We start from the raw sequence: 115343 nt of genomic DNA, 5'->3' as shown, positions 1-115343 counted from the left end.
GTGACCGCGTTGCGGACGACCCACGGAGACAGCATAATCGCCAGGCCGCAGGCGCCGAGGGCAAGCTGCCGCGCCGTCGCGCGCCAATCGCGCGTCCATAGCCACTGCGCCGCATAGGCGAGCGCGATCAGCGGCAGGAACTCGGCCCGCGTCAGCACGGTCAGGCCGAGCACGGCTCCGGCCAGCAGATGCAGCCAGCGGCCGCCCCGGCGCAGCGCCAGCAGCTGCAGGCAGACGTAGGCCATCAGCAGAAAGGCGGCCAGCGTTTCCGTCAGCACGCCTCCGGACGCCCAGACGAACGGCGGATAAACCGCCGCCATGAGCGCCGCCGCGAGCGCGGTCCAGCGTCCGGCGACGAGCCGGCCAAGCGCATAGACGAGCCCCAGCATCGCCGTAGCGATGCCTGCCTGCACGAAGCGGATGAGCGGATACGGATCCCGCGTCTCGTAGCCGGCCAGCTCGTACATCGCCGCCATGAACAGCGGGTAGCCCGGCGTCACCTGCGCGTTCGGCTCGATGCTTTTATACCCGTAGACGCCCTGCTCCAGCAGCTGCCGGACCATGATGTCGTAGTTCTTCGTATCATGCGTGACGTGGTGGCTGACCGATACGAGAAAGTCCACCCGCAGCCATGCGCCAAGTCCGATCGCCAGCGCCAGCAGCAGCGCATGCAGCGCCTTCCTTGTCCCTGCTTCCCCCTGAATTCCGCTTGAAGACCTCTTCATTCGCCCTTGCGCTCCTTTCCGCTCTCCGCAGCGCTCCGGCGCTGCGGCTTTCCCTCATTGTCGCTCGAGCTGCTTAAGGAATCGGGTTGAAAGTTCTTATGTCTTTCTTAAAACCCGGAGGACAAAAGGCGGAACGCAAAAAGCCGTCCGGATCGGATAGGGGCTCCGGCAGGAGCCCTTCCACGATCGGACGGCGCTGGGCCTGGAAAGCGTCAGCCCTCCAGCTTGAAGCCTTGGCCGATGACCTCGGCCGTATGGCTGATGATGACGAAGGCGTTCGGATCGACCTGCTGCACGAGCCGCTTGAGCTCCGGCACCTCGTTCTGGCTGACGACGACCATCAGCACGGTGCGGGCGTCGCCGGTGAAGCCGCCATGGGCGTCAAGGCGCGTCAGCCCTCGGTCCAGGTCATGCAGCACCGCATCCGCCAGCTCCTCCGAGCGCGCGCTGATGATGAACGCCACCTTGGACAGGGCGAGGCCCGTCTGCACGATGTCGATCGTCTTGCTCGTCACGAACAGGCCGATGAGCGCGTAGAGCGCCTTTTCCGGCGAAAGGAAGACGCCGGCCGCCGCGATGACGAGGCCGTCCATGCAGGCGACGGACAGTCCGAGCGGCAAGCCCGTGTAGCGGTGCAGGATCTGCGCCGCCAGGTCGGTGCCGCCCGTCGAGCCGCGGCCGCGGAAGACGAGGCCAAGGCCAAGGCCGACGCCGATGCCGCCGTAGATCGAAGCGAGCAGCGGATTTTCTGTCGGCGCACCCCAATGGGCGGTCAGCAGGACGAACAGCGGCAGCACCGCGGAGCCGACGATCGTCTGCAGCGCGAACCGGCGTCCGAGCAGCGCCATGCCGGCCAGGAACAGCGGGATGTTGAGCGCCCATTGGACATACGCCGGCGTGAAGCCGTACAGATGCTGCAGCAGCACCGATATGCCGCTGATGCCGCCCGAAGCGATGCCGTTCGGCAGCAGGAAGCAGTTGAAGCTCGCCGCGATGACGAGCGCTCCCGCAAGCAGCGACAGCAGGTTCGATACCCTCTGGTCGAGCAGCGGCTTTTTCGCCTTGCGCGGCTTGCGCGTCCGCGGACGGATGGCAGCGGCTTCCGGACCGGTGCGGTTCGCGACGCCGTTTGCAGCCGCTCTCGCTCCGTATTTCGCGACGCCGCTTGCAGCCGTTCTTCCTCCGCCTTCCGCCACGCCGCTAGCGGCCGTTCTCCCTCCGCCTTCCGCCACGCCGCTAGCGGCCGTTCTCCCTCCGCCTTCCGCCACGCCGCTAGCAGCCGTTCTCCCTCCGCCTTCCGCCACGCCGCTAGCAGCCGTTCTCCCTTCCGCTTCCGCTTCCGCTCCGAACGGCGGAAGCCGCTCGTCCTCAATCGGCTCCGCCACGACCGACGTCGCCCCCGTACGGCTCTGCGGCCGGGATCCCTCTTGATGCTCCGGACGCTGATCGTCCGGATTGTTGCTGCCGCTGGCCGGTTCTCCGCCGCGTTTCTGCTCATCCACTGCTATGTTCCCCTTCCTTTGGTCCAGGCGCCCGCCGCTCTGCCGCGGTACCGCGCACCACCTTTTCCTTCCGCGCGAAAAAGAGTTCCCCACTTGAATCAAGTGTCGGAACTCTTTTCTTCTTTTATTCGAGCGTGCCGAACCGGGCTTACGCCTCTTCGGGCTTTTGCTTGATCTGATGGCGCAGGTAGCCGTTGATGAACGCGTCCAGGTCGCCGTCCATGACCGCGCCGACGTTGCCTGTCTCCACCGACGTGCGATGGTCCTTGACCATGCTGTACGGGTGGAACACGTAGGAGCGGATCTGGCTGCCCCAGGCGATGTCGGACTGCTCGCCGCGGATCTCGGCCAGATGCTTCTGCTGCTCCTCGATCTTGCGCTCGTACAGCTTGGAACGGAGCATCTTCATCGCGCGGTCGCGGTTCTGGATCTGCGAGCGCTCCGTCTGGCAAGCGACGACGATGCCGGTCGGCATATGCGTGATCCGGATCGCCGACTCCGTCTTGTTGACGTGCTGGCCGCCCGCGCCGCTGGAGCGGTACGTGTCGACCTTGAGGTCCTCCGGACGGATCTCGATCTCGATGTCGTCGTCGATCTCCGGCATGATGTCGCAGGAGACGAACGACGTGTGCCGGCGGCCGGAAGCGTCGAACGGCGAGATCCGCACGAGGCGATGCACGCCTTTCTCCGCCTTGAGGTAGCCGTAGGCGTTATGTCCCTTGATGCTGATCGTGACGCTCTTGATGCCGGCCTCGTCGCCCGGCAGATAGTCGAGCACCTCGACCTTGTAGCCGTGCTTCTCCGCCCAGCGCGTGTACATCCGGTACAGCATCTGGCCCCAGTCCTGCGACTCCGTGCCGCCGGCGCCCGGATGCAGCTCCAGGATCGCGTCCAGCTTGTCGTAGGGCTGGTTGAGCAGCAGCGTCAGCTCAAAATCGCCGATCTTGCCCATCAGGTCGGCGACCCCTTCCGTCAGCTCGCTGTCGAGGGAACCGTCGTCCTCCTCGGCGGCGAGCTCCAGCAAGGTGTCGAGATCCTCGCGCTGCGTGCTCAGCTTTTCATACTGCTCGACGACGGACTTCACGGCATTCAGCTCCGCGATGACCTTTTGGGCCTTCTCGTTGTCGTCCCAGAAATCCGGCGCCGTCATCTTCTCTTCGAAATTGGCTATGATCTCCTGCTTGAGATCTAAGTCAAAGAGACCCCCTGAGATCTTGGAGCCGCTTTGCCGCCTCGCGCAGGTCTTGCTTTACCGTTACGTCGATCATGACAATGCTTCACCTCAAATTTTCATGAATTCATGAAGCAAGCCGGTCAAGCAGGCGAGCGCCTCTCTCCCGGCCCTTCATGCTATGGAATGCTTATTTGCCGTGGCAAAGCTTGTACTTCTTGCCGCTGCCGCAAGGGCAAGGATCGTTGCGGCCGACGCGCTCCTCGCGCTTGGCCGGACGCGCCTCGCGCCCTTCGCTGCTGCCGCCGACTTCGACCTGGCCTTTGGCGACCTCTTGCCGCTCGAGGTTCTGCTCGACCTGAGCCTTCATGATGTAGCGCGAGACTTCCTCCTGGATCGTCTCGATCATCTCGCGGAACATCTCGAAGCCCTCGAACTGGTACTCGCGAAGCGGATCCGTGCCGCCGTAGGCGCGCAGGTGGATGCCTTGGCGAAGCTGGTCCATCGCGTCGATGTGGTCCATCCACTTGCTGTCGACGGCGCGCAGCACGACGACCTTCTCGAACTCGCGCATCGTCTCCTCGCCCATCGCCGCCTCGCGCTCGTCATACAGAGCCGTGACTTTGTCGAACAGGAACTCGGCCATCTCTTCCGGCTCCTTGCCCCACAGGTCTTCCTTGGAGACGGAGCCCTCGGGCAGCAGGTTGCCGTGCACGTAGTCGACGACCGCCTGCAGATCCCACTCCTCCGGCACCTGCTCCTTCGGGCAATGCGCGTCGACGATGCGCTGGATGACCGGCTGGATCATCTCCATGACGATAGAGCGGATGTTCTCGCTGAACAGCACCTCGCGGCGCTGCTTGTAGATGATTTCGCGCTGTTGGTTCATGACGTCGTCGTATTGCAGGACGACTTTGCGCGTGTCGAAGTTGTTGCCCTCGACGCGCTTCTGCGCGGACTCGATCGCCTTGGTGATGAGGCGGCTCTCGATCGGCTGGTCTTCCTCGAAGCCGAGCTTCTCCATCATGCCCATGATGTTCTCCGCGCCGAAGCGGCGCATCAGCTCGTCCTCGAGCGACAGGTAGAACTGGGACGAGCCCGGGTCGCCCTGACGGCCGGCACGGCCGCGCAGCTGGTTGTCGATGCGGCGGCTCTCGTGGCGCTCGGTGCCGATGATATGCAGTCCGCCGACATCATGCACGCCTTCGCCGAGCAGGATGTCGGTGCCGCGGCCCGCCATGTTGGTGGCGATCGTCACAGAGCCGGCCTGTCCGGCGCGCGAGATGATCTCGGCTTCCTCGGCATGGTACTTGGCGTTCAGCACCTTGTGCTGGATGCCGCGCTTCTTGAGCAGCTCGGAGAGCTTTTCGGAGTTCTCGATCGACACGGTGCCGACGAGCACCGGCTGGTTCTTCTTGTGGCGCTCGACGATCTCTTCGACGACGGCCTTGAACTTGCCGTTCTCGGTCTTGTAGACGACGTCCTGCGTATCCTGGCGGATCATCGTCCGGTTCGTCGGCACCTGCAGCACCTCGAGGCCGTAGATCTTCTTGAACTCTTCTTCCTCCGTCTTGGCCGTACCGGTCATGCCGGCGAGCTTGCGGTACATGCGGAAGTAGTTCTGGAAGGTGATCGTCGCGAGCGTCATGCTCTCGTTCTGCACCTTCAGGTTTTCCTTTGCCTCGATGGCCTGGTGCAGGCCGTCGCTATAGCGGCGTCCCGACATGATGCGGCCGGTGAACTCGTCGACGATCAGCACCTCGTCGTCCTGGACGACATAGTCGACGTCGCGCTTCATGATCGCGCGGGCCTTGAGCGCCTGCTGGATATGGTGGTTAAGCGTGACGTTGGCGTGATCGAACAGGTTCTCGATGCCGAATGCGCGCTCCGCCTTCTCCACGCCCGACTCGGTCATCGTCACGCTGCGCAGCTTGATGTCGACCGTGTAGTCCTCCTCGAGCTTGAGGCGGGAGACGAACTTGTCCGCCGCGTGGTACAGCTCGGTCGACTTGGCGGCCTGGCCGGAGATGATGAGCGGCGTACGGGCCTCGTCGATCAGGATGGAGTCCACTTCGTCGATGATGGCGAAATGGAGCGGCTTCTGCACCATCTGCTCTTTGTAGAGGACCATGTTGTCGCGCAGGTAGTCGAAGCCGAACTCGTTGTTGGTGCCGTACGTAATGTCGCAGGCGTAGGCTTCCTGCTTTTGCTCGTGGGAGAGCGAGTTCAGGTTGCAGCCGACCGTCATGCCGAGGAATTCATAAAGAGGACGCATGATGCTGCTGTCGCGCTGGGCCAGGTAGTCGTTGACCGTAACCACGTGCACGCCTTTGCCGAGCAGGGCGTTCAGATAGACCGGAAGCGTGCCGACAAGCGTCTTGCCCTCGCCCGTCTTCATCTCGGCGATCTTGCCCTCATGCAGCGCCATGCCTCCGATCAGCTGCACGTCGAAATGGCGCATGCCCAGCACGCGCTTGCCTGCCTCGCGCACCGTCGCGTACGCCTCCGGCAGCAGGTCGTCCAGCTCTTCGCCCTTCTCGAGACGGTCGCGGAACTCCTGCGTCTTGGCCGACAGCTGCTCATCCGTGAGAGCGACGAACTGCGGCTCCATTTCATTTATGACTTCGACGTTGCGCATGAGCCGCTTGACTTCCCGCTCATTCGCATCGCCGAATATCTTCTTCACCAGTCCGAGCATGGTTTTCCCCTTTCGTGAGACCACTTTGCCTTAATTTTAACAGTTGTCCGATGCTCCCGCAATCAGACCGGGGGCTTTTCCAGCATTATATACGTTGTCCGTCGGGAAAGTGTTGTCCCGACGAGCAGCGCCGGCGGCGGACGCCGCCTCAGCGCCTTTCCGCGGCTTTCCTTACCTATTAAAAAGCCCTCTCCCGGAAAGGGAGAGGGCGCTGCAGATCGCAAGCTGTCGGGCGTGCGGCGCACGGCCGCTACTCCTGCTCGATCAGGCCGTAGCGGCCGTCGTCGCGTCGGTAGACGACGTTGACTTCCTTGGTCTCGATATTATGGAAGACAAAGAAGCTGTGGCCGACCATGTCCATCTGGAGGATCGCTTCCTCCACATCCATCGGCTTGAGCTTGAAGCGCTTCATCCGTACCACTTCAAGGTCCTCTTCGGGATCCTGCACGGCGACAGAGGCGGTGTCGTCCTCGCGGAACAGCGTCTTGATGCTCTCGGCCTGGCGGAATTTCCGGTTGACTTTGGTCTTATGCTTCCGGATCTGACGTTCCAGCTTGTCGACGACGGCATCGACCGAAGCGTACATGTCGGGACTCTTCTCCTCGGCTCTCAGGAGCACGCCCGGGAGCGGGATCGTCACCTCGATGCCGTGGCGTCCTTTGTGGACGGTCATCGTCACGCTGGTATCAGCGGCAGGGGGGGCATCAAAATACTTATCCAGTCGGTTCAACTTCTTCTCGACGTAATCCCTCATGGCATCCGTCACAGGAATGTTCTGACCTCGAATGTTGTATTTCATGAAGCACTCCTCCTTTACATGGTCTTAGTATACCACGGAGAGCGTTTTCGAATCAAAAGACTAATTTGTGTATTTCGAATTTTCAGATTAATAGAGACAGCAAGCGGCTTCTTCTTGTCGCCTTGGCGCCGGATGTGCGCTTCGTCACGCCTCGTCGCCTGACATGCCGCTTCGAGGCGGCTCGGAGCAGTCTGTCGGCGAGCAGGCGAAGACGCAAAAAAAGAGGTCCTTCGCAGGACCCCGTAAGGGTTTGGTCAGTCGAATCATCTATGCGCGGCCGAGCGGCCGGATGATTACAGTTTGACGACGTTGGCTGCTTGTGGACCGCGAGCGCCTTCTACGATGTCGAACTCGACGGATTGGCCTTCTTCCAGGGTTTTGAAGCCCTCGGATTGAATAGCGGAGAAGTGTACGAATACGTCGCCGCCTTGCTCCGTCTCAATGAAGCCGTAGCCTTTTTCTGCGTTGAACCATTTCACTTTACCTTGCATTCAGAACATTCCCTTCATCTTCAAATGCTGTGAGACGCCGACAGGTGCATGGCCCACATTTTGACTATAGCACCGGGATCAAACAGTTGTCAACATGACATGGAAGCGGATTCATCCCCCTCCTGATTGATCATCGTTTCTTATGTCGCATTGAGTAAAATCCTGTCATGTTTTGATTGTTAGGGACATGCTGAACAAACCATAGAAGAACATTAATTATTAGCAGCGTTTTGTCGATAGCTAGTTGAAGATCCTTTACAATCGGAATGGCTTGACCAATACCGGTTTTAGAATTGGAGGGAAACGCCCCCGTGACTCTAGGCATCTATAATTTTTGCCCTCATGTCTCCTATACGAACGAGCATCTCATGAAGGACTGTTGTCTTATTCCCTACACTTTCCACACTGAGCTCGGCTGGGAAGCTGTCATCGTTACTGCGCCTGGAGAAGAATTAATCTACCATGAGCTGCTGCCTGGCCTGAAAATTGATTTTATTGGCCAATCAGGGGATTACAACAATTCATACGAGCTGGAAGAGTGGGTTGCCGCTTGCATCAACTACATCTCGGCCCATGCCCATAAAATCGACTTCTTTTTTTGCTTCGGCCCGTATACCTCTTACTTCAGCATGATCGAACAGTACAAGAAACTTCGTCCTGACGGCAAAGTTATTCTGAAACTGGATGCCAATTCCACTTGGATGGACCAGATTCCTTTCCACCAACCGGATCATCAGGCATTTTTCAACCGTTGTGACTTGATCACCGTAGAATCCATGAAATTAAAACGATACTTGTCAAAAAAATGGCCCTATATCATTGACTATGTTCCTAACGGCTCTTTTAAAGCCGATTCTTCCTCTTCTCGGAAAATCCGTTTTCAAGACAAGGAGAACGTCATTCTGACAGTTGGGCGGCTAGGAACCGCTCAGAAAGCGACTCCTCTCCTGTTGGAAGCCTTCGCTCAGACCGCCCATCTGCTGCCCGACTGGAATCTCCGGCTGGTCGGAAGCTGGGAGGCTTCTTTCGAACCTTATCGAGAGCGGTACTTTGAATTGCATCCCGAGCTCCGCGAGCGGGTCGTCTTTACAGGAAAGATTCTAGATAAAACCATTCTTGAGGCGGAATACACGCGAGCCAAAGTGTTCGTCATCTCCTCCGTGATGGAAGGCGGTACGCCGAATGTGTGGGCAGAGGCCGCCCGCAACGGGTGCTATGTGCTCTGCAGCGAAATTGATGCTGTCGACGAGGCTACGAATAAAGGAACTTGCGGAAGAAGCTTCGAGATCGGAAACGCTGCCGAACTCGCCCTCGCGATGCTGGATGTCTGTCGGGACGAGCAATGCCTTTCCGCAGGCTGCGCGGATATCCAGCGCTATCAGGAACGCTACTTTGATTATAAAAAAATCGTTCGTAAGATGAACCTTCTGCTGACGATCTCCAAAGGGGCCGTTTACCATCAAAGAGATTAAAAGACTCCGTTTTTATGGAGAGACATTCGAACTCAAGAACTGCGAGCTGTGGTTTGAGAATCGGCTGATCCATCGTTTCCTTGATCCTCTTCACAACTGGTGCGCCATTACCGTTCAGCGACAGGCAGAGAACTTTCTAGCGATCATCAACTCTATCTATGGTCTGAAAGTACCGGAAGCTTTCCAGGCTCAAATGGTACTCTTGATAGGCTGCATGTATCGACAGCTGTCTGCATCGCCAGACCCGATCGCCGTTCTAAATGTAGAATCCGGAACGAATCTGTCCTTCTTCTCCAGCATCCTTCATAGCTTTGATGCTCAGCATCGTTATGTCACTTTTTGTCTGCCGTCTTCTACCGCATCGGCGACAGCTGCTGGTGCCTTCATCCGGGGACAGGAATTGCATGATCTAGCCCTGTTGTCCGAACAAACTTTCTCGTTTATTCTCATCGATATGGAATTATCGCAGCTCAGCGGCGAAGGCAACCTGATTGCATCCTGCAAACGTCTGCTTCGTCCAGGCGGTCAGATGACAGCCTTCGGTTCGGGGCGCTGTTCCATTGATTTAGAGGAATTAGAACGCGATGGAACCTGCGAAGTCTTCCAGCTGGGAGACGAGAGATTTGTATGGTCGTACACGAAGCACCTTGCTTATCCTAATTTCTCTGCCCCTCCTCATATTCATGCATTAAACCTGTTGCAGAATGAATTGGAACAGCACATGCAGGCTCTCTTTGCCGCTCCATTCTGTTCCGAACGATCTAGTGACTATCAGCCCCTTCTCAGCGACGCTATCTATGCCGCGCGAGAAATGGAACGGCATCTATCGATGTCACGTTCCTTGTTTCACGATCTAGACTTGAAAAATCGAGCAAACGACCTCACCCATTCGCTGCTTGATCTGGCAGTAGCCATTGATATGGAGACCGATGAAGCTTTTTTCCTTGCTATGGTTTCGGAACAATTCTCCGCTTGGAAAGCATATCTCTCCAACTAAATGATAAGGGGCTTCGTCTTGAAGACGAAGCCCCTTTCTATATGAATTTTATGGTTTCGGATAAGTTCAGCCAACAATCAAACGTTGCTCCGCATCTTGAATAAGGGACTCTATCGCCTCATCTCGATGCTTAAGCTGGTTGAGATAGGTCAAAGCCAACCGATGCTCTCCGAGATGGTACAAAAAAGCGCCTAAATTAAATATAGTTAATTGATGCTCCGGATCCAGTAAAAGAGCTTGTTGAAGCAAGGGAATCACTTTCTCGAGCTCATTCCATTCTATGAACGTATCGCAAAGGGAATTCAAGATTGGAATTATAGCTTTGCCGTAATTGCTCAGCGAGGCTATGGCATATTGAAACAACTCGGAATCGTCTTTTACGAGAAAAGCCAGTTCCTGTACGGTAGCTTCCGAACTGCCTTGAACCGCAAGCAGCTGTGTGAGTAGGTCCACTTCTTGGACGGGATCCTGCTGACGCAGTCGAGCAATGTATTGATAAGTGGACGCTTGGTCGGAGAAATCCGATAGACGGGACAGCGTGCTCAAGCGATCCAGCAAGCCTTGCTGCTCTATGCTCAAAGGAATGCGGGAGGAGCCTAGGTCAACCTGGCTGAATCCAGCATCGTTGAACATCTCGACCAGCTGCTGCTTGGTGAAAAACCTCATGTGAGTGCGGTCCAGCAAGCCGGCATCTGCATACTCCCACTTGCCGTTTAACAAATCCTGCAGGATTGAAATGTGCATGACGTTCGGCAAGCTGACCAGCATCTGCCCTCTCGGCTTCAAATACCTCTTCATATTGCGTACGACCAGCCACGGATTAATTAAGTGTTCCAGAACATCAGCAAAGATGATGTAATCGAAATAGCCTTCGTCATAGCTCATCTGCTGTTCGATATTATCTGCCCTGACTTGTGCGAACGTAGCGGCAATTTTTGCGGAATGCTCGTTGAGCTCAATCCCATGAAGCTCGACGTTCTTGTATAGATGCTTGATATTCAGCAGCGTGCCTCCGCAAGCACAACCCACCTCTAACACTCGAATTCGGGCCTCAGGATGAGCTTGTATGGCCGAAATAATCTCGTGACGGATGTAGCAGGAATAAGCCGGATTAAATCCCCACTTTTCCTCAAACATCTTTTCGTTCCTTTTCATTAAATCGTAATAGGCTTGCGGCTTCTGCCCGAACGATGTCCCTCCGAAGTGGTGGATAAAGGTGTTTCGGCATAGCCAAAGCTGATACCCGCTCATCGTCAGCCTCATCGAGTAATCGTCATCCTCATAATTGCCAGGACTGAATTGCTCATCCAACAGTCCCGTTTCGAGCAGTGCCTTGCGCTTGATGAGCATACAGAAGCCAATCAGCTTGAGCCGCCGTTCTGCACGCTCGTTTTTCAGTGCGAGCTCTCCAGAAAAGGCCTGCATCTCATCAAGCGTTTGATACGGAACAGGAACCGTCTGATAATAGGCCGCATTGTTTGTAATCGGCCCTACGGCTCCGATCTCTGGAATGGAATGGAGCTGCTTCTGCAGCCGCTCAAGCCACCCTTCCGTCACGATGGTATCATTATTCAACAGAAGGATGTCCGTATCGGATTCCGACATTTCTATGCCTTGATTGCATCCTTTTGGAAACCCGACATTGTCATTATTCAGAAGCAGCTTGAGGTCCTGCTGCTGTTGGAGCCATTCCCGGGTCCCGTCCGTCGAAGCATTATCAACGACAATGAGTTCATAAGACTCCGATGGCGTATAGGCTCGTATGCTCTCCAAACAAAGCTTGGTGTAGTCCAGCTGGTTATATGTAAGGATGACTATGCTCGTTTTGCAGCTCATGAATTCCGTCCCCCAGACAGGCTGTTGTGATAAGTATATATCGGCATTATCTGGTGAAAAGATAATTCCAATTTTTATCGAGCTATCGAAAAGGCAATTGATATCCGATAAATAAATAAACCAACACGCCTTTAGGAGACTTGATATGCTCATATCCCTTTGCATGATTGTCAAAAATGAAGAGCTGGTCATCGAGCGTTGCCTCGACAGTTTGAAAGAGGTTGTCGATGAGATCATTGTCATTGATACAGGTTCAATCGACCGAACCAAGCAGTTGGCTCTTTCTTATACAGATCATGTGCACGACTTCGTCTGGGTCAATGATTTTTCTAGAGCCCGCAACGAAGCTATTCGCCGGGCGAATGGAAGATGGATTCTTTTTCTGGATGCGGATGAATATTTTGCGCCAGGCGATGCGGCAAAGCTTCGATCCTTTCTGGAACAAGCTGAGCCTTCTCCCACTGTTGTTTATGCCATCAACGTCATCAACTTTGTCGGAAAATCCAAAGAGAAATCTGTTTTGACAAGCGGTGAAATCCCGAGGCTTTTCCCGAACGGCTTCGGCATTCAGTATGAACGGCCCATTCATGAGCAGCTGTATTCCCCTCATGGCGAGCTGCTTTCCGCTTTGGCGCCCGTATCCATCTTCCATACCGGTTACTTGCAAGAAGTGGTAAAGGAAAAGGATAAGCTTCAACGCAACGCCGGACTGTTCAAGGAACTGAAGCAGCAGTCCGGATTTTCTGCGTATGACTACTACACGCTCGGAAATGAAGCCGCTGTCGCAAAGAATTTTGTGAAAGCTATCTATTATTACGAGCGCTCATTAAAAAAGCAAAAAAACGCTTTGAACTCATCCTGGTATCCGCATTGCGTCATCTCGCTCGTCCATGCTTATTTGCAGATGGAAAGGCTTACGGATGCTTGGGCGCTGCTTGAGGAGCGTCTCTCCCTCTGGAAAGAATATCCGGAGTATATGTTTTTCAAAGCAGCCATCTTCCATCATTTAGGGTTTATTGAAGATGCTGCCGACTCCTACAAAGAAGCGATTTCAACAGCATCAGCAAAATCTGAACAGTCCCATCGCTTTTATCTTGAAAGCGCGGAATACGCATCGACCATTCCGATGCGCAAACTATATTCCATCTATGAATGGAAAAAAAGCTGGCCTGATGCCATCTATTACTTGACGCAGCTGCTTGTTCAGGACATTCACGATTACAATGCGCTTCGTTCCTTGCTCATTATCCTCGCACGAGAGGAAAAACCCGTACAAATTGCGGCTTTCTTGGCTAAGCTATATGATCCGAACCATGCCAAGCATCAATATATTTTATTCCGAGCCTCTCTCTCGAACAAGCAGACCGAACTATGCCGCTATTTTTTTGAGCATCTCAGCGATCCGCTCATGCTCAGCTCAGAGGATCAGCTCGACTATTGCTTCCTAATTGAGGATGAGGAAGGTTATCGAAACGTAATTGACCGCTTGAACGGAGTGCTCCCGAATGAACGGACCGCCATGCTGCATTTACTGGCATCCATTAGCTGGGAGTTTGAAATTCCTTGGAAGCTGAATCAAGCCACAGATGAAGATTCGCTGGACAAGCTTTCCTTTCTCGAGTCGATGCTGAACGGCCGCCTCGCTCCCGAAGAACTGGCTCCGGAACATGGACATCTAGCCTTGGCTGTCCTGAGCCTTTGCTACGAGTACCATCGCTATGAGTGCTTCGACGCTCTCATTCAGCGTTACGCGCATGATTTTGTTTTAAGCGAGATTGCTGATTTCATGTTTGCGCAACATCAAACCGGCATCGCCTTGGATTATTATTCCTTGATGCTGGATCAAGGCGCAGCTCTATCCGCCAAAAACCTGGAGCATCTTGCGCTTTACCATCTTCAGAAAGGCTTCCTTGCAGAGGGTCTAGCTTTTCTGGAAGCTGCCATAGAAAAATCTCCCGACTCCATCTACCTGTACGTCCAATATTTGCAAGCTAGCGCCAAGGACGAAAAGTACCGCGAAATACAGCAGAAGCTGCTTCGGCAAATGCCGGCAGCCCGTAAAATGCCTCCGTTCCAAAAAATTCTGGCTTAATTAAGCCGAGCAAAGAATCTACCCCGTCTGAACCAAAAAAACGAGACGAATCCGAACTGTCCCCGGATCCGTCTCGTTTTTTTGGTTCTAGCTAATTCTTCTTGTCGATAAAGAAGCTCTGGGCCCCGTAACCTTCATAAGCATTCCGGCCTTGTCTGGATTGCTGTATGCGAAGCAGCGTTTCTGCGGCTTCTGTTTTGAGCCGGCTCATATGGTGAAGCAGGAGCTGATCATGAGCTTGCAATCCTCGTATGAGGGCACAATCTTCATCGCTCGCTTCACCCCCTTCTTGGAGGCGTCGCAGCGTCGCCTCGCGCAGATCGATTAAGTTGACAAATTCCTCATAATCCGCCACTGAAGCTCGTGAGAGAAGGGAATCCGTCGCCGTTGCGAGCCGCTTCAGCTCGAACGTCAAGGATACTGATTCGTTCATGCCTGCTTTTGAATGGAAGAGGGGGAAGCGATCTGCTTCCATGCATCCCTGAGCTCCATAAGGTGATGGAGTGCTTCTTCCGCAGGATCAGTCTTTTTATACACGTTGGCTTGTATGAGCTGATGAAGCACGTATTCATAAATCCGAACCAGGTCTTTGGAAATCGGATAAGAAAAATTAAGCGACGCCATCAGCTCGTTGACGATGGCCTCGGCCTTGCAGTAGCCGAGATTCGCTTGTTCGTAATTGTGGATGGCGGTAGCTTCCATGCCTTGTCTGGTAAAGCGAATGGCGCCATCATAAAGCATGAGTACCAGTTGGATCGGCGTGGCTGTCTCGGCGGATCGCTGCTGGTAGGTCTGGTAGGGAGAATAAAGCAAGCCAAATCACTCCTTATACAAAGCTGGAGAAGGACGAGGACTGGGAACTGTAGCGGTTCATCGCGGTTTCCATGGCCGTGAACTGCTTATAATACTGGTTTTCCTTGCGGACCAGATAACTGTTCATATCCGAAATTTTCGTATCCAGAGCTCGAAGCTGCTCGCCTAGAACGGAATTGCTTTTAAAGGTCGAGTTTTTATCGGAGCTGTAGGCGGATGTTCCTGCTTTGTCCGATAATGCCGTCAATGCATCCATCAGCGTCGTGCTCAGACGTTGAAATATGCCGTAGTCCTTATTGGTGGCGATTCCAGTACCAGGCGTAGATGGAGCCGTACTCGGCTTAGCCATGAACAGAGCGATGACTTCGTCGGGGTTGCTCTCGATCATGGAACGCAGCTTGTTCTCGTCCTCGATATAGAGCTTGCCGTGTTCGCTCCATTGGCCAGTCACGATGCCGATGGACTGCCCCGTCAAGATTGGAGAGCCGGATCCCGTATCGACCGTCGAGCTGAGTGAAGTCCTCATGCCCGAGACGAGCGAGCTCAAGGCGGAATCACCTTTAAGCAAGCCGCTTTTGGCCTTGGTCTCCCACAGCGTAATCTCGCTTTCCTTCATGTCCGCTTTTTGTTCCTCGGTAAGCGGAGAGAAGTTGCGGTATCGCTGCTCGTTCAGCTTGCCGTTTACCTTATCAAGGATGGCGTTGTAGTCGGCAATAAATGATTTAAGAGTCGAGACGATCGCATCCGTGTCGACTCGCGAGGAGATGGTGCTTTCTCCGTTCATTCCTGATTCGGCTTTCAAAAGCAGATTGTAGCCGTTGACGCTGATTGTATTTGTCTTAGATGTTTGTACGATTCCATTGACCGTGTAGGAAGCATCCTTGCCCGCAACTTTAACAGGCTTGACAGTCGCGTCGTCAACGATGATGGAATCGGCTTTGACCGTGATGGCTCCCGCTCCGGTTGAATTGCTGCGGAAGGATATCTGTCCGTTGGACCCCACCATGGCAGTAACGTTCAACTCTTTGTCGGCGTTAATTCTAGCCAGCACGTCGCTGACCAGATCCGATTCGGAGAATGCAAAAGATCGGTTGATTGCCCCATTGCCAATTTCAACGGCGGTGCTTTTGGGTGTCGCTCCCGTCTTGTGCAAGTCAGCCATGGTCGTGGCCGGCGTAACAGCCGATGCCCCTGTCTGTCCTAGATAGGTCGCCGATGTCGCAAGGTTGTTGACCGACACGCTTATGGACCCGGATGCGCCGCTGTTGGTTGAAGTAATGGATACGGCTGCCGCATTTCCGGATACCTGCGAAGTTTTGGCGCTCATGGAATTCAGCGTATTGTATTGAGATAGTTTGTTGTTACGGAAATCAACGAGCGATGTGCTGATTTCCCTGAACTGATCTTGCTGCCAGGTCAGGCTGGTCTGATTCTGCTTAAGCTTGTCCAGCTTGGTTCGTTCCGCCTTCATCAGCTGCTTGACGATGGCATCAATATCAAGACCTGAGCTGAAGCCCGAAATGCGTACCCCTGCCATGATTCTGCCCCTTTCTAAATCCGGGTATCGACGAGCAGACCCGCGATTTCCATTAATTTTGCCGCTACATCCAGCGTTTTTTCTGGGGGAACCTCGCGTATAAGTTCGTTTGTATCCTTGTTTAAGACTTTAATCATAATAGCATTTGTTTCTTTGTGGACAGAGAACTCTACTTTTGTATGAGGGCCTTCCATGGCTTTGATGGCTCGATCAACCGCTTTAATCTTCTGCTCGTCCGAGACGGTAGGCTTGATTCCCCGCAGTTCGGCAAGCCGAAGCGCATCAGTCGTATTGATGACCATCGACTTGTCAATTCCTTCTCTGGACGGCGCCGAAGCTGTCGTCACGGATGACTGCATCATGCTGTTGTTCATGGACGGATAGGCGGATACGTTCATGGACATGGCTTTTGCTCCTTTAAAGGACTCGTATAAGAATGTATCGGTTGTTCTTTTCGTCAACATAATAGCTGAAGCTAGCATTAACAACGCCTCGCTCATTTTATAGCCCCGTATTTCATTGTCAAAAGGCACTTCATATACAATTAAATCATCGGACTATTCGAATTGCATTTCATGGGACCTAGCGATTATCTTTGTCCACAGAAACAGGTTCTCTGACCTAGAATGGCGTTTCATGAACGACGACTTGCGGCGCATGAAGCGAGACGGCTTTTGAGACCTCAGGGATGTTCGTCGAGGCTAGCAGTCGGGCTATTTGCTATTTCTATTCCTCTTGCTCCTTGCCGAATTGATTTGCACTTCACGATGATTGCGTTTCATTCAACGCGGCAAGCAGAAGAGGAATGCGCAGTTTATTCTTTGCTTGGGCTATGCCCTTAATGGTAAGGAAAAGAGACCTTAGAGCGAGTCTAAGGTCTCTACAGACGGAGCTTCTACTCTTAGCGAAGCAGGGACAGAACGCCTTGCGGAGCGGAGTTCGCTTGCGCCAGCATCGATTGCGAAGCTTGCAGAAGGATATTGTTCTTCGTGAGTTGAACCATTTCCTTCGCCATGTCGGTGTCACGAATGCGCGACTCGGAAGCCGTAAGGTTTTCCGTGGTCGTGCCCAAGTTGTTGGAAGTGTACTCCAGACGGTTTTGAACTGCACCCAGCTTGCCGCGCTCGGTAGCAACAGCCGAGATGGCGTCGTTGATGCTGGTCAACGTAGCAGCCGAGGTCAAAGCCCCGAAAGAAGTCGTCGTAATAGAACCGATCGTAATCAGCGTGCCTTTGTCGTCCGTCACGATGCCCGCGCCGGTCGTGATGCTCTTGCCGTTGAACGTCGTATTCGTGAGGATGTTGCTGATTTGGGAGGAGAGAGCCGTCAGTTCCTCGCCGATGTTGCTCTTATCGGAGTCCTGGTAGGTTCCGTTGGACTTCTGGATGTTCAGCTCTTTCATGCGCGTCAGCATGGCGGAAACTTCGTTCAGAGCGCCCTCAGCCGTTTGGACGAAGGAGATGCCATCTTGCGTGTTGCGCTGAGCTTGCTCCAGGCCGCGGATCTGGCCGCGCATGTTCTCGGAGATGGACAGGCCGGCAGCGTCGTCAGCAGCGCGGTTGATGCGCAGGCCGGAGGACAGCTTTTCCATGTTCTTGCTGGAAGCCGTTTGGTTCAGGCCCATGTTACGGTGCGTATTTACGGCGGAAATGTTGTGGTTGATAATCATGATTGAGTTCCTCCCTGAATTTGAGTGTTAGCCCACTTCCTTGTGGTAAATCAGCTGCAGGTCGGCCGCCCTTAGCTGATCTAACCTATATATCGGGAGGATTTCGGCTTTTGTTTATAGCGATTTCGGTAAATTTAGCGATTGGAATTGATTTCTCAGGTCAGCGATGGAGACGGCCTGCTGGACCGCGCCGCGGTTCGTATCGGCGATCTCCTGGTACAGCTCCTTGCGCAGAATGGTGACATCCCGAGGAGCGGAGATGCCGAGCTTGATGCCGTCGCTGCCGACCTCCAGCACGGTCAGCTCGATATCCGGCCCGATAAGGATCGATTCGCCCTTGCGACGTCCGAGCACAAGCATCAGGATTCCTCCTTTCCGGCGGAAAGGGAAGGCTGCATCAAGCCATGGCGGGTCGCATAAGAGGTTCCTTCCAGAATGACTTGAGCCGCTTCCCCTGTGCGCACGTTGAAAACGATCGGAGCGATCAGGTTGAGCGTCGCGCCTGCAAGATCCCCTTGGATGCTGACGATGTTGAGCACCCGCACGTCCTCGATCTGCCGCAGGTCCAGCTCCTTTTCCGCCTGCTCGGGCAGCTTGAACTCATAGTCCGGATAAAAGGAGAACGGATCGGCCGCGACAAAAGCGAGTCCTCCCTCCTCCAGCGATTGAAGGTGGAACAGCGGGCTTTCCTCGACCGGAATGAGCGCGTACCGCTTGCATTCCGGAAAGCCGGGGATTCCCGACGGAAACGTGTAGATTTCCTTGTCGCGAACGTCAAGCGGACCGAAGCGGGCCGTTTCAATGATCATAAGATTCCACTCTCCTATTGAATTCATCAAGGGCGGGACAAAAAAGAAAGAGCAACAAAATCGTTGATCCGATTTTATCGCTCTTTTCCTAGAGGGTGCAACGTCGGCTTCACGCGGGCAGGCGATCATGCCTGCAATTCAACCAGCGGCGGAGGCGTGACGATGACCTTGGGGTACTGCGTGACGGTATACTGCACCGAGCCTCGCGCATAATCGACCTGCGGCCGATGCGTCTGCACCTGGATGTCGACATCGCCCGGAGTCAGGCTGATATCCGGCTTGCGGACCTCGACGCTGATCCGGGTGTTGAACAGCGACGCCGGTCCGAATACCTGCCGTGGAGCCCGCTCGCGGAACGCTTCGGAAAGCGCGACGTCGGGAAGCGGGTCGCTCTTGGCCTGCAGATCGGCGATCTGCCGCCACTTTTGAATCGTGCGGGCGGCATGCTGCTGCATGACGGCTGGCGTATCCGAATAGATCCGCTGCGTGAACGCCTCCGGCTTGCCGCCGTTGATGGCGTTCCATGTGGCCGTCTGGTCGATCTGCAGCACCGGCCGATGAGGCTGGACGTCGAGCGACGGGCGCGTCGTCTGCACGCTCACCTCCGCGCGCGGCTGCCGGATGTCGACCTGGGCTTTGCGGGACTGGATGTCCAGGCGGATCGGCTGCGACTCGATCTGGAGCTGCGGCAGCCTCATGCTAGTTCAGAAAATTGACGAGCGAAGGCTGGATGATCTTGGCGCCGACCGACAGCGAAGCCTGGTAGATGTTTTGGCTGACGGTGGAGTCCAGGAACAGCTTCTCGACATCGGCATCCTCCGTCTTGGACTGCAGCGCCGTCAGGCTCACGTTCAGGTCGGTCAGACGGTTGCCCATCAGCTCGGTGCGGTTCGTACGCGCTCCGTTCTCCGCGCGGGCGGAAATGACCTTGTTTAGCCGGCTCTTGATGCTCTCCAGCTCCGCTCCGACGCCGGAGTAGTTGGCCGTGGACAGCGCCGTGGACAGCCGATCGAAGATGGAGAAGACGTTGTCCGTCGTTCCTGCGGCATCCGCCTCGCCGAATATGGAGGATGCATGGAGATTGACGTTCATCGTAATCGATTCGCTGATGGCGTAAGTGACGTCGGAGGCATCCGCGGCGACCGCCTTGGCGTCGAAGCCGGCGGCTCCGGTGTCGAACGGCTTCCGGTCGAACATCTGCCCGGCAAAGACATACTTGCCGTTGAAGCTGCTGTTGGCGATGTCGAGCATCTGGTTTTTCAGCTCGCCGATCTCTTTGTTGATGGCATCAAGGGAGCTCTGGGTATTCGTGCCTGTCGAGCCCTGGGTGGCAAGCGTCGTGAGCCGCTGCAGGATCTCTCCCGCCTGATTCAGCTGGCTGTCGTTGAAATCAAGCCACGACTGCGCCGAGGCGACGTTGCTCTGGTACTGCGTATTGGCGGATAGATCCGAACGGTAGCGGAGGCCGTAGGTGATGCCGACCGGATCGTCGGACGCCTTGTTGATCTTGCGTCCGGTCGCGATCTGGTCCTGCTGGGTCGACATCCGGTTCAGGTTCGTATTGAGGTTGCTCATCAGCTGGGCGTGCATCATGCCCTGGGTGACGCGAAGAGCCATCTAGTTCATCTCCCTTGCGCGGTTAGCGGCCGACTTGGCCGGTTCCGTTGATCAGCTTCTCCAGCAGCTCGTCCATCGTCGTCATGAACCGGGCCGCGGCGTTGTAGGCATTTTGGAATTTGATCATGTCGGACATCTCCTCGTCCGTGGAGACGCCGCTGACGGACTGGCGGCTGCTGTTTGCCTGGTCCACCATCGCGGTGGCATTGGCGTACTGGCGCTTGGCCTCCTGGGACTGGACGCCGACCTGACCGACGATCGCGTTGTAATAGCTGCCGATCGTAGCCGAGGATACGGCCCCTCCGGTGGAGGTCAGATCCATCGTGAACGCTTTGTCCTTGGCTTCGCCCAGGAGCAGCGCGAGCGTATTGTTGCCCTTGACGACGGTCGAGACGCCGGCGGCGTCGGTCGTCGTGCGCATGGAGCTGGCGATCAGGTTGGAATCGGCGCTGATCGCCGGGTTGAGCCGGATGCTGCCGGCCGTAATGCCCGCAGCGCCGCCTGCGGCGTCGAAGGTGAAGAAGTCGAGACCGGCTGTCGCCGGCTGCTGCAGCGTATAGCCGAGCTTATGAAGGCCGTTGATGCCTTGCACGGTCATGACCGTATCCGCGGCCAGCGGCACCGTCGTGCCCGGCAGCACGGAGCCTTTCGGCACCGTCACCTGGAATTCGCCGTTCGCCAGCGTATTGGCCAGCTGATCGAGCTTGGAGAGCAGTCCGCGGACGTTCGTGTCGCGCGACTTGAAGGTGCCGTGGATCTCTCCCCCGCTCAGATCGCCTCCTTGATAGGCGGCCTCGAGCGCCGCCCCGGTCAGCGTCTCGGCAGCCGTCCCGTCGACGAGGCTCATGTTGCCCATGTTGATGACGTAGCCGTCGTCCGTCTCCGTCACGGTAACGTTGACGAGCTTGGACAGCTCGTCCGTCAGCAGGTCGCGACGGTCGCGCAAGTCGTTGGCGTTGTCGCCCAGCCCTTCCATGCGCTTGATCTGGCCGTTGAGATCGGCGATCGAGCTGAGCAGCGAGCTGGCCTGCGTCGCCTTGGTGTCGGCGCTGCCGGTCAGGTCGGCATCGAGATCGGTCAGCTGGCGGCTAAGCTGGTTGAAGGAGTCCGTCAGGGCGACCGCCGTCTGCCGGACGATCTGGCGATTGGTGATGTTCTCCGGATCCTTGCTCAGATCGGACCAGGACGACCAGAATTTCTCCATCAGGGTGCGGATGCCCGTATCGGAAGGCTCGTTGATGACCTTCTCGAGCTTGTCGAGCGTCTCGGCTTGGATCTGCCAGCTGCCCTGGTACTTGCTCTCGCTCCGGTACTGGTCGTCGAGGAACGCGGTACGGATGCGGTTGATGGAGGACGCCTCCACGCCTGAGCCGAGCTGGCCTGCTGCCGTCGAGTGGGAGAAGCCGTACGGCTCCATCGGCGTCGCGGCGCTCATGCTGACGCGCTGCCGGGTGTAGCCGGCGGTATTCGCGTTGGAAATATTATGGCCGACGGTGTTCAATGCCGTCTGCTGGGTAAACAGACTCCGCTTGGCGGTTTCGATGCCGTGAAACGTGGATGCCATGGGGGCGGTCCTCCTCTAGCCTTTTCTGTCGAACATGCCCGCCTTGACGGCTCCGGCCGGATGCAGCTGCGGGTGCACATAGGTGTAATCGTCATAGGGAGCATCCGCCGTTAGCTCCAGCGAGAAATCAATGAACTCCAGCGACTGCTTCGTGAGGGCAAGGTTGTGCTCGTTGCGCTGCCGGACGTCCTCGAGAAGCTGAGTCAGCTCCTGCTGAAGCTCGGACAGCCGCTGCTTCTCCTCCGGCGAGTTGACCGTGCGGATGAGGTCGCTGAGCTTGCCGCTGCGAAGGCGCAGCTGGAGCTTGGAGAAATGGATGTTGACCAGCATCTGCCGGCGCACTTCGAGCTCCTCGGCGCGTCTTGCCAGCTTGCGCTCCTTCATCAGGAGGGCGCTGAGGGCGTCGACGTCCCCTTTTACCAGCACCGGCGTCTTGGCGATGGCCAGCTCCAGCAGCTCGCGGTACAGGCCGCTCTGCTGCGCGAGCGTCTCGATCAGATCCTGTATGGTCATTCATCCCATCCGTTCTCCGTAGATTAGTTCAGGTAATCCCACAGCTTGTCGGCGATCTTGCCGGCATCGACACGGTACGTGCCCGCGGCCACTTCGTTCTTCAGCTCTTGGATGCGCTGCTTGCGCTCGGCGCTTTCGGGCTGGCGGCTGGCTAACATGGCTTTGGCCTCCTCGGAGATCTGCACCTGGTCGGTTTTTCGGGTACGGGCGCTCTCCGAAACCCGCGCTTCGCTCTGCTTCTGGTATGTGTGGACAGGCTGAACCCTGCCGGTATCGTTTATCTTCAAGTCGTTTCACCTCGATTGGGTTGGCCTGGCTGCGGCCTAAGCTGCTCTGACCCTATTATCGGCCCTTCGGAAACCTTTGTTTATAGAGCAGCCGGACTATTTGTCAAGTCCTATATTTATCGATTAAACAAGAATTTTGTCTCATACTCAAGTCTTATCTTTAATTCGATAGGCTTTTTGAACTGCCTGACGGCGCTCCTCTTCTTCCTCCGCATCCTTCAGCCGCTTCACTTCGCCCCGCAGCCGCTGGCGGCAGGAGTCGCACATATGGTCCTCCCGGATCAGGATGCCGCACACTTCGCAAGGATAGCTGAGGCTTGGCGCATCCATGAGGGAGATGCGTCCTTCCTTGATGAACTTCGTAATCTGACGGATCGCTACGCCCGTCTGCTCGGACAGCTCATGAATCGCGGCGCCGCGATTTTTGCGCAGGTAGTCGCAGCAAGCCTCGTATTCGCGGTCGATCTCCCGAATGCATGCCGGACATACCTCGCGGAAGTTTTTGGCGAACAGCTTGCCGCAGCGCGGACAATTGTCCAGGTTCATAGGACCAGTTCCTTTCCGTTTCCCGTTCTACTCCTTCTATTATCGGCGGAGATGCGGCGGTTTTGGAGATGAAAGGAGAGCGAATGTTCTTCCAGCGCAGGGAAGAGAAGGGAAAACAAAAAAAAAGGCGCCGCTCACGCGCGCGCCCAGGTCAGGCCGTACAGATCGATCGGCACGGGCGAGCAGCGCTGCAGCGCAAGCGCGCAATGGTCCATTGTGCCTCCCGTCGTATAGATGTCGTCCACGACCAGCAGCCGCAGCGGCCTCCGGCGTTCCGGGTCCCGCGCGGCGAGCAGCCGAAGGATCCCGGCCGCTTCCGGCGCCGCCTCGAACAGCCCCTCGGCCGCGATCAGCCGCTCCCTCCTCGTCTTGGCGCTCATCTTGCCGCGCTCCTCCTTGCGCTCGAGCAGCGGCCTCGCCGTCAGCCCGGCGCGGACGGCGAGCGAGGCGGCCAGACGCTCCGCCTGGTTGAAGCCCCGCTCGGCGAGCCGCTGCCGGCTGACCGGCACGGATGTGACGAGATCGAACGGCTCCTTTCCTTTTCGCGCGTCGGGGTCCAGCCGGTCCGACAGCCTGCCGGTCAGCCGGTCCGCGAGCCGCAGCTCCGCGGCCAGCGCGGCATAGGCCGGGAGCAGCATGTCGGCCAGCCAAGGCTGAAGCGCCTCCTCGCCCCGGTACTTGTAGCGGGCGAGCAGCTGGCGCATCTCCAGCGTATACCGGACGGCGCTGCGGCTGCGGATGAAGCCCGCCGAGGTTCGGCGGCAGCAGTCGCCGCAAGAATCCGGACGGCCGCATACCTGGCATTGGATGCGCAGGATCCAAGGAATCGAGCTGCGGCAGGAGCCGCAGACGCTGTCGCTCCAGGAGCGGGGCAGCTCCTCCGGCAGGCCGGCAAGAGACGTCCGGCTGGGAGCGAAGCCTCTCCCGCAAAGCCCGCAAGCGGAGCGGGCAGGTGCCAGCAGCCCCAGCAGCCCGCGAAGCGCCTTTGACGGCCATGTGGGGCTTGCCAGCGGATAGAGCCGCGCCGGGCCCTCTCCTTCTTCCCGCTCGGAAAGCCGCAGGAATCGATCATCGGCAGCGGGCTCTCCGGAACGCTTCGGAGGACGCGTCTCGGAAAGGAGCGCGCCGCCGGCAGGTTGCATCGTCATGTGGATCACTCCTTAAAAGGTAGAATGGAAGCGTCGGGATGAAGCCGATCCAGACAGGAGATAGCCCGCTTTGCGCGCCGCCCGGTTCATGAGCCGGATCTGGCGGATCGCCCTTTTTTGCGAGGCGCTGGGCGAGGCGGCCGCGAACCAGACGAAGCCCTGCGGATCGGCGGCGGATCTTCCCGCCCGGCCTGCCGACTGGACGAGCGAAGCTTCGTCGAAGATGCGGGAGTCGGCGTCGAGAATGAACACGTCGCTGACCGGGATCGTCACTCCCCGCTCCAGGATTGTCGTGGTGACGAGCACCCGAAGCTGCTTCTGCCGGAAGCGGACGACCTTGTCCGCTCGCTCGGGGTCCTGCGAATGCGTCGCCGCCACCTCGCCCCGATCGGAGAAGAGCTTGCGGATGAGCCGGGCGACCGGCTCCGCCGACCGGATGGCGGGGACAAAGACGAACAGCTGCGCGCCGCGATCGAGAGAACGGGCCATCGCCTGCCGCAGCGAGGACGGCATGCGGCCGGCAGCCGCCATGCCGAGAGCGGACGGCGTCCGCAGCAGGCGCGGCACGGGCAGCGGATGGCGGTGGTAGCGCACCGGCACCTTGGCATGCGGCAGCCGGCCGAGCCGCGCGAGCCGCTGCAGCGACGGAGGCGGCGTAGCCGTCAGCAGCACGGTGCGCGAGCCTGCGGCGCCGCTGCGCGCTGCCGCCTCGTGCAGCATCGCGTCGCCCGCGAACGGAAACGCGTCGAGCTCGTCGAGCACGATCAGGTCGAACGACTCGCGAAAGCGCAGCAGCTGATGCGTCGTGGCAAGCGTGAGCCGCCCGTCCTCCTCGCGCTGCGGACTGCCGCCGTACAGCGTGACGGGCGGCGTGTCGGGAAAGGCGCGGCGCAATCGCGGCTCGAGCTCGAGCACGACATCCCGGCGCGGCGTCGCGACGAGCGCTCGGCCGCCTCGGCTCAGCACGGATTCGAGCAGCGGAAAGATCATCTCGGTCTTGCCCGCGCCGGTAACCGCCCAGAGCAGGAAGGACGGATGCGGCTCTGCCGGCTTGTGACGGCGCGTCCGCCGGAATAAGCGGCCGGCAGCGGCTGCGGCGCCGCGATGAAGAGGCGGCAGGCGAAGCAAGCCGGCGGACGGCAAAGCCGCGCGCATGAGCGCGGCCAGCCGCGGCCGCAGGCCGAGAGCGGGAGGCGGCTGCAGCGGCCGCTCGAGAAAGGCGAGCGCCGAGGCTGCCGCGGCGCTCTGCGCGGGGCTGAGCCCCCAGCGGCGCAGCCGTTCTGCCGCGGGGGGCAGCTGCTCGGGCGGGGCAAGCCCTGCTCCGCCCCGCCCGGCCTGTGCCGGCATGCCGAGCACGAGCAGCCCGCATTCGCGGCTGCGGCCCAGCGCCAGGCAGGCCTGGCAGCTCGCGCAGCGGCTGCTCCCGCACGCGCCGCAGGCCGTGCGCAGCAGCTGCGCCTCGCCGCTGCCGCAGCCGCAGGCCGCGCTCGGGAGCCGCGAGGCGCGCGGCCGGCAGCGCCGCCTAGCGCTAGCCGCTGCGTCCGCGCGGCGCGCTAGCCCGCTGCGCCGCCGCGCAGCGGCAGCGGCGCGCGCGCGCGCGGCGTAGCGCGCGCACGCCGCCGCGCGCCGCGGCTGCCGCTCCGTGACGCCATCGCCGCCGTACGGGCGGTTCCCGGACCGTACGTACGTCGGGCACCCGCGCGCGCCAGGCGGCGCAGCGCCTCCGCCCTCCGGCAGGCGCAGCGGCGCCGCGCCTCCCGGCGCGGCAGGCCGGCTCGCGCGCAGGAGCTGCTCGCGACAAGCGGCTCCTGCCGGCACCGGCCCATGCCGGTTCCAGCTCGCCGCAGCCTCATAGGCCGCCCCCAGCGGCAAGGGCGCGCCGCATACGAGCATCGCCTCCGCCGGCCGAGGAGGCGATGCTCCCGCTTCCTTCGCGGCCTCCGCCGCCCATTCGGCGTCAAGCCGCCACAGCCGGTCGACTTCCGCGTCCAGCGTCGCGGAAGCCAGCCAGCCTTTGTCGGCATCCAAATATAGATACAGCGTCGCTTTCACTTAACGCCTCCTCCTGCCCGCCGCTGCGGGCAGCCCGGCCGGACAACGAAAAAAAAAGCACACCCTCAGACGGTTTCCCGCCGAGGGTGTGCTTCACCCGCGCCTTTCATATGACATCAGTATACCTGTCTCGGCGCACGGCTGCAAGCAAAGCTTCGTCGCTCCGCATCTGCGCCTTCTTCCCGTCGCGTCTGCACGCTCGAATTCCCGCCGTCCCTCCTGTCGCCGAGAAACGCGCTCCCGCAAGACCCGACGCTCTACGGTCCGCTGCCGCCGACTTCAAAAAGGAAGCTTGCTCCAGTCCTCGTCGCTTTTCATGTCGATGAGGATCGGCTGATCAAGTTCGCTGACGATGCCCGAGGCGCGCAGCGACCAAAGGATCTGCTCGCGGCCTTTGCGCGGCTCCGAATCGGCCTTTCGCCCTGCCGGCGGCGAGTCCATGCTTTCCGCGGCGGACAGCCCGGCTTCCCCCGGCCGCTCCGCATCCGGCGAGCCGGCCCGCCATGCTTCCGCTTCCCGGACCGCGCTCTCGCCGTCCGCCGCGCGCTCCAGCCCGACCCACTGGATCGAGCCGTTCCAGCGGCGCACGATCTCGGCCGTTCCGTCCTGCGAGCCCTGGTCCCAGACGGTGATCTTCACCGGAATGCCGGATTTCCGCGCATGCGACTGCAGCGAGCGCAGGCAGTGCTCGATGACCGTCTCGTCGTCCCGGGTCAACAAGATGAAATGGCTCTCCGACTGCGGCCGCCTGGATGCTCTTCTCCAGAAAAGGTGGACCGTTGCCACGGCCGCTCCGTAACAGGCGATGACGCCGATCAAGATTTCGTACATCCCGTCTCCTCCTCTGCCAGCCGAAGCGAGAGCGCCGGGCCGATCCGCCCTTTCGCGCCGGCGCTCCGGAGCCTGATACGGTACCGTATGCCGAAGGCAGCCTAGGCGTTACGGCGAGGAGGCTTCATGGCGTCATGAGCGCAGCTCCGTCCTTTCGTTCCCGAGCGCATGCCAAAAAAAACGAGCCTCCGGAATCGCTCCCGGGGCTCGTACGCGAAGGGCCGCAGCCCTTCTTCTTTTTTCACCGCTTGCGCTTCAGCTGCTTCGCGCCGAAGCGTCCTTGCTATGTAGCTTTCGCGCTTGCGCCCGAAGCCGCTTGGATCCGTCCGGGCCGGGCTCCGGCCTGCGCTCGCCCGCCTCGGACGAGCCGCCTCTCGCTCGTCTCGCGCTAGAGCGTGACCCAGCCGTACTTGATGGAGTTGATGACGGCTTGCGTGCGGTCGTCGACTTCCATCTTTTGCAGGATGCTGGAGACGTGGTTCTTGACGGTCTTCTCGCTGATGAACAGGAACTCCCCGATCATCTTGTTGCTCTTGCCCTCCGCCATCAGGCGAAGCACCTCGGCCTCGCGGCGGGTGAGCGGGTTGTTCTCGCCGGCGACGAACTTCACGCCGGTCTCGCGTCCGGCCGCCGCCCCGGTGCCGGCGCCCATCTCGTCGAGGTAGGTCATTCGGCGCAGCTGGTTGATCAGCTTGCCGGTCACCTTCGGATGGATATAGGCATGGCCCTGCACGACGGAGCGGATCGCGTTGATGAGCGACTCCGCCTCCATGTCCTTGAGCAGATAGCCGGTCGCTCCCTTGCGAAGCGTCTCGAAGACGTAGCTCTCGTCGTCATGGAGCGAGAGGATGATGACCTTGATGTGCGGGAACAGGTCCCGCAGCCGCTCGGTCGCGACGACGCCGTTCTCGATCGGCATATTGATGTCCATGAGCACGACTTCCGGCTGTTGCTGATTGCAGAACTCCAGAACCTGAATTCCGTCGCTGCATTCCCCGATCACTTCCAGGTCGTCTTCCATGTTGAGAATTCGCTTGAGGCCTTCCCGGAAAAGCTGATGATCGTCGGCAATCAGCAGCTTGATCTTGCGCTTGCCTCCTGCTGCGTTCAGGTCCATATGCATTGCTACTCCTTTCGCTGATCCACGCCTGTCGGGATATGGATCGTGATCTTGGTGCCCTGGCCGCTGGACGATTCGAGCTCCAGCCGGCCTTCCAGCAGCTCGACGCGCTCGCGCATCCCCATCAGGCCAAAATGAGAGTTGATCTTGGCTCTGGACTCGATGAGCTCGGCGTCGAAGCCGATCCCGTTATCCTGGACGGCGATCTTCACCATCTGCGACTGGTAGGTCAGCTCCAACGAAACGTAGCTGGCGCTGGCATGCTTCATCGCATTCGTGAACGCCTCTTGAACCAGACGGTAGATGCCCGCCTCCATGGCCGAAGGGAGGCGGATTTCCCGCCCGATCGTCTCGAACACCGTATGAATTCGTGTTTTTTCCTCAAAATCCTGCACATACTTACGCAAAGTGGGAACAAGTCCTAAATCATCTAGCGCCATCGGTCGCAAATTGAATATAATCTTGCGGATTTCTTCTAGTCCTGACCGGACCTGCGCCTTTAAGTCTACTAATTCGTGCTGCACCATCTGAAATTCCTGCTTTACCAGCATTCTTTCTGCAATTTCTGTCCGCAGCACGAGGTTGGCCAGCGACTGCGCCGGGCCGTCGTGAATCTCCCGGGCAATGCGCTTGCGCTCCTCCTCCTGCGCCAGAATGATCTTGAGGCCGATCAGCTGGCGGTTTTTGGCGGACTCCAAAATGCGGGTCACCTGCGTCAGATCGCCGGCCAAATACTCCAGCACGACGTTGATCTGAGAGTGGATCGTCTCGGCCCGCTCGACCGAGCTCTCGACGTTTTTCACCCGCTTCTGCAGGTCGTCGCGGCGCGCCTTGAGATAGGTCTCCTTCTCGCGGTACACCATCAGGTCGAGCTGCAGCTGGGTCGCCCTTTCATAGGCGTTCTTGATGTCTTCCTCTTTATAGCGCACGAAGTCGCGGCTCACCTCGGTCAGCCGGATGCGGGCAAGCCGATACTCCATCTCCAGCTTGTCGACCTTGTCGATCGTCTGGACGGTATCCTGGAGCACCTGGTTCAGCTCCTGCTCGAGCGTAAGCATCTCCTTGCGCGCGGATTCGCAGATTTCATAGATCTGGTATTTGCTGTCCTCCATGACCTGGATCGCGTTTTTGATGACCCGGTCGATATCCACAATGCGATTGTCCACCTGCATCACAGCTGCCTTTCTGTAGCTGGATAATCCTGCATAAGCGACGAAATGGCGCTGCTGTCCCTTAGGACGGCAGCGCCTCGCGTCAGCAGGTCACTCTCTATCATACCATAGGCTCCCTGCGAGGAAGTCTATCATTCGACGGTAATCCGCTTAGTCGCGCCGTCCCATTTTACGGATAGTCCCATCTGCTCAGAGACGACGCGGATCGGGACCAAAGTCCTTCCTCCGCGTTCGATCGGAGCGGCCGGAGCCGCCGCGCGGACGCCGTTTACGACCAGATCCTTGCTGCCGATGACGAGCTCCAGCAGCTTGACCCCTCTCAGCACGGAGACGCGCTTCGACGCCGCCTCGTAATCGACCGTGCTGCCGAGCGAGCTCGCGACAAAGCGCAGCGGCAAGTACGTCACGCCGTCCTTGATATAAGGAGCGGAATCGAGAGCGGTCGTCTTGCCGTCGATCATCGCGGTCTTGCTGCCGGCCCTCATCTCGATCTTCGCTTTGGCCGGCTCCGGCACCGACGTCGGAGCGTCGACGGAGACGTTGTCGAAAGCGATCGTGCCCGCCGCCGCGCGCTCGTCCGCGCCGTCCTTGAGGCTCGCGACGTAAAGGCGGGTCAGCTTGACCGGATATTTCACCGCCGTGCCCGACTCCGACAGCGGCACCTTGATCGTGCGCCAGCCGGTCCAGTCGACCGCCTTGGACAGCGTGAGCAGATGCTTCGCGCCGGCGGCGTCCGTCAGCTCGGCGCGCGCCCAGTTCAGGCTGGCGTCGCCGAACACATCGACGGAGAGCGAGGTCGGCTGCTCGTCGATCGGGACGCCGGCTCCGAACGAGGCATAAGCCGCGCGCGTATCGGTCGAGCCGCTCGTGAAATCGTAGCCGAGGCTCAGCGCGCCGGTGCCGTTTTCCGCGGCCAGTCCGCTCGTCAGCTGGGCGGAGCCTGTCACCCCGGCGGTCGAGGTGAAGGAGAAGGCCGGCTGGAGCTTGTCGAAGTCGGCCAGCTGCCGGCTGCCGCTTCCCTTGGCGAGCGTCAGGAGCGCGGAGAAGCCGTCATAGCGGGCGATGGCATATCCGACCTGCGCGCCCTCAGACACGCTCTGCACCGTCAGCTTGTCGCCGCTGCGGGCCGCCGTGAAGCCGCGGAACTCCCACTTGACCGCCTCGGAAGGCAAGGTGTAGGTTCCGCCGTCCTTGAGCGTCGCCGTCACCGGCACGTCCAGCTGCGTGCCCGCCTCGAGCGCGCCTTGGGCGGTGCCGATCTTCAGCGACTGAATCGCGTCCGAGCCCACGACGACGACCGGCAGCTTGTCCGTCGCCGAGCCGGATTTGACAGTGATCGAGCCGGTTCCCGTCTTGGACGCGGTGAACGTATTGCCGCTCCAGCTGCCCGCGATGCCTTGGGCGCTCCAGCTCGCGCCGAGGCCTGCCGGATCGAGCGGATTGTAGTATTGATCGTACGCCTTGAGCTCGTACGCGGCCGACTGCCCGAGGAACAGCACGCCCGAGCCGCTCGCCTTGATGCCCTTGATCGCGCCCTGCGGCGCGGACGTGAACACGCCGAGCCCGTTGGACACCTGGCGCATCGTCGTCCCGTATTCCGTCGGATGGCCGAGCTGCAGGCCGAATTCGCCGAGCGGACGAGCGACCATCGTCGTCGAGCCGCCGCCGTCGAAGTTGACCGCCTTGCTGACGCCGAGCTCGACGAGCACCGACTGCAGCTCCGCGAGCGTCAGTCCGGAGCTGCTGCCGTTGTCCTCGGCCGTGACGAGATACACGGTGCGTCCGTCCGCTGAATAGCCGCCTGCCGTACGCGAGCGCGCGGATGAGCCGCTGATCGAGGAGACGCTGCGGGAGAACGCCGCTGCCTTGCCGTTCTCGACGAGAATCGTATGGCCGCCGACCATCGTCTCGAAGCTGGCCGGATCGACCGTCTGCTGCGTCGTCAGCGACTGCAGCCGATAGTCGGCGCTGACCGGCTGGCCGATCTGCAGATGCTCCCGCACGTAAGCGGCCGCCGTACCGTGCGCGCGCAGGATGAAGCCGTCCGCCGGAGGCGTCGTCTGGAGCGCGGAGCCCTCCGAGATCTGCTGCACGACGCCGCCTTGCACGAGCACCTCCGTAGGGGTGGCGTAGCTCGCCCCCGCAGGACGGCTCGCCTCTGTCCAGGCGCTCGTGTACAGATAGAGGGCGTTCGCATGCGAGTAGCCTTTGGTCGGAAACTCCGTGGTGTAGGAGGACTGGTTCATGCCGCTGAGCGCGAACGTCGAGCCGTCCCCGGCCGTCACGCTGCCTTGGAAGGCGTAGCGGTCGATGACCGCCTTGCGGTCCTTGGTGACGCCGAACATGTACATGCCGGTCAGCTGCATCGGACTGACGAGCAGCGATCCGCCGCTGATCTGCGCGCCCATCGGCGCTCCGTCGGAGGAGGCCGTCTGGAAATAGTCGGCATTGATGCCGGCGACCGCGCCGGCGTTCTTGGCCATGTTCAGCACGCTGCTGCGGCCGGTGACGACGCCCTGCTTTCCGTTGATGGCGTTCAGGCTCACATGCGGATCGTTCAGGTCGATCTTGATGACATGGATATTGGACTGGACGGATGCGCCGCTGCGCGTTCCTTTCCAGAGGTAGTCGATGCGCTGGGCGCCGGAGGTGATCATTTCCTGGCTGACGACCGTCAGCTTGGAGCTGGCGGCTTCGGCCCGGCCGACGGGAGACAGGATGCTCATCGCTCCGGGCAGCTGCGGCGCGAGCGCGGCCAGAGGCTGGATGACGAGCGCGGCTCCAAGCGTGCTTACGAGCACGCGGCGGACGAAGACGCCTCGCGGCGACTTCCGCTCCGGAGACGGGGCGGCGGCTCGGACGTCGTTGCGGCGGTTGATGCGGCTTGCCTGTTTCATATGAAATGCAGCTCTCCTATCTGTTTGCCTTCATTCGATTGGTCTAGCACACGAATGAATAGACTTCCAGAATAGAGAAAAGTTACGAGGCGATAGAATAGTCTTTTCACCTTTGCGAGGTTGAATGTCTTTTTCTATGAAAATAGCAAAAGCCGGCCTGCTGCCAGGCCGGCGGAAAAACAAGTCACAGTAGAGATCGCCTAGACGTCGATCATGTTCAGGTACTGCAGCATGCGCTTGATCATGACGACAGCCTCCGCTCTCGTCGCCTTGCCGGCCGGAACGAATTGATCCGCCGTCTGGCCGTTCAGCACGCCGATGTAGACCGCCTTGGCCGCGTAGCTCTTGGCCCAGCTGCCGATCTTGCCGCGATCCTTGAACTTCTCGAGGTAGTTCTGCTCCTGCTGAGGCGGGATGATCTTCATCTCCGCCGCTTCGACGGCGCGGATGATCATCGCGGCCATCTCCTGGCGGGAAACCGGATCATTCGGCCGGAACTGGCCGCTTGCGCCCTCGACGATGCCGGCGGCGGAGGCGGCGCCGATATAGGCGGCAGCCGCGCCGAGCCCGCTCGTATCGCGGTAGGCCGAGGAGGCGGCGGCCGTATTGCCCTTCAGGCCGAGCGCGCGCGAGACGAATTCGGCGAACTCCGCGCGGGTGATCGTCTTTTTCGGCTCGAACGAGCTGTTCGTGCGCGGACGCACGATCGCCTTGGCGGCCAGCGTCGAGATGTCGTTCTTGGCCCAGTGGCCGGCAATGTCGCTCAGCACCGCGCTGCCCCTGGCGATTACGAAGACGCCGCCGTCCCGGTGCTTCAGCACGACAGCCGAGCCGCTGCCCGCGCTCTGCGTCTTGGTCGGGACATAGCTCATCAGGCTCGTCTCCGGATCGTAGAAGACGCCTGCGGCCTGCGCCGCCGGAATGACGGACGCGGAGCGGAGCGTCGTCGTCATCATCCGCTTGAGGCCGCTGTAGGCGACCTTGGTCGTGCTGCTGCCGCTGACGAGCGACAGGTCGATGCTGATCGGCCCGGCCAGCAGGCTGGCGCTGGCGCGGCTCATCGCGAACTGCAGCGTGCCGGCCAGCGAGCTTGCGCTCGTATCGAGCGAGAGCAGCAGATAGCCGGTCGTGCCGCCCGCATTGAGCAGCTTGGCGGTTTTTTCATAATCGATCGCCTGCAAAGGAAGCTCCACGGTCAGCGTATCGAATTGGATCTCGAAGGAAGCGTTGCTGGCGCTCATCATCTGCTGCAGAGTGGCCAGCGGGAGAGCGACCAGCCCTGCCTTGTTCGTATCCGGCACCTGGAAGCTCACCTTGGACTGGCCGGCGGCGCGCGCGGCCTGGTAAGCGGCCGCCAGCCGCTCGTTGAGCACCGTATAGCGGGTCGCGACGCGGCCGGCCGGGGAGACGTCCGGGCTGGTCGAAACGTCCAGCTCCGTCAGCTGGCCCAGAGCCTTGCTGCCCGTGCCGCCTCCGGCGCCGCTGCCGGAGCCGTCGCTTGCGCCGAGGTTGGCGATCGCGACGGAGGAGAGCGCCGCCGCCGCATCGCCGCCCGCCAGGCGCAGCGGATTGTAGGTCGGCGGGCTGTACGTCAGCGTCAGCGTCTGTCCCGGCGCGACCGAGCTGCCCAGCAGCAGCGTGACGACGGAGCCGGAGACGCTTACGCTGGACACCGGGATGAGCGTGCCGCCGGCGCGGAACGAAAACTGGGACGGCCCCGGCACGGCGGCCGGATCCAGCGGCATGCTGTACAGCAGCGTCACGGCCGCGCCGGAGGCGCTGCCCGACAGGAACACCGGATAAGTGCCGCTGACGCCCGCCTCGCGGTTGCTGAAGCTTTCGGCCGGATTGCCCGCCAGATCGGCGAGCGGAGGCACGCCCTGGACGTAGCTCACCTTGACCGACGTGCCGGCCGTCAGCGAGCTCGCCAGCGTCAGGATAAGCTTGTTGCCTTCCACGGAGACGCCGCTGATGCTCATCGAGCTCGTGCCGCTCAGGACGGCGAACTGGCTGCGCAGCGGCAGCAGCGATCCGTTCAGTCCTTCGTTGTACGTCAAGGTGACCTTGCTGCCTGCTGCGGCCACGCCGGTGAGCACCGGCCGGCTCGTATCGAGCAGGTTCTGGATATAGGCGCCGCTGAATGCCGCCAGCAGGTTGCCCGACTGGTCCATGACCGGATTCGTGCCAGGCGCATAGTTGATGTAGGCGCCGCCCTCGCCGCCTGCCGCCGAGGCCAGCTTGAACGTCAGCACGTTGCCGTTAACGGCCGGCTCGCTGAGCGAATGGTAGCGATCGTTGACATAAAGGGCGAACTGCGAAGCCCAGTCCGCCTTCGCGGCGCCGAGCGCGTCGCTGAACGTCAGCCGCAGCTGGCTCCCCGCCACGCTGCCTCCGGTCAGCTTGGGCTGAGCCGCCGAAGCATCGTAGGTCGCCTGGCGGCCGGAGAATCCGGCCGCTCGAGCTCCGCCAAGGCCGCGGATTGCCCGCATGCTGCCAGGATCGGTCGGAGCGGTATAAGCGACGGTCACCTTCTGCCCGTTCAGAATGCCGCTGCGCAGCTCGAGCACGACCGTATTGCCCGAAACGCTCGCCTGGCTGATCTCACGCGCCGCGGAAGCATCGTTGACCGTCACGTAGAAGCTCGCGGGATAAGGCACCGCTGACGAATCGAGCTCATTGTCGTAGGTAAGGCGAATCTTGGACGGGCTTAGCATCTCGACCTTGCTGAGCGCGGGCGCCGCTGTCGTGGCGCGCAGCGTCTTGAATCGCCATTGGTACTCGTTGAGGATGCCGCCGAAGCCGTTGCCGGCTGCATCGCGGATGCTGTTCACGCCGATCTCCATGTAGTATTCCCCGCCGCCGGGCAGCGGCGCGTCCGGACGGATGACGACCGTATCCGGCCGATCGGCCGTCACTTGAGCTTTGACCGTGTACGTATCGGACGAGCCGGCTTTATGGATCAGAATCTGGTAGCCGTCGCTCAACCGCACCGGTTCCGTGAACACCGCCTCGAACGCGGCAATCGTCGAGACCGAGTCGCTGCCGCTCGCCGGACGCAGCGTCAGGACGGACGGCGGCGTCCAGTCGCGGGTCGCCGTGAAGCTCCATGCCGAGCTCCCTGCCAGGCCGGCATAAGCCGTGCCCGCCGCGTCGCGGATCGCCTGCGTGCCGATCTCGACATAGTAGCGCGCTCCTTCCTGGAAGGAGATGCGCGGATCGATCGCGATGCGGCTGCTGCCGAAGCCCGCGACCTGCTCGGACGTGACCGGGATCGTCGCGACGATCGCCGAGTCCTGGGCGCTGCGGAGGACGAAGCTGCCCGTGCCCGGGTAGACCGCGCGGTCGAAGCTCATCGCCAGCTTGCTGTCCCCCGCGGCGATCGTCTCGCCGTTGCCGGGAGACAGGCCGGTCAGCGACGGCCCCTTGCTGTCGCTGACCGCGCGGGTCGTGAACGTCCACGCCGCCGCGTCGCGGATGCCGGCGAACAGCAGGTCGCCGCTGCGGAATGCGGCGGCATCGACCAGCACATAATAAGCGGTGCTGCCGGCGAGGCCGTTATGCGGGAGGATCGCGCTCCTCCCGTCATCGGCGTATCTCAGCTGATCCGCCGTCCAGCTTTGGACCGTGCTGTTGTCGGATACCTTCTTGAGCTCGATGCGCTTAGGCGCGGCGGAGCTGCTGTTCGGGCTGACCGGCTTGTCGAAGACGAGCTTCAGCTCCGTCCGGACGTCCACGCCTTGGGTGCCATTTGTCGGATTCATCCCCGTCACCCCGATCGGCGAAGCCGCCGTCCGGAAGCTCCAGCCGATCGATCCGGAGCGGTTGCCCGAGCCGTCCTGGAACAGGCCAGCCGGAGCGCTCACCGTATATGACTGGCTCGGCAGCAAGCCGTTTGGCGGCGCGATCGACAGAACGTTCGTCCCCCCGCCGCTGACCAGCGTCGAGGTGATGCCGATCGGCACGCTGTCTCCGGTCGAGGCGTTCGTCAGTTGCAGGAAGCCCGCAGCCGGGAACACCGCTTCGTTGAACGTAATGCGCAGCGCCGAAAAGACCGACGCGTCCCCTTGGCCGGAGCCCGGGCTATAGTCCGTCGCAACAGGCGCGGAGGTATCCGGCTCGGCTGCAGTGAAATTCCACTCCGTCGCGCTCGAGATGCCGGCGAAAGCGCCGCTGCCGGACTGGCTGACGAAGCTGCCGCTGTCGATCAGCACATAATAGGACTGCCTCGCCTCGAACGGACGCTCCGGCTGGATCGTCACGAGGGACGAGTTGGACGGATCGACCGTCACCCGGCTGTCCGAGACGGCGTAGCGCCCCCATTCGGAGTTGTCCGCAACCTTGCGGATCGAGATGACGGCCGCCCCGTTGCCTTTCAAGACCGGCTCGTCGAAATAGAGCGAAAGCCTGGCGTTCGCCGGCGCCGCCGCAGCGTCGTCGGCCGGATATTTGCCTGCTGCGACCGGCCCCCCTTGGGCCGCGTACGCGGTGCCTGCCGTCAATCCGGCTGCAGGCAAAGCCGTGTGCGCCAGTACAAGCAGAGCGACGATTCCTTTCAACCACAATCGTTTTCCCACGACCATTTTCCACTCCCCGATTGAACATTCGTAGTTACTTTGTCGGTCGCTGCGCAGGGAATGTTTAGGAAAAATGGAGAAAGCGATAGCATCTGAACGCAAAAAAGCCCCTGCTCCATGAAATGGAGACAGAGGCTCTGCTTGCAATCTTGCTTAGACCAGCGCTTCCTGCTTGAGCAGGGAAGCCTTGTCCACGCGCTCCCACGGAAGATCGATGTCCGTACGGCCGAAGTGGCCGTAGGCAGCGGTCTTGCCGTAGATCGGACGACGCAGGTCCAGCATCTTGATGATGCCGGCCGGGCGCAGGTCGAAGTTGGCGCGGATGAGCTCCACGAGCTTCTCCTCGGCCACTTTGCCCGTACCGTAGGTGTCGACGTTGATCGAAACCGGGTTGGCTACGCCGATCGCGTAAGCCAGCTGGATCTCGCACTTGTCGGCCAGGCCAGCGGCAACGATGTTCTTGGCCACATAGCGGGCTGCGTAAGCGGCGGAACGGTCGACCTTCGTCGGATCCTTGCCGGAGAATGCGCCGCCGCCATGACGAGCGTAGCCGCCGTAGGTGTCGACGATGATTTTGCGGCCGGTCAAGCCGGCATCGCCTTGAGGACCGCCGATGACGAAACGGCCCGTCGGATTGATGAAGTATTTCGTCTCTGCGTCAAGCCATTCAGCCGGCACGGCCGGAGCGATGACATGCTCGCGGATATCCTTTTGAATCTGCTCCAACGTCGCCTTCTCGTCATGCTGCGTGGAGACGACGATCGTATCGACGCGGACCGGCTTGCCGTTCTCGTCGTATTCGATCGTGACTTGCGTCTTGCCGTCCGGACGGAGGTAGTCGAGGGTGCCGTTCTTGCGCACTTCCGCCAGACGGCGGGCGATGCGGTGCGACAGCGCGATCGGCAGCGGCATCAGCTCCGGCGTCTCGTTCGTCGCGAAGCCGAACATGAGGCCTTGGTCGCCGGCGCCGATGTCTTCGTTTTCCTGATGGACGTCTTTGCCCTCACGCGTCTCGATCGCGGCGTTGACGCCTTGAGCGATGTCGGCCGACTGCTCGTTGAGCGAGGTCAGCACGGCGCAGGTCGTAGAGTCGAAGCCGTACTTGGCGCGGGTATAGCCGATTTCCTTGATCGTGCGGCGCGCGATCGCGGAGATGTCGACATAGTCCGCGCGGCTGCTGATCTCGCCGATGACGAGTACGAGACCGGTCGCTACGGATACCTCGCAAGCTACGCGGGCATGGGGATCCACTTCAAGGAAAGCGTCGAGAACTGCGTCAGAAATCTGGTCGCATATTTTATCGGGATGGCCTTCCGTTACGGATTCCGAAGTAAACAGGTGTCTTCCTTTAAGGGACAAGCTGATCGACCTCCTAGAACCATGGAATGAGAAAAGGATGATGTCTTAACAAAAAATCAACCTTTTCCCATTGGAAAAGGTCGGGTAGACAACTCTTCTAGGACACTATGATAGCCCAACTGTCGGATCGTGTCAATGGACGGAATCCCTTGCCGGATCCTGGTTCTAAGGACTCGAGCGGCAAGTGCGGCAAGGCGGGTTCAGCTGTGAACAGATCGTGAACTCGCCTTGCCTCTCACCGAAATTCCCGCTTACAGGCCAAGCATCGACTGCTCGGCTTTGGCGACCAGACGTTTCGTAATTTCGCCGCCGACCGAGCCGGCTTGGCGAGTCGCCAGCGACGACCAGTGGATCGAGCCAGGAGCGGATGCCGGTCCGGATGCGCCGAGCTCGCCAGCAAATTCCGTATCCGCAGAGCCAGGAGCCGGTGCGGAGTACAAGCCCAGCTCGCCGGCGATTTCATATTTCATCTGATTGAGCATTTCCTTGCATGCAGGGACGACGACGCGGTTTGTCTTTGCCATTGCACCAAGCACCTCCAAAGGATTGGGATAGATAAGGATGTGCTAGTAGCTTGCCGCCGCGCCGCGTCCGCTACGCGTATAACCTGTTGCCACTTCGGGAAAAATATCCCCGCTTACTTCTCGATCGTCTTGATCTCATAAGCCCCGCGCACCATGACGGTCAGGCCGACTTTCATGCCGTCCGCCGAGCCTACGCCCCTCCCGCCCCGAGGAAACAGGATCAGATGGTTTTGCGGCACGCTCGAGCCGGACTTGATGTCGATGCCCGCCGTGACGTCGGCGATGCCGTTGCTGTCCGGGCTATAGGCAACCGCCTTGCCGCCCCGCACGACGACCTCCGTACCGTCGGCAGCGATCAGCGTTTTGCCCAGCGGCACGTTGATGACCTTGACGCCGCCTTCGTCGGAGCTTCCTCCGCCTGCGCCCGGCGCCGCCGTCGGAGCCGAGGACGGCGCCTGCGACGGTGACGGCGACGGCGTGCTGGTCGGAGCTGTCGCTCCTCCCTTAAGCGCTTCGGCGATCTTTTGATCGACATAGCTCTTGGTGACGACCGGATCGTCCGCCGTGCCCGGCACAGTGCCGACCGAGGCGGAGGTGCTCGAAGAGGCGGCAAAGGCCTCTCCGTTCCACGTCTTGAGAATGGCTTGCCACTGGGTACCGACTCCAATCGCTGCGGCCAATGCGAGCGCTGCTGTTGCCTGTGTTCTTCTTTTCAATGTAATCTCCTCCTAAACCAGACTCCGCCAATATCCCGACTCTACTAAAAGGCTGTCGAATTGTCTATGAGCCCGATGGAATCAAGCAGAAAAGCCGCGCGCTCAGGCACGGCTTTTTCGGCTTCGCTCAAATCATTAATTGTTGATCAAGAACCAGTTCATTTCCTGGGAAGCAATCAGAATCGACGATCCCTGGAAAACATCATAAATATTAAGCTTGAATTTGCTATTGGTGCGGACTTTGTTTTGAATCTCCGGATCATTGAACAATATTTTGAGAGGAATGTCCGTACCCTCTTTCAGTACTTCGTCTTGGGACCCTTCCAAAGCCGCAGCAAGGTCAAACGTTTTGGAATAAGTGAGCTGATTGGTGTCCTGATTGACAAATTCGACTTTGATTTTATGCGTTCCGGCGATGGCCTCATAAGTTGCATCTCGTCCGAGCGAGTAGACGGTCTCCAGTTTAAGTCCGGCGACGTTGTACATATCTTTGACATCATAGAAAGCACTCGTCTTAGCCAGCGACAATCCGAAGCCGCCAACTTTCAGTTCTTTTACTTGATCCGCCACACTCTCGTTCGTCTGTCCGAGCTGGAACGAAACCGGCTTGACCAGAAGCGGAGAGGTGACCGAGCCTGCGTTCGTGCCCGTTCCCGAACCTCCATTCTCCCCTGCAGGTGGAGCGGCGGGCTCCGTACCGATCGCCTGTCCGATGACAAGCTTGTAATCGCTAGCGTCAAAGGCGCGCGGAAGGGCAGACCATGCGGAGACGAGTGCCTTGCCTCCCGAACTAATCCGCTCTTTGACTTCGGCGTACTGGACCGGTACGATCAAGCCGTTTTTATCGACCAGGTACCCGCCCAGCTTGGCGATCGCGGTTGCTCGCGGTTCCTGATTGATTCCCTCGAACTCCGCATAGAAGGTTTGAGTGCCTACGCCTTTATAAACGGCATTGCGTTTAAGCTTGATCGTCGCTTTTTGCCCGCTTCCAGAGATGACGTAGTCCGTGAGATTGCCGATAACCGGGATCTCCGACAGTTGCTGTCCCGTAAATTGATACAGCATCTTGCCTGGCTTGTCCGCGGCTGATTCCGTAGCGACAAAGGCGATTTGACTGATGGACGTACTGTACGGAATATCTGCGGCCACGACAGCCTCGTAGCTGGATCCGGGAGCGAGTACAAGCGTAGAATCCAGACCGATCGCTTTCTGCTCGGTTCCGATCTTGACGCCGTTGACCATAAAGTAGCCTCCGAGGGCTGGAATCTGCTTCGCAACCTTGCTGTTGTTCGTAATGGCGATGCCAGCGACCAGCTTGTCCTGCTCGACTCCGGAAGTTCGAGTCACGGTTTTCAATTGGATGCTGTAATCCTTATAGCTGAACGCAGTTCCCAGTCCGCCTTCCAAGGAGGCGGCTTCGACGGCATAGGAGGCAATGACATACGACTTTTCTTTATCCGTCGCCAACGATTTCATGACCAGCTCGGCGCCAGTCAGACTTGCTTCCGCAGGCAGCGTCCCCGTCAGCGCCAACGACTTGCCGATCCCTGGCAGCAGGCTCGCGTTTTCTTCTTTGGCATAAGTCAAAGCATAGCTCTTGCCGTTGCCAGTCACAAGATAGAAATCGAAGGCCCCCGCTGCGACTGCAGTCGATCCCGTGTTGGTGAGCGAAAACTCAAGCGACACGGACTGTCCCTCGGCATCTTGGCTGATGATGGCGTTTCCGGCTTTCGTCGTGACCGGCTGTCCCTCTAAATAGATGCTCCGAGGCTGACCCGCAGTCGAAGCGGACTGCACTTTCAACGCCGGCAATTGAAAGACGCCTGTCGGGAGCTTGAGCTTTGTCGCCTCGTCATTGAAGGAAGGAACGAGAGTCAGCGGCTTTGCGACGACAGCTAAAGGAAGCGTCGAACGAAGCGTAATGATTTTCCTCTCTCTCGGCTGGATCGTCATCGTTTCCAGGCTGGGAGATGAAACGTTATAGACCGAAAGGCTTTCCGTCTGAATGTTGAACGTCAGCTTGGATAAGTCAATCACTTGTTGTCCTACATTCTCAAGCAAGTAATTGACGGTGACATAGCCATTGTCCTTGTCTTTGGATATGTAGGCTTGCTTGACCGCTCCTTTGAGCTTGCCGCTGCCGTATAGCATGACGCCTGGCTGAAAGGCTGCGATCCTGTCGGTGCCTTGGGAAGGATATGAAATCGTGCCCAGTCTTTTTTCATAGTTGGAGGAAGAGAAATCCCACTTGATGATGTCAAAGGATAGATCCGTAAGCTTGGTCGCTGAATCGACGACCGCATAATAAGTCATATATTGCGTACTGTTGGCAGGAACGGATGTCTTCTCCTTGTCTCCTTCAACGACCGTAGCCTTGAAAGACTTGCCTGACTTGGATTTTACACGAATCCAGTAATCCAGCAGATCCATAGATTTCGAGCTTTTATTCGTGATCACGACCGTATAGGCTAACACTTTACCCTTGTCCTGCATGAGGAAATGGGCGTCCCTTATGCTCAGCGAGCCTCCCGTCAAGCCAACTGCTTGTCCCGACAGCGTAACGCTCTTCGCTGCATAGGCTACTTGCATTCCGCTTTCCGCTATCGTACCGCCCAGCAGCAAGCCTGCTGCAGTCAATGCGGTCAATCCGCTTTTCATCCAGTTATGCTTCACGTCGTCATACCCTCCTGAATCCATATAGCATTTAGACGCAGAGAGAGTCTCCTTTGTTTCTGTTATTTACCGCTTGCTCCAACTTTTGTGCAACAAAAAAAGAGCAAGCAGGGAATCCTGCTTGCTCTTTGGGGATGAGGCCTTAGATTAGCCGATTTCAACCGTGATCGTACCGGACACGTTGTTGCTCGTCGTGTACGTGATAACAGCCGTTCCTTTTTTACCAGCGACTGGGGACAGGTTGCCAGCTTGATCAACCGTTACCAGCGAAGGCGTCGAGGAGGAGAAGTATCCGATTGGGCTGATCGCGATGCCATATTGGTCTTTAACCGTAGCCGTGATTTTGTTGCCGTTTTGCTTCAGCGTTACTTCTTTAGCCACTGGAGCATCTTCGGAAACAGTCACTTCTTGCGTTGCTACAGCTGTGTTGCCCACATATGCAGTAACCGTCGATTTACCCGCTTTTTGACCTGTAAGTGCAAAGTCAGACTCAACTTTCAGCACAGTAGGCTCGGAGCTGGTTACGAAGTCAGCAGAAGCTTTAGCCAGTGCGACTGCTTCGCCGGAAGCCGTTTTACCCGACAGTTTGATCGTCTTGGAGTAAGCTCCAGCCGTCTTAGCTGCAAATGCTGCACCGATCGAATCGATCGAGAAGGATTTGACGTCAGCGGAATCAACAACCGTTACCGTGAAGGTGTATACTTCAGCGGATCCAGAAGAGATCGTCACTTTTGCCGAACCGGATTTGCCGTTAGCGGCTTTCAGTTCGCCTGTTGCTTTGTTGTAGCTCAGCAGGTTCGCTTCGGATTGTTCGGAGAGGACAACATCATAGGCTGCTTCTGCAGCTGTTGCCGTCTTCGTACGTCCATAGTTATCAACCAGTACGATGTTATCGCCTTTCAGCGTAACCGTAGCATTGTCTTCCAGCGTCGTTACGACATCTTTAATGCCGTTTACGCCTACGACATTAGAAGCTTTTTGAACCGTCACGCCAAGCGTAGAAGGTACGGAGGTAGCGACTTTGCCACGAGCAACCAGGTAGGAGTAGCCATCTTTCGTGAACTTCAGGACGAGCTCGCCCTTAGCGTTCACCTTAGGGTATCCTTCAGCAATGTTTGCACCGGAGATGTCGATTTGGTCCGTGCTCAGAGCCGTACCTTTAACTTCTTGACCGAAGATATCGGTAGCTACGAACGGGAAGACCACTTCTTCACCGGCTACGACCAGCGAGCTTGGTGCACCCAGTTGAATATCTTTCACAACCGAGTTGCCTGCAACGGTGATAACGATGGACTTAGCAAGACCGGCGCTCGGGTTGCTAACCGTCAGCGTCGTGGAGCCGGCAGCTTTAGCTGTGAATTTCAGAACGCCTTTGCTGTCCACGGTAATTTTCTCAACAACACGGTTGTCGCTGTTGTAGAAGATCAGACCGTCTTTTTCTTTCCAGCTCGTGTACGTATCAGCTGCAACGCCGGCTTTAAAGTCGATATCGCCAGCCGTGAGCGTCAGCGCTTGACCGCTTGCATCTTTCAGAGTCAGCGGAACGATAAGACCCGTTTCGCCAGCGGAGATACGAGCTTTGCCAGCCAGCGGCTGAACTTCGCCCAGTTCCAGGACAGTGGCCGTCGAGCCCGTTACGACCGGAATGGTTTTGTTCGTGCTAAGACCCGTAGCTGGGACAAATGCCGTCACGAGGACTTTATCGCCAGAAGCAGCTCCAGCCGTCTTAAGGTTGACCTTGCCGCCTGTAACCGTAAGAGCAGCATTCGTCTTCGTCGTGTTTACAGCCGTGATGTAAGTGCTAGTCGTAGCCGTTACATCCTCTTTGAACTGGTTGTAGACTTTAACGCCGAGATCGACATTGTCAGCCAGTTGAAGAGCAGGGGACGTTACTTCGATCGAGGAAGTTACGCTTGCAGCAACTTTAACCGCGAACGGAGCGTCCGTGCCTTTTACCGTCAGCGTGTAGTCGCCTACCGGCAGATATACAGCGGACAGAACAACGGATTTGTTGTCGTCAGCGTATTTAGCCGTCACAGGGAACGTGGACAGGTTGGATTTCAGCGTGTAGCCGCCATCCAGATACGTTTTTTCCGTAGCCGTCAGCGCGCGGTTGAATTTAACCGTGATTGCTTTGGCGCCGGATTGAGCCGCTTCCGTTGCTTTAACAGCTTGAAGCGTAACTTTAACATCGTAGGATTTGCCGTTGTAGGAAACGGAAACCGTCGTTTCTTTGCCAACTTCCAGTGGAGTCGTCAGCGCGTGCTTCACGACTTGGTTGTCGGAGAAAGTAACCTCGATGTTCGTAGCGTCGACAGCAACAGCGGACTTGACGGATACAGCTGCATCCGAAAGGTCGTAGATTGCTTCAACGACTTGACCGCGAGTAGCGGCTACTTTGTAAGAAGCGGCGGAATCGATCAGGCCGGCTTCGATAGCAGCTGCTACGTAGCCTTTTGCCCAAGCGCTTACCGCGCCGGAAACAGCTGCGTCCGCTTTAGGCGTCAGGCCTGCTGCGATAACGAGCGTTTTGGCTACTTGCTCAACCGTCAGGGACTGGGAAGGTCCGAACAGGTTGTTGCCAAGGCCGTTCAGGTAGCCAGCTTTCGTGCCAGCGCCGATGAAGCCTTTCGCCCAGTGAGTTGCTGCTACGTCCTTGTAATTGGCTGCAGCGGCGTCTTCCGTCAGGCCGTTGAGCAGAACGAGGACTTTGGAGAACTCAGCGCGCGTGATGTTCTTCGTCAGGCCGGCCGTTCCGTCCGGATAGCCCGTCAGGATGCCCGCTTGCTTCAGAGCGTCGAATTTCTGTTGTGGGGACAGTTCAGCCGCGAAAGCGGAGCTTGCGAATACGGAAGTTACGAGTGCGCCAGTAACGACCAGGGATAAACTTTTCTTCATAACCTTTTTGTCTCCTCCTCTAACTTGCTTAAGTATGTGAGAGTGTTTGGTAGAACTATGAGTGCTCTTTGTACTCATCTGTTGTGTCACCCCCTTCCCAGAGTGTGGGAGCAGTATAATATAGAAAAATGTCTGCTTCATGCTGTAGACACGTGTGAAAACATGTCGCAGAAACTCGTAAAATCAAGTAGAAAATAATGGAAGCCTGTCAAACCACTAAACCATTATACAATGGGCTAGTAGAGGCAGTAAAGAGGGAGATGAGAATATGTTCCATTTCCATCGGAGTTACCGGAGCAAAAGGAATTGATGTTCCGGACGGGCTTCCCTGCCATCTTTGGATTCCGTTCTGTGCGACTCCATGTACTTAAACGCAGGGCGTTTCGAAAAGTTGCGAGCCGTCGGAACTTTTTTTTCTTTTTCTTGCCTGTTGTTTTGCTATGTATTGCCTTGATGCGTACTTCTTGGCTGCATTCCTAGTATAACTTGGTTAACCTGGCTCCGTCGACTCGAAACTTTTTCCATCCCTCGGAATCTGTCGAAGATTGGCCTCATACTTCTTACCATCTAGTTTAGCCTGAAAATATCCTTTGACTTCTTTGAATTAGCCCCTTTTACATCTGTCGGTAACGAAATCATTTAAATTTAGATTCTTAAATAACGCCATGTGCGTTGAGCGCTTACATGAATTAAAGATTTCTAAACTCGACTACTCAACATGCCTCAAGTCAATCTAAACCCATTTGAGGAGTCGGTTGAATGCAGCCAAATCTCATCTTGAGAATCAAAAAAGGTTTGATAGAGTGAATTAACTAAAACTCACAATACCAAGCGAGAAGGTGGCCTCATTCTAAAAAAGTCGCCAACTGATCTGTTACTTTACGTCTATTCACAATTTAGGCTCCTCTGGGTTAGCTAAAGCTAACCCAGAGGAGCCTAAATTGATTTTTCATCTAATTAATAGATAACCATGTCAGATATTCCTGCGTACTCGAATAATCATTAGGCGAATGGCCTTTAACGTTCCAATAAATAGTGTATCCCGGCGGCAGTCCTGTAACACTCATTGTATCTATATTTCCAGCTCCATTATCTAGAGGAGAAACTGGAGTATTGTTTGGACTATAGATTCTAAAATCAAAATCAAAATTCTTACTTGGGGTACCGTCACCGTTTCCATTTGCTAGAAAGACAGTCAAATTAACTGGGCTACCGGTATAGTTAAACCATTGAAACCAGTCCTCGTCACCATAACTAGTAATTTTCCCAGAGAAAAATTGATTAGGAGGAAGGAAATGAGCACTGTAACCATCATCGGCGAAACCTGGAGTTGCAGAAGCACTTCCAGCAAAAGATAAAGTGGCCAACCCAACTGATAGTGCTAGCAGTTTTAGTTTTTTCACAATAACCTCCTGAATTGATTTAATATTAGCCCCCATCCTTTGGATGGAATAATGCGATCCTTCTTCCATTCAAAAGGATATGGTTTATACAAAATTACATTATTTATATTTATATGTGAATAAGCCCCATTTACCATTCTTGATCTCTGTTATGATTCAGAATTCCCAAGTATCGCAAAGGAACCAGCGGGAACTTTGTATTTTCATGAAGAAATATGAGATGTTACCATTTTCGCATTCATCAAAATTTTAACTTATCAATCCAATGACTTTCGACCATCCAAAAAACCTAGATAGTTTATCGATTAACCCAAAGGTTTACCTATGCCAACAAGGAGCTGAACTCGTACCTGAGAGCTTTCAACCGTTCTTTGAATTTCGTCATCACCTTGTCCGATGGCGTCGTTCGTTTTCCCGGTTCGGATTCATGTCCGAGAATGGTCCAGCGGGTGAAGATAGGTGTTCGCTAAAAGCGTTACGGTGTGCCTCGTTAGTTTATTGTGCTGCCAAGCACACAAAAAGCAAGAGAAACTACTATTCTCGCAGCTTCTCTTGCTTTTTGTATGCCATTAGAACAAAACTTGATTTCATTCACAATCTAGTAATTCCAATCCATTTAAGGTAACTCTGAGTACTCGAGAAACCATTTGTTGTATGCCCTCTTACCCTCCAATAAACAGTTTCACTTGGTGCGAGATTGCTCAAATACATAACATAATCATTTCCTGCACCATGATCGTCTGCCTGTATGAGAGTATTATTGGGATGAAATATTTTAGAATCAAAATCATAATTTTTATTTGACTTCCCATCTCCAGATTCAGGAACCAAATAGATTGCCACATTCACAAGATGTATAAAAAAAGCAAATGAGCTTGTCTTATTTACGACTCTCCGCTCATTTGCTTGTATTTAATCTAATTGATTTTCGGCAGTCGTTTCAGGCCGACCAGCACTTTTCCGAGAATGATGCCCGAGTCGGAGCGAAGCAGGTTCGATTTCGGTTCGAACACATACCCGTTCTTCGGATTGGTGCTGTCTACCGGAGAGCCTTGAATATAGCCCTTTTGGTAGATCGCAAGGACCGAGGCGCGGGCGTAATAGTCGATGCCGCTGTAGTCCTTGAACGCTTTCTGCAATGCCTTCTCGATCTTGGCCGGATCGGTCTCCAGCTTGAGCTTGAGGGCCCTGGCCAGGATGACGGCCGCATCCTCGCGGGTCAGGTTGCTCGTCGGCTCGAACGTCTTCGGCGCCTTGCCGCGGATATAGCCTTCGTTGAACGCCGTCTCAATGTAGCGGTAATCCCACAGCGCGGTGCTCTCGACGCCGACGTCGTTGAACAGCCGCTTGGAAGGATCGGTATTGTAATTGAGCTGTACGCCGAGCGCCTTGACCATCATCGTGGCGAATTCGCCGCGCGACGTATACAGGCTGGCGCCGAACTCATCGAGCCCCGCCGCATTCATGAAGCCTTTGGCATACATTGCCTCCAGGTAGTTGCGCGCATAAGGATGCGACGTGATGTCCAGGTAGGAATACTTCAGCTGTCCGACGACGTAATAGCCGAATTCCTTGAACGGTACGGTCACGGTGTTTTTCTTCGTGTCGACAACGCCGCCCAGGTTGACCCATTCCGGCTTTTTCGGATCGAAGTGGAACACGGTGATGAACGTGCCGTTGGCATCGACGATATTGGCGTCATACGACAACGTCAGGCTGCCTTCTTTGGACGTCACCAGCTCGCGGTTGATCGGACGATCCACATACGAAGGCAAGTCCGCCGTCGGATACTGGTACGGATCGATGCCGTAGGTGAGCGGGTCGTTGACGCTGTCCGTCTGCGGGTCATCCGCCATGCCGGCGTCGATCCAGAATACCTTGCCCGCCTTGTTAAAGTTGGTGGAGAACGTATTCTCGAACATATTGCCGAGGCTCTCGAGAATCAGGTCGAAGTTGGCCGGCGGCACTTCGAACTCATGCCGGTCGACGACGCCGTCGGTCGGGTTGGCGATGCCGAACAGCAGGCGATGGCCGGTGAACACCTGGTTCTTGAGCTTCTCCGGCACGTTGTAGTCGCGGCGGATAAGCGTCGTCGATTTCGGGAAGGTCAGCTGCAGCTCGCCTTCAAACATTTTGTGCGAGCTCTTCATTTCTTCCATGAAGCCAGCGCCAGGAATATTCGTCGGCGCGTAAGTGACGGTAACGGTGCCGTTGATCGAGTCGTTCTCGTTGGCGATCGTAAACTTCAGGTCGTTTTTGCCCGACTTAAGCCCGCTGATGACGACGCGGTAAGCGGTCGTGTAGTCGATCGTGCCGTCGTTGTCCGCGTCATAGGCGATCTTCTCCGCGTTCAGCTTGTTGACCGTGACCGTCTTGGCGCTAGGCGCGTCGATGATGACCTCGACGAAGTTCTGGTTGACGATGCGCTTGCTGTTCAGAGGGCGCAGAATTTTATACGGCAGCGCCGTCGGATCGACCTCGAGGCGGTAGCTGGCGCGCGCGCCGGCTTCGCCGTTGTTGTAGACGTAGAAGTTGTAGACGCTGGACGTGCCGTCCTTGCTCAGGTACTGGTTGGACAGCACCCAAGAGAATGTCTGCGTCTTGAGGTCGTACGTGACGACGAGCTTCGGCACGCGCTCGCCTTGTTTCGGAATCTCCGGGATGGTATTGCCGGTGTTGATCGTTCCAACCGTCTGCTGATCCTTAGGCAGACCTGTATCAATGACGCGAAGCTCCCTAGCCAGCGTCCAGACGATCGGGCTGCTCATGTTGCTGCCTTCGATCTTCAAGATGAATTTGCTCTTATCGATCGTGCTGCCTGTTCCATTAAGCGCATTTGTCGCATCGGACAAACTCGTTCCAAGATCGATGAAATCAAACGTGCCGTGAAGGTTCATATACGGTTCCTTCGTCGTGAACACGCTGCCCGATTTCGGGAAGTTCGGATCATTGGCCAGCGGAGCCGGCAGGTCGCTGCTGTACGGATAGATGCTGTCGGCCTCGACCGGAATGACCGGGAGGTTGACTTGGTTCAGGAAAATAGTAATCGAGTTCTCATAATTGTTCTTGCTTCCCTTGTAGACGAATTTCAGATTGAAGGCGCCGGCGGACTTCATGATCTCCTTGGCCGCCGCGATCCCGTTTGCTGTCGCCTGGAACGAGTTGACCGCCCCATTCTGCTGGATCTCGATCGGGGCATTGTTGATATAGAAAAACATCGTCTGCGGCTTGCCGCCAGCCGGAGCATAGCGAATGTCCGTCAGATCGTTCAGGTTGGTCAGCGTGGCAGCAAAGTTCTTGAGCGTCGTGGAAACGATCGTATCGAGCTGTGTTAATTTGGTCGAATCGTAGTCGATCTTCATCGTATCATAGATGCTGTCGTACTTGAGGAACGGTCCGAACAGCATGTTGAACGTGACCGAGCCGGTTGCGCTGGCGTCGTGCTTGAACGTGACCGTCTGCGTTCCTTCATAGGGAAGCTTCGTAAAGACAAGAATCTTGCGTACGAACGTTTTGTTAACGCCGTTGACGGTCTTGGTTACCGTCGTCGAATAGGTCTGTGTCGTATCGATCGGTTGAACTGCGCCTGTCAACTCATAGTCCGTCGTGTTGCCGTTGATATCTGTGATCTTGGATACCGTCAATGGAAGCGTCGTGTCTGACGTGTTGCCGATCAGCACCTCGACCGCCAGCGGCGTGTCGTAGATATTCACGCCCGAGAGCGGCTTGCTCTCATTGTTGCGGTCCTGTGTCGTTTTATAGTTCGGAATGTAGTTGATCTCGCTGATGAACGGAGCCAAGGAGTCGCGCAGCGTGAACTTGAGGTTGTACACGCCCTGAGACTCGCCTGCGACCGTATTCAGCGCTTCCAGCGAGAGGTAGTAGGCGCGGTCATAGCTGAAGCTGGATAGAAGCTGGCTGAGCTTGATGTCGACCTTATAAATAAAGAAGGCATCCTCTGGACTGAAGCCGCCCGCGCTGACAGTCGGAATCGCATTGACCGGCGCGGCCGCCGTCCCATCCAGACGAGGCGTAATTTGAATCGGCTGCGTCGGGTCCGGATTCGGCACCGTCACGCCGTTCACGACTTTTTTGTTGTTCGGCACAATGACCGTACCCGTCACGCTGAGGTCGGCTGGCGAATTTGCTTTGCTCGTCCCGAAATCAGGCGAGTATTCCAGCGCCGCGCTGTTCGTAATCGTCGTGCCGTTCAGCTCGTTGAGGTTCAGGTCATAGAACGTCACCTCGCCGTTGTAGAACGCGATCTCGCGCGTCGTTTCCACGGTCTGGTTGTTGTTCGTCACCTTGATCGTGACGAGGTTCTTGCCTTTTTTGACCGTCAAAGGCGAGAGCGTGAATTCGTAGTTGTTTGTCGCGGAGACATTGTAGCTGCGGCTCGAGCCGTTCACCTCGATCGTCACCTTTTGCGCATTGGGCGCGTTGCCGGTGATGGCGATGTCGGCCGAAGTCCGGCCGCGCGAAGCTCCGGAGGAGACGACCGTCGTCGCGTTCTCTTTCATCGGGAACGTGCTGCCGTCCAGGCGAGCGGCCAGGTTGTAGAACACCGGGCCGTCATGGTACATGATGTAGATGGAGGTCGACACCTCAGCGCCGCCCTGCAGGCCCTTGAACGTAATCCGGTTGAGGCCGGAGTATAGTTCAATGTTGTTCGCCGTCAGATTATAGCCGGTCAGGTAGATGCCGCCCTTGACGTTCTCCGTCTTGGAGCCGATCTGGTCGTCGGCGGGATCTTCTGTATTCTTGTTGTTCACAATTTGCAGGACGCTGTACGTGATGCTCGTCGGATCGATGTTGCTGACCGAGCCTTCCAGATTGACGCGGCCGTTCGTCGTCACCCGGGGATTGAGCGAACTGCTCGTCTCCTTCGGGAATGTGAAATAGCCGGTCGCGGCCGCATCAGCCGTCCGGGCAGGCAGTACCGGCAGCAGCTGGACCACGAGGGCCAGCATGAGGACCATGGCGCTGAATCGTTTGAACACGGGAAGCCTCCTCCATACTGTTGCATAGGAATTTGTGTACGTTATTTATCGGACCATGACTGGAAAATTGTTAGGAGCGCGCCGGATTTACGATAACTTCTATTATCATGAAGATAGTAAAAAGCCTGTCCCTCCGCGTGGAAGGACAGGCTTCGATTCTAATGAAGGCTATTTGCCGCGCTGCTGGTCGGGCTTGAGCCTCATGCGGGCCAGCAAGCTCAGCAGCGGCCGCTTGGACTTGTCGACGATGCCGATCAGCTCGGCGCCAATCTGCATGAAGAACACGAGCAGGCTGATGACGACGAACGTCACCCAGTTGGCTGCGTGAGATTGGACGAAAGTGGACTGCACGATCGCCGCGAAGCCAAAGAAGGCGGCCACCCCATAAATGATGAGGACGGTCTTGCGATGGCTGAAGCCGAGCTCGCGCAGACAGTGGTGCAGATGGCCCTTGTCGGGCGCGAAGATCGGCCGCTTGTTGACCCAGCGGCGGATGATGGCAAAGAACGTGTCTGCGATCGGCACGCCGATGATGAGCAGCGGCGTGATCAGGGAGACGACGGTGACCTGCTTGAAGCCGATCATCGACAGCGTCGCCAGCATGAAGCCGAGGAACAGCGAGCCGGAATCTCCCATGAAAATCTTGGCCGGATGGAAGTTGAATACCAGGAAGCCGAGGATGCCGCCGAGCAGCAGGCAGCTCATCAGGATGATCGGCTCGAAGCCGAGCACGAACGCCATGACGAGGATCGTCGTAATGGCGATGCCGGACACGCCTGCGGCGAGGCCGTCGAGGCCGTCGATCAGGTTGATCGCGTTGGTCACGCCGACGATCCAGAAGATCGTCAGCGGGATGCTGATCCAGCCCGAGATCTCCTGCATGCTTTGGCCGAACGGAATGTTGAGCAAGTCGATCTTGACGCCGAAGCCGAAGACGACGACGCTGGCGGCGACAAGCTGCAGCAGCAGCTTCACCTTGGCCGACAGCTCGAAGCGGTCGTCGAGCGCGCCGGTCAGCACGATGATCGTGCCGCCCGCCAGCATGGCTCGGATCAGGTTGCGGTCATACGCGCTCAGCAAGCCGTCCGGAATGAACGGCAGCACGATGAAGAACGAGCCGATAAACGCCAAGAAGATGGCGAGGCCGCCCAGACGCGGCATGATGCGAGTATGGACCTTGCGCGCATTCGGCTTGTCAATCGCGCCGACCTTGAAGGCGAAGCGCTTGACGAGCGGCGTCAGTCCTAGCGCCAGAACGAGCGCGACGGCAAATCCCGTTATATAAAGCATTGTGGCATTCACTCGAATTCAACTCCCCTTAAGTTCACCGGAATGAATTATAACTCGCATGAAAAAGAAACACCAACCCCAATATTCGGTCATTTCACAGCGAATATCGGTGAATTATCGAAGTTCGTAGGGTTTTGTCACCTTTTCCTTGTCCCGGATCACTTTTAAAGCGAATTGCGGCAAGACGAGCATTCTCCGGAACCGCGTCGGCTGCTGCAGCAGACGATAGAACCATTCGAGGCGCAGCTTTTGCATGAAGACGGGAGCCCGCTTGAGCCTCCCGGCGATGATGTCGAAGCTGCCGCCAACGCCCATGACGAGCGGAACGCCGAGCTCCTGCTTGTAGCGCGCGATCCACGGCTCCTGCGTCGTCGCCGAGCGGGCGACGAACAGCATGTCCGGACGGGCCGCCCGGATGCGTGCGATGACGTCGGGGTCTTCCTTTTCGCCGAAGAAGCCGTGATGGGTCCCGACGATGCGGGTGCCGGGGTACTTCTCCCCAAGCTTGGCCGCGGCCTCGTCGATGACCTCCTGCGTCGTGCCGAGCAGGTAGGCCGTCCAGCCCCGCTCTTCTCCCTCGAGGAAAAGACGGTGCATCAGATCGAAGCCCGGCACCCGCTCCCGCACGGGCTGGCCGACATGGCCGGCCGCCCAGACGACGCCCGCGCCGTCCGGCACGACGAGATCGGCCTCGCGGAGCATCCGGTGAAAGGCCGGATCCTCCAAGCCCATCATCACCATGATCGGATTGGCCGTCACGATCTGGGAAGGCCGCCCCGCCTCGATCCGGTTGGTCAGATACTCGACCGTCTCGTCCATCCCCATGCGGGAGAAAGGCACGCCGTAGATCGACACCTTCGGCACGAGCCGGCTCTCCAGCCACTCGGTCGCATCCGTAGCGTCCTCCATCGCTTCCGCGAGCCGGACCGCTTCCGGAGCGTCGGATTGAAGCGCCGCGCCGCTCGGCGGATCGGCATCCTCGGCCCCGGCAGCCGGGGACGCTGTTATTTTGTTGTTCGAGTCTATATTCGTCGACATGGGTCGAACCTTCACCTCTTCGCTTTTTGACGCAAATGGCGGACGATATGTTGCGCGGGCCAGGCCGCCTCGCGCTGCAGCCGGTCGATCAGCGGAGCCTTGTCGGCTCGCCAGGCGTCAGAGCCGTCCAGCAGCCGCTCGGCTGCATCCGCGAATGCAGAAGCGTCCATCGCCTCGGTCGTCGCAGCCGGGCGCTCCTGGAGCCTGGCGAGAAACTGGTCGATCTTCGGATCGTAGCTGATGCCGAGCATCGGCACCCGCTGGCCGGCGGCGTAGATGAGAGCATGCAGCCTCATGCCGACCAGCAGGTCGCAGCGGCTCACCTCGAGCAGCATCCGCTGCGGATCGTCGCCGGGCTCGGCAAGCTCGGCGCTGCTGCCCGGACCGAGCTCGCCGAGCCGCTCGATCGTCTCGAGCGAAGCCTCCGCATCCGCCGGCACATGGAAGGGCAGGAAGCGCAGACGAACCGGGCGGCGGCGCGCCAGCTCGCCAAGCGCCTCTGCGGCGCGGGCGAGGTCGGCGCCGTCCTTGCGCCAGCGGCGCAGGGAGATGCCGACCACAGGCGTGCGGTCGTCCGCCCCGCCGCTCGCCGCGTCCGCCGCGCCGGCTGGCAGCGGCAGCCCCATGACCGGATCCGGCACGATGCCGATCCGCTCGCGCGGGACGCCCATCCGGCCGAGCAGCTCGGCGGATTCGGCATCGCGCACGGATACATAGGCGCTGCGCGTCATGACATGGCGGATGAGGCCGTCCATGCGGCGGTTCAGCACGGGGCCGACGCCTTGGGCATAGATGAACGTCGGCTTGCCGAGCAGCTGCGCCAGCTTGAGGATGCCGGCATAATAAGGAATCGTCTTGCTGCCCGTTACGTCCTGCAGCAGGCTGCCCCCGCCGCTGATGAGCCCGTCGCATCCGGCGATCGTCCGCAGCAGCCCAGTCGGGCTCATGCGGCCGACGGCCTGCACGCCGTACATCGACTCGGTCGCGGCCGGGTCCCCCGACAGGACGACCGGCTCGATGCGGACGCCCTGCTCGCGTCCTTCTGCTTCAAGCGCGAGCAGAATCGACTTCAGCACCGCTTCGTCGCCGCTGTTGCGGAATCCGTAATAACCCGAAATGGCAATACGGAATGTCGGCGAGCCGCCTGCCTGCCGGATCTCAGCCATGAAGGGTGGCCTCCTTTCCGCGGCTGCGCAGCTTGCGGTACAGCGCTTCGCCGATCTGCCAGGCGGCGATCAGCGCCAGCCCGATGATCGCGCCGAGGCCGAGACCGAGCAGCACGCGGATGAGCGACATCGGCAGCGGCGTGTGGATGTGGGTGAACGTGCCGACCATCGACAGCTGGCCCATCGCTCCTACAACAAGCAATACCCAGGCCGCCCGATAGCGAAGCGCCAGGAACAGGCCGAGGAGCATGAGCGGGTGAGCGAGCAGGAATTCCTTGGTCCGCGGACGCACGCCGAACGTCGATTCCAGCAGATTGCGGAAGACGAGCTCGAAGCCCGGCGCCGTGCCGCCGTTGCCTGTCCGGGACAAGTAGTACAGGCCGACGATGCCGAGCACAGCCGCCGCCGCGATCCACAGAATGGTGATCTGCAGGCTGAGCAGGCGGCGCAGGCTCGTCCAGAAGCTGCCCCCGGTGAACAGGAACAGGTACGCCGCCGTCAGCGCCATCGGCGCCAGGGCCAGCAGGTTGACGCCCCGGAACTGCTGAAGGACAAGGCTGTACGTAATGTTGTTGAGCAGGCCGACGACGATCGGCACGGCAAGCAGCGAGATGAGCGTCGCCACGACGAACATGGCGAGCGCCATCGACAGCCTCCTGCCGGCGGAAAGGCCGTGGAACACCCAGCGGGTGCCCGGCTGGCTGAGGCCGCCGAGCATCGCGCTCCACGGCGACACTTGGAAGGTCGCCTCCGAGCCGGATGAGCTCCATTCGCCGCCTACCGGGCGACGAGGACCGTCCGTATGGGCGTAAATGCGATTGATGACCCACACCATCGCCAGCGTCGGAGCGGCGATCGCCGCTCCGAGCGCCAGGCCCTGTTCCATCAGCGAGCTGTTGAGCACGTACAGGCCGGCGCTTCCGACAAGGCCGAGCAGGAACACCGGAATGGTCAATCCGCCGAAGAACGCGCCTGCAAGCAGCGCGATCAAGCTGACGGCGCCAAGCGCCGACGCCCCTTTGAGCGCCTTGTGCCAGGACGGCTGGTCGCGCTCGAACGCCGTCGCCTGACCGGACGGGAAGCCGGAGCGGTCCAGCGTCTGCACCGCTCCGTCCTTGCCCCCGATCGAGGCATACAGATTGTCGAGCGGGTTGGTCACCATGCCCTTGTCCAGGTTGGCCGAGGGCGCGGCGTTCAGGTAGAACATCCGGATGTTGCGGTCCTTGGCCGCCAGCAGGAAGCGGTCCACGATGACATCGGGCTTGAGCGCAGCCGCATCCTTGTCGGACAACGAGTAGAGCCGCGCTACATTATAGTGCGTCTTATACGCAAGCGTATTCAGCCCTTCTTGGGGCTTTTTGAGATTTTCGATCGCGGACAGGCCGATGCCGTACTTGTTCAGCAGCTCGGCGAAGCCGTCGAGGCTGCGCAGGTTCGCCTGCTCCGCCGCGCCTTTGACGGCGTTGCCGTCGAACAGGATGCGCGTGACGCCGAGCTCCTTGAACCGGGCAAGCATGCCGTCGGCCTGCTGCTGGTCGTACGGAATCCGGTCGGACAGGCGCGGCAGCAGATGGAAGCCGGCCTGGGTGAGCCGATCCAGCGCCAGCGGATCGGGCTCCATCGTCTTGAGCACCGCGTCGGACAAAGGCGTCTCCAGCACGAGCCCCGCGAGGCCGTCGAACGACCAGGAGTCCACGCGGATGCCGGACGATTCGAAGCGGGCGCGGATGATCGGCTCGAGCGCCGCCTGCTCCGTTTCGCCTTCGAACAGCAGGTAGGTGAAGTTCCGATCGGCCGGAACCGGCTTGTTCTGCAGCAGCGCCGCTTCGGCCTCGCTGTACAAGCCGAGCCGTCCGGCCATCTCCAGCTCGTCGAGCCGGCTTTCGAATACGGACATCGTGCCGACGCCCGCGGCCTTGAGCTTTTCCAGCTCGGCGCTCATGAATTCCTCCGGCTTGGCCTGATAGGAGGCCACCAGCACCAGATCGGAATAATCGAATACGTACTCCACCGTATCGGCGGTCTTCTCCATCTGCCATCGGCTCGCTCCGATCGGCATCGACAGGGCGACGCATGCCAGCGCCAGCACCCACAGCACCTTGCGGGCTCCCCGATTCCATTGCTGCCATTTCAACACTTGTCCACTCGCTCCCTTGACTGCATGTTCCTCTATGGCGCGCAGGGCGGGGCGTCTCTCGCTCCCGCCCTGCGGCTGTTCGATCTATATCGGCTGCATCTGCCCGGCTCGCGAGCCAGCCGCCTCAAGCCATCGCGTCGACGCGCTCCATGACGGAGGAGCGGAGCGCGTCCAGCGCCTCGCCCGCCGCTTGCTGCGACTCGCCGCGCACCGCGAAGTATACCTTGATCTTCGGCTCGGTGCCCGAAGGGCGGAGCGTGAACCAGGAGCCGTCCTCGAGCAGGTACTTGAGCACGTTCTCCTTGGGCAGGCCGTCCAGGCCGATGCTGTAGTCCAGCACCTCGGCGATCTTGACGCCGCCCGCTTCTGCCGGAGGCGCCGAACGGAAGCTGTCCATGATGGCGCCGATCTTCTGCACGCCGTCCAGTCCCTTGAGCGTACGCGACTCCAGCCCCTCCAGATAGGTGCCGTACTCGTCGTACAGCTCCAGCAGCACATCATACAGCGTCTTGCCCTGATGCTTGTAATAAGCGGCCGCCTCGGCGATCAGCATGGCGGCGACGACGGCGTCCTTGTCGCGGGCGTACATGCCGGTCAGGTAGCCGTAGCTTTCCTCATAGCCGAACAGGAATGCATGCGATCCGGTCCGTTCGAACTCGGTCATCTTTTCGCCGATGTATTTGAAGCCGGTCAGCGTATCGATGACGTCCGCTCCATGCGCCTTGGCGATGTCCGCGCCCATCTCGCTCGTCACGATCGTCTTGACGACGACGCCGTTCGCCGGCAGCTGGCCCCGCTCCTTGAGCTGGCTGAGCACGTAGTTCACGAGCAGCGCGCCGGACTGGTTGCCGGTGAGCACGACGTACTCGCCGCGATTGTTCTTGACGACCGCGCCGACGCGGTCGGCGTCCGGATCGGTGCCGATGATCAGGTCGGCATCCTGCTCCTGCGCCTGCCGGATCGCGAGCGTGAACGCCTCGCGCTCCTCCGGATTGGGGCTTTTGACGGTGCTGAAGTAGCCGTCCGGCTGCTCCTGCTCCTGGACGACGGACACGTTCGAGAGGCCGATCTCGGCCAGCGCCTCCCGCACCGGATGGTTGCCCGTGCCGTGCAGCGGCGTGAAGACGACCTTGAGATCGGAGCCAGCGCCGCGCTTCAGCAGATCGCGGTTCAGGCTCTGCGCCGCCACCGCCTCGATGAAGCGGCGGTCGTCGGCGGCGCCGAGCCAGACGAGCAGGCCCTTGGCCTCGGCCTCCTCGCGGCCGATCCGCTTGATCTCGGCGAAGCTGCCGACCCGGCCGATCGCCGCGATCGCCTGCTCGGCCTCATGCGGGACGAGCTGGCAGCCCTCGGGACCGTACGCCTTGTAGCCGTTGTACTCCGGCGGGTTATGGCTGGCCGTGATGACGATGCCGCCGCTCGCGCCAAGATCCCGCACCGCGAAGCTCAGCTGCGGCGTCGGCCGCAGCGAGGGGAACAGATACGTCTTGATGCCGTTGCCGGCCAGCACGAGCGCCGCGTCCAGCGTGAACTCCGGCGAGTTGTTGCGCGAGTCGTGGGCGATGACGACCGACGGAGAATCCGTCTGGGCAAGCAGCCATTGGGCCAGTCCCTGGGTCGCCTTGCCGACGGTGTAGGCGTTCAGCCGGTTCGTGCCGGCGCCCATGACGCCGCGCAGGCCGCCCGTGCCGAACTCGAGATCGCGGTAGAAGCGGTCGGTGATCTCCTTCTCGTCGCCGGCGATGCCGCGCAGCTCTTCCTTCGTCGCCTCGTCGATGAGCGGATCGCTCAGCCAGGCATGATAGCGTTCGGTCGCGATTGCGGTTACGGACATCCGTTGATCTCTCCCTTGTCTATGTATGGCGTCCGCGGGCGGAGTGTCCACCCGCTAAGACGATTTTCCTATCCGAATGGTTTTGCCGTCCTCGCCGGGATCAGCTCGGGTCCGTCAGCGCGAACATGATGCCGCCTTCGGCCACGACCTTGCCATCGACGCTGGCGGTCGCCTTGCCCTTGCCGACGATGCCCTTGAGCCGCGTGATCTCCACCTCGAGCCGCAGCGTGTCGCCCGGCGTCACCTGCCCGCGGAAGCGGAATTCGTCGATGCCCGCGAACATCGCGAGCTTGCCGCGGTTGGCCTCCAGCTTGAGGATCGCGACCGCGCCCACCTGGGCGAGCGCTTCGACGATGAGCACGCCCGGCATGACGGGGAAGCCCGGGAAGTGTCCGGCGAAGAACGGCTCGTTCATCGTCACGTTCTTGAGGCCGACGGCGCGTCTGCCCTCTTCTACCTCCAGGATGCGGTCGATCAGCAGGAAGGGCTGGCGATGCGGAATGATGTCCATGATTTCGTTGATATTCAGCAAGTTGTGGGTCTCCTCCCGGAGGAAATAGTATCGCCGGCCCGGCGGCCGCATCCGCATGGAACGCTCCGCTTCGGGCCAGACTAGAACTGTCCCCCGCGAGCCTGCAGGTCGCAGGGGTTGAGATAAGGGCAGGCCCGCGCCGGACGAACATCCGCGAAGGGCTTGTCCTTTTTGTCGATTCCGGAGGCTGTTCGGTCACCCTCGGGACCTAGCCATGCCCCCGTTATTATACCTCCCGGCGAATGAAAAAAAAACCGCCGCCCTTCCTATTTTCCAGCCTTTGCCTACATTTTCCGCATCGATATGCCGTTAACTAGTATATTCCGACGAAAATCCCGACTCAAAAGGAGTGTCTACCGTTGACCCGACACGCTACACCGCGCGGCCGCACGCTGCTGTCGCTGCTGCTGGCGGCCGTCCTGGCCCTCTCCCTGCTGGCCCCTGCGGCCCATGCCGAGGATGCCGTCACCTCCGTCTCGCTCGACGCCGGCTCCAGCCTGTCCCTGACCTACGGCGAGGACCCGTTCGCGCTCGTGCTGTGGGCTTCCTACTCCGGCTCCTCCGCTAAAAAAGACGTCACGTCCTCGGCCGTATGGACGACCTCGCTCTCCTCGGTCGTCAAAGTGAGCGGAGGCGTGCTGACGCCGGTCGCCTCCGGCAAGGCGACGATTACCGGCAAGTTCGGCGGCTACTCCGCCAGCGTGGCCGTCACGGTCGAATATCCGTACAGCAAGCTGCAGCTGCAGCGCGGCGGCGAGAATGCCCCGTCCAAGCTCGAGGCGGCCGTCGGCGACAAGCTTCAGCTCGATGTCCTCGGCGTCAAGAACGGCCTGACGACCGAGCTGACCGAGGACGCCGACTGGACGAGCTCCAGCGCCGCCGTCGCCACGGTCAAGGACGGCGAAATCGAGATCCTGTCCGCGGGCACGACGACGATCAAGGCCTCCTACCGCGGCGTATCCGCCTCGCTGACGCTGACGGCCGAATCGCCTTACAAGGCGATCGAGCTCTCCGAAACGTCGCTCGTCGAGCTCGAGACGGGAGGCAGCCCGGCCCGGCTGAGCGCGACCGCCCAGCCGAAGGACGGCGGAGCCAGCCTCGACGTCACGTCCAAGGCCGTCTGGAGCAGCTCCGCTCCGACGGTCGTGAAGGCCGAGAAGGACGGCGTCCTGACGCCGGTCGGTCCCGGCACGGCGACGATCTCCGTCTCCTTGCACGGCGTAACCGCGACGGTGCAGGCCGTCGTGCGCCAGCCGTATGAAGTGCTCAAGCTGTCTCCGTCCGCCGAGCTGCACCTGCTGCTCTCCGACTCGCCCGTGCAGCTGTCCGCCTCCATCCCGAGCGCGTCCGGCAGCGCCGAGGACGTGACGGCGCTCGCGGCATGGACGTCCTCCGACCTGTACGCGGCGACCGCGGACGGCGGACTCGTCACGCCGAAGGCGGCCGGATCCTCGACGATCAAGGCCGAATACAAGGGCGTCAGCCGCTCGCTCAAGGTGACGGTCTATCCGACCGCCGTCCGCATCAAGGCAGCAGAAGAGAAGCTGTCCGCGATCGTCGAGGAGACGCGCGAGCTGCCGTCCATCACCGCCGCCGGCCTCGACGACGCGGAGTTCAGCGTCACGAAGCTCGTCAAATGGACGTCCAGCGATTCCGATATCGTGGAGATCAAGGACGGCAAGTGGATCGCGCGCAAGAGCGGCAGCGCCGTGCTCAAGGCCGAGCTCGGCGACATGTCGGTCGAGCTGCCGTTCGAGGTGAATGCCAAGCCGCTCGCCCTGCTGTCCGAGACGAAGAACCTGTCGCTAGTCATCGGCAAGACGGTCGGGCTGCCGAAGCTCACCATCACCTACACGACGGGCGAGGAAGAGGATGTCACTGCCAAAGCCGTCTGGAAAGCTTCCGGCAGCAGCCTGCTCGTGCTGGAGGACTCGATGCGCGGCCTCGCCAGCGCCAAGACGACGCTGACCGCCTCCTACCTCGGCAAGACCGTCTCGTTCCCGGTAACGATCGAGGAGGAGATCGTCAAGCTGACGGTCGATCCGTCCTCGCTCACGCTCAATCCGAACCGCAGCAAGACGGTCAAGGTGACCGGCACGTACAAGAGCGGCTCTACCGTCTCCCTGGCGGCCAAAATGGACTGGAGCACGGACGCTTCGGCTGTCGCGAGCGTGCAGCGCGGCACGATCAAGGCGCTCAAGCTCGGCAGCGCCAAGCTGACGGGCACGTACCAAGGCAAGAGCGTCACCGTATCGCTGTCCGTCAAGCCGAAGCTCAAGAGCCTCGTGCTCTCCGAAAAAAGCCTCAAGCTTGCTCCGGGAGCTTCGGCTCAGCTGAAGCTGAAAGCCTTTTATGACAACGGAACGTATGAGGAAGTAACTGCAGCCTCCCTCTGGTCCTCGAGCCGTGAAAGCTCCGCAGCGGTCACGCAGGGCGGCACGGTGAGCGCCGTCGCCAAAGGCACGGCGACGATCAAAGCCGTCTTCGACGGCAAGTCGGTCACCGCGCGCGTTACGGTCAAATAAATCGGACTCCGAGGCGGCACTGCCGCTTCGATCCCATCCGCCCTTCGGGCCGCTTCACTAAAAAAGGGACGAAGCCGAGATGATCTCGGCTTCGTCCCTTTTCTCATGCCCGGCTGCTGCCGCCAGCGCCCTCGCGCACGGCTCCCCGGTTCCCGACGGATGTGCAAAAAACCGGCTCCGCGAAGGAACCGGTCCGGCTAGGAATCCGAGAAGATCAGGTCGTAAATATGCTTGTAGGTCGCGATGTCGAACGCATCCGACATGCTGCCTCCGCCTACGGTGACAAAGCCGAGGTAAAGACCGCCTACGAGCGCGCCGGCGAACAGCGCGAGCACGATCAGCTTGCGCGCGAACCACCAGGCGGTAAAACGGCTTTTCTTGCGCGGCTTGCCCGAGGACGCCGCGGCTTGCTTTTCCTTGGGGCGCGCCGCGCCGCCTGCGGATGCAGACGAGCTCTTCTCGCCTTCCCGCGGGGACGGCGCTCCGCCCATCGACGAAGCCTGAGTATCGTTGGTCATGATCATCATCCTTGACGGCGCGGCAGAGCCCCTCTCCCGCCCGTCATGCTGCAGGAGGAAAGGCTCAAGCGCGCATATTGTTGGCCAGTCCGGCCATCGTGTCGGCAGAGGTCAGCGCACGCGCGCTGAGCTGATAGGCCCGCTGCACGCTCAGCAGCTCGGTCATCTCCTCCACGAGGTCTACGTTGGACTGCTCGATGAAGCCTTGGCGCACGGCGACGGCGCCGCCCTCTCCCGCCTGGACGGGCGTCAGCACGTCGGCGGCATCGGTGCCTGCGGCGACGGCGAACAGGTTGTCGGCTGCGGCGACGAGCGATTCGGGACGCGTCGGCTGCACCAGCGACAGCTGTCCGAGGCGAGTCCGGCTGCCGTCGGCGCGAACGCCGTCGACGACGCCCTCCGGGCTGATCTGCAGCGATACGCCCTCCGGCACGACAATCGGGCCCTCGCGCAATACGACGCCGTTCGCCGTCTGCACGGGCACCTGACCCAGGACCGGATACCCGGTCGCTGTCGCGAGTATCGTATCACCCTGGCCGGTCACCGTCAACTGAAACGCCCCGCTGCGGGTGTAGCCGCGGCCGCCGGCATCATCGGACGCGACGACAAAAAGCGCGTTCCCTTCGAGGGCCAGATCGGTCGAAGTCCCCGTCTCCTTGAGGCTGCCCTGGGTCATGTCCGGCCCCATCTGGATGAAGCGCGCGCCCCAGCCCTGATTGTAGCCGAGCGGACCGACGCGGCCCTCGCGGCGGAATGCCTCCGGCTGCTGCTTCGCGTTCGTGAGCAGGTCCTGAAAGGTCGCTTCCTTGCGCTTGTAGCCGGCCGTATTGACGTTGGCCATATTTTCGGCGAGCAGGTCAAGCCGCTGCTGCAGCGCGCTCATCGACACCGTCGCATTGATGATGGAATTGTTCACCGGTCATCCCTCCTTTACACTCGGCCGATCTCGTTGGCGGCCTTTTCCAGGCTCTTGTCGTAGAATTGGATCACCTTTTGGTTGGCTTCGTAGGCGCGCATCGCGCCCATCAGATCGAGCATCGTCTGCGTCGGATCGACGTTCGAGCGCTCCGCATAGCCCTGCCGCACCTCGATGCCCGCTCCCGGCTGCGCCGGCGCGGCGCCGCCCTCGCCGTCAAGCCGCAGCTTGCCGTCGCCCTCGCGGACAAGATCGGCGACCCGATCGACCTGCGTGATAAGCAGCGCTTGGCCCGTCGGCGCTCCCGTCGCGTCGACGAAGCGGAAGCTGCCGTCCAGCTTCAGCGAGTCCAGGCTCGTGCCGGGCTCGAAGGCGATCGGCTGCCCTCCGGCCCCCAGCACCGGCGAGCCGTCGGAGGTCACGAGCGCGCCTTCTCCGGTCAGGTGGAACTCTCCGCCGCGCGTGTAGCGCGTCTGTTCCTGCTCATTCAGCACCGTGAAGTAAGCCTGCGGCCGATACGTCACCGTGCCGTCCTCGGCGACGGACTTGCCGGAAGCGTCGAACGTGACGCCCGGCACCTGGATTTCCGAGAGGATCGCGAAGTCGGACGGCTTGTCCGTCTTGTTGAGGTCGCCCTGGACCTGCAGCGCGATGCTTTCCTCGGCGAGCACGCCGGTGCTGAGCCGTCCGATCCGGCGGACCGGCTCGTCGTTCTTGCCGCTCATCGACAGCAGCATTTCGGGAAACGAGCGGTTCAGCGCATGGGAGGCTTTGTAGCCGGTCGTATTGAGGTTCGCGATGTTGGTCGTCGCCGTGTCATGGACGCGCTGCTGGGCGATCATGCCCGCCGCGGCGGTATATAAGCCTCTGATCATGGAGGAGCCTCCTTGAGGGTGTTCTGCTGTCGTCTATATCGGCATGCCGCCAGGACTTGTGAATAGGGCTGGATGCCCACTTGCCGGCATTCCGCCTGCGATGAGTCCCGGCAAGCGCTGGCGGAATAGTTCGGCAGCCCCGATGCGGACGCGCCAAAAAAGCCGCTGCTTCCGGCAGCGGCCAAGCGAGCGCCGGCCCCCGCCTAGGACACGGCGGGGGGCTAGCGGGCTCCCGACTATCAACCCGCCAAAATCAGGCGGGTTGGCGGGCTCCCGACTATCAACCCGCCAAAATCAGGCGGGTTGATAGCGGGCTAGATACGCGCTTTCTTACGCGACATGCGGTCCAGGTGGTCGAGCATGTAGCCCGTCCCTTTGACGACGCAGTGCATCGGATCCTCGGCGACCAGCACCGGCACCTTGAGCTCGTCCGCCATGAGCAGGTCGAGTCCGTCAAGCAGCGCGCCTCCGCCCGTCAGGATGACGCCGCGGTCGATGATGTCCGCCGACAGCTCCGGCGGCGTCTGCTCCAGCACCGTCTTGGCCGCGGCCACGATAGCCGCCACGGAGTCCGACAGCGCCTCGCGCACTTCCTCGGAATGGATGCTGATCGTGCGCGGCAATCCGGTCACCATGTCGCGGCCCCGGATGTCGATCGCGTCGTTGCGCGCGCCGGAATGCACCGAGCCGATGCGAATCTTGATCTCCTCGCTTGTCCGCTCTCCGATCAGAAGCTTGTACTTCGCCTTGATGTAGCGGCTGATGTCCGAATCGAACGTGTCGCCTGCCACCTTGATGGATGCCGACGTGACGATGTCGCCCATCGACAGCACCGCGACGTCCGTCGTGCCGCCTCCGATATCGACGACCATGTTGCCGCTCGGCTGGTAGATGTCCATGCCCGCGCCGATCGCCGCCGCCTTCGGCTCCTCCTCCATATACACCTCGCGCGCGCCGCAGCGCTCGGCCGCCTCGCGGATCGCCTTTTGCTCGACGGAAGTGATATTGGTCGGAGCGCAGATGAGAATACGCGGGCGGCTGTACCAGCTCCGCCCGCCGATGCGGTCGATGAACGCCTTGAGCATCATTTCGGTAATCTCGAAGTCGGCGATGACGCCGTCGCGAAGCGGACGGATCGCCACGATGTTGCCCGGCGTCCGTCCGACCATCCGATAGGCTTCGTCGCCGACCGCCAGCACCCGGCGGGTGTCGGTCTCAACGGCGACGACAGAGGGCTCGTCAAGCACGACGCCCTTCCCTTTTACATGAATGGACACGTTGGCGGTGCCCAGATCGATTCCGATATCCTTGCTCAGCATAACGTCCGAAGTCCCCTAACGAATAGTGTGGAAGCCCATTACCCATTATTCGCTGAAAACCTCGTTTTTCCTCTGATTTTGTTGAAAAAAATTAGCGTTTCCCGGCCGCCAGCACCTCGCGCCGCTTGGTGCTTTTTTTATACTTGATCTTGGTGGCCTCCCCGCCCCGCAAGTGGCGGATGGACTTATGGTACTCGAGGATGTGCTTCACCTGATCGGCCAGGTCCGGGTTGATTTCCGGCAGCCGCTCGGTCAGATCCTTGTGCACCGTGCTCTTGGACACCCCGAACTCTTTGGCGATCGTACGCACCGTATGTTTGGTCTCCACGATGCACCGGCCGATCTTGATGGTCCGCTCTTTGATGTAATCGTGCACGTTCCCGCCTCCTTGACTGTTTGTAAGTTTGGTACATTATATGAGGGGGTCGGGCAGATATTCTTTATGGCCAAGTCCTAAGCCGGAATTCCGTCCCAATTGGCTGAAAATAGGACTCCCGATGCTTCTAGAACCGAAATTGGACCTTGCGCGGACATAAAAAAAACCGGCCCTCCCTAGGGGAAGGCCGGCGTATGGGACCGCCTGCGAAAAGCTTATTCGGCGTCGTCCGGCTGAGCGCCGTCCGCGGCGCCGGCGCTGTCCGCCGCTCCCGCGTCCGTCTGCTCGGCCGCGTCCGGTGCTGCGGAGCTGCCCGCCTCCGGCTGGGCTGCCGCCGTCTGCAGCTGGGGCGCTGCGGCCGGCAGCAGCGAGGACGGATCGACATGCTCGTCGTTTTTCAGCAGCGCGAAGTGCAGATGCACGCCGAGCTCCTTCTGCAGATCGTTGCGGCCCGCTTTGCCGATGACGGTCGCTTGCTTGACCTCGTCGCCCGGCTTGACGGTGACGCCGCTCAGGCTCTGGTAGACGGAGACGAGCCCGTTGCCGTGCGCGATCTCGACGACCGTGCCGTTGGTCGGCTGGTCTTGCACGAGCGTTACCTTGCCGCTCAGGACGGCCTGCACGTCGAACGGCTGGTCGTCGGCCCGGGCCAGGTCGATGCCCGTATTGCCCTTATACGTATTGCCCTGCTCCACGAGGGAGGCTTCCTGCTCGGCCGCGCTGGCATTGCGGTCAAAGTAGCCCCGCTTCACCAGCACGTCCTCGACGCTGGCGACCGGCCACAGCGCCGTCTCGCCCGGAACCGGCTTGACCGTCTCTTGGATCTGCTCCTGTCCGCCTTGCTCCGTCTGCGCGCTCTCGGGAGTCTCGGTAGTCGAAGTCTTCTGCTCGTCTCCTTGATAGAGCCACATGACGGTTACGATGATGGCTGCCGCTGCGACAAAGATGGCCGGAGAGATCCATTTGCGCGACAGGGTCTTCTTGTAGGTTGAAGCGGGCTTTCTTCCTCCCAGTTGATTTTTAGGAGGGTCTTGCTTGGCGTTCTTCTGATCTTGTTCATTCATCTTTCATCACCTCACTAGCCATTGTTGCCGGATTGGATGGCTTTATACGTGAGGCGATAGAGAATTTGCAAGAGCGCCTGAGAGGGACGCCGGGCCTCCCCTTTCGGGCCGTCCGGGGCTCAGGCGGGATTGCGGGGCAGCGAAGCCGTCCGCACGACCTCCGTGCCGGTGTAATAATGAGAGAGGATCTGGTAGGCCGAGCGGCCTGCCTTGGCCATGCCGTCCGCGCCCCACTGGCTCATGCCGACGCCGTGGCCGTAGCCGTACGTCGTGATCTCGATGTCGCCGCCCTCTACTTTCCAGGTGAACTGGGTGGAGGGCAGCCCGAGCTTTTCCCGGACCTCCCGTCCCGTAAGCACCTGCCCGCCTGCCGCCAGCTTCCGGATGCGGCGGCCGTCGGTCGTATCGAGCACGCGCAGGCTGCGGGCGCCTGCCTTCGAGCTGACGCCGAGCTTGCGCCAGAACGCCGCCAGGCTCATCGTCGTCGTCTCCTTGTATTCCGGGCTGATCGTCTTGTCCCACGGGCTGGCCACGCTCCGCAGATAAGGCAGGCTGGCGTCCCAGTAATCCTCCGAGTTCTCCGTGTAGCCGTTGCTCGTGCTGAAAAAGAGCGCTTCGATCGGCTTGCCTTCATAAGTCACGATCTGCCCTCTCGTCTGCTGCACCGCCGCGTTCAGCTTGGCGAGGTTGCGCTCGCGCTCCTCGCCGCTCCAGCGCTTCTGCAGCTCGGCGAGCGGCACGTACACCTGATGCGCCGTCGTATCCGTCACGTCGGCGGCTCCGCCCGGCACGCCGGAGCGGTCCTTCGCGGCAAGCCGCTTCACGATGTAGGTGCGCGCGGCGATCGCCTGCGCCTTGAGCGCCTCCGGCTCGAAGCCGATCGGCATCTCCCCGGCGAGCACGCCGCGGACGTACAGCTCCATCGGCACCTTCTCCACCCGCTTTTCTTCCGTCAAATAAACCCGTACGAGCATCCGGTCGAGCTCGCCGAGCGGCGGGAGCTCGGCGGGCGCTGCGTTCGCCGAGGCGGAGGAAGGAGAGGAGGGCTCCGCTTCCGGCTCGACATGGCCGGCTTCGGCCGGCTTTTGTTCGCGCCCGGACGGCGGGGAGCCGTCCGCGTCCGATGCCCCGGGGGCAGAGGCGGAGGCGGCTTGTCCGCCTGCGGCGGAGCTCGTCCCGCCGTCGCCTGGGGCCGGGACGTCCGGGGCGCCGCCCAGCAGCGGCACGACTTTGCCCGCGGAAGTCGTGAACGTCGGCTGGCGCTCCGTGAAGACAGCCGATGCCCCATAGCCGCCGGGCCCGTCCACGGCCGCCCGCTCCGGCTCGGCCTGCCGGTGCGCGATCAGGCCCGGCAGCAGGATCGCCGCCGCTGTCAGCGCGCCGAGCGCCGCCAGCGTCCATGGCGATGGCGTCGGCGGCGTTCGGCGGACAGCCGCATCGGGGGAGCCTTTGACGGGCACTCTTCCCCGCCGGCTTTCCTCTGCGCCGTTTCCGCTCCCGCCTCTTCCTTTCAGCGCTCCGGCAGAAGGGCCTTCTCGTCGCATCGCTTGCCTTTGCGGCGCGTGTTGCTGCTGCTTCACCTCCCGCGGAGCTTCTGGCTGAACCGTCCGTTCATTAAACCGTTTCTCTTGAAGCTTCTTCTCTGGCGGCTCGTCCCGGTGCGGCGATTGATGTAGCGATGTGTTTTCATGCGATGTGTTTTTTTGCGTGGTGTTCTCTTGCGACGTGCTGTCTTGCTGCGCATCTCGCTGCAACGTTCGTTGTTGCTTCGTTTCTTCAGCCAACGTTGCTTCTCGCGGCGAATCTCTCGTCTGCCGGACTTCCTCGCTCCTGCTTTCGCCGGCCGGCAAAGACCGATCTCTCGCCGTAATCATCGGGTCCGATTCCGGCTCGGTCCCCTCTGTCCTTCGGACAGCTTCGTCCCAAGTCCAGCGCGCCCGCTCCCTTTCCTGCCGCATCTCCACATGTCCCCTTTCCCGCCGTAGACGGAGTCTTCTTCTACTTCCATCTCATCGTTATAGAGTATGAGAGGGGAATTATAGAATAGAACAGGAAGGGTCAGGCGAAACGAGTCTGGAAAGAGGCTTGAAATGCCTCCCAGGGCGAAGGCGGGGGAACACTGCCTGTGAAAAAGCACAAAACCAACCGCCTCGCGCAGAGGGGGTTGGTTTTGTGCTTTTATCAGCTGTTTTTTATGATCTCTCGTGAGGAGAAGCGCTCGCCTAGTTTTTCAAGCTCCCAATAGGGAAAGATTCCCTCGCCTTTCCAAAGGCTACGGAAATAGGCTTCCAATTACGCTCCATGCCGGGGAGGGACACGGCGGAGCAGATGGCAGAGACGCGCGAATCGCGTTTCAATTCATGCTCCCAGCGGGGAGTGACCCAACACCGTCCTGACGCGATTGCTCACGCACCCGTTTCAATCCACGCTCCCCAGCGGGGAGCGACGCGCAAGCAGTTCGAGGCGACGAAAAACACTATGGTTTCAATCCACGCTCCCCAGCGGGGAGCGACCGGGGCAACTGTATGCGGCTTCCCCACTTATCGGTTTCAATCCACGCTCCCCAGCGGGGAGCGACGGGCATCGGGGCGATCATGGGCGGCATCAGCGGGGCGTTTCAATCCACGCTCCCCAGCGGGGAGCGACGCGGCTCCCGGCAGCCGGCCGGCCTACCAACCGCCGTTTCAATCCACGCTCCCCAGCGGGGAGCGACGTCAAGCAATGCGTCTGCTATTCGCTCATGTACGGTTTCAATCCACGCTCCCCAGCGGGGAGCGACAATCGAACACCTCGTCGAGAGGCTATATCGTGTGGTTTCAATCCACGCTCCCCAGCGGGGAGCGACCGTACGCCCCGACCACTACAAGCGCGGCGGCCTGGTTTCAATCCACGCTCCCCAGCGGGGAGCGACAGGACCTCGTCAACGACCTGGACGATCAGATCCGTTTCAATCCACGCTCCCCAGCGGGGAGCGACGTTATAACGCGGTACTTACGGTTGGGCGCTACGAGTTTCAATCCACGCTCCCCAGCGGGGAGCGACTAATCAAAATGGCGACGTCCGACCGGCTCCGCTTGTTTCAATCCACGTTCCCCAGCGGGGAGCGACTTTTTCACGACTCGAAGATATGAAATCGGAGTGGTTTCAATCCACGTTCCCCAGCGGGGAGCGACGCGGTACAATCACCAAAAGGTTGATTGAGCTAGGCGAGTTTCAATCCACGTTCCCCAGCGGGGAGCGACAGATCAAAAGGTAAAGAAATTCACAGAACCTTACAGTTTCAATCCACGTTCCCCAGCGGGGAGCGACCTCACCTGAACAACATCGCGAAGGAGCGCCAAACGGTTTCAATCCACGCTCCCCAGCGGGGAGCGACGAACGAAGAAGACGACGAAGCCGAGCGAGTTGGTGTTTCAATCCACGCTCCCCAGCGGGGAGCGACTTTGATTGCAGTCATCTGCTCTCACCTCCTCTCATGTTTCAATCCACGCTCCCCAGCGGGGAGCGACCGCGCTCCGCCGTAGCCGCTGAACCCCTGATACGAGTTTCAATCCACGCTCCCCAGCGGGGAGCGACCCACGCTGGTCGCCTCCGGGATCTCCTTCATCGAGTTTCAATCCACGCTCCCCAGCGGGGAGCGACTCATCGTGCCGCGGGCTCACCTCTCCTATCTGCGAGTTTCAATCCACGCTCCCCAGCGGGGAGCGACAAGCATCCCTCATGCCGAGCGCCCCGAGGATGATGGTTTCAATCCACGCTCCCCAGCGGGGAGCGACAGCGAATAACAGCGCTTCCAGCCTTGAAAGGGGGTGCCAGCTTCTACTGTTGCTCTGAATTTAGCATAAGTTTTGACTTGACAAAAATCAAGATAACATTTTTTCGATGGGATTCGACAACTTTCGAGGTGCGAATCTCCCGGAGATTTTATGGGAGCTTGGCATTCGCACTGCACCTGCTGCACCTGCCGCCTGGCTGGCTGCTGCCAGCCCGCGGCCGCCAACAATGCAAAAAAGCCGCGAGTCATCCCTATTTCTCGGATGACTCGCGGTATTGCTCGTCGGAACCGGCCAAGCCCGCCCGCACGAGGCAGAAGCGGAACTCGCTGCCCTGGCCGGGCTCGCTCCGCACCTCGATGCGCGAGCCGTGCGCGTCGAGGATATGCTTGACGATCGACAGCCCGATGCCGGTGCCGCCGCGGCCGCCGCGGGCTTCGTCGCTCTTGTAGAAGCGTTCCCAGATGCGGCGCGCCTGCTCCTCGCTCATGCCGATGCCTTCGTCCCGCACGGAGACGCAGGCGCGGTCCGGCCCGCATTCCAGCGTGACATGAACCGTCGAGCCATGCGGAGAGAACGCCATCGCATTTTGCAGCAGATTGACCATTACCTGCTCCAGCCGGTGCGGGTCGCCGACGACGAGCACCTCGCCCGGCTCCGCGGCTCGCGGCGCGCCAGCGGTCCCGGCCTTGCCCGCTTCGGCCCCTTCCGGCTCCGCCCGCTCGCGCCGCTCTCCTCCTGGCAGCCCGGCAATCTCGTACCGTACGCTGTGATGGCTGAACGTAGACTCCATGCGCGAGAGCAGCAGCCGGATCATATCCGCGAGATCGAATTCGGCCGGCACGACGTCGAACTGGCCGGCCTCGATCTTGGACATGTCGAGCAGGTCGCTGACGAGCTTCATGAGGCGCGCCGTCTGGTCCTGCGTGATGCGCAGATAGCGGTCCGCCTTGTCGCGCGGAACGGTGCCGTCGAGGATCGCCTCGAGATAGCCGTGGATCGACGTGAGCGGCGAGCGCAGGTCATGGGACACGTTGGCCAGGAAGTCCCGCCGCATCTGCTCCAGCGCGCCGAGATCGCCCGCCATCCGGTTGAGCGAGCCGGCCAGCTGTCCGAGCTCGTCGGTGGAGCGGTCGGCGATCTTCGTCTCGAAGCGGCCCTTGGCGAACTGCTCGGCGCCCAGGCTCATCCGCCGGATGCGGCGCGTCATGTACCGCGAGAACGCCCACGAGACGAGCACCGACACGGCGATCGCGATGCCGATGGCGAGCGCGTTCAGGTTCTGCACCCGCCGGAATTCCCGCTGGAAGCCCGTCGACAGCGAGACGACGTAGCGATCGAGCGACGGCACGTACTGGGAGCTGACGATGTACTTGCCCGAGTCGTTCTTGACCATCTCGGTGCGGGCCTCCGGACTCCGGCCGATGCCGGCCGAGGCGATCAGCTCGCGGATGTCGGACTCGGGCAGCGGCACCTGGCCGATCTGCATGTAGCGTCCGCCGCGGTCGATGATGAGGATGCTCTTCATCTGCGGCGGCACGACGAGCTGCAGCGCGGTCCGGATCGAGTCGTCGCTCCAGCCGTCCCGGGCCGCCGTCTCGAGCAGCGTGATCGTGCGCCGCAGCTCGGCTCCTTCGACCCCCTGCCTGCGGTCGAGCATGTCCCGGCCGACGAGCTGCGAGGAGAGCAGGTTGTAGACGAGGAACGTGACCGCCAGCGTCGAGAGCGAGATGAGCAGCAGCTTGGCGAAAATGCCGCCGACGCCGAGCCGCCTCGCGACAGCGGCGGCCCTTTCGCCCAGCCGCCGGGCAGCGTCCTTGAGGCCGCCGGCGCTCATGACGCCCCGGCCTCGAAGCGGTAGCCGACGCCGCGCACCGTGCCGATCCGCCAGGCGGGATGCTCGCCGATCCGGTCGCGGATCCGCTTGATATGCACGTCGACCGTATTGGAGTCGCCGAAATAGTCCATCCCCCACACCGCCTGCAGCAGCTCCTCGCGCGAGAACACCTTGCCCGGCCGGGAGGCGAGGCAGTACAGCAGCTCGACCTCCTTCGGCGCGCAGCCGGCGTCCTTGCCGCGGACGAGCACCCGGTATTCGGTCGCGTCGACGACCAGATCCGGGAACTCCGCGCTGTCCTTGTACAGCGTCGGATGCGTCCGCTTCAGCACCGCGCGGATGCGCGCGATCAGCTCCTTCGGATCGAACGGCTTGACGAGGTAGTCGTCGGCGCCGAGGGAGAAGCCCTTCAGCTTGTCGTAGCCTTCTCCTTTGCCGGTGAGAAAGATGATCGGGACCTTGCTGGCGCTCCGGATCTCCTCGCAGACGCTCCAGCCGTCCCGGCCCGGCATCATGACGTCGAGCACGACCAGATCGGGGATCTGGTCGTAGAACCGGGCGAGGCCCGCCGCGCCGTCATGCGCGACCGAGAAGCGGAAGCCATAGCGCTCGAGATAAAGCTCGAGCAGGTCGGTGATGAGCGGATCGTCCTCGATGAGCAGGATCGACGGGGATTTCATGCGGCATACCTCCAGATTAGAAGCGGTCAGTCATGGCGCAGCGCGTCGACCGGCTTGAGGGAAGCCGCCTTGTTGGCGGGGAACAAGCCGAACACGATGCCGACGAGCGCGGAAAAGACGAACGAATAAAGCACGATGTCGGACTCGATCTGCGTGGCGGTGCCGGTCCGCTCCATGATGGCGGCCGCGCCGAACGCCGCCGCGATGCCGAGCGCGCCGCCGAGGCTGCTGATCGAGGCCGCCTCGACGAGAAACTGGAGCAGCACGTCCCGCTTGCGCGCGCCGAGCGCTTTGCGGATGCCGATCTCGCGCGTGCGCTCGGTCACCGACACGAGCATGATGTTCATGATGCCGATGCCGCCGACGAGCAGCGAGATGGCGGCTACGCCGGCCATCATCGTGGACATCGTTTTCGACACGGACGTGGCGGTCTCCTTCAGCTCCTCCGAGTTGGTGATGCGGTAGCTGTTCGTATTGCCCCGGAAAATAGCCGACAGCTTCGCCTCCAGCGCTGCCGTCACCGCGTCCATCGTCTCCTCCGAGGCCGCCTTGACCGCGACGGTCCGCACGCCCTCCGACTGGAACAGCCGCTGCGCCGTCGTGATCGGCACGAGGATCTTCTCGTCGTTCGAAGCGCCGAGCGACGTGCCCTTCGGCTCCAGCAGGCCGACGACCTTGTACTTCACGCCGCTGAGCAGGATCGTCTCGCCGACCGGGCTGACGCCGGGGCCGAACAGCTCCTCCGACGTGTCGATGCCGAGCAGCGCCACCTTGCTGTAGGCTTCCAGATCGAGCGGCGCAATGAATCGTCCCTCCTGCGGGTGGAAATCCTGCACGTCCTCGTAATCGGGCGTCACGCCTTCGACGGTGACGGAAGACTCTGTCTGCACGCTGCCGTAGCGCGCGGCCGCGCTCCCGCTGACCGTCGGCGACAGGCCGTCGATGCCGTCGATCCCGTCGCCGAGCGTCTCCGCCTGCGGAAGAGTCAGCGTCGTGCTGCTGCCGCGGCCGGTGACGTTCACCGACAGCATGTTCGTGCCGAGGCCCTGCAGCTGCGCGCTCACCTCGTTGGCGGAGCCTTGGCCCATCGCCACGAGCGAGATGACGGTCGCGACGCCGATCAGGATGCCGAGCATCGACAGCGCCGTGCGAAGCTTGTTAGCGAGAATGCTGCTCCAGGCCATGCGGATGCCTTGCGAAAGCTTCACGCGCGTCCCCTCCTTCCTCCGTCAGCAGACCGTCCTTCATGAACGCGATGCGTCCGGCCTTAGCCGCGACGTCCAGATCATGCGTGATGAGCACGATCGTATGGCCCTGCCGGTTCAGCTCCTGCACGAGCCCGAGCACCTCCGCGCCGGTCTTCGTGTCGAGCGCGCCTGTCGGCTCGTCGGCGAGCAGGATCGGCGGATGCCCGGCCAGCGCCCGCGCGATCGCCACCCGCTGCATCTGGCCGCCGGACAGCTGGTTCGGCCGATGGTCCATCCGGTCGGCGAGGCCGACCTTGGCCAGCGCCGCTTCGGCCGCTTCCCGCCTCTCCTTGCCGGACAAGCCCCGGTAGATGAGCGGCAGCTCCACGTTTTCGCGGGCCGTCATCCGGGGGAGCAGGTGGAAGCTCTGAAAAATAAAGCCGATGCCCCGGTTGCGCACCTCCGCCAGCCGGTTCTCGCTCAGCCCGCCGACCTCCTGGCCGTCCAGCTTATAGCTGCCGGAGGTCGGCGTATCGAGGCAGCCGATGACGTTCATCAGCGTCGACTTGCCGGAGCCGGACGGGCCGATGATCGCGAGGAAATCGCCCGCCGTCACCTCCAGGTCGACTCCCTTCAAAATCGGCACCTCCTCGCCGGCCATCCGGTAGCTTTTGCGCACGTCGCGGATGGAGATGAGCGAAGCCCTCTCCGAGCTTGGCGGCAGCGTCGCCGTCTGCGATCCGTCGTCGCCATGCGCAGCGGCTGTTCTTGGCCCGCGCCCCATCAATTGCGGCCTCCGCCCATGCCGCCGCCCATGCCGCCCGGCATGCCGCCGCCGAAGCCGGCCGCTCCGCCGCCAAAGCCGCCTCCTGCGCCGAAGCCGCCCTGCTGCGTGGATTGCCCGGTCGAGCCGCCGACCGTGCCGGTCGGCAGCGGCACGAGCACCGAGTCGCCCGCGGACAGGCCGGAGACGATCTGCGCATAGTCCTCGCTGATGAGGCCGACCTCGACCTCCTGCAGCTGGCCGCCGAGCGCCATTCGATTGGCGCGATTGCTGCCGGACTGGCCGGCCGCCGCTCCAACCTCGCCTGCGGCTCCAGCTTGCCCTGCGGCTCCAGGCTGGCCTGCCGCCGCAGGCTGGCCTGCCGCTCCGGCTTGCCCTGCCGCTCCGGTCCCCGGCTGTCCTTGGCCGCTTCCGGCCGGACGCTCGCCGCGCTGCCCCTGCCACTGGCCTTGGCCTTGGCCTTGGCCGGAAGCGCCGTCGGCTGCAGCAGCTCCGGCGCCGCCCGCAGCCGCATCCGTTCCGCTTGCCGGCACGCGCACATACGATTTGCCGGCCATCGTCACGACGGCGTCCACCGGGACGAGCACGGCATTGTCCGCCGATTCCGTCACGATCTTGACCGAGCCGGACATGCCGGCCAGCACGCCGGCCAGACGGGTCATGCGGATCGTGACCGGGTAAGAGGCGACGCCGTTGCTGGACGTCCCTGCGCGGGCGATGTCCGTAATCTCGCCCTCGAACGTCTCGTCCGGCAGCGCGTTCAGCACGATTTCCGCCTGCTGGCCGGCCTTCAGCTTCGGCACGTCCAGCTCATCCGCGCTCATCGTGAACGTCAGCTCGCTGTAGTCGGTCAGCGTCACCGCCTCGACGCTGCCGTTCACCTCCTGGCCGGCTTCGACTGCGACCGCCGTCACCGTGCCAGCCGCAGGAGCGACGACCTTGCCGTCGGCATTTTGCTCTGCCTGCAAATCGGCGATGTCCGCTGCGAGCTGCTCGAGCGACAGCTTGGCGCTGTCGATCTGCAGCATCAGCTCGTCCTGCTTGTCCTCGTCGCCCTCCTGCCAATACTGGACTTTCAGCTGCTGCAGCGACAGCTCCTGCTTGGACTGCTCCAGCTGCTTCTGTCGAATGCCGAGCGCATTGTCCTTCTTTTCAAAGGTCAGCAGCGTCTGGCCGGCCTTCACCTCGTCGCCTTCCTGGACGAGTACCTTCTCGACGGTGCCTTGGCGGCCCGTGCGCACGACGGTCGGATCGGCTGCCGCCACCGTGCCGCTGCCCGATACGCTCGTCTCGATGCTGCCCTGCGTCGCCTGCACGGTGCGGGCTGTCGCCGCTGCCGCGGCGGGTGCCTGATCCTGAGAGCGATAGGCATAATAGGCGCAGCCTCCGCCCGCCAGAATGAGCACTCCAAGCACAACCATCCATTTTCTCACTTCGCCACTCCTCCCCTTCCTCACACGGGAAAGCGTAGCATAGGCAAATGAACCGAAAATGAACGTAAAAAAAGAGCCCCGGCAACCGGCGCTCCACTCCCTTTATCTCTGTCGGCCTTCACGCGCCGCGCCTGCGAGAGGCGCTGCCCGGCAGCCGCAAAACGAAACGATCAAGCCAGCGTCGCTTCGACGTCCTCGATCGCCACTTCCTGCTCGGCCTTGTAGCTGTCTTCCTCCGATGCGGCCGCCGCGGCGACCTGAACTTCTTCGGTCTCGGCCGGCTCGCGCAGCGACGGAAGAACGATCGGCTCGAGCAGCTCCTGAGCAGGCTCCATCGGCTCCGTGCGGCGGATGTCCGCGCCGAGCGCGGCCAGCTTGCCGGCGATGTCGACGTAGCCGCGGTCCACGTGATGCAAGCCGCCGACCTCCGTCTCGCCGTCGGCGACGAGTCCGGCGCAGATGAGCGCCGCTCCGGCGCGCAAGTCGGTCGCCGTCACCTTGGCGCCGTACAGCGGCACGCCGCCGGTGATGATGGCCGAGCGGCCTTCCACCTTGATGTTGGCGTTCATTTTGCGGAATTCGTCCACATGCATGAAGCGGTTCTCGAACACCGTCTCCGTGACGACCGACGTGCCCTCGGATACGAGCAGCAGCGCCATCATCTGCGACTGCATGTCGGTAGGGAAGCCCGGATGCGGGAGCGTCTTGACGTCGACGCCGCGCAGCGGCCGGCCGGCGGTGACGCGGATGCCCGTATCTTCTTCGGTCAGCTGGACGCCCATCTCCTGCAGCTTGGCGATGACCGGGCCCAGGTGGTCGCTGATCGCGCCTTCGACAAAGACGTCGCCGCCGGTGATCGCCGCGGCGATCAGGAACGTGCCGGCCTCCACGCGGTCCGGAATGACGTGATGGCGAGCGCCGACGAGCTTCTCGACGCCTTCGATGCGGATCATGCCTGTGCCGGCGCCGCGCACGCGCGCGCCCATCGCATTGAGGTAGTTCGCGAGATCGACGATCTCAGGTTCCTTGGCAGCATTTTCCAGCGTTGTCGTGCCCTCGGCGAGAGCCGCCGCCATCATGATGTTTTCCGTCGCGCCTACGCTGGCGACGTCCAGGTAGATCTTGGCGCCTTTCAGGCGGTCCGGCGCGGATGCTTCGACAAAGCCCTGACCGATCGTGATTTCCGCACCCATCGCTTCAAAACCCTTGAGATGCTGGTCGATCGGACGCGTGCCGATGGCGCAGCCGCCGGGCATCGAGATGCGGACCTTGCCGAGCCGGGCAAGCAGCGGACCCATGACGAGGAACGAAGCCCTCATCTTGCTGACCCATTCGTACGGAGCTTCGCAGGAGGTCAGCCGTTCGGCCGAGATCGTCATGCAGTCTTCTCCGATGACCGCTGTTGCGCCGAGCGTCTCCAGCACCTGGCGGATCGTCAGGACATCATCGAGGAGGGGAACGTCGCAAATGACGCTTTCTCCTTCCGTGGCGAGTAGGGAGGCGGCCAGAATCGGCAGCACCGCATTTTTAGCTCCGTGGACGCGCACCGTTCCTTCCAGCCTGCGGCCTCCTCTAACGACAATTTTGCTCATATACCGTTCCCTCCGGACGCTGCATTTTCTTCATGCGTTTCTTTCTTCTATTTGAATCAGGATTGAAGTTCGATTCGAGTGACGGGCGTTGCTGATTCCTCATTGGGATTCAGAGGGAATTCCGGTTAAAAGGACGAGTATAACCCAGAATACCACAGACCATATTAACACTCGTCTACAGAAATCGACAAGGTTTAATTTGCAGCGGGCCGTTCTTGGCTCCTTCCGGAGAAGAAGATCGAAATTTGTCTGCTGCAGCTTATAGCATTCGGGAGCCGCTTTTCTTTTCGGACCGTGTTTTGAGCTTAGTGTCTGCAATCGCTCCCCGGCTTATGCGAAGAGCGGAGCTGGCAAGCGCTCCGGCCTAGATCAGCTTGAGCATGTTCGTCCAGGACCAGTAATCGAGGATGAAGCGCGCGAACTGATGGCCGAGGATGACGGCGAGCACCGCGATCAGCACGCGCGCCCTTGGACCGCGCGGATGCTTGAACCAAGTGTCGAGCTTCAGCTCCTGCAGCAGATACCAGGCCAGCAGGATGCTGAGGATCGTGACGAGGATGGAGAACAGGCCGACGAGCCCGAGCGAGGTGAACGCCTCTCCGATTCCCTGATTGCTGTTCATTTAATAACCCCGATTCCATACCGATAAACGGTAAAATATGCATCTTGACAAATCGATCGACATTGCAATAACCCCTGCTGCCCTTCGCAGCAGGAATCTGTCGTTCCGCCAGGCGCTCCATCGGATCGGCTCCCTATAGTCATCGGCAGCAGGGCAGCCTTCCTGAAGCGCTTGGCCGGCTCCCCGCGCCTCCGCGCCCGGCGGGCTCAGCTCCGCTCGATCGACAGCGTGTAATAGCCTTCGGGCGGCGCATAGGGAAGCTCCGCGGCATCCCAGACGCGCACATAATAAGTGCCTGGAGAGACGCGGATCGAAGCGGAGGCCTCCGCGGCACCTTCCCCTGCCTCGTCGACCGCCGTCTCCGGCGATCCGGCGCGGCGGTAGGCGAAGGCCGGGTCCATCCGCATCGTGCCGGGCTCGAGCTGAAGGCGGAGCCTGCCCTCCTTTTGAACCTGGATCTTGTACCAGTCGGAGTCGCCCGTTTCGTGGAAGGTCGCCTTCACCGTCTGGCTGCGGTCCGGAAGCGCGGTCGCCTCCTCGGCGCTGCCGTTCGGCTCCCCGTCGTCCGGACGCATGGAAAATACGCTGCTCAGCAAATAAGGAGCCGCTTTTTCCATGCCGGCGCCTTGCAGCTGGATGCGCAGCCGGTTCGCTCCTTTCTTGACGCGCCAGACGAGCACGTTGTTGCTGGCGGCAAGTTTTTTTTCAACCGTGCCCCCGTCCTGCTCCAGCAGAACGTCGAGCGGCGCCGGAGCGGCGTCCGGAGAGAGAAGCTGCTGCAGCCGCAGCTTGACGCTGCCGTCATGCGGACAGTCGAGGACGTACCAGTCGCGATCCCCGCCCCCCGCCAGCTCCGCGGACAGCTGCTTGCCGAGCGGCAGCGCCGCCGCCAGCGCGCGGGTATCGTTCGGCTCATGCGGATCGGCCTTGTACTTGCCGCCAAGCGACTGGTCCATCCGCAGCAGTCCGTAGCCGGTCGCACGATCGAAGCCGGCCGGCAGCGTATCCTTCGTCGTCTGGCGCAGGAACGAGCGGATCTCGTAAGGCTTGAGCGCCGGGTATTTGCTCCACAGCAGGGCGGCCGCCGCGGCCGCCTGCGGAGCGGCCATGGACGTGCCTTCCTCGTAGCGGTACCCGCCGCCCAGCTGCGCCGTAAAGACGCGCCACGCCCCGGCGACGTCGATCTCGCTGCCGCGGCTCGAGCGCCTTTCCGGAGCTCCGTCCGCAGCGACGCCTCCGACAGCGAGCACGGTCGGGTAGGCGGCCGGATATTTGACCGTCGTCTTGCCGCCGAACCGCTGCATGTCGTTGCCGGCCGCCGCGACGAGCAGCACGCCCGTCCGCTCCGCGCGATTGACGATATCGGCCATATAGGGCGAAGAATGATACAGCCCGACGGACAGCACGACGATGCGAGCTCCTTTGTCCAGCGCCTTGCGGATGCCCTCGCCGAGCCCGCGCTCCTCCGCGTAGCCGTTCTCGTCGAGCGCCTTCACCGGCAGCAGCTTCGCTTGCGGCAGCAGCGCCGCTACGACGCCAGCCACGCTCGTGCCGTGGCCGTTGTCGTCTTGCGGCGGCTTGCCCGGCTGCAGCAGGTTGACGCCCGGCAGCAGGCGCCCTTTCAAGGCCGGATGCTGCAGATCGACGCCCGTATCGACGATCGCGACCGTCAGACCGCTCGACTGCTTCCTGGCGGACTGGACCTCAAGCGCTCCGATCTGACGAAGATAGGCCTGCTGCTTCTTTTGCGCGGCCGCTGCCGGACTTGCTCCCGCCGCTCCCGTCGCCGCCGCTTCCGCCGGGGATGCGCTCCGCGCGCTTAGCACCCGAACCGGTTCGTTCGGGTGCGCGGGCCCCGCGCCGAGCACGGACGTCAGGAAGACGGCGGACGCCACGGCGGCCAGCCGCTTGCGGCGAAGCCTCGCCGCGAGGATATGCCATCTATTCATGAGCCTCAAATCCTTTGCTCTGTATCTATCCTATGACGAAGCCGCGCTTCTATCCCTTCCGCCGGAAACCGGGAATTCCACTCTCTACTCATTCGCTTTCGCACAGCCGATTTCCTCTTCTCCGTTCGCTTTCCGTTCGCCCGCAGACAGCGGCAAGGCCCGGACGAAACGAAACAAGCCCCTGCGCGCGGGGGCGCAGGGGCTTCATCGTTCGGCTGCCGGGAAACGGATCAGCCGAGGAATTTCTCCAGCATCCAGCGATGCTTGTCGAGCTGCTCGACCATGCCCGTCAGAATGTCGGCCGTCGCGGCATCATCTTCTTTTTCCGCCGCTTCCGCCGCCTCCTTCATCTCCGAGGCGATCGTCGCGAAGTCGTCGATGACGGCGCGCACCATCGCGTCCGCATCTTCTTTTTCCGTCGCTTCCTTGATCGCGGACTGCGACAGCATGCCCTTCATCGTCGAGACCGGCTTGCCGCCGATCGCGATCAGGCGCTCCGCCGCTTCGTCGAACATGAGCGTCACGGCGTTGTACAGCTCCTCGAATTTGACATGCAGCGTATAGAAGTTCGGTCCGGTCACGTTCCAGTGGAACGAGTGAAGCTTCATATAAAGGACGCCGAGCGTGGCGACTTGCTTGTTCAGCGCCTCCTGCGTCTTGACGTTTGCTTTTGCGGCGCGGCTTGCGGATGAAGTAGCCATTGTCGTTTTCCCCTTTCTCGCTTTGGCAATCAGGCTTGCTTGCGGAGAAGCATCTACGGTTTCTTTACCCTTGTCCGCGAACAAACAAACAGCGCGGCCCATCTCTTTCAGGTTGCGCTTGCGCGCGCTCCCTTATGCGGCCCGAGCCCTTTTTCTGTCATCGCGCCATTCGCACAATTCTCCCCCGCCCGCCCTTCATAAGGTAAGGGGAGGTGACCCGCATGCCATCCGTCAAGAAGTATGTCAAACGATATAAATCCCGCGCTCTCTGGGGCAAGCTGCGGGTCAGCCGCATGCTGAAAAAGGATCCGGCGACGGCTGGACTTGTTCCGGCCGCGAAGCCTTTCTCGCTCGAGCGGCTGACTCAAATGGCCTCCCGCTACGAAATGCTCTATATCAAGCCGAATATCGGCTCGCTCGGCATGGGCGTCCATCGCCTGCGCCGCACCGCGTCCGGAGACTACGAGCTCGCCTCCGTCCTGTCGCGCAAGCAGACCACGCGCAGCTTTCGCACGATCGACGCCGTCTATCGTCATCTGAAGCGGCGGAAGTCGGGCAAGAAGCTGCTCATCCAGCGCGGCATACCGCTCGATCAAGTCGAAGGCAGGCCCTATGATCTGCGCGCGATGGTGCAGCGACGGCCGAAAGGCCCCTGGACCTGCACCGCCTTCACGGCCAAGATCGCCTCTCCTTCGAAGATCGTGACGAATGTCCATCAAGGCGCGAAGCTCGTCATGCTGTCCAGCCTGTGGGAGATGCAAGGACTGCCTGCCTCCGCCGCCAGGGCCAACACCGACCTGATCGAGCGCAAGGCGCTCGCGGTCAGCCGCTCGCTGTCTCGCCGCTACAAGGGCATGCATGAAATGGGCATCGACTTCGCCATCGACCGCAGCAAGAAGCTGTGGGTGCTCGAGGTCAATACGAACCATCCCCAGTTCAGACCGGTGAAAAAGCTCGACCGGGCCGCCTACAATCGAATGGCGAGCTTCGCCCGCAGCTATGGCCGCTACGACGACTAGCCGTTTCGGCTGCGACCGGCGGCATTCTTGACCGTGCTTGCTCGCGGCCGGCCCCGTTTTCCTGCCTCCTCTTCTATTGCCCCAGCCCTAGCTTCTGCGTCCGAACCAGCCCTTCAGCAGCCCTTTGCCGGCTGCTGCTTTTGTTTCGGCAAGCATGTCGCCGGAAGGCGCCAGCTCCTCTCCCGCGAGCAAGTCCCGGGCATTCCCTTCGAAATAAAGCCGCGCCGGCCTCCCGAGCCTGGTCTCCAGCAGCGAGTACGCATCGGCGAGCTTGAACCCGCGCCGGCGGGCATGATGGGCATCGGACGAGACGAGGTGGATCAGTCCGTTCCGCACGAGCGACCACGCGCCTTTTTCGAACGTCTTGCCGTAAAGGCCCAGAAGGGAATGCGTCGTCACCTGCGTCCATGCTCCGAGCGCGATCAGCTCCTCCAGCTTGCGCGGCTCGCGCAGCGCCTCGAGGTTCCGCTCGGGGTGGGCGATGACCGGACGGATGCCGAGCAGCGTCAGCTCGTAGACGAGCTCGGGCATCTCGGCAGGCATCTCCTCGGCAGGCATCTCCAGCAGCAGATAAGGCGTGCCTGCCAGCGTCAGCAGCTCGCCTGCCTCCAAGTGGTCGAGCAGCTCGCCGTGGACGCGAATCTCCTGTCCGGGATGCAGGCGCAAAGGCAGCCCATGCGCCTCTAAAACCGCCTGGGACTCTTGCAGGAGCTCCTTCACGCGGGAGGCTGGATTCCAGTAGACGCCGTTGGCATGATGAGGGGTCGCGATCACGTCGGTAATGCCTTCCTCCACTGCGGCCTCCGCCAGCTCCAGCAAATGCTCCCGGTGACGCGCACCGTCATCGATGCCGGGCAGGATGTGCGTATGGATGTCGATCATCGGTTCATGCCCCTCTTTCCCATGAATTGGCTCCCTATTCATTCAACCCTAGACGATCGTCATCCTGCCTAGGCTTCATTTTTCGAAATTCGATTTCTATTCACAGGATATTCACAGTGTTATCCTCAATAAAAGGAGGGATGTGAACAACTTATCCACATATCCACTCGTTATTCACATTCCACTCCCATTCCATCCCCATGACCATTCGTTTATCCCCAGATTCCGTTCGATCGACGGCATGAAAAAAAAGCCCGGTCTCCTTGAACGGAGACTGGGCTTTAAATCGATCCGGAGCATCAGCCGCGCAGGCTGATCCGGTTCATCGCACGCTGCAAAGCCATTTCGGCGCGGCGGAAATCCACCTCGTCCTTGCGGCCGCGGAGACGATCCTCGGCGCGCTTTTTGGCCAGCTGGGCACGGTCGAGGTCGATCTCATCCGGAAGCTCGGCGCTTTCGGCGAGAATGACGACCTTTTCATGACGGATTTCGGCGAAGCCGCCGCTGACGGCGATCTTCTCCTCTTTGCCGCCGATCTTCGCCACGACGGCGGCGATCTTCAGCGGGGTTACCGTCGGGACGTGATGAGGCAGGATGCCCATCTCGCCCTCGACGCCGCGAAGAATGACCATATTGACGTCCTTGGCATAGACCGTCCGCTCAGGCGTTACAATTTCAAGCAGTAAGGTGCTCATACGATCCCTCCATCCGCCGAGGATTAAACCTCTTGAGCGAGTTTCTTCGCCTTGGCAACGGCGTCTTCGATCGTTCCGACGTTGTGGAAGGCCGGCTCAGGAAGATCGTCATGCTTGCCTTCAAGAATTTCCTTGAAGCCGCGAACCGTATCCTGAATCCGTACCGAGAGGCCCGGAATGCCGTTGAACGCCGCGGCAACGTGAAGCGGCTGCGACAGGAACAATTGGACGCGACGGGCGCGAAGGACGACGAGCTTGTCTTCCTCGGAGAGCTCGTCCATGCCGAGGATGGCGATGATGTCGAGCAGCTCTTTGTAGCGCTGAAGAAGCTTCTTCACGCTTTGAGCCACTTGATAGTGCTCTTCGCCGACGATTTCCGGCGTCAGGACGCGCGAGGACGAAGCCAGCGGGTCGACGGCCGGGAAGATGCCCATGGCGGCGATGTTGCGCTCCAGGTTGGTCGTCGAGTCCAAGTGGGCGAACGCCGTCGCAGGAGCCGGGTCGGTGTAGTCATCGGCAGGCACGTAGATCGCCTGGATCGACGTGACGGAGCCGTTTTTGGTCGAAGTGATGCGCTCTTGAAGCTGGCCCATCTCGGTTGCCAGCGTCGGCTGGTAGCCTACCGCGGACGGCATGCGGCCGAGCAGGGCGGATACTTCGGAGCCCGCTTGCGTGAAGCGGAAGATGTTGTCGACGAACAGAAGCACGTCGCGGTTCTCTTGATCGCGGAAGTACTCCGCCATCGTCAGGCCTGTCAGGGCTACGCGCAGACGCGCGCCTGGAGGCTCATTCATCTGGCCGAATACCATCGCCGTCTTTTCAATGACGCCGGAGTCGCTCATCTCGTGGTACAGGTCATTGCCTTCACGAGTACGCTCGCCGACGCCGGCGAAGACGGAGATGCCGCCGTGCTCGGATGCGATGTTGTGGATAAGCTCCTGCATCGTAACGGTCTTGCCGACGCCCGCGCCGCCGAACAGGCCGACTTTGCCGCCTTTGGCGTACGGAGCCATCAGGTCGATGACCTTGATGCCGGTTTCCAGAATTTCCTGCTGGGTGGAGAGCTCTTCGAATGCCGGTGCCTGACGGTGGATCGGCAGCGCTACGCTGCGGTCCACATCGCCGTTGCCGTCGATCGGATCGCCGACGACGCTGAAGACGCGGCCGAGCGTGGCCGGTCCAACCGGAACCGTGATCGGAGCTCCGGTATCGATGGCAGCCGTTCCGCGCACGAGGCCGTCCGTGGAGGACATGGCGACACAGCGGACCGTGTTGTTCCCGAGGTGGGTGGCCACTTCGAGAGTCAGCTTCACGTCCTGCTCGGAAGCGCTCTGAGCTTTTTGTTCAATCTTAATGGCGTTCAAGATTTCAGGCAGATGGCCGTTGTCGAACTCAACGTCGACGACCGGCCCCAGTACCTGGACAACGCGACCGTTGCTCATGGGGGTCCCTCCTGTAGTAAAGATAGTTGCATGTCTATGCGGCGAGCAGGCCGCAGCCTGCTCCAAATCGGCTGTTTCTTATTGCTGGGCGCTGGCGCCGCCGACAATCTCGGCGATCTCTTGGGTGATCGCGGCCTGACGGGCGCGGTTGTAGGAGAGCGTAAGCTCGCCGATGAGCTTCGTCGCGTTTTTCGTCGCGTTGCCCATTGCCGTCATCCGGGCGCCGAACTCGCTCGCCTTGCCTTCGAGGATCGCGCTGTACACGACCGTCTCGGCATATTTCGGCAGCAGGACGCTGAGCACGGACTCCGCGTCCGGCTCGTATTCGTACTGCGCCGCAGCGCCGGTGAACTCGTCGGAGCTCAGCGGAAGCAGCTTCTTCATCGTCGGAACCTGGGAGATGGCATTGAGGAAACGGTTGTAGACGATATAGACCTCGTCGTAGCGTCCATCCTCGAAGCCCTGCACCGCTTTGTAAGCGACCGGCTTGATGTCCCCATATTTCGGAGAGTCCGAGATGCCCGTCACTTCCTCGGCGATGTTGATGCCCCGGCGATTCAGATAGGCGCTGCCTTTGCGGCCGACGACGAGAACTTCGTACTCGTCCTTGGACCGGTGCTTGTCGGCGATCGTGCCCATCAGCTTGCGCAGTACGTTGATGTTGTAGCCGCCCGCGAGACCGCGGTCCGACGTGATGATCAGGTAAGCGGTGCGCTTCACTTCGCGAGTCTGCAGCATAGGATGCCGGATGCTGCCTGCGCCAGCGGCGATGCTGGAGACGACTTCACGGATCTTGTCGGTGTATGGACGAGCCGATAATGCCGCCTCCTGCGCGCGGCGAAGCTTCGCCGCAGCGACCATTTCCATCGCTTTGGTGATCTGCTTCATATTCTGCTTGCTCTTGAGCGAGCGCTTGATCTCCCGCATGCCTTTTGCCATTGGTAGTCACCACCTTACTTATCGGTCCATGTCCGAGCCCGGACATGGACCGGCATCATCGTTCCTAGCTATTAGACCGAGCGGGAGAAGCCTTTCTTGAACTCCTGGATGGACGCTGCAAGAGCCTTCTCGTTGTCGGGGTTGAGGTCTTTCGTATCGCGGATGGACGCCAGGATTTCCGGCTTGTTGGCATCCATGAAGCTGAGCAGCTCGCCTTCGAAGCGGCGGACGTCCTGAACCGGAATGTCGTCCACGAGGCCGCGCGTGACCGTGTACAGCGACACGACCTGGCGCTCCAGAGGCATAGGCTGGTTGATGCCTTGCTTCAGGATTTCCAGTGTGCGTTCGCCGCGGTCCAGACGGGATTTCGTGACTTTGTCCAGATCGGAGCCGAATTGGGCGAATGCCGCCAGCTCGCGGTACTGGGCGAGGTCAAGCTTGAGCGTGCCGGCAACCTTTTTCATCGCCTTGGTCTGGGCGGAGGAGCCTACGCGGGATACCGAGTTGCCGACGTTGACCGCCGGACGCTGGCCGGAGTAGAACAGGTCCGACTCCAGGAAGATCTGGCCGTCCGTGATGGAGATGACGTTTGTCGGGATATAGGCGGAGATGTCGCCCGCTTGGGTCTCGATGAACGGCAGCGCCGTCAGGGAACCGCCGCCGAGCTCGTCGTTCAGCTTGGCCGCGCGCTCCAGCAGGCGGGAGTGCAGGTAGAAGACGTCGCCCGGGTAAGCCTCGCGGCCCGGCGGACGGCGGAGCAGCAGGGACAGCTCGCGGTAAGCGGCGGCTTGCTTGGACAGGTCATCGTAGATGACGAGGACATGCTTGCCGTTGTACATGAAGTACTCGCCCATGGAGCAGCCCGTGTACGGAGCGATGTAGAGCATCGGGGACGGCTCGGATGCGCTCGCCGTAACGACGATCGTGTAGTCCAGCGCGCCTTGGCGGCGGAGGGACTCGACGACCGTACGGACGGTCGATTGCTTTTGGCCGATAGCCACGTAGATGCAGATGACGCCGTTTCCTTTTTGGTTGACGATCGTATCGATCGCGATTTGCGTTTTGCCCGTTTGGCGGTCGCCGATGATGAGCTCGCGCTGGCCGCGTCCGATCGGGATCATCGCGTCGATCGCCTTGATGCCGGTCTGCATCGGCTCGAAGACGGACTTACGAGCCATGACGCCAGGAGCCGGCGATTCGACCGGACGAGTCGCCGTCGTAGCGATCGGTCCGTTGCCGTCGAGCGGCTGGCCCAGCGCGTTGACGACGCGGCCCAGAAGCGCTTCGCCTACCGGCACTTCCATGATGCGGCCGGTACGCTTTACCGTGTCGCCTTCGCGGATGTCCGTGTAAGGTCCGAGGATGACGACGCCGACGTTGCTTTCCTCGAGGTTGAGTGCCATGCCCACGACGCCGTTCGCGAACTCGAGAAGTTCGCCCGCCATCGCGTTTTCCAGGCCGTGGACGCGCGCAATGCCGTCGCCGACTTGAATGACCGTGCCGACTTCCTCTACTTGGATGTCGGATTTATATTGTTCGATCTGCTGCTTGATCAGCGTGCTGATTTCATCAGGTCTGATGCTCAACTTCTTCACCCCTGTCTACAGTGCTTGGGAATTCATTTGCTTGCTCAGCCGCTCCAGCTTGCCGGAGAGAGAGCCATCGTAAATCTTGTCGCCGATGCGCACCTTCACGCCGCCGATCAGGGATGGATCTACGACCTGCTCGCCGATGATCCGGCTGCCCGACAGGGAGCTGAACTGCTGAACGACTTTGGAAAGCTCAACCGCCGACAGCGGGAGGGCCGTATAGATCGTCGCGCGCGATTCGCCGGATGCCTTGTCCGCGATCCGGCTGTAGGCCGCATACACCTCGCCGATGGCCGCGTAGCGGCCGCGCTCGATGAGCAGCGTGACGATATTCAGAACAATAGAGGACACGCGGTCCCCGATCGCTTTTTTGACGAGCTCCGTTTTCTCGGAGGCTTCGATGCCCGGAGTGCCGAGGAAGCGCAGCACGTCCGCGTCGCCGTTCAGCGCCTCGGAGACAAGCTGCAGCTGCTGGCGCACCTCGGAAACGATCCCTTGAGTGCCCGCGACTTCGTACAGCGCCTGCGCATATCTTTTCGCGATGACGTTGTCGCGGCTCATTTGCTGCTGACTTCTTTCAGATAGCGATCAACGATCTGCTCTTGCGATTTCTCGTCGATCTGCTTCTCCACGATCTTGGAAGCGATCGCGACGGAGATGCTGCCTACTTCGCTGCGCAGGGAAGCGATGGCCTTGTTCTTCTCGCTCTCGATGTCGCGCACGGCCTCTTCCTTGAGGCGGGCCGCTTCGGCACGGGCGGTGTCGACGATGCCGTCGGCCTGCTTCGTGCTGGTGATGCGGGCTTTCTCGATGATCTCGTTCGCTTCCTGGCGGGCTTGCGCCAGCGCTTGCTTCTGCGCTTCCATTTCGGCGGAAGCTTCCTTGCGGCTGTTCTCCGCAGCGTTCATCTGCTCAAGCACCATCTGGCGGCGCTGCTCCATGATGGAGAACAACGGTTTGAAAGCGTATCGGTTCAGAAGCCAGTAAAGAATGAGAAACGCCACGATCGCGTATACAAAAGACGTCCATTTCCAATCCATAACGGCACTCCTTTCACATGCATTTCACACTCAATTAAAACGAAGGCGTGGAGGGCAATTGGCCTTCCCCGCCATACGAATAGGTTTCTTGAAATTAGCTGAAGAACGCGAGGAAGCCGATAACGACGCCGATGATCGGCACGACCTCGACGATACCTACGCCGATGAACATCGTCGTTTGCAGCTTGCTTGCTGCTTCCGGCTGGCGGGAGATGCCTTCTACCGTTTTGCTGACGATCAGACCGTTACCTACGCCTGCGCCTACTGCGCCCAGACCAACTGCGATAGCTGCTGCCAATACTTCCATTGTTTAAAATCCTCCTCTGAATTGGGTAGTGAGTGGAATATGTCTAACACCGAACGAGCGGGCGAATTGCCTCGCGTCCAGCACGAACTGCTGCGGATCTAGTGCGCGCCGTCATCGTCATGGATGGCGGCTTGCGAGATGTACACCATGGTGAGGATCGTGAACAGGAACGCCTGGATGGCGCCTACGAATATACTGAAGCCCTGCCATGCAATCATGAACGGCGTACCGATAACGCCAAGCATGAGGATGGTGGAGATCAGCACCTCGCCCGCGAAGATGTTGGCGAACAGACGAAGAGCCAGCGTGACCGGCTTCGCGATCGTCTCGATGATGTTCAGCGGGAAGAAAATCGGGTAAGGCTTGAAGTAATGCTGGAAATAATGTTTGGTGTTTTGCTTCATGCCCAGGAAATGGACCAGCAGGAACACGATCAGCGCAAGCCCGGAAGTGACGGACAAGTCTGCTGTCGGAGATTTCCACCAAGCGAGTTCGGCATGTCCATGCGCGATGTCGTCGGCCGTGATGCCGAGCATCGGCTCATGGACGTACGTCACGATGCCAAATGGAAGACCGAGCAGGTTCGAGATGAAAATGAACAGGATAAGCGTCAAGCCAAGGCCGAGGAAGGGCCGAACCCGATTGAGCGGCATCGTGCTTGCGATCGTCGAATGGACAAAATCCACGGCCCATTCCATGAAGTTCTGTGTTTTGGACGGATTGGCAACCGACAGCTTGCGCGTGAGCAGCCTAGCCAACACAAACGTCAGGATGGCCGAGATCGTAATCGCAATGATGGCCGATAAATCGAAGTCGATTCCATTCCAAGTGTAAATCGGAAATTTGTGCATACCTTAATGTTTCACCCCTTTCCACTGCGTGGTCGGCCAAGCTTGAAGAAAGCGCATACCAGTATGACAAAAGGCACCGCAAAACATGAAGCCAGTGTAGCGGGGAGACTGATGTCTTCGGGATAGCGGTAGGCGATCATGACGGCGAGCAGCACCATCGCGAGCCTGCCGGCCATGCCCGTTCCGGCACGGCGGGGTTTGTCCCCTTGAGCCATGACACCGATCCAATCCACGCGCCTGCGCAGGAGAAAGGCGTTGAACGATCCTGCTGCGATGCCAAGCATGCATCCGGCCGCCGCCGCGCGCCAATCGGGAACGATGCCCCAGATCAGCAGACTGATGGCGAAGAGCAGCACGACGACGGACCTGGTCATCTTGAGCACTTCATTCATTGCTGTCCTCCAAAACCTTTCTTACAATGAAGACGACCGAAACGATGCCTGCCGCAAGCCCCGTCAAAACCCCCGCGATGATCCATCCCGGAGTTCCTCCGAACCTTGCTCCAAGCCAGTAGCCGATCAGCGTGCAGATCGCCACGTCGATTCCGAGAGCGCCGACAAGCGCAAGCGCCTTCAGCGGGTCCTCTCCCTTGCCCTTTTTGGTCATGAGTGTCCCCCATCAACCTTCATCATTTTATCCAAGCCGCCGAAGGTTTGTCAATTTTGATAATAGCAAACTTTCCGTGAACTTGGGATAAAAAACGTTGATTTGACGGGATTTGGCGAACTTCCAAACCATACAGTAGAACTGTATGCTAGGCTGTTGTTGGACTTGACCGCCGCCTCGCAAAAACTATGAACGTTGTGTGAACGCATCGGGCCGCTCGCCCCTGCCAAAATGATGCAGGATCGCGCGCACGATCCGCTCCGACGCCGCCCCGTCTCCGTACGGATTGGCGGCCTGGCTCATGCGCTCGTACGTTCCCCTGTCGGTCAGCAGCGCTCTCGTCCGATCGTAGACGCGGCTCTCGTCCGTGCCGACCAGCTCCAGCGTGCCGGCCTCGATCCCTTCGGGACGCTCCGTCGTATCGCGCAGCACGAGCGTCGGCACGCCGAAGCTCGGCGCCTCCTCCTGCATGCCGCCGGAATCCGTGAGGATCATGTACGCGTGAGGATAGAAATTATGGAATTCAAATACGTCAAGCGGCTCGATCAGGCGGATGCGCTCATGATCGCCGAGAATTTCCTGCGCGGGCTCGCGCACGGCCGGATTCGGATGCACGGCGTAGACGATCGCGATGTCGTCGAACTCGTCGGCGATGCGCTTCACCGCCCGGAAGATGCTGCGATGCGGCTCTCCAAGCGACTCGCGGCGATGCGCGGTCATGAGGATCAGACGCTTGCCGGCCGCCCATTCCAGCATCGGATGGGTAAAGGCAGGGTCGACCGTATACTGGAAGACGTCCGTCGCCGTGTTGCCCGTGACGTAGATCGACGCCTCGGACTTGTTCTCCTTGCGGAGATTGCCTGCGGACCACTCCGTCGGCGCGAAATGCACGTCCGACAGCACGCCGGCCAGCTGACGGTTCATCTCCTCCGGATACGGAGACATCTTGTTCCAGGTGCGAAGCCCCGCTTCGACATGGCCGACCTGGATCTGCTGCAGGAACGACGCATAGCTGGCCAGGAACGTCGTCTGCGTATCGCCGTGGACCAGCACGATATCCGGCTGCGACTCGCGCAGCACCGGCTCGAGCCCTTCGAGCACGCGGACTGTCGTCTCCGTCAGCGTCTGGCGGTCCTTCATCACGTTGAGGTCGTAGTCGGGCTCGATGCGGAACAGCTCCAGCACCTGGTCAAGCATCTGGCGATGCTGCGCGGTGACGCATACGATCGACTCGATCTGCTCGGGATGCTTCTGAAGCTCCAGCACGAGCGGCGCCATCTTGACGGCCTCGGGACGCGTCCCGAATATGGTCATCACTTTCAGCTTGTCCAACTTATACCTCTCCCATCAGAAAATTATTTCGTGCCGAACATCCGGTCTCCGGCATCTCCGAGCCCCGGGATGATGTAGCCCAGCTCATTGAGCCTCTCGTCGACGGCGGCGGCGTAGATGTCCACGTCGGGATGAGCCTCCTGGACGGCGCGCACGCCTTCCGGCGAGGCGATCAGCACCATCAGCTTGATCTGCGTGCAGCCGCGCTTCTTGAGCGAGCCGATCGCCGCGTTGGCCGAGCCCCCCGTAGCGAGCATCGGGTCGACGACGATGAGCAGCCGTTCCGTGGCGTCGGTCGGAAGGTTCATATAATATTCGGTCGGCTGGAGCGTCTCATGGTCGCGCGACAATCCGATATGCCCCACCTTGGCGGCAGGAATCAGCTTGAGGATGCCGTCGACCATGCCGAGGCCTGCGCGCAGGATCGGCACGATGCCGAGCATGCGGCCGGACAGCACCTTGGACTGGGCCGTCGCGACCGGCGTCTCGACCGTGATCGTATCGAGCGGCATGTCCCTCGTAATCTCGTACGCCATCAATGTGGCGACCTCGTCGACAAGCTCTCGGAAGTCTTTTGTCTTGGTGTCCTTGTCGCGGATGAACGTCAGCTTGTGCTGAATGAGTGGATGGTCACAGACGACCAGATTGCTCATGGGGGTTGCCCTCCTGGTATTCGCTTGAATTTGCTTGTCCCCGGCGTCCCGGGGCATAATCCCAACTATTATAGCATTCCCAGCAGGGCGGCGCATCAAGCATCGTCACGAACCGGCAAAAAGGAGCGGGGCCGTCCGCATGCCGAAGCAGCCCCTCCTCCCTCCCGCTGGATCGGGAAGGAAAAGGGGCTTGCGGCGGAGCGGATCCGCTTTAGTATTGGATGCTCGGATAGAGCGGGAAGCGCGCGGTCAGATCGCGCACGAGGCCGCGCGCTTTGTCCAGCGCCGCCTCGTCCTGCGGGCTGCGCAGCGTCAGGTCGATGACCTCGGCGATCGTGCGCATGGCGTCGGCGTCCATGCCGCGCGTCGTCGCCGCCGGCGTGCCGATGCGGATGCCGCTCGTGACGAACGGGCTCGTCGGATCGAACGGAATGGCGTTTTTGTTGACGGTGATGCCGACGGAGTCGAGCACATGCTCGGCTTCCTTGCCGGTGATGTTCAAGCCGCGCGTATCAAGCAGCATGAGATGGTTGTCCGTGCCGCCGGACACGATGTTGTGGCCGCGGGCGATCAGCTCCTCGGACAGCACCTTGGCGTTGGAGATGACGTTCTGCGCGTACGTCTTGAACTCCGGCTGCAGCGCCTCGCCGAGAGCGACGGCCTTGGCCGCGATGATGTGCATGAGCGGTCCGCCCTGGGAGCCCGGGAAGACGGCCTTGTCGATCGCCGCCGCCCATGCCTTGGTCGTCAGGATGAGGCCGCCGCGCGGTCCGCGCAGCGTCTTGTGCGTCGTCGTCGTGACGAAGTGCGCGTGCGGCACCGGGCTCGGATGCAGGCCCGCCGCCACGAGGCCGGCGATGTGGGCCATGTCGACGAAGAACAGCGCGCCGACGTCCTTGGCGATCTGGCCGATCTTCTCGAAGTCGATGATGCGCGGGTAGGCGCTGGCGCCGGCGACGATCATGCGCGGACGATGCTTGAAGGCGGCCTTGCGCAGGTCGTCGTAGTTGATCGTGAAGCTGTCTTCCTGGACGCCGTAGGCGACGAAGTTGTAGTAGAGGCCGGAGGCGTTGACCGGGCTGCCGTGGGTCAGATGGCCGCCGTGGGCGAGGTTCATGCCGAGCACGGTGTCGCCAGGCTTGAGGGCGGCAAGGTAGACGGCCATGTTGGCCTGCGCGCCGGAGTGCGGCTGCACGTTGGCATGCTCCGCGCCGAACAGCTCCTTCGCGCGATCGCGCGCGATGTCCTCGACGATGTCGACATGCTCGCAGCCGCCGTAGTAGCGCTTGCCCGGGTAGCCTTCGGCGTACTTGTTGGTGAGCACGGTGCCCATCGCCTCGAGCACCGCCTCGCTGACGATGTTCTCGGATGCGATCAGCTCGATGTTGTCGCGCTGGCGCTTCAGCTCCAGTCCCATTGCCTTGAGCACTTCAGGGTCTTGCTTGCGGAGTTGGTCCATGATCGATAAGTCCTCCCTATGGTAAATGATGATTGCTTCCCTCTAGTCGCAGCTGCCCGTCTCCGTCCCGGCGTCCGGCGGCAGCTCGTAGACCGCGCGCGGGCCGCCGATGAGCCTCGGCCGCGCGTACGCCATCGTCACGCGAGCCTCGCCGATCGTCCGTACGGAAGGACGGACCGGCACGGCGACGCGCTTTAGATGCATCCCGATCAGCGTCTCGCCGATGTCGATGCCCGCCTGCGCCTGCACCGATTCGACCAGGCAGGCATCCGCCAGCCGGCGGAACGCGTGGGCGGCCATCGAGCCGCCCGCGCCGGGCACCGGCACGGCGTTCACCGGCTCCAGGCCGAACCGCTCGGCGGCGGACCGTTCCACCACGAGCGCCCGATTGAGATGCTCGCAGCACTGGAACGCCGGCACGAAGCCGAGATCGGCTCGAGCTCTCTCCATGCCCGCGAAAATGGCCCGGGCCGCCTCGCCGCTGCCGGAGGTGCCGATGCGGCGGCCGAGCACCTCGCTCGTGCTGACGCCGAAAACGAGCAGCTGTCCCGGCAGCAGCCGGCCGCCGGCCGCCAGCTCGCGGATCAGCGTCTCGACGCCGGAGGCGATCGCCTCCGGCGATGCTGCATTCCTGTCCATGATGCTATCCCTCCTGACCGTGGATGCCGTTCGTGTCCTATTATACCGAAACGGGCTCCCTTTAGACGAGAGGTCTGAAAAAAACGAAAAGAGAGCTCTGCGCGCGAAAAAATCGCGCACACGCTCTCTGCCCAGGCGACCGGCCGTATGTTCCGATGCTCCATCGTGGTTGGACCCACTTCGTCGCCAGTCACATCGGAAACCGCTGTTGCTTGCCCTCATCATAGCCTATCGGAAAGCGGACTGTCAATGCTCGCGAGCGGCCGCGAAGCGGCCTTTCGGAGCTCCGGACGGAGCCGGCGACGCGAGCAGATGGGCAGCGGATCGGATGGGCTCGTTCCAAGCCCGCTCGCGGGACAGCCGGGAGAGGGCCGCCCAGGCTCAGTCCCGCCGCTCCTCGCTCAGCCGGCGCAGGACGGCGCGCACGGCCTGCCGGATTTCCGCCGCGCAGGCCTCGTACTCCTCCAGCGGGCCGCCGAACGGATCGGCGATGTCGCCGCCGCGGACCGTCCGCTCCAGCTCCGCGATGCGCCGCTCCAGCTCCGGCTCCGGCGGCCTGCCGAGCGAGCGCTCCAGCTCGCGCTCCCCGTACAGCCGGTCCAGCTCCGCCAAACGATCGCCGGCGGCGTACTCCAGCAGCGTATGCAGCTTGTCCGCCGCTTGCGGGAAGGCTTGCAGCAGCGTCCGGCGATGCGAGCCGGTCATCGCGAGGATGAGGTCTGCCCAGCGGACCAGCTCTCCGCTCACCGGGGAAGACGAGCCTTCGTGCTGGATGCCGGCACGGCGCAGCGCCTCCCGCGCATGGCGCGACACCGACATGCCCGAGGAGGCCGCCACGCCGGCTGAGCGCACCTCGAGCTCGATGCCTGTGCCTGCGGCTTCGGCGCGAAGCAGCGCTTCGGCCATCGGCGAGCGGCAGGTATTGCCTGTGCACACGAACAAGATGCGAACCGGTTTCATCGGATTCACCCCTCCTTTTGCCCCGGCCCCCCCTAGAGCAGGAAGAGGATGCCGAAGGTCATTAAGATGGCGCCGCCCGCAGCCTCTCCATAGCTGCCGAGGCTGCGGCCGATGCGCCGACCGGCCAGCAGCCCGAGCACGGACATCAGTCCGCCGGCGAGGCCGAACAGCAATATCGTCAGCAGCGCGTCGGCGGCGAACATGCCGAGCGAGATGCCGACGGAGAACGAATCCACGCTCACGCTGAGCGCAAACAGCAGCAGGCCGCCCGTCGTGCGGTGGTCGGCGAAGGAGGGACCGAGCTCCTCCCCGCCGCGCAGAGATACGAACAGCATATGCCCCCCCAGCAGAAGGAGCAGCAGCCCGGCGACCAGCGTCGCGACATGGCCGAGCAGCAGGCTCATGTATTGTCCCGCCGCGATGCCGACGAGCGGCATGAGGACGTGGAACAGTCCGATGACCGCGCTCAGCTTGAGGATGTCCAGCAGGCGGATGCCCCGCATGCCGATGCCGACTCCGAGCGAGAACGCGTCCATTCCGAGCGCGAGCGCCATGATCAGGAGCGTGAGCAGCTGTCCTTCGTGCAGAGTAGCTTCCAACATGGTCTCGATCTCCCCTTGTCCGATGGCTTGTTCTATCCAGCCTATGCGGACAAGGGAACGGAATATGATTGGCTTGGCCTGCGTTCGCGTAGAGGCGGGGGCGCAGGGGCGGGTTGCCGAGAAGTTACGCCGCTATGTAGACGAGTGGCGGAGGACTTACGCAAACGCCGCTATGTAGACGAGTGGCGGGGGACTTACGCAAACGCCGCTATGTAGACGAGTGGCGGGGGACTTACGCAAACGCCGCTCCGCGGACGGATCCTCTTTCCGATTCCGCTGAAGCCCAGGTTCCTTTGATCTTCCTTTCCAATATGGAAGGAACCCGGCCTTCAAGGGAACCGCTGGCGCTTCTCCAAGAGGATTCCGTCCCCTCCGCTCCTGCTCGCCTTCCGCTGGCTGCGCGACGTCAGTCGATGTGCTCGACTCTGCCCCCCGCAGCCCTTCTCCGCCTCCGGCTGGCTGCGGGACGTCAGTCGATATGCTCGACCCTGCCCCCCGCAGCCTTTTTTCGCCTCCGGCTGGCTGCGCGACGTCAGTCGATATGCTCGACCCTGCCACCCTCAGCCCTTCTCCGCCTCCGGCTGGCTGCGGGACGTCAGTCGATATGCTCGACCCTGCCACCCGCAGCCTTTCTTCGCCTCCGGCTGGCTGCGGGACGTCAGTCGATATGCTCGACCCTGCCCCCCGCAGCCTTAGATAATCGATTCATCAGCGCGAGGCCGATGCCGTCCGTCGGGCAGCCCTCTGCCCAGATGACCTCCGCGCCTCGCTCGTCGAACTCGCGCAGCACGGCGTACAGCGACTGCGCCGCCGTCTCCGGCGCCGCCAGCGAGCCGCAGGCGAGCACGATGTCGGCCCGATAGGCCGCCGTCGTCTCCTCGTAAGCGAGGATGCCGACGCGCCGCCCCCGGCCGCGAGCCTCGTCGGCCGCAGCCTGGACGGCCGCGCGCACCCGCTCGCGATCGCCGGCGATCAGCCGCATCTCGCCGCGCGGAGCGTAGTGCGCGTACTTCATGCCGGGCGAACGCGGGGCGGCGGCAGGCACGGCCGCTGCGGAGGCCGGAGCGGTCGGCGGCGCCTCGGCAAGCTTTGCGGCAGCATCCCTGGCAGGCGCGCCTTCTCCAGAAGCGCCGCCAGGGCTTGCGCCCATCCCTTCCTCGAACGCTTGCGCCGGATCGGCGTGCCCGCCCGCGCCGTCTACCTCCAGCAGCACCTCGAAGCCCGCGGCCCGCAGCTGCTCCGGCGTCACTCCGCCCGGCCGCAAGATGCGGACCGAGTCCGGACCGGCGCATTCGACGACGGTCGACTCCAAGCCGACGCCCGTCGGCCCGCCGTCCACGATGCCGGCGATGCGGCCGCCGAGGTCTTCCTGCACATGCCGCGCGGCCGTCGGGCTCGGACGCCCCGAGCGGTTCGCGCTCGGGGCCGCCACCGGACAGCCGGCGGCGCGGATGAGCCGCAGCGCCACCTCATGGTCCGGCATGCGCACGGCGACCGTATCCAGCCCTGCGGTCACGCGCGGAGATACGGCGCCGGGCACGGCGCGCAGGACGAGCGTGAGCGGTCCCGGCCAAAACCGCTCCGCCAGCCGGCGCTCCGCCTCGCCAAGCGGCCGGACGAGCCCGCGCAGCTGCTCCATGCCGGCGATATGCACGATGAGCGGGTTGTCGGACGGACGCCCCTTGGCCCGGAACACCTGCTCCACCGCCTCAGTGCTGCGCGCGTCGGCTCCCAGCCCGTATACCGTCTCGGTCGGAAAGGCGACCGTCTCCCCGGCAGCCAGCAGGGCGGCCGCCTCGTTCAGCTCGGCCTCCGTCAGCGCCCCGCCCTCCGCAGAGGGCCAGCGCTTCGTCGGCCGGTTCGTTTCGTGAAGCTTGTCAGACATGCGATCATCCCATCCATCCGCTGCGTTTTGCATGGTACCAGTATACCCTTCATCGCCGGCTCCGTCCAAGCTCGCCCCTGCAGCGGCGAGGGCCGCGGCAAGCGAAAACCAAGGCAGCGCTTCGCGATCCGCAGCGGAAAAACGACGATCGGCCGGACGCTGCGCCCGGAACCGGAACCGAAAAGGCCGGACTCCGCGACCGCGGCGCCCGACCTCATTTTCCTTTAGGCGAACAAGCCGCGCAGGAAGGCGAACAGAGACTCCAGCAGCTCCCATACGAAAAACTTCGCTTGCGGAGCCTCGCCCGGCTCCGCCGGGGCCGCTGCCGTCGTCTTGGCTCCATCCTGTACGGATGCGCTCGCCTGCACGGCACCGCCCTTGGCGGCGGCCGCTTCCGCCTTCGGCACGGCCTCGCCGGAGTCCGCGTCGACAAAGCAGAGCGGCGGGAACAGCACGCACCACCAGTTCTGACCGTCGCCTGCGCCGAGCGTAATCCGCAGCGCTTCGTAGTCCCCGGCGGGATACACCTTTTCCCCGTAGATCTTGGTCGGGAATTCCGCAAGGCCGAGCTCGGCCTTGAAGCCATAGTCGAAGCCGCGCGCCTGCAGCTTGCGGGCTACGACCGCTTCGATGTCGCCCATGCGGGCCTGGAGCGCCGCGCGGGCTTGCTCGATCGTCTGCGGGCCGGCGGCCCAGCCGTTCATCTCGGCGACGACCGCGTCGCGGACAGCGCGCTTGACGGCCTGGTCGACCGCCGAGTCGGAATTGGCGAGGATGCGGAGGCGGATCGCCTCGTTCGGAATTCCGCCCGGCGCGATCGCCGCGTTTTCCCGCACGGACTCCCAGCTCATGAGCAGCACGGCCAGGCTGACGAGCAGGTACAGGTGAGAGAGGCGGAACGGGAAGCGGTACGCATGCGGCGCAGCGGCATAAGGGCGGCGGACGGAAGAATAAGAAGAAGTGCGGGATACGGAAGAATAGGAAAGGGATGATCCAAGCATGACACAAGCTCCTCTCGGGCACCCGTCGGCACCGCCGCTTGCGTTCCGGAACGCTTTCTACCTTCAGTATGTCCGTCCGCGATTCTTTTAAACTAGCAGATGGAAAAAGAGATTCGAGTCCGGCCCGGCTAGCGGGTGCGCGCCGCCACGACATGGCGCTCGATGCCGCCGTAGTCGGTCACGATCCGGATGTCGTCCCACCAGCCGAATGCCTCCAGCAGGCCGGCGACTTGCCGGGTCTGGCCGATGCCGAGCTCGAAGGCGACGATGCGCGGAAGAGACGCCATGCCGCGCAGCTGCTCCGCCATCCGGCGGTACGGGTCCAGCCCGTCCGCTCCGCCGTCCAGCGCGAGTCGCGGCTCGTAGTCCCGCACCTCCGGCTGCAGCCCGGCCAAGTCCGCAGCCGGAATATAGGGCGGATTGGACACGAGGATGTCGACCGCAAGCCCCTCGAACGGCGAGCCGCTGCCCGGGAGGACAGGGGCGAGCAGATCGCCTTCCGCGAAGCCTCGCGCCGGGGCTCCGAGCCTCTCTGCATTGGCGCGGGCGACGGCCAGCGCCGCCGCCGACAGGTCGGAGGCGTACACCTGCCAGCCCGGACGCTCGGACGCCAGCGTCAGCGCGATCGCGCCGCTGCCGGTACCGACGTCCAGCGCGATCGGCCCGCTGGGCGGCACGGCGCAGGCCGCGCCATGAGCGGCGCTCCCCGCCTCGCCGCCAGCCCCGGCCGCAGCGCCGTCTTGCCCCGAAGCCGGCGGATGCTCCGCCGCACGGGCAGAGCCCTTCGCCTCCGGCCACAGCCGGTCGGCCGCCTGCAGCACCGCCTCGACGAGCAGCTCCGTCTCCGGCCGCGGGATGAGCACGGCCGACGACACGGCGAACGCCCGCCCGTAGAACCACTGCTCGCCGGCGATATACTGCGCCGGCTCCCCCCGGCCCTTGCGCCGGATCGCGTCGTTCCACGCCGTTTCCCGGTCCACCGGGAAAGGCTCGCGCGCCCCGAGCATCAGCTCGGTCCGGCTGCGGCCGAGCACATGCTGCAGCAGCAGCGAGACATTGTCCTCCGGCTCGTCCACGCCGCGCTCCGCCAAATAGCCCGCCGCATGGCGCTTCGCCTCGGCGATCGTCGCTGCCGCAGGCAGCCGGTATTCCCTGGCTGACTCCATCTCCTCCCGAAGCGCAGCGCCCTCCGCTGCGTCCTTCAGCTCCCGATGCTCCATGCCCGCCGCCCCTTTCCGTTTCCCTTGTCCTTTAGAATTCGACTCCGGCTCCGTTCCGCCCGAACGCGCGCGCGAGGAGTCCTGATCGCAAAAAAGCCCCTCCCGGACGGGAGAAGCTTTTTGCTTCGCTTGCGCGCCTGCTCGGATCATCGCCGCCGGCCTGCGCCGTCAGATGCTCCGGGCGGCTTCGATCAGGCGAGGTTTTCCTTCTCCAGCAGCTCCGCCTGCTCCGCCACCGACAGCGAGTTGATGATCTCCGTCATGTCGCCGTTCATCACGGAGTCGAGGCGATGCAACGTCAGGCCGATGCGATGGTCCGTCACCCGGCTCTGCGGGAAGTTGTACGTGCGGATGCGCTCGCTGCGGTCGCCCGTGCCGACCTTGCTCTTGCGCTCGCCGGCGATCTTCGCCTCTTCTTCCTGGCGATGGATGTCGTAGATGCGGGCGCGCAGCACCTGCAGCGCCTTGGCCTTGTTCTCGTTCTGCGACTTGCCGTCCTGGCAGGTCGCCACGATGCCGGTCGGCACATGCGTCACGCGCACGGCCGACTTGGTCGTGTTGACGGACTGGCCGCCCGCGCCGCTCGAGCAGAACGTGTCGACGCGGATGTCCTTGTCGAGAATCTCGACCTCGACCTCCTCGACCTCCGGCATGACCGCCACCGTCGATGTCGACGTATGGATGCGCCCGCCGGACTCCGTCACCGGGATGCGCTGCACGCGATGCGCGCCGCTCTCGAACTTGAGCTTGCTGTAGGCGCCCTTGCCGGAAATCTTGAAGATGACTTCCTTGAAGCCGCCGAGATCGCTCTCGCTCGCGTCCATCAGCTCGACGCGCCAGCCCTGGGATTCCGAGAAGCGGGTGTACATGCGGTACAGATCCGACGCGAACAGCGCCGCCTCGTCGCCGCCGGCCGCGCCGCGGATCTCGACGATGACGTTTTTGTCGTCGTTGGGATCCTTGGGCAGCAGCAGGACGCGCACTTCCTCGGCAAGCTGCTCGAGGCGCGCGCCGAGCTCCTCGAGCTCCATCTTGACCATCTCGCGCATCTCGTCGTCGAGCTTCTCCGCCTGCATCGCCTTGGCGTCCTCGTACTGGGCATGCACTTGCTTGTATTCCGTATAGGCGTCGTATGCGCCCTGCAGATCCGACTGCTCCTTGGAAAGATCGCGCAGCCGCTTAGGATCGCTGGATACATCCGGATCGCACAGCAGCTCGCTCAGCTTGTCGTATCGGTCGGCCAGCGCTTGTAATCGGTCCAACACCAGACTTCACCTCTGTATGGGATTGCGTATCGTAGGTTCTTGGATAAATGCCTTGCCCTTCATTATACCATATATGACGGGAGAACATAAACGGTCATGCGAAAAGCCCCGCGGGAGCCGGGGCTCCAGCGAGGCCGAGTCTCGTCCGGCGCCCGGCCGTCCTAGACGTTGAAGCGGAAATGCATGACGTCGCCGTCCTGCACGACGTACTCCTTGCCCTCCAGGCGCAGCTGGCCGCGCTCGCGGGCGACGTTCATGGAGCCTGCGGCGACCAGGTCGTCGTAGGCGACGACCTCGGCGCGGATGAAGCCGCGCTCGAAGTCGGTGTGGATGACGCCGGCCGCCTGCGGCGCCTTCATGCCCTTGCGGATCGTCCAGGCGCGCACTTCCTGCACGCCGGCCGTGAAGTACGTGTACAGGCCGAGCAGCTTGTACGCGCTGCGGATGAGGCGGTTCAAGCCCGACTCCTGCATGCCGAGCTCCTCGAGGAACATCGCCTTGTCCTCGCCCTCGAGCTCGGCGATCTCCGCCTCGACCTTGGCGCTGATCGGCACGACCTCGGCGTTCTCGGCCGCGGCGAACTCGCGCACGAGCTTGACGTACGGGTTGCCCTCGGCGTCCGCCACCTCTTCCTCGCTCACGTTGGCCGCGTACAGCACCGGCTTCATCGTCAGCAGATGCAGGTCGCGCACGAGCACGCGCTCCTCCTCGGTCAGCTCGACGCTGCGCGCCGCGCGGTCCTCGTAGAGAGCGGCCTTGAGGCGCTCGAGCACCTCGACCTCCTGGGCGTACTGCTTGTTGCCGCCCTTCATGTTCTTGCGCGAGCGGTCGATGCGGCGGTCGACGGAGTCGATGTCCGCGAGGATCAGCTCGAGGTTGATCGTCTGGATGTCGCCCAGCGGATCGACCTTGCCGGAGACATGGGTGATGTTCTCGTCCTGGAAGCAGCGCACGACGTGGACGATCGCGTCCACCTCGCGGATATGCGCGAGGAACTTGTTGCCCAGTCCCTCGCCCTTGCTCGCGCCGGCCACGAGGCCCGCGATGTCGACGAACTCGAAGGCGGTCGGCACGGTCTGCTTGGGCACGACCAGCTCGGTCAATTTATCGAGACGCTCGTCGGGCACTTCCACGACGCCGACGTTGGGGTCGATCGTACAGAACGGATAGTTGGCGGACTCGGCTCCCGCCTGGGTGATTGCATTGAAAAGCGTCGACTTCCCGACGTTCGGGAGACCGACGATGCCGCATGAGAGCGCCAATGGGAACAACTCCTTCACATTCTCTGAATCATCTAGGTGCCATTATACATGACGCGGGCGTAATGATAAAGGAAAGCGCTCAGCCGAGCCGCCTCCCGGCCCGGCCGCCGGGGCCGTCCGCCGGCTGCGCCGCGAGGATGCCGTCCAGCCGGAACGTGCGCGGGAGACGCTTCTCCCGGTCGAAGCCGTAGACGTAGTCGGCCTCCACCCGCGCCAGCCTCACGAGGCGGCGCGTCAGCCGTCCGTCCGCGTCGGCATAGATCAATTCCACGTCGCGTCCGATCCATTTGCGCAGATTCATTGCGGGCCGCTCCCTTCGCGATCGAAAAAAAGAACATACATTCGTATATTGATTATATACCCGAATGTACGTTCTTATGCAAAGGGAATTTCTGGCGGCCTCGCCTGGCCTTACGGCTGCTCCTGCAGCCCTTCCAGCTCCTCCAGTCCATCCTCGCCGAGAGCGTCCAGCAGTCCTTGGTCGGCCGGCATCACCTCGGGCGCGTCTTTGGCTTCATCCGGCACGACGACCGGCTCGGCCTCGTTCCAGCCGCTGTAGCCGAGCGTGAACGTCTGGCTCAGCCGGGAAGGGTTGCCCGGATCGTACTCGATCGAGACGTCGGCCGTCGCTTCCAGCCGGGTCAGCCGTCCCGTCGCCTCGTCGAAGCGGAGGCGGTAATCGAGCGCGTTCACTTGGATGGAATCCCGCACGCGCGCCTCCATGTCGTCGAGTCCCATCGTGCTGCGCAGCAGGTCGCGCACGAGCGCCTCGGCCGCCTCGTCGCTGCCGCTGCCCGCGTAGACGAGCACCTGCTCGCCGTTCTCGAGTCCGCTGCGGAACGCGGCGGCATGCTCGGCGATCTTCTCGATCTCCTTGGCCGGGGCGATCTGGAAATCGGACAGCGTCGCCTTGATCTTGGGCACCTCGTCCGCCAGCATGCGGCTCCACGCTTCGTTGGAATAATCGTACATATAATAGCCGCTGTCGGTCAGGTAGGAATCGAGCGTCGACGACTCGCCCATGTAGTCGTTCACCGTCTTCTGCATGAGGGCGAGCGGCTGCACGATGATGCGCCCCTCGTTGGTCATCGACATGGACGTCGTCTGGCCGTCCGTCTCCATGTCCTGCTTGAGCTCCATGGACAGCTCGAGGCTCTTCGTGTCCGCCATCGTCTCTGCGGCGCGGCCGAGCACCTGCTCGGCGCTCGGCGCGCCTTCCTCGGCGGGCGCCGAGGCGGCTTGCTTCGGCGTGGCCGGCTGCGGCGTGGCCGCTCCGTCTCCGCCTGCGTTCGAGCAGCCTGCCGCGAGCAGCAGGGCGAGCAGCCCGGCGGCGAGCGCGGTCCGGCGCAGCGGACCCGCCTCTGGGCGAGCGGCCGACGCGGTATGTGGTTGTTCCTTGCGGAATGGAATCGGGGTCGGATTCATGCTGCACTCTCCTTTCCTGATGAAGCCTGCTCCAAGCCTGTCCGGCAACGGGCCGTGCGGCCGCGCCTGCATCTTCGCCCTCCCGCCGAACCATACTACCGGCAGGGGAGGTGAACAGCGATGGAGAACAAGACTCATCAAGGTAACTATAAAGGAACGGCCTCCATGCATGCAAAGAACCAAAGTATGGAATTCGTCAACGATGTCGTGGAGGACGTCAAGTCCGTGACCAACTTCACCGGCAAGAAAAAGAAGCAGACGGACTGAGGATTCCCCCGTCCGTCCGCCTCGGCGCAAGCGATGAAACAGCGGCGGCTCCAGACCGGAGAGCCGCTGTTTTTCTATGCATTCCATATTTAGGATGGATCATCTATGATGGAGTTGAAAACGATAGAAAAGGGGTCTTGATATGAAAAAGCTCCATCGGCCGGCGGTCGTGATCATCCTGCTCCTCTCCCTGTTGTCCCTGCCGTTGTCCGCTTCCGCTCACTCCGGGAGAACCGACAGCAGCGGAGGGCACAACTGCTCCGAGAAATCGATCCGAAAGGGCTTGTGCACCGGCTATCACTATCATAACGGCGGCGGGTCGTCCAGCAGTTCGTCCAGCGAGTCCACATCCTCTTCGACCGCGGCATCCTCCAAAAAGTCCACGACGGTCCGGAGCGTAATCGCGAATGAAGCCAAGCCTCAGGCTCATTGCACGAAAGTAAGCGATGTGCTGACCGGAAGCTCGTCGCAGTATCGGTACTATGAACGGATTTGGGACTGCCGGAAATCGACGGACAGCGGCGCCAAATATGAAGAGACCTCCCTTTCGCTTTATGTAGACGAAAAACTCGCCGCCCTGGACAAAGGCATCGTCAGCCTCCAGCAGACGAATTATATTTCGCTGAGGGACTTCTCCCGCCTCTTCGGGTTCAGCCTCGACGTCGCCAAGACCAAAGTGTCTGTCGTCAAGCAGAAGAAGACCGCGTTCGAGATTGAAGCGCAAACGCGGAAAATCAACGGAAGCGCGGGGTTCTCCGGATTCAAGGCCATTCAAATCGAAGGGGCTTATTACGTTCCCCTGCGTTACGCAGCCGGCATGGCCGGGGCATCCATTGTTTCCGCGGACAGCCGGAGCATCGAGCTTTCCACGAAGCGCTGACCTCCTCGAAGAGCCCTCATTCTTCGCGCATCGAGCCTTCCCTTCGGGAAGGCTTTTTTCACACCCAGGCGTCCTTGCTGTAGCCGCGCTCCTCCCAGTAGCCGGTATGCTCGCCGGAGATGAGCTCGATCCGGCTCAGCCATTTGACCGACTTGTAGGCGTACATGCGCGGCACGACGAGCCGCACGGGGCCGCCGAGCGGGCTCGGGATCGCCTGTCCGTCATGCAGCACGGCGACGAGCACGTCCTCCTCCATCGCCTGCTCCAGCGTCAGCGAGTCGGTGTAGACGCCGTCGCCGGAGTAGAGCTTCACCGTCCGCGCTCCGCTCCGCACGCCCGCCTGCTCCAGCAGCCTCCGCAGCGGGATGCCTTCCCAGGTGTTGGAGTAGACCGACCAGCCCGTCACGCAGTGGAAGTCGCTGACCTGCACGTCGCGCGGCAGCCGCACGAACTGCTCCCATGTCCAGCTCTCCGGCCGGTCGACGAGGCCGTCGATGCGGAACGACCAGTCCGCGTTGGTGAACGTCGGCAGCGGCGTCACGGTATAGACGCGGAAAGTCCCCTTCGCCCCGCCTCCGGGCAAAGGAATCGAGCCCGGCTGCGGCTCCGGCGCCGGCAGCAGCCGATTGCCGTCTTGCCGGGCAAGCTCGCCCGCCGAGCTGCCGCCCATGGAGCCGAGCGCGCGGCCGGCCCATTGCAGGAACGACGGCCCTGCGGCGACGGCCAGTCCCGCGCCGATCGCCGCGCGCAGGAAGGCCCGCCGGGTCAGCAGCGGCGATGGCGCGGCGGCCGGATGCAGCCCGCCGCGGCCGGCCGAGCTGCTCTCGGGCGGCTTCACCGTGCGGCGGGCCGGCTCCTTGAGCCACTTGAGCCGCGTGATGGAATGGTACGCGATGTACGGCAGGCCGATCCAGGTGAGCGCGTCATGGACGAGCAGGGCGGGATTGGCCCAGCCCGGACCGAGCAGGCGATGCGCCCACAGCGCGAGGCCGGATCCGATCCAGCCGGCGAGCAGCGCCAGCACGAGCGCGACGTTGGCCCGCTGCCCCGGCTTGCCGCGCAGCTGCCTCCAGTGCTTCGGCAGCAGCAGGATGTAGCCGGTGATCGGCAGCAGCAGCGCGAGTCCAAGTCCGATATGGGCTCCCTTGAGCCAGACCCGGCCCTCGCCGAGCACGCCCCTCCACCAGCCTCCAAGCAGCATCAAGCCCGACAGCGCGAGCAGCAGCACGAGCCAGCCGTTCCACGAATGGAGCCAGGCGAGCTTCCGCCCATGCCGCCGTCGCCATGCCGCGAGCATCCCCTTTACGCGTCCGCGCATTTTGCTGCACCCCTTTCTTTCGGCAAGCTTCTCTTCCTGATGGACAACGACGGACGGCATGAATCGGATCAGGACGGCCAAAAAGTCCGCCCCTCCTCTCCTTCAGCCAGGAAAAGCGGGGCGGACTTCACGTTCCGGCGATCATGGCGATCCGCCGCTTAAGGATTGATGAACACCGTCTTCAGCTTCGGGCTGTAGACGACCGAGAAGCCGAGTCCCTGGGCGACGGTCGCCAGCGGCACATAGGTCTTGCCTTCGGCGCCGACCTTCTGCATGTAGGCCGGAGAGCTTACCTTGACCGGCGCGCCGTCCACGGTCACCGTCGGCGATCCGATCTTCACGCCGACCGTGCGGGAGCCGTACTTGATGTTGGCGGTCGACGTCTTGGCATCCCATGCCGTCGTCGCGCCGACGGCGTTCACGATGTCCTGGATGGCGACATAGTTGACGCTTTGCTTGAGCACCGGCTTGTACGGCGTGTTCAGCGCCTTGCCGGAGACGTAGATGCTCATCGGCGAGCCGGCTGCCGGAGCGGCAAGCTCCGTATAGGAGCCCCACACCGCGCGGCCGAACTCCCCGGCGATGACGGCGTAGCCCGCCTGCGTCGGATGGAAGTCGCGCGCGGACACCATATGCGTAAGCATGCCTTCGCGGCCGGCGAAGTCGTCCGCGACATGCACCGCCGTCACATTCGCGCCCTTGGCCTTGTAGCCGGCGGCCAGCGCGTCGAGGTTGGCCGTGAACGCGGCCGTCGCCTTGTTCAGCTTGGCGTACAGATCCTTGCCCGCCAGCATCGGCACCGGCTGGTATTGATCCGCGATGTAGAGGCGCAGCGACGGGTTGACCGACAGCAGCGCGTCGATCGAAGCCGAGACGTTGAGGCTGTACTGTCCCAGCAGCTCGGCGACCTTGGCCTCGAGCGCCTCATCCGTCATCGAGGCGGCATCGTTCAGCAGCGAGGAGACGTCGTTGCCGCCGATCGTCACCGCGACCGCGTCGGCGCCGGCCAGCTCGGCCCGGATCTCGGACGCCTTCTGTCCGAACTCGTCCGCGCGATAGTCCGGCAGCCCGCTCTGAATCGCCTCTCCGGCGATCGGCTGGCCTGCGGCCACCGCTTGGGCGAACGCTTTCAGCCCTTCGGACTTCAAGCCGACCAGGCCGTAGTTGGCCAACGAAGCGCGGCCGTGAAGCAGCGACTGCTCGTACAGGCGGTCCGCATAGCCGTACGGCTGCTGCTTCGCATAATCGACGTTCGGCTCGAATCCGGCCGTAATGGAATCTCCCAGCGCCACCAGCTGGAACTCCGCGGCAGCAGCCGGCGGCGCGGCCGACGCCGCGGCGGCTCCGGCGACGCCGGGAGCGGCCAGCAGCAGGGCCGCGAGGCCCAGCTTCGCCGCCCAAGCGGCTTGTCTCTTGCTATTCATCTAGGATCGGCTCCTCTCGTCTACCATCTTCCCTCCTATTCTATCATCGCGGATTTAGAGATGGATAGATTGGATCGTCCTGGAAACGAAAAAAAGCCTCCCTCGCCGTCTCATGCGGCGAAGAAAGCTCTCTGTCCGCCCGTCCCGCTGCAGGGGACGGCCCGGGATCAGTTGCGGATTTTGCGCAGCAGCATCATGATGCCGCCGCCGAGGAACAGGATCGCGATGACATAAAAGACGAGCTTCAGCGTGCCGACGAACAAGTCGAACAGCCCGCCGATGCCGAAGAACAGTCCGACGAGAATGAGCAGAACGGCCAGAAACGGCATGGAGCGATTCCCCCTGTCTGGAGTCGATTTTGGTTGTTGATCGTCTTTAACCGGATCGGCCGTTCATGAAGCTGGAAAAAGATCGGCGAGCGGCCGCGGAGCGGCGTCAGCTTACCTCACACTCCCTTGACAGTCCAGCGGCCGATGAAGTATTCTGGTTCCACAACCGCATAAATGCGCATCCTTTCGTATATCCTGAGCAATGGGGCTCAGGGTCTCTACCGGAAACCGTAAATTTCTAGCTACGAAAAATAGGCCCTCGGCGTATTTTTCGCGGCTATTTTTTTTGACCAAGGAGTGGTAGCTGCTATGTCCCCAACGATCCTAATTCAGAACGCTCAGATCGTGACGATGAACCGCACCGAGGAGATTATGCACGGCGACCTGCTCATCCAGGGCGACCGCATCGCGGCGATCGGTCCGAGCCTCGATCCGTCCCAGGCGGACCGCGTCATCGACGCGAGCGGCCGCGTCGTCATCCCCGGCTTCATCCAGACGCACATCCATCTGTGCCAGACGCTGTTCCGCGGCAAAGGCGACGACCTCGAGCTGCTCGACTGGCTGCGCAAGCGCATCTGGCCGCTCGAGGCGGCGCATGACGAGGAATCCATCTACTATTCGGCGATGCTGGGGCTCGGCGAGCTGCTGCAGAGCGGCACGACGACGATCGTCGACATGGAGACGGTCCATCATACGGACTCGGCGTTCCAGGCGATCGCGAAGAGCGGCATCCGCGCCCTCTCCGGCAAGGTGATGATGGACCGCAAGGGCGCCGACATCCCGCTGCCGCTGCAGGAGGAGACGGAAGCGTCGCTGCAGGAGAGCGTCGACCTGCTCGAAAAATGGCATGGCCACGACAACGGCCGCATCCGCTACGCCTTTTCGCCGCGCTTCGTCATCAGCTGCACCGACGAGCTGCTGCGCGAGGTCGCCCGCCTGTCGGACCAGTATCAGGTCAACGTGCATACGCACGCCTCGGAGAACCAGGGCGAGATCGAGCTCGTCGAGCAGATGACCGGCATGCGCAACATCGCCTATCTCGACCACATCGGACTCGCGACGGACCGCCTCATCCTGGCGCACTGCATCTGGCTCGACGACAACGAGAAGCGCATCATCCGCGAGCGCGGCGTGCATGTGAGCCACTGTCCGGGCTCCAACATGAAGCTCGCCTCCGGCTTCGCGGACGTGCCGGAGATGATCGACACGAGCATCAGCGTCAGCCTCGGCGCCGACGGCGCTCCGTGCAACAACAACCTCGACATGTTCAACGAGATGCGCCTCGCCGCCCTCATCCACAAGCCGCGCCACGGCCCGACGGCGATGGACGCGCGCAGCGTGTTCCGCATGGCGACGATCGGCGGCGCGCGCGCCGTCGGCATGGCGGACGAGATCGGCAGCCTCGAGGTCGGCAAAAAGGCCGATCTGGCGATCCTCAACCTGAACCAGTTCCATACGTTTCCTTCGTTCGACGTCGATCCGATCTCGCGCATCGTCTACTCGGCGACCCGGGCCGACGTAGAGACGACGATCGTCGACGGCCGCATCGTCATGGATCGCGGCGTCATGCTCACCGTCGATAAGGACGTCACCCTGCATGAGGCCGACCGCGCGATCAAGCGGCTGCTGAAGCGCAGTCCGATCCAGGCTTAGCGGAACCGAGTAACGGAACGACAAGGCCCGCCCCTTCCGGCGGGCCTTTTTGTGCATGCGCGACCGAATATCGCGATACATGAAGTCAATTTCGACATTTCTCGCACTCATCTTCTTCGATATGAATAAAATTGCACCCGAAATCCGAGCTTTTTCCCCGTCCTTTCCCCATGCGCCTCGATGATACGATGAAGCCCATGGAGGTGAGGATTCGGAAGTGACGGCCTTCAAAGGCCGAAATGGACGCGGCTCGCCAGCCGCATCATGAAAGGGGACTATTCATGGCATTTCGATGGTGGAGAACCAACCTGGCGGCAGCAGCCGCGCTGCTGCTGCTTCGCTTGTACGCAGGATGGAACTGGACGCGCTCCGGCTGGGGCAAGCTGACCGGGGACGAAGCGTTCAGCGCCGGCGGCTTCGTGCAGCATGCGATCGCCAATCCCGTCCTGCGCAGCGGCACGAACGAGGCGCTTTATCCGACCTATGTCTCGTTCCTGGAACACTTCGTATCGCCGCAGCTCGGGCTGTTCAGCCTGCTCGTCAGCTGGGGGGAGCTGCTCGTCGGCCTGTCGCTGCTGCTCGGCCTGTTCACGACGGCGGGGGCGTTTTTCGGCCTCGTCATGAACTTCTCGTTCCTGTTCGCCGGCGCGCTCAGCCTCAACCCATGGCTGATCCTGATCGGCTTCCTGCTCGTCACGGGCGGACGCAACGCCGGGCGCTTCGGACTCGACGCGCTCGTCCTTCCAAGGCTCGCCGCGCTGCGCCCCGGCAAATCCCGCTCGGAGGCCGCCGCAGCGTCAGGCCCTGCGCCTTGATCGCGGCGCATGTATCGCCCTCGGGTTAGGACAAAAGCCGAAAAAGCCCCCGCGGTCGCCTCAAGGCGTGCCGCGGGGGCTTGATGTATCGCAGGCGGAGCTTCCGTCCGCCGAGCTCGGCTGGAGCCGTCGCACAGCGGCATGCATCCGCCCGATCAGGCTATGCTTACAGCTGGCCTTGGATCTTGTTTTTCAGGGCGTCCTTGCTCTGCACGCCGACCATCTTGTCGACCGGCTGGCCGTCCTTGAACAGGATCAGCGTCGGGATGCTCATGACGCCGAACTGGGAAGCGAGCTCAGGCTGCTCGTCGACGTTGATTTTGGCGATCGTCGCCTTTCCTTCCAGCTCCGTGCTCAGCTCCTCCACGATCGGAAGCTGCATTTTGCAAGGTCCGCACCAAGGGGCCCAGAAGTCGACCAGCGCGACGCCGTTCTGTACGCTCTCGTTGAAGGTTTCTTTCGTCAGGGCTACTGCCATGTTCGATCATCCTTTCGATTTGAAAAAATAAAGTCGGTTCTCCGCCCACAGCAGCTTTCACCAAGCCTCAGCAGGTTTCGCAGCGATGGATCCGCTCCAGCACCCCGGCGATCGTCAGCCCCTGGAAGTAACTCTCCAGCCGCTGCTCCGCTCCGCAGAAGATGCCGTTCATGACCTCCTGCATGTTGGAGCCGACGAGGCATTCGCAATCGGGATCGCCCGAGCACCAGTTCGGCATGAGCGAGCCGCGCGCGATCGCCTGGTAAATGTCGTTGAGCGTCACTTGCGACGGCTCCGCCGTCAAGCGGTAGCCTCCGCCGGAGCCCTCCCTCGTCGCCACGTAGCCGCAGCGCTTCAGGTAGCCCATCACCTTGCGGACCCTCGCCGGATTGGTGCAGACGTTCTCGGCGATCGCCTCGCTCGAGGCGCTGCGCTCCGGGACGTAAGCCAGATAGACGAGGCTGTGGACGGCAATCGTGAATTCACTGTTCATGCGAGACGGCCACCCCGTTTCGTACTGTAATAATACCAGTTACAGTTGAGGCTGTCAATAGGCCCTCCCTTTCCGTTAGCATGCTCGCCGGGGGCCGCGGCTACTCCTCGATCCCGCCCCGGCTCGCTGCTCATCGGCCGTTCTAGAAATTGAAGTTGTCCGGGTCCGGGCCGAAGCGCTTGCCCTGATCGAGCCCGTCGAGCAGCGCCATGTCCTCGTGGGACAGCTCGAAGTCGAACACATCGGCGTTTTCGCGGATGCGCTTCTCATGCGTCGACTTCGGAATGGTGACGACGCCGTTCTGCAGATCCCAGCGCAGCACGATCTGCGCCGGCGTCTTGCCGTGCTTGGCGGCCAGCTCCTGAATCTGCGGCACGTCGAGATTGCCCTGCATGAGCGGGCTCCACGCCTCCAGCACGATGCCCTGGTCCTGGCAGTACTGGCGCAGCTCGACCTGGGTCAGCAGCGGATGGTACTCGACCTGATTGACCATCGGCTTGATCTCGGCGTCCTGGAGCAGATCCTCGAGATGATGGACGTGGAAGTTGCAGACGCCGATCGCGCGCACCTTGCCGTCCTTGTACAGCTGCTCCAGCGCGCGCCAGGTGTCCTTGTACTTGCCCTTGACCGGCCAGTGGATCAGGTATAGGTCGAGCGTGTCGAGGCCCAGCTTGTCCAGGCTGTCCTGGAACGCCTGCAGCGTGCTCTCGTAGCCTTGATCGCTGTTCCACACCTTCGTCGTGATGAACAGCTCCTCGCGCGGCACCCCGCACTCGCGGATCGCCCGTCCGACGCCTTCCTCGTTGCCGTAAGCCTTGGCCGTATCGATGCTGCGGTAGCCGGCCTTGACCGCGTCCCGGATCGCCTGCTCGACCTGGCCCTCCTCCGTCACCTTCCAGACGCCGAGGCCGAGCCTCGGCATCCGCACGCCGTTGTGCAGCTCGACCGTATCGCCAAGCCCTTGAAGTCGTACCGTCACGATGAGAACGCCTCCTTGCGCTTTGTTTTCACTGCCGTTTATCGCCTCTATATTTTACCACCGGAGGGCGGAATCAAACAAACTCGGCGGCATCAGTCATCTGGCTGGAAGCACAACGCTTGGACGGAAAAGGTAGCCTCCAGTCGGGAGGTGATGCCTATGACATTTTCGCTTCAGGAAGTGACCATGCTGGGGATGTTTCTCCTCGCTCTGCTCACCTACTTAAAACGAAAATAACCCGTCCAAGTTAGCGCCTGGTTAACGGGTTATTCTCTGGCAAGGCAGTTACTGGAGGATTTCCATCCAAGTTTGTGCACGGAGAGAGCGTTGGCGCGCTCTCTCTTCGTTTAAGTTACCTTTATTATACACAACTTCTTTCAACCGTATACAACTTTGTAAACCCCCCTGCTGCTCGATCAAGCATCCTGCTGCGATTTAGCCGTGGGCAGAACTGACGATGCGAACGACAAAGCGTCGTCTTCGCAGCGGACGCAAGCGGATCAATTCGAACGAAAAAGCAGCGGACCGCGCGGTCCGCTGCTTGCTTTTTGGTTCCGTTCTTTCGGAGCTCTTAATACCCGAGATCCGTCTTCGCTTTCGCCCATTTCTTGTTCAGCTCATCCAGGCCAGCCTTCAGGTCCTTGGACAGGAGCAGATCTTGGATGTAGTTGCCCGTGCCGATGCCGATCTGCGCCTTGTTGGCGATCTCAGCGAACTTGTCATTGTTCGGCAGCCCTTCGATGAAGGTCGGGTTCGCGGCTTGGAACTCGGCCAGCTGCGGCGATTCCGCCTTCTCCGACTTGAGGATCGGCATGAAGCCGGAGTCGGCCACGTAGCCGGATTCCTTGACGAAGAAGTCCGTCCAGGCGATCGCCAGCTCCTTGTTCTTGCTGTTCGCGCTCACGCCCATCATGTAGTCGCCGCCGAGCGGAGCGTTCAGCTTGCCGCTGTTGTCATACGGGAACGGCACGAAGCCGATGTCCTCGGACGCCGCGCCGGCGCCGATGACCTGCGGGATGACCCAGTTGCCGAGGAAGTACATCGCCGCCTTGCCGGAAGCGATCTCGCCTTTGGACATTTCCCAGTTGTTCGTGTACAGATCCTTCTCGACCCAGCCGTTCTTGATGAAGTCGCGGCCGATCTTGGCCAGGATGCCCCAGGCGTTGCCCTCCTGGAACGGCGCCGGATCGGCGGCCATCTTGGTCGTCAGGTCGGCGTCGCCGGCCACGTAGAACGCCGAGCCGTCGCCCCACGAGCCCATCGGCCACTGCGCGCCGAAGTTCATGTACAGCGGGATGATGCCGGCTTCCTTCAGCTTCTTGGCGGCGTCATACAGCTCGTCAAGCGTCGTCGGCGCCTTGGCGATGCCGGCTTTTTCGAACGCCTTTTTGTTGTAGACGATGCCCTGCGTGTTGACGCCGGTCGTGATGCCGTAGCGCTTGCCCTCGAACGCCGAGTTGTCGGCGAAGTAGACGTCGTCGAACATGCTGTCCGGCAGCGGCTCGAAGTACTTCGGCAGGTCGGAGGCCGGCATGCCGCTCGGAATCATGAGCACGTCGCCCGTCTCGCCCGTCGTCAGGCGCGTCTTGATGTCGGTCGCGTAGTTGGTCAGTCCTTCGAACTCGACCTTCGCGTCCGGATACTTCTCCTGGAATTTCTTCAGGTAGCGCTCCATCGTGCCGTCGTTGATGTAGTCCGTGCGGTGCGTCAGCATCTTGATTGTGCCGCTCAGCTTCGCCTCGCCGCCGGAGCCGCCTTCGTTCGCGGCCGTATTCGCGCTGCCGGACGTATTGCCCGCCGTATTCGCATTGCCCTCGTTGTTGTTGCTGCCGCAAGCGGCCAGCATGGACAGGGACAGGACTGCCGTCATCGTAACCAGAAGCGGTTTTTTCATCTCGTTTTCCCCCTGAGTCGTAAGGATTGGTCATCGGTTCGCTATGTTGTTATCGCTTACAAGTCCATTGTACCGCCTGGCTCCAGG

At 61.2% G+C, this 115343-nt stretch carries 95 protein-coding genes, 1 CRISPR repeat array and 2 riboswitches (1 of these 98 only partly in view); of the genes, 8 read left to right on the top strand and 87 right to left on the bottom strand.

Translation table 11 applies throughout. The features are described from left to right. From B8V81_RS02925 to B8V81_RS02900, 6 genes are all read right to left on the bottom strand, one after another. Positions 1 to 725: the 5' portion of an ArnT family glycosyltransferase gene (locus B8V81_RS02925; protein WP_101807645.1), read on the bottom strand. Its footprint begins 559 nt before the window's first position; the window shows 725 of its 1284 coding nt (coding positions 1–725); its start codon is at positions 723 to 725; its stop codon lies off the left edge, out of view. A gap of 212 nt (positions 726 to 937) precedes the next feature. Further along, complete coding sequence (locus B8V81_RS02920) at positions 938 to 1774, bottom strand: YitT family protein (protein WP_052333274.1); 837 nt, start codon at positions 1772 to 1774, stop codon at positions 938 to 940. A gap of 601 nt (positions 1775 to 2375) precedes the next feature. After that, a protein-coding gene (prfB, locus tag B8V81_RS02915; protein WP_101807644.1) for a peptide chain release factor 2 occupies positions 2376 to 3495 on the bottom strand; the annotation gives its coding sequence in 2 pieces (ribosomal slippage) (positions 2376 to 3422 and positions 3424 to 3495; 1119 coding nt in all). 93 nt (positions 3496 to 3588) lie between these two features. Continuing rightward, on the bottom strand, positions 3589 to 6096 hold the full coding sequence (gene secA / locus B8V81_RS02910; RefSeq protein WP_101807643.1) for a preprotein translocase subunit SecA: 2508 nt from the start codon (positions 6094 to 6096) through the stop codon (positions 3589 to 3591). Between the two features lie 250 nt (positions 6097 to 6346). Next, positions 6347 to 6895 carry a ribosome hibernation-promoting factor, HPF/YfiA family gene (gene hpf, locus B8V81_RS02905; protein WP_028599015.1) on the bottom strand — a complete coding sequence of 183 codons (549 nt, stop codon included), beginning with the start codon at positions 6893 to 6895 and terminating at the stop codon, positions 6347 to 6349. A 293-nt stretch (positions 6896 to 7188) separates the two neighbouring features. Next, complete coding sequence (locus tag B8V81_RS02900) at positions 7189 to 7386, bottom strand: cold-shock protein (protein WP_028599014.1); 198 nt, start codon at positions 7384 to 7386, stop codon at positions 7189 to 7191. A gap of 311 nt (positions 7387 to 7697) precedes the next feature. On the opposite strand from B8V81_RS02900, the gene B8V81_RS02895 reads away from it, so the two are divergent. Together B8V81_RS02895 and B8V81_RS24685 are read left to right on the top strand one after the other, a co-directional pair. Continuing rightward, complete coding sequence (locus tag B8V81_RS02895) at positions 7698 to 8858, top strand: glycosyltransferase family 4 protein (RefSeq protein ID WP_127464453.1); 1161 nt, start codon at positions 7698 to 7700, stop codon at positions 8856 to 8858. Positions 8859 to 9072: 214 nt separating this feature from the next. Continuing rightward, positions 9073 to 9855 (top strand): hypothetical protein, encoded by a 783-nt coding sequence (locus tag B8V81_RS24685; RefSeq protein ID WP_127464452.1) that lies wholly within the window; start codon positions 9073 to 9075, stop codon positions 9853 to 9855. Positions 9856 to 9921: 66 nt separating this feature from the next. Here B8V81_RS24685 and B8V81_RS02890 read toward each other — a convergent pair whose 3' ends face one another. Beyond that, on the bottom strand, positions 9922 to 11691 hold the full coding sequence (locus B8V81_RS02890) for a methyltransferase domain-containing protein (protein WP_084137316.1): 1770 nt from the start codon (positions 11689 to 11691) through the stop codon (positions 9922 to 9924). Between the two features lie 145 nt (positions 11692 to 11836). On the opposite strand from B8V81_RS02890, the gene B8V81_RS02885 reads away from it, so the two are divergent. Further along, a complete protein-coding gene (locus tag B8V81_RS02885) occupies positions 11837 to 13783 on the top strand; it encodes a tetratricopeptide repeat-containing glycosyltransferase family 2 protein (RefSeq protein WP_028599013.1) in 1947 nt (648 codons plus the stop codon). A 91-nt stretch (positions 13784 to 13874) separates the two neighbouring features. Here B8V81_RS02885 and fliT read toward each other — a convergent pair whose 3' ends face one another. The 33 genes from fliT to fabZ all read right to left on the bottom strand — a co-directional run bounded on the left by fliT (position 13875) and on the right by fabZ (position 59502). Next, positions 13875 to 14258, bottom strand: a complete 384-nt coding sequence (fliT, locus tag B8V81_RS24680; protein WP_127464451.1) for a flagellar protein FliT — start codon at positions 14256 to 14258, stop codon at positions 13875 to 13877. Continuing rightward, on the bottom strand, positions 14213 to 14596 hold the full coding sequence (fliS, locus tag B8V81_RS02880; RefSeq protein ID WP_028599012.1) for a flagellar export chaperone FliS: 384 nt from the start codon (positions 14594 to 14596) through the stop codon (positions 14213 to 14215). Before fliS ends, fliT begins: the two co-directional genes overlap by 46 nt. Positions 14597 to 14609: 13 nt before the next feature. Then, the gene (gene fliD / locus B8V81_RS02875) at positions 14610 to 16133 is read right to left on the bottom strand and encodes a flagellar filament capping protein FliD (RefSeq protein WP_043111320.1); all 1524 of its coding nucleotides are present in this window, start codon (positions 16131 to 16133) and stop codon (positions 14610 to 14612) included. 14 nt (positions 16134 to 16147) lie between these two features. Next, the gene (locus B8V81_RS02870) at positions 16148 to 16537 is read right to left on the bottom strand and encodes a flagellar protein FlaG (protein ID WP_028599010.1); all 390 of its coding nucleotides are present in this window, start codon (positions 16535 to 16537) and stop codon (positions 16148 to 16150) included. A gap of 497 nt (positions 16538 to 17034) precedes the next feature. Continuing rightward, the gene (locus tag B8V81_RS02865; protein ID WP_028599009.1) at positions 17035 to 17802 is read right to left on the bottom strand and encodes a flagellin N-terminal helical domain-containing protein; all 768 of its coding nucleotides are present in this window, start codon (positions 17800 to 17802) and stop codon (positions 17035 to 17037) included. A 114-nt stretch (positions 17803 to 17916) separates the two neighbouring features. Then, complete coding sequence (gene csrA / locus B8V81_RS02860) at positions 17917 to 18162, bottom strand: carbon storage regulator CsrA (protein ID WP_028599008.1); 246 nt, start codon at positions 18160 to 18162, stop codon at positions 17917 to 17919. After that, entirely contained in the window at positions 18162 to 18611 is a 450-nt protein-coding gene (gene fliW / locus B8V81_RS02855; RefSeq protein ID WP_180968362.1) for a flagellar assembly protein FliW, read from the bottom strand. Before fliW ends, csrA begins: the two co-directional genes overlap by 1 nt. Positions 18612 to 18736: 125 nt before the next feature. Further along, positions 18737 to 19309 carry a DUF6470 family protein gene (locus B8V81_RS02850; RefSeq protein ID WP_101807641.1) on the bottom strand — a complete coding sequence of 191 codons (573 nt, stop codon included), beginning with the start codon at positions 19307 to 19309 and terminating at the stop codon, positions 18737 to 18739. A gap of 1 nt (position 19310) precedes the next feature. Next, on the bottom strand, positions 19311 to 20228 hold the full coding sequence (flgL, locus tag B8V81_RS02845; RefSeq protein WP_101807640.1) for a flagellar hook-associated protein FlgL: 918 nt from the start codon (positions 20226 to 20228) through the stop codon (positions 19311 to 19313). A 22-nt stretch (positions 20229 to 20250) separates the two neighbouring features. After that, positions 20251 to 21792, bottom strand: coding sequence for a flagellar hook-associated protein FlgK (gene flgK / locus B8V81_RS02840; protein ID WP_101807639.1), 1542 nt, complete (start codon positions 21790 to 21792; stop codon positions 20251 to 20253). A gap of 15 nt (positions 21793 to 21807) precedes the next feature. Beyond that, the gene (locus B8V81_RS02835; protein WP_101807638.1) at positions 21808 to 22305 is read right to left on the bottom strand and encodes a flagellar protein FlgN; all 498 of its coding nucleotides are present in this window, start codon (positions 22303 to 22305) and stop codon (positions 21808 to 21810) included. 23 nt (positions 22306 to 22328) lie between these two features. Continuing rightward, positions 22329 to 22592 (bottom strand): flagellar biosynthesis anti-sigma factor FlgM, encoded by a 264-nt coding sequence (gene flgM, locus B8V81_RS02830; RefSeq protein ID WP_101807637.1) that lies wholly within the window; start codon positions 22590 to 22592, stop codon positions 22329 to 22331. 147 nt (positions 22593 to 22739) lie between these two features. Further along, on the bottom strand, positions 22740 to 23138 hold the full coding sequence (locus B8V81_RS02825; protein ID WP_028599001.1) for a flagellar protein: 399 nt from the start codon (positions 23136 to 23138) through the stop codon (positions 22740 to 22742). A 134-nt stretch (positions 23139 to 23272) separates the two neighbouring features. Next, positions 23273 to 24286, bottom strand: coding sequence for a ComFC family protein (locus B8V81_RS02820; RefSeq protein ID WP_052333252.1), 1014 nt, complete (start codon positions 24284 to 24286; stop codon positions 23273 to 23275). Positions 24287 to 24298: 12 nt separating this feature from the next. Then, positions 24299 to 26338: a helicase-related protein gene (locus tag B8V81_RS02815; RefSeq protein ID WP_101807636.1), complete on the bottom strand. Its 2040-nt coding sequence runs from the start codon at positions 26336 to 26338 to the stop codon at positions 24299 to 24301. A gap of 279 nt (positions 26339 to 26617) precedes the next feature. Then, on the bottom strand, positions 26618 to 27169 hold the full coding sequence (locus tag B8V81_RS02810) for a glycosyltransferase family protein (protein WP_101807635.1): 552 nt from the start codon (positions 27167 to 27169) through the stop codon (positions 26618 to 26620). Positions 27170 to 27557: 388 nt separating this feature from the next. Continuing rightward, complete coding sequence (locus B8V81_RS02800) at positions 27558 to 28286, bottom strand: response regulator (RefSeq protein ID WP_028598999.1); 729 nt, start codon at positions 28284 to 28286, stop codon at positions 27558 to 27560. Between the two features lie 8 nt (positions 28287 to 28294). After that, a complete protein-coding gene (locus B8V81_RS02795; RefSeq protein ID WP_101807633.1) occupies positions 28295 to 29461 on the bottom strand; it encodes a sensor histidine kinase in 1167 nt (388 codons plus the stop codon). Positions 29462 to 29592: 131 nt separating this feature from the next. Then, positions 29593 to 32358 carry a stalk domain-containing protein gene (locus B8V81_RS02790; RefSeq protein WP_101807632.1) on the bottom strand — a complete coding sequence of 922 codons (2766 nt, stop codon included), beginning with the start codon at positions 32356 to 32358 and terminating at the stop codon, positions 29593 to 29595. A gap of 200 nt (positions 32359 to 32558) precedes the next feature. Continuing rightward, the gene (locus B8V81_RS02785) at positions 32559 to 36932 is read right to left on the bottom strand and encodes an Ig-like domain-containing protein (protein WP_180968361.1); all 4374 of its coding nucleotides are present in this window, start codon (positions 36930 to 36932) and stop codon (positions 32559 to 32561) included. A 153-nt stretch (positions 36933 to 37085) separates the two neighbouring features. Beyond that, positions 37086 to 38291, bottom strand: a complete 1206-nt coding sequence (metK, locus tag B8V81_RS02780) for a methionine adenosyltransferase (protein ID WP_028598995.1) — start codon at positions 38289 to 38291, stop codon at positions 37086 to 37088. A gap of 251 nt (positions 38292 to 38542) precedes the next feature. Continuing rightward, positions 38543 to 38815, bottom strand: a complete 273-nt coding sequence (locus tag B8V81_RS02775; protein ID WP_028598994.1) for an alpha/beta-type small acid-soluble spore protein — start codon at positions 38813 to 38815, stop codon at positions 38543 to 38545. A 113-nt stretch (positions 38816 to 38928) separates the two neighbouring features. Next, the gene (locus tag B8V81_RS02770) at positions 38929 to 39531 is read right to left on the bottom strand and encodes a hypothetical protein (protein ID WP_146000448.1); all 603 of its coding nucleotides are present in this window, start codon (positions 39529 to 39531) and stop codon (positions 38929 to 38931) included. A gap of 135 nt (positions 39532 to 39666) precedes the next feature. Then, complete coding sequence (locus B8V81_RS02765) at positions 39667 to 42204, bottom strand: hypothetical protein (protein ID WP_127464413.1); 2538 nt, start codon at positions 42202 to 42204, stop codon at positions 39667 to 39669. 147 nt (positions 42205 to 42351) lie between these two features. Then, positions 42352 to 45102, bottom strand: a complete 2751-nt coding sequence (locus B8V81_RS02760; protein WP_180968360.1) for an S-layer homology domain-containing protein — start codon at positions 45100 to 45102, stop codon at positions 42352 to 42354. A gap of 953 nt (positions 45103 to 46055) precedes the next feature. Next, positions 46056 to 46505, bottom strand: a complete 450-nt coding sequence (locus B8V81_RS24675) for a hypothetical protein (RefSeq protein ID WP_127464414.1) — start codon at positions 46503 to 46505, stop codon at positions 46056 to 46058. 917 nt (positions 46506 to 47422) lie between these two features. Beyond that, positions 47423 to 51505 carry an S-layer homology domain-containing protein gene (locus tag B8V81_RS02755; RefSeq protein ID WP_127464415.1) on the bottom strand — a complete coding sequence of 1361 codons (4083 nt, stop codon included), beginning with the start codon at positions 51503 to 51505 and terminating at the stop codon, positions 47423 to 47425. Between the two features lie 168 nt (positions 51506 to 51673). Next, positions 51674 to 52795 (bottom strand): glycosyltransferase family 4 protein, encoded by a 1122-nt coding sequence (locus tag B8V81_RS02750; RefSeq protein ID WP_043111319.1) that lies wholly within the window; start codon positions 52793 to 52795, stop codon positions 51674 to 51676. A 114-nt stretch (positions 52796 to 52909) separates the two neighbouring features. Beyond that, positions 52910 to 53704 carry a WecB/TagA/CpsF family glycosyltransferase gene (locus B8V81_RS02745; protein ID WP_052333272.1) on the bottom strand — a complete coding sequence of 265 codons (795 nt, stop codon included), beginning with the start codon at positions 53702 to 53704 and terminating at the stop codon, positions 52910 to 52912. Positions 53705 to 53844: 140 nt separating this feature from the next. Then, a complete protein-coding gene (gene csaB, locus B8V81_RS02740; protein WP_043111318.1) occupies positions 53845 to 54999 on the bottom strand; it encodes a polysaccharide pyruvyl transferase CsaB in 1155 nt (384 codons plus the stop codon). Continuing rightward, positions 54992 to 57136: a DUF5693 family protein gene (locus tag B8V81_RS02735; protein ID WP_028598986.1), complete on the bottom strand. Its 2145-nt coding sequence runs from the start codon at positions 57134 to 57136 to the stop codon at positions 54992 to 54994. Before B8V81_RS02735 ends, csaB begins: the two co-directional genes overlap by 8 nt. Positions 57137 to 57260: 124 nt before the next feature. Further along, on the bottom strand, positions 57261 to 58970 hold the full coding sequence (locus B8V81_RS02730) for a phospho-sugar mutase (RefSeq protein ID WP_028598985.1): 1710 nt from the start codon (positions 58968 to 58970) through the stop codon (positions 57261 to 57263). 100 nt (positions 58971 to 59070) lie between these two features. Beyond that, positions 59071 to 59502 carry a 3-hydroxyacyl-ACP dehydratase FabZ gene (fabZ, locus tag B8V81_RS02725; protein ID WP_028598984.1) on the bottom strand — a complete coding sequence of 144 codons (432 nt, stop codon included), beginning with the start codon at positions 59500 to 59502 and terminating at the stop codon, positions 59071 to 59073. Positions 59503 to 59861: 359 nt separating this feature from the next. Between fabZ and B8V81_RS02720 the strand changes: the two genes are divergently transcribed. Then, positions 59862 to 62027 carry an Ig-like domain-containing protein gene (locus B8V81_RS02720; protein WP_043111317.1) on the top strand — a complete coding sequence of 722 codons (2166 nt, stop codon included), beginning with the start codon at positions 59862 to 59864 and terminating at the stop codon, positions 62025 to 62027. Positions 62028 to 62224: 197 nt separating this feature from the next. On the opposite strand, the gene B8V81_RS02715 is transcribed toward B8V81_RS02720, so the two are convergent. The 16 genes from B8V81_RS02715 to B8V81_RS02640 form a co-directional block, all read right to left on the bottom strand. Then, positions 62225 to 62545: a DNA-directed RNA polymerase subunit beta gene (locus tag B8V81_RS02715; protein WP_164820128.1), complete on the bottom strand. Its 321-nt coding sequence runs from the start codon at positions 62543 to 62545 to the stop codon at positions 62225 to 62227. A 64-nt stretch (positions 62546 to 62609) separates the two neighbouring features. After that, positions 62610 to 63461 (bottom strand): flagellar hook-basal body protein, encoded by an 852-nt coding sequence (locus B8V81_RS02710; RefSeq protein ID WP_028598983.1) that lies wholly within the window; start codon positions 63459 to 63461, stop codon positions 62610 to 62612. A gap of 14 nt (positions 63462 to 63475) precedes the next feature. Beyond that, positions 63476 to 64336, bottom strand: a complete 861-nt coding sequence (locus B8V81_RS02705; protein WP_101807628.1) for a flagellar hook-basal body protein — start codon at positions 64334 to 64336, stop codon at positions 63476 to 63478. Between the two features lie 314 nt (positions 64337 to 64650). Beyond that, on the bottom strand, positions 64651 to 65655 hold the full coding sequence (gene mreB / locus B8V81_RS02700) for a rod shape-determining protein MreB (protein WP_028598981.1): 1005 nt from the start codon (positions 65653 to 65655) through the stop codon (positions 64651 to 64653). A 91-nt stretch (positions 65656 to 65746) separates the two neighbouring features. Continuing rightward, positions 65747 to 66031, bottom strand: coding sequence for a sporulation transcriptional regulator SpoIIID (gene spoIIID / locus B8V81_RS02695; protein ID WP_021880270.1), 285 nt, complete (start codon positions 66029 to 66031; stop codon positions 65747 to 65749). A gap of 215 nt (positions 66032 to 66246) precedes the next feature. Then, complete coding sequence (locus B8V81_RS02690) at positions 66247 to 67095, bottom strand: M23 family metallopeptidase (protein WP_101807627.1); 849 nt, start codon at positions 67093 to 67095, stop codon at positions 66247 to 66249. Between the two features lie 119 nt (positions 67096 to 67214). After that, positions 67215 to 68555 (bottom strand): stage II sporulation protein D, encoded by a 1341-nt coding sequence (gene spoIID / locus B8V81_RS25590; RefSeq protein WP_228551730.1) that lies wholly within the window; start codon positions 68553 to 68555, stop codon positions 67215 to 67217. 955 nt (positions 68556 to 69510) lie between these two features. After that, positions 69511 to 70871: a CRISPR direct-repeat array (repeat unit 32 nt; unit sequence GTTTCAATCCACGCTCCCCAGCGGGGAGCGAC). Positions 70872 to 71121: 250 nt separating this feature from the next. Then, on the bottom strand, positions 71122 to 72705 hold the full coding sequence (locus tag B8V81_RS02680; protein ID WP_101807626.1) for a sensor histidine kinase: 1584 nt from the start codon (positions 72703 to 72705) through the stop codon (positions 71122 to 71124). Next, on the bottom strand, positions 72702 to 73385 hold the full coding sequence (locus B8V81_RS02675; protein ID WP_028598979.1) for a response regulator transcription factor: 684 nt from the start codon (positions 73383 to 73385) through the stop codon (positions 72702 to 72704). Before B8V81_RS02675 ends, B8V81_RS02680 begins: the two co-directional genes overlap by 4 nt. Before the next feature lie 26 nt (positions 73386 to 73411). After that, on the bottom strand, positions 73412 to 74593 hold the full coding sequence (locus B8V81_RS02670) for an ABC transporter permease (protein WP_228551732.1): 1182 nt from the start codon (positions 74591 to 74593) through the stop codon (positions 73412 to 73414). Next, complete coding sequence (locus B8V81_RS02665; RefSeq protein ID WP_219623300.1) at positions 74544 to 75233, bottom strand: ABC transporter ATP-binding protein; 690 nt, start codon at positions 75231 to 75233, stop codon at positions 74544 to 74546. Before B8V81_RS02665 ends, B8V81_RS02670 begins: the two co-directional genes overlap by 50 nt. Positions 75234 to 75355: 122 nt before the next feature. Next, positions 75356 to 76789, bottom strand: a complete 1434-nt coding sequence (locus B8V81_RS02660; protein WP_146000447.1) for an efflux RND transporter periplasmic adaptor subunit — start codon at positions 76787 to 76789, stop codon at positions 75356 to 75358. 170 nt (positions 76790 to 76959) lie between these two features. Further along, a complete protein-coding gene (gene murA, locus B8V81_RS02655; RefSeq protein ID WP_101807623.1) occupies positions 76960 to 78381 on the bottom strand; it encodes a UDP-N-acetylglucosamine 1-carboxyvinyltransferase in 1422 nt (473 codons plus the stop codon). A 364-nt stretch (positions 78382 to 78745) separates the two neighbouring features. Continuing rightward, a complete protein-coding gene (locus B8V81_RS02650; RefSeq protein WP_101807622.1) occupies positions 78746 to 79003 on the bottom strand; it encodes a DUF1146 domain-containing protein in 258 nt (85 codons plus the stop codon). A gap of 206 nt (positions 79004 to 79209) precedes the next feature. Then, a complete protein-coding gene (locus tag B8V81_RS02645; RefSeq protein WP_101807621.1) occupies positions 79210 to 80952 on the bottom strand; it encodes a S8 family peptidase in 1743 nt (580 codons plus the stop codon). Positions 80953 to 81182: 230 nt separating this feature from the next. Beyond that, positions 81183 to 81653 carry a Dps family protein gene (locus B8V81_RS02640; protein WP_028598974.1) on the bottom strand — a complete coding sequence of 157 codons (471 nt, stop codon included), beginning with the start codon at positions 81651 to 81653 and terminating at the stop codon, positions 81183 to 81185. A gap of 221 nt (positions 81654 to 81874) precedes the next feature. On the opposite strand from B8V81_RS02640, the gene B8V81_RS02635 reads away from it, so the two are divergent. Beyond that, positions 81875 to 82672, top strand: a complete 798-nt coding sequence (locus B8V81_RS02635; RefSeq protein ID WP_043111315.1) for a YheC/YheD family protein — start codon at positions 81875 to 81877, stop codon at positions 82670 to 82672. 87 nt (positions 82673 to 82759) lie between these two features. Here the strand turns inward: B8V81_RS02635 and B8V81_RS02630 are convergent, their stop codons facing one another. The 24 genes from B8V81_RS02630 to B8V81_RS02515 form a co-directional block, all read right to left on the bottom strand. Continuing rightward, the gene (locus B8V81_RS02630) at positions 82760 to 83554 is read right to left on the bottom strand and encodes a tyrosine-protein phosphatase (protein ID WP_101807620.1); all 795 of its coding nucleotides are present in this window, start codon (positions 83552 to 83554) and stop codon (positions 82760 to 82762) included. A 299-nt stretch (positions 83555 to 83853) separates the two neighbouring features. Then, the gene (locus B8V81_RS02625; protein WP_028598971.1) at positions 83854 to 84249 is read right to left on the bottom strand and encodes a F0F1 ATP synthase subunit epsilon; all 396 of its coding nucleotides are present in this window, start codon (positions 84247 to 84249) and stop codon (positions 83854 to 83856) included. Positions 84250 to 84272: 23 nt separating this feature from the next. Then, positions 84273 to 85691 (bottom strand): F0F1 ATP synthase subunit beta, encoded by a 1419-nt coding sequence (gene atpD, locus B8V81_RS02620; RefSeq protein WP_028598970.1) that lies wholly within the window; start codon positions 85689 to 85691, stop codon positions 84273 to 84275. 78 nt (positions 85692 to 85769) lie between these two features. Continuing rightward, positions 85770 to 86630 (bottom strand): ATP synthase F1 subunit gamma, encoded by an 861-nt coding sequence (atpG, locus tag B8V81_RS02615; protein WP_028598969.1) that lies wholly within the window; start codon positions 86628 to 86630, stop codon positions 85770 to 85772. Between the two features lie 71 nt (positions 86631 to 86701). Then, positions 86702 to 88216, bottom strand: a complete 1515-nt coding sequence (atpA, locus tag B8V81_RS02610) for a F0F1 ATP synthase subunit alpha (RefSeq protein WP_028598968.1) — start codon at positions 88214 to 88216, stop codon at positions 86702 to 86704. Positions 88217 to 88231: 15 nt separating this feature from the next. Further along, on the bottom strand, positions 88232 to 88780 hold the full coding sequence (locus tag B8V81_RS02605; protein WP_101807619.1) for a F0F1 ATP synthase subunit delta: 549 nt from the start codon (positions 88778 to 88780) through the stop codon (positions 88232 to 88234). After that, complete coding sequence (gene atpF / locus B8V81_RS02600; protein ID WP_101807618.1) at positions 88777 to 89259, bottom strand: F0F1 ATP synthase subunit B; 483 nt, start codon at positions 89257 to 89259, stop codon at positions 88777 to 88779. Before atpF ends, B8V81_RS02605 begins: the two co-directional genes overlap by 4 nt. A 94-nt stretch (positions 89260 to 89353) precedes the next feature. Then, positions 89354 to 89566, bottom strand: a complete 213-nt coding sequence (gene atpE / locus B8V81_RS02595) for a F0F1 ATP synthase subunit C (protein WP_021880553.1) — start codon at positions 89564 to 89566, stop codon at positions 89354 to 89356. 98 nt (positions 89567 to 89664) lie between these two features. After that, positions 89665 to 90417, bottom strand: a complete 753-nt coding sequence (gene atpB / locus B8V81_RS02590) for a F0F1 ATP synthase subunit A (RefSeq protein ID WP_028598965.1) — start codon at positions 90415 to 90417, stop codon at positions 89665 to 89667. Positions 90418 to 90428: 11 nt separating this feature from the next. Then, positions 90429 to 90809, bottom strand: coding sequence for an ATP synthase subunit I (locus B8V81_RS02585; protein WP_028598964.1), 381 nt, complete (start codon positions 90807 to 90809; stop codon positions 90429 to 90431). Further along, on the bottom strand, positions 90802 to 91023 hold the full coding sequence (locus B8V81_RS02580; RefSeq protein ID WP_028598963.1) for an AtpZ/AtpI family protein: 222 nt from the start codon (positions 91021 to 91023) through the stop codon (positions 90802 to 90804). Before B8V81_RS02580 ends, B8V81_RS02585 begins: the two co-directional genes overlap by 8 nt. A gap of 186 nt (positions 91024 to 91209) precedes the next feature. Then, complete coding sequence (gene wecB / locus B8V81_RS02575; RefSeq protein WP_028598962.1) at positions 91210 to 92355, bottom strand: non-hydrolyzing UDP-N-acetylglucosamine 2-epimerase; 1146 nt, start codon at positions 92353 to 92355, stop codon at positions 91210 to 91212. A gap of 23 nt (positions 92356 to 92378) precedes the next feature. Beyond that, entirely contained in the window at positions 92379 to 93008 is a 630-nt protein-coding gene (upp, locus tag B8V81_RS02570; protein ID WP_028598961.1) for a uracil phosphoribosyltransferase, read from the bottom strand. 211 nt (positions 93009 to 93219) lie between these two features. After that, positions 93220 to 94467, bottom strand: coding sequence for a serine hydroxymethyltransferase (locus B8V81_RS02565; RefSeq protein ID WP_028598960.1), 1248 nt, complete (start codon positions 94465 to 94467; stop codon positions 93220 to 93222). Between the two features lie 42 nt (positions 94468 to 94509). Continuing rightward, positions 94510 to 95106, bottom strand: a complete 597-nt coding sequence (locus tag B8V81_RS02560; protein WP_028598959.1) for a TIGR01440 family protein — start codon at positions 95104 to 95106, stop codon at positions 94510 to 94512. A gap of 122 nt (positions 95107 to 95228) precedes the next feature. After that, a riboswitch (ZMP/ZTP riboswitch) is annotated at positions 95229 to 95310 on the bottom strand. A gap of 177 nt (positions 95311 to 95487) precedes the next feature. Next, complete coding sequence (locus tag B8V81_RS02555; RefSeq protein WP_101807617.1) at positions 95488 to 96066, bottom strand: low molecular weight protein arginine phosphatase; 579 nt, start codon at positions 96064 to 96066, stop codon at positions 95488 to 95490. Between the two features lie 32 nt (positions 96067 to 96098). Then, entirely contained in the window at positions 96099 to 96668 is a 570-nt protein-coding gene (locus tag B8V81_RS02550; RefSeq protein WP_101807616.1) for a manganese efflux pump MntP, read from the bottom strand. 658 nt (positions 96669 to 97326) lie between these two features. Continuing rightward, a complete protein-coding gene (locus B8V81_RS02545; protein WP_244912699.1) occupies positions 97327 to 98553 on the bottom strand; it encodes an L-threonylcarbamoyladenylate synthase in 1227 nt (408 codons plus the stop codon). A 224-nt stretch (positions 98554 to 98777) separates the two neighbouring features. Further along, positions 98778 to 99554 carry a stage II sporulation protein R gene (gene spoIIR, locus B8V81_RS02540; protein ID WP_101807614.1) on the bottom strand — a complete coding sequence of 259 codons (777 nt, stop codon included), beginning with the start codon at positions 99552 to 99554 and terminating at the stop codon, positions 98778 to 98780. Positions 99555 to 99682: 128 nt separating this feature from the next. After that, on the bottom strand, positions 99683 to 100774 hold the full coding sequence (locus tag B8V81_RS02535) for a N5-glutamine methyltransferase family protein (protein WP_244912698.1): 1092 nt from the start codon (positions 100772 to 100774) through the stop codon (positions 99683 to 99685). 191 nt (positions 100775 to 100965) lie between these two features. Next, complete coding sequence (gene prfA, locus B8V81_RS02530; RefSeq protein ID WP_028598953.1) at positions 100966 to 102039, bottom strand: peptide chain release factor 1; 1074 nt, start codon at positions 102037 to 102039, stop codon at positions 100966 to 100968. 161 nt (positions 102040 to 102200) lie between these two features. Then, the gene (ychF, locus tag B8V81_RS02525; protein WP_028598952.1) at positions 102201 to 103301 is read right to left on the bottom strand and encodes a redox-regulated ATPase YchF; all 1101 of its coding nucleotides are present in this window, start codon (positions 103299 to 103301) and stop codon (positions 102201 to 102203) included. 79 nt (positions 103302 to 103380) lie between these two features. Continuing rightward, on the bottom strand, positions 103381 to 103602 hold the full coding sequence (locus B8V81_RS02520) for a WYL domain-containing protein (RefSeq protein WP_028598951.1): 222 nt from the start codon (positions 103600 to 103602) through the stop codon (positions 103381 to 103383). 110 nt (positions 103603 to 103712) lie between these two features. Beyond that, a complete protein-coding gene (locus B8V81_RS02515) occupies positions 103713 to 104726 on the bottom strand; it encodes a DUF6612 family protein (RefSeq protein ID WP_028598950.1) in 1014 nt (337 codons plus the stop codon). Positions 104727 to 105135: 409 nt separating this feature from the next. On the opposite strand from B8V81_RS02515, the gene B8V81_RS02510 reads away from it, so the two are divergent. Beyond that, positions 105136 to 105873, top strand: coding sequence for a YHYH domain-containing protein (locus B8V81_RS02510; RefSeq protein ID WP_101807613.1), 738 nt, complete (start codon positions 105136 to 105138; stop codon positions 105871 to 105873). A gap of 58 nt (positions 105874 to 105931) precedes the next feature. On the opposite strand, the gene B8V81_RS02505 is transcribed toward B8V81_RS02510, so the two are convergent. The 3 genes from B8V81_RS02505 to B8V81_RS25090 form a co-directional block, all read right to left on the bottom strand. Beyond that, positions 105932 to 107191: a molybdopterin-dependent oxidoreductase gene (locus B8V81_RS02505; RefSeq protein ID WP_101807700.1), complete on the bottom strand. Its 1260-nt coding sequence runs from the start codon at positions 107189 to 107191 to the stop codon at positions 105932 to 105934. Positions 107192 to 107349: 158 nt separating this feature from the next. Beyond that, positions 107350 to 108615, bottom strand: a complete 1266-nt coding sequence (locus B8V81_RS02500; protein ID WP_028598948.1) for a stalk domain-containing protein — start codon at positions 108613 to 108615, stop codon at positions 107350 to 107352. 167 nt (positions 108616 to 108782) lie between these two features. Further along, positions 108783 to 108944: a hypothetical protein gene (locus B8V81_RS25090; RefSeq protein WP_153784460.1), complete on the bottom strand. Its 162-nt coding sequence runs from the start codon at positions 108942 to 108944 to the stop codon at positions 108783 to 108785. A gap of 166 nt (positions 108945 to 109110) precedes the next feature. Beyond that, a riboswitch (purine riboswitch) is annotated at positions 109111 to 109209 on the top strand. A gap of 44 nt (positions 109210 to 109253) precedes the next feature. On the opposite strand from B8V81_RS25090, the gene B8V81_RS02495 reads away from it, so the two are divergent. Further along, positions 109254 to 110597, top strand: a complete 1344-nt coding sequence (locus tag B8V81_RS02495; RefSeq protein ID WP_043111314.1) for a 5'-deoxyadenosine deaminase — start codon at positions 109254 to 109256, stop codon at positions 110595 to 110597. 281 nt (positions 110598 to 110878) lie between these two features. After that, positions 110879 to 111412, top strand: a complete 534-nt coding sequence (locus B8V81_RS02490) for a DoxX family membrane protein (RefSeq protein WP_101807612.1) — start codon at positions 110879 to 110881, stop codon at positions 111410 to 111412. Between the two features lie 166 nt (positions 111413 to 111578). On the opposite strand, the gene trxA is transcribed toward B8V81_RS02490, so the two are convergent. The 4 genes from trxA to B8V81_RS02470 form a co-directional block, all read right to left on the bottom strand. Next, entirely contained in the window at positions 111579 to 111890 is a 312-nt protein-coding gene (gene trxA, locus B8V81_RS02485; RefSeq protein ID WP_028598946.1) for a thioredoxin, read from the bottom strand. Between the two features lie 67 nt (positions 111891 to 111957). Continuing rightward, positions 111958 to 112383, bottom strand: a complete 426-nt coding sequence (locus tag B8V81_RS02480) for an RrF2 family transcriptional regulator (protein WP_028598945.1) — start codon at positions 112381 to 112383, stop codon at positions 111958 to 111960. Between the two features lie 142 nt (positions 112384 to 112525). After that, positions 112526 to 113305 (bottom strand): aldo/keto reductase, encoded by a 780-nt coding sequence (locus B8V81_RS02475; protein WP_052333269.1) that lies wholly within the window; start codon positions 113303 to 113305, stop codon positions 112526 to 112528. Between the two features lie 628 nt (positions 113306 to 113933). Next, positions 113934 to 115256, bottom strand: a complete 1323-nt coding sequence (locus B8V81_RS02470) for an ABC transporter substrate-binding protein (protein ID WP_028598942.1) — start codon at positions 115254 to 115256, stop codon at positions 113934 to 113936. Positions 115257 to 115343 lie beyond the last annotated feature (87 nt).

The organism is Paenibacillus pasadenensis, from assembly GCF_002864175.1.
Lineage (GTDB): Bacteria > Bacillota > Bacilli > Paenibacillales > Paenibacillaceae > Paenibacillus_O > Paenibacillus_O pasadenensis.
The sequence above is the reverse complement of the archived record's forward strand: the minus strand, read 5'-3'. Positions and strand labels throughout refer to the sequence as shown.

Bases quoted from the DNA above. Each gene is read 5' to 3' on its own strand.
- B8V81_RS02470 (WP_028598942.1), bottom strand. From the start codon at position 115,256: ATGAAAAAACCGCTTCTGGTTACGATGACGGCAGTCCTGTCCCTGTCC.
- B8V81_RS02750 (WP_043111319.1), bottom strand. From the start codon at position 52,795: ATGCTTTATATAACGGGATTTGCCGTCGCGCTCGTTCTGGCGCTAGGA.
- flgK (WP_101807639.1), bottom strand. From the start codon at position 21,792: ATGGCATCCACGTTTCACGGCATCGAAACCGCCAAGCGGAGTCTGTTT.
- B8V81_RS02630 (WP_101807620.1), bottom strand. From the start codon at position 83,554: ATGATCGACATCCATACGCACATCCTGCCCGGCATCGATGACGGTGCG.
- trxA (WP_028598946.1), bottom strand. From the start codon at position 111,890: ATGGCAGTAGCCCTGACGAAAGAAACCTTCAACGAGAGCGTACAGAAC.
- B8V81_RS02500 (WP_028598948.1), bottom strand. From the start codon at position 108,615: ATGAATAGCAAGAGACAAGCCGCTTGGGCGGCGAAGCTGGGCCTCGCG.
- spoIIR (WP_101807614.1), bottom strand. From the start codon at position 99,554: ATGCTTGGATCATCCCTTTCCTATTCTTCCGTATCCCGCACTTCTTCT.
- secA (WP_101807643.1), bottom strand. From the start codon at position 6,096: ATGCTCGGACTGGTGAAGAAGATATTCGGCGATGCGAATGAGCGGGAA.
- B8V81_RS02795 (WP_101807633.1), bottom strand. From the start codon at position 29,461: ATGCAGGTGGACAATCGCATTGTGGATATCGACCGGGTCATCAAAAAC.
- B8V81_RS02865 (WP_028599009.1), bottom strand. From the start codon at position 17,802: ATGATTATCAACCACAACATTTCCGCCGTAAATACGCACCGTAACATG.
- B8V81_RS02760 (WP_180968360.1), bottom strand. From the start codon at position 45,102: ATGAAGAAAAGTTTATCCCTGGTCGTTACTGGCGCACTCGTAACTTCC.
- B8V81_RS02800 (WP_028598999.1), bottom strand. From the start codon at position 28,286: ATGGACCTGAACGCAGCAGGAGGCAAGCGCAAGATCAAGCTGCTGATT.
- B8V81_RS02885 (WP_028599013.1), top strand. From the start codon at position 11,837: ATGCTCATATCCCTTTGCATGATTGTCAAAAATGAAGAGCTGGTCATC.
- B8V81_RS02675 (WP_028598979.1), bottom strand. From the start codon at position 73,385: ATGAAATCCCCGTCGATCCTGCTCATCGAGGACGATCCGCTCATCACC.
- B8V81_RS02680 (WP_101807626.1), bottom strand. From the start codon at position 72,705: ATGAGCGCCGGCGGCCTCAAGGACGCTGCCCGGCGGCTGGGCGAAAGG.
- mreB (WP_028598981.1), bottom strand. From the start codon at position 65,655: ATGCTGAGCAAGGATATCGGAATCGATCTGGGCACCGCCAACGTGTCC.
- B8V81_RS02480 (WP_028598945.1), bottom strand. From the start codon at position 112,383: ATGAACAGTGAATTCACGATTGCCGTCCACAGCCTCGTCTATCTGGCT.
- B8V81_RS02775 (WP_028598994.1), bottom strand. From the start codon at position 38,815: ATGGCAAAGACAAACCGCGTCGTCGTCCCTGCATGCAAGGAAATGCTC.
- fliW (WP_180968362.1), bottom strand. From the start codon at position 18,611: ATGATCATTGAAACGGCCCGCTTCGGTCCGCTTGACGTTCGCGACAAG.
- B8V81_RS02715 (WP_164820128.1), bottom strand. From the start codon at position 62,545: ATGACCAACGATACTCAGGCTTCGTCGATGGGCGGAGCGCCGTCCCCG.
- atpG (WP_028598969.1), bottom strand. From the start codon at position 86,630: ATGGCAAAAGGCATGCGGGAGATCAAGCGCTCGCTCAAGAGCAAGCAG.
- B8V81_RS02565 (WP_028598960.1), bottom strand. From the start codon at position 94,467: ATGGACCAACTCCGCAAGCAAGACCCTGAAGTGCTCAAGGCAATGGGA.
- B8V81_RS02555 (WP_101807617.1), bottom strand. From the start codon at position 96,066: ATGAAACCGGTTCGCATCTTGTTCGTGTGCACAGGCAATACCTGCCGC.
- B8V81_RS02580 (WP_028598963.1), bottom strand. From the start codon at position 91,023: ATGACCAAAAAGGGCAAGGGAGAGGACCCGCTGAAGGCGCTTGCGCTT.
- B8V81_RS02690 (WP_101807627.1), bottom strand. From the start codon at position 67,095: ATGAATGAACAAGATCAGAAGAACGCCAAGCAAGACCCTCCTAAAAAT.
- B8V81_RS02490 (WP_101807612.1), top strand. From the start codon at position 110,879: ATGGCATTTCGATGGTGGAGAACCAACCTGGCGGCAGCAGCCGCGCTG.
- B8V81_RS02890 (WP_084137316.1), bottom strand. From the start codon at position 11,691: ATGAGCTGCAAAACGAGCATAGTCATCCTTACATATAACCAGCTGGAC.
- B8V81_RS02900 (WP_028599014.1), bottom strand. From the start codon at position 7,386: ATGCAAGGTAAAGTGAAATGGTTCAACGCAGAAAAAGGCTACGGCTTC.
- B8V81_RS02645 (WP_101807621.1), bottom strand. From the start codon at position 80,952: ATGAATAGATGGCATATCCTCGCGGCGAGGCTTCGCCGCAAGCGGCTG.
- B8V81_RS02505 (WP_101807700.1), bottom strand. From the start codon at position 107,191: ATGCGCGGACGCGTAAAGGGGATGCTCGCGGCATGGCGACGGCGGCAT.
- B8V81_RS02515 (WP_028598950.1), bottom strand. From the start codon at position 104,726: ATGAATCCGACCCCGATTCCATTCCGCAAGGAACAACCACATACCGCG.
- B8V81_RS02545 (WP_244912699.1), bottom strand. From the start codon at position 98,553: ATGTCTGACAAGCTTCACGAAACGAACCGGCCGACGAAGCGCTGGCCC.
- atpD (WP_028598970.1), bottom strand. From the start codon at position 85,691: ATGAGCAACGGTCGCGTTGTCCAGGTACTGGGGCCGGTCGTCGACGTT.
- B8V81_RS02585 (WP_028598964.1), bottom strand. From the start codon at position 90,809: ATGAATGAAGTGCTCAAGATGACCAGGTCCGTCGTCGTGCTGCTCTTC.
- fliD (WP_043111320.1), bottom strand. From the start codon at position 16,133: ATGGCAGGGGTACGCATTTCGGGCTTCAGCTCAGGTCTTGATATTGAT.
- hpf (WP_028599015.1), bottom strand. From the start codon at position 6,895: ATGAAATACAACATTCGAGGTCAGAACATTCCTGTGACGGATGCCATG.
- B8V81_RS25090 (WP_153784460.1), bottom strand. From the start codon at position 108,944: ATGCCGTTTCTGGCCGTTCTGCTCATTCTCGTCGGACTGTTCTTCGGC.
- B8V81_RS02665 (WP_219623300.1), bottom strand. From the start codon at position 75,233: ATGGCCGGCGAGGAGGTGCCGATTTTGAAGGGAGTCGACCTGGAGGTG.
- csaB (WP_043111318.1), bottom strand. From the start codon at position 54,999: ATGGCTGAGATCCGGCAGGCAGGCGGCTCGCCGACATTCCGTATTGCC.
- B8V81_RS02745 (WP_052333272.1), bottom strand. From the start codon at position 53,704: ATGGAGGACGCTACGGATGCGACCGAGTGGCTGGAGAGCCGGCTCGTG.
- B8V81_RS02635 (WP_043111315.1), top strand. From the start codon at position 81,875: ATGCCATCCGTCAAGAAGTATGTCAAACGATATAAATCCCGCGCTCTC.
- B8V81_RS02495 (WP_043111314.1), top strand. From the start codon at position 109,254: ATGTCCCCAACGATCCTAATTCAGAACGCTCAGATCGTGACGATGAAC.
- fliT (WP_127464451.1), bottom strand. From the start codon at position 14,258: ATGGAAGCAGATCGCTTCCCCCTCTTCCATTCAAAAGCAGGCATGAAC.
- B8V81_RS02835 (WP_101807638.1), bottom strand. From the start codon at position 22,305: ATGACCATACAGGATCTGATCGAGACGCTCGCGCAGCAGAGCGGCCTG.
- upp (WP_028598961.1), bottom strand. From the start codon at position 93,008: ATGAGCAATCTGGTCGTCTGTGACCATCCACTCATTCAGCACAAGCTG.
- B8V81_RS02535 (WP_244912698.1), bottom strand. From the start codon at position 100,774: ATGGAGCATCGGGAGCTGAAGGACGCAGCGGAGGGCGCTGCGCTTCGG.
- B8V81_RS02640 (WP_028598974.1), bottom strand. From the start codon at position 81,653: ATGGCTACTTCATCCGCAAGCCGCGCCGCAAAAGCAAACGTCAAGACG.
- B8V81_RS02790 (WP_101807632.1), bottom strand. From the start codon at position 32,358: ATGAAACAGGCAAGCCGCATCAACCGCCGCAACGACGTCCGAGCCGCC.
- B8V81_RS02810 (WP_101807635.1), bottom strand. From the start codon at position 27,169: ATGTACGAAATCTTGATCGGCGTCATCGCCTGTTACGGAGCGGCCGTG.
- atpF (WP_101807618.1), bottom strand. From the start codon at position 89,259: ATGGATTGGAAATGGACGTCTTTTGTATACGCGATCGTGGCGTTTCTC.
- B8V81_RS02705 (WP_101807628.1), bottom strand. From the start codon at position 64,336: ATGATCAGAGGCTTATATACCGCCGCGGCGGGCATGATCGCCCAGCAG.
- B8V81_RS02510 (WP_101807613.1), top strand. From the start codon at position 105,136: ATGAAAAAGCTCCATCGGCCGGCGGTCGTGATCATCCTGCTCCTCTCC.
- flgL (WP_101807640.1), bottom strand. From the start codon at position 20,228: ATGGCTCTTCGCGTCACCCAGGGCATGATGCACGCCCAGCTGATGAGC.
- B8V81_RS02825 (WP_028599001.1), bottom strand. From the start codon at position 23,138: ATGAACCTGGACAATTGTCCGCGCTGCGGCAAGCTGTTCGCCAAAAAC.
- B8V81_RS02605 (WP_101807619.1), bottom strand. From the start codon at position 88,780: ATGAGCCGCGACAACGTCATCGCGAAAAGATATGCGCAGGCGCTGTAC.
- murA (WP_101807623.1), bottom strand. From the start codon at position 78,381: ATGAGCAAAATTGTCGTTAGAGGAGGCCGCAGGCTGGAAGGAACGGTG.
- B8V81_RS02560 (WP_028598959.1), bottom strand. From the start codon at position 95,106: ATGGACAGGAATGCAGCATCGCCGGAGGCGATCGCCTCCGGCGTCGAG.
- B8V81_RS02820 (WP_052333252.1), bottom strand. From the start codon at position 24,286: ATGACGATGCAACCTGCCGGCGGCGCGCTCCTTTCCGAGACGCGTCCT.
- B8V81_RS02850 (WP_101807641.1), bottom strand. From the start codon at position 19,309: ATGAGGCTGCCGCAGCTCCAGATCGAGTCGCAGCCGATCCGCCTGGAC.
- B8V81_RS24685 (WP_127464452.1), top strand. From the start codon at position 9,073: ATGTATCGACAGCTGTCTGCATCGCCAGACCCGATCGCCGTTCTAAAT.
- B8V81_RS02550 (WP_101807616.1), bottom strand. From the start codon at position 96,668: ATGTTGGAAGCTACTCTGCACGAAGGACAGCTGCTCACGCTCCTGATC.
- B8V81_RS02650 (WP_101807622.1), bottom strand. From the start codon at position 79,003: ATGAACAGCAATCAGGGAATCGGAGAGGCGTTCACCTCGCTCGGGCTC.
- atpB (WP_028598965.1), bottom strand. From the start codon at position 90,417: ATGCACAAATTTCCGATTTACACTTGGAATGGAATCGACTTCGATTTA.
- B8V81_RS02730 (WP_028598985.1), bottom strand. From the start codon at position 58,970: ATGTCCGTAACCGCAATCGCGACCGAACGCTATCATGCCTGGCTGAGC.
- atpE (WP_021880553.1), bottom strand. From the start codon at position 89,566: ATGGAAGTATTGGCAGCAGCTATCGCAGTTGGTCTGGGCGCAGTAGGC.
- B8V81_RS02520 (WP_028598951.1), bottom strand. From the start codon at position 103,602: ATGAATCTGCGCAAATGGATCGGACGCGACGTGGAATTGATCTATGCC.
- csrA (WP_028599008.1), bottom strand. From the start codon at position 18,162: ATGCTTGTGCTCGGACGTCGCAAGGGCGAATCGATCCTTATCGGGCCG.
- B8V81_RS02475 (WP_052333269.1), bottom strand. From the start codon at position 113,305: ATGCCGAGGCTCGGCCTCGGCGTCTGGAAGGTGACGGAGGAGGGCCAG.
- B8V81_RS02870 (WP_028599010.1), bottom strand. From the start codon at position 16,537: ATGTCCATGAACGTATCCGCCTATCCGTCCATGAACAACAGCATGATG.
- B8V81_RS02625 (WP_028598971.1), bottom strand. From the start codon at position 84,249: ATGAGCACCTTACTGCTTGAAATTGTAACGCCTGAGCGGACGGTCTAT.